Origin of the sequence: Olivibacter sp. 47, assembly GCF_030372825.1 — a bacterium.
GTDB classification, from domain to species: domain Bacteria; phylum Bacteroidota; class Bacteroidia; order Sphingobacteriales; family Sphingobacteriaceae; genus Olivibacter; species Olivibacter oleidegradans.
The window spans coordinates 3922230-4037572 of record NZ_JAUCNR010000001.1; the positions used below are offsets into that span (position 1 = coordinate 3922230).

Annotated in this window: 73 protein-coding genes, 1 tRNA gene and 4 pseudogenes (1 of these 78 only partly in view); 64 read left to right on the top strand and 14 right to left on the bottom strand. The window is 42.9% G+C overall.

The genetic code is table 11. The features are described 5' to 3' along the window. Positions 1-176: 176 nt before the first annotated feature. The 53 genes and pseudogenes from QT327_RS17285 to QT327_RS17545 all read left to right on the top strand — a co-directional run bounded on the left by QT327_RS17285 (position 177) and on the right by QT327_RS17545 (position 89705). Positions 177-1745 (top strand): sodium:solute symporter family protein, encoded by a 1569-nt coding sequence (locus QT327_RS17285; RefSeq protein WP_246860253.1) that lies wholly within the window; start codon positions 177-179, stop codon positions 1743-1745. A 374-nt stretch (positions 1746-2119) separates the two neighbouring features. Next, entirely contained in the window at positions 2120-3061 is a 942-nt protein-coding gene (locus QT327_RS17290; RefSeq protein ID WP_289553561.1) for a dihydrodipicolinate synthase family protein, read from the top strand. Between the two features lie 31 nt (positions 3062-3092). Continuing rightward, positions 3093-4655, top strand: a complete 1563-nt coding sequence (locus tag QT327_RS17295; RefSeq protein ID WP_289553563.1) for an MGH1-like glycoside hydrolase domain-containing protein — start codon at positions 3093-3095, stop codon at positions 4653-4655. 3 nt (positions 4656-4658) lie between these two features. After that, positions 4659-6212 (top strand): glycoside hydrolase family 28 protein, encoded by a 1554-nt coding sequence (locus tag QT327_RS17300; protein ID WP_289553564.1) that lies wholly within the window; start codon positions 4659-4661, stop codon positions 6210-6212. After that, entirely contained in the window at positions 6209-9040 is a 2832-nt protein-coding gene (locus QT327_RS17305; RefSeq protein ID WP_289553565.1) for a glycoside hydrolase family 95 protein, read from the top strand. The genes QT327_RS17300 and QT327_RS17305 overlap by 4 nt, the downstream gene beginning before the upstream one ends. A 122-nt stretch (positions 9041-9162) precedes the next feature. Next, complete coding sequence (locus QT327_RS17310) at positions 9163-12699, top strand: malectin domain-containing carbohydrate-binding protein (protein WP_289553566.1); 3537 nt, start codon at positions 9163-9165, stop codon at positions 12697-12699. 282 nt (positions 12700-12981) lie between these two features. Beyond that, on the top strand, positions 12982-13653 hold the full coding sequence (locus tag QT327_RS17315) for a DUF3826 domain-containing protein (protein ID WP_013665581.1): 672 nt from the start codon (positions 12982-12984) through the stop codon (positions 13651-13653). Between the two features lie 50 nt (positions 13654-13703). Next, a complete protein-coding gene (locus tag QT327_RS17320; protein ID WP_289553568.1) occupies positions 13704-15131 on the top strand; it encodes a SusC/RagA family TonB-linked outer membrane protein in 1428 nt (475 codons plus the stop codon). A gap of 1 nt (position 15132) precedes the next feature. Further along, positions 15133-17121: a SusC/RagA family TonB-linked outer membrane protein gene (locus tag QT327_RS17325; protein ID WP_289553570.1), complete on the top strand. Its 1989-nt coding sequence runs from the start codon at positions 15133-15135 to the stop codon at positions 17119-17121. A 20-nt stretch (positions 17122-17141) separates the two neighbouring features. After that, the gene (locus QT327_RS17330) at positions 17142-19100 is read left to right on the top strand and encodes a RagB/SusD family nutrient uptake outer membrane protein (RefSeq protein ID WP_289553571.1); all 1959 of its coding nucleotides are present in this window, start codon (positions 17142-17144) and stop codon (positions 19098-19100) included. Between the two features lie 41 nt (positions 19101-19141). Further along, positions 19142-19537 (top strand): hypothetical protein, encoded by a 396-nt coding sequence (locus QT327_RS17335; RefSeq protein WP_289553572.1) that lies wholly within the window; start codon positions 19142-19144, stop codon positions 19535-19537. Positions 19538-20040: 503 nt separating this feature from the next. Then, entirely contained in the window at positions 20041-21597 is a 1557-nt protein-coding gene (locus tag QT327_RS17340; RefSeq protein ID WP_289553574.1) for a polysaccharide lyase, read from the top strand. A gap of 1276 nt (positions 21598-22873) precedes the next feature. Beyond that, positions 22874-24762: pseudogene (locus QT327_RS17345) on the top strand (DUF6298 domain-containing protein). A 13-nt stretch (positions 24763-24775) separates the two neighbouring features. Then, positions 24776-26179, top strand: coding sequence for a glycoside hydrolase family 140 protein (locus tag QT327_RS17350; protein ID WP_242627212.1), 1404 nt, complete (start codon positions 24776-24778; stop codon positions 26177-26179). Positions 26180-26241: 62 nt separating this feature from the next. Beyond that, the gene (locus QT327_RS17355) at positions 26242-27159 is read left to right on the top strand and encodes a glycoside hydrolase family 43 protein (protein WP_130856432.1); all 918 of its coding nucleotides are present in this window, start codon (positions 26242-26244) and stop codon (positions 27157-27159) included. A gap of 464 nt (positions 27160-27623) precedes the next feature. Then, positions 27624-29335: pseudogene (locus QT327_RS17360) on the top strand (exo-alpha-sialidase); the annotation flags it as partial. Then, positions 29336-29482 (top strand): hypothetical protein, encoded by a 147-nt coding sequence (locus QT327_RS17365; RefSeq protein WP_289553577.1) that lies wholly within the window; start codon positions 29336-29338, stop codon positions 29480-29482. It abuts the pseudogene before it with no gap. A gap of 152 nt (positions 29483-29634) precedes the next feature. Further along, entirely contained in the window at positions 29635-32271 is a 2637-nt protein-coding gene (locus QT327_RS17370) for a glycoside hydrolase family 2 TIM barrel-domain containing protein (protein WP_289553578.1), read from the top strand. A gap of 1 nt (position 32272) precedes the next feature. Beyond that, entirely contained in the window at positions 32273-35038 is a 2766-nt protein-coding gene (locus tag QT327_RS17375; RefSeq protein ID WP_130856434.1) for an alpha-L-rhamnosidase, read from the top strand. Between the two features lie 145 nt (positions 35039-35183). Continuing rightward, positions 35184-35870, top strand: a complete 687-nt coding sequence (locus QT327_RS17380; RefSeq protein WP_130856435.1) for a DUF3826 domain-containing protein — start codon at positions 35184-35186, stop codon at positions 35868-35870. A 1-nt stretch (position 35871) separates the two neighbouring features. After that, positions 35872-37008 carry a sialidase family protein gene (locus tag QT327_RS17385; RefSeq protein ID WP_242627214.1) on the top strand — a complete coding sequence of 379 codons (1137 nt, stop codon included), beginning with the start codon at positions 35872-35874 and terminating at the stop codon, positions 37006-37008. A gap of 62 nt (positions 37009-37070) precedes the next feature. Beyond that, entirely contained in the window at positions 37071-38408 is a 1338-nt protein-coding gene (locus QT327_RS17390; protein WP_289553580.1) for a DUF4974 domain-containing protein, read from the top strand. A 68-nt stretch (positions 38409-38476) separates the two neighbouring features. Further along, a complete protein-coding gene (locus QT327_RS17395; protein WP_289553581.1) occupies positions 38477-38656 on the top strand; it encodes a hypothetical protein in 180 nt (59 codons plus the stop codon). A 219-nt stretch (positions 38657-38875) separates the two neighbouring features. Then, entirely contained in the window at positions 38876-39769 is an 894-nt protein-coding gene (locus QT327_RS17400; RefSeq protein ID WP_289553582.1) for a sugar phosphate isomerase/epimerase family protein, read from the top strand. Further along, the gene (locus tag QT327_RS17405; RefSeq protein ID WP_130856438.1) at positions 39766-41346 is read left to right on the top strand and encodes a glycoside hydrolase family 28 protein; all 1581 of its coding nucleotides are present in this window, start codon (positions 39766-39768) and stop codon (positions 41344-41346) included. The genes QT327_RS17400 and QT327_RS17405 overlap by 4 nt, the downstream gene beginning before the upstream one ends. A gap of 496 nt (positions 41347-41842) precedes the next feature. Further along, positions 41843-44668, top strand: coding sequence for a family 78 glycoside hydrolase catalytic domain (locus QT327_RS17410; RefSeq protein ID WP_130856439.1), 2826 nt, complete (start codon positions 41843-41845; stop codon positions 44666-44668). Between the two features lie 185 nt (positions 44669-44853). Then, positions 44854-45861 carry an IS110 family RNA-guided transposase gene (locus QT327_RS17415; RefSeq protein WP_289553583.1) on the top strand — a complete coding sequence of 336 codons (1008 nt, stop codon included), beginning with the start codon at positions 44854-44856 and terminating at the stop codon, positions 45859-45861. Between the two features lie 223 nt (positions 45862-46084). Beyond that, positions 46085-47215 (top strand): glycoside hydrolase family protein, encoded by a 1131-nt coding sequence (locus tag QT327_RS17420; RefSeq protein ID WP_130856843.1) that lies wholly within the window; start codon positions 46085-46087, stop codon positions 47213-47215. A gap of 12 nt (positions 47216-47227) precedes the next feature. Beyond that, positions 47228-49657: a glycoside hydrolase family 2 TIM barrel-domain containing protein gene (locus QT327_RS17425; RefSeq protein WP_130856844.1), complete on the top strand. Its 2430-nt coding sequence runs from the start codon at positions 47228-47230 to the stop codon at positions 49655-49657. A 117-nt stretch (positions 49658-49774) separates the two neighbouring features. Beyond that, a complete protein-coding gene (locus QT327_RS17430; protein ID WP_130856845.1) occupies positions 49775-50803 on the top strand; it encodes a GntR family transcriptional regulator in 1029 nt (342 codons plus the stop codon). A gap of 293 nt (positions 50804-51096) precedes the next feature. After that, positions 51097-53001 (top strand): right-handed parallel beta-helix repeat-containing protein, encoded by a 1905-nt coding sequence (locus QT327_RS17435; RefSeq protein ID WP_242627257.1) that lies wholly within the window; start codon positions 51097-51099, stop codon positions 52999-53001. Between the two features lie 440 nt (positions 53002-53441). Beyond that, positions 53442-56606 (top strand): SusC/RagA family TonB-linked outer membrane protein, encoded by a 3165-nt coding sequence (locus QT327_RS17440; RefSeq protein WP_149105338.1) that lies wholly within the window; start codon positions 53442-53444, stop codon positions 56604-56606. Between the two features lie 30 nt (positions 56607-56636). Continuing rightward, on the top strand, positions 56637-58064 hold the full coding sequence (locus tag QT327_RS17445; protein WP_130856847.1) for a RagB/SusD family nutrient uptake outer membrane protein: 1428 nt from the start codon (positions 56637-56639) through the stop codon (positions 58062-58064). Positions 58065-58071: 7 nt separating this feature from the next. After that, on the top strand, positions 58072-60849 hold the full coding sequence (locus tag QT327_RS17450; protein ID WP_130856848.1) for an alpha-d-galacturonidase: 2778 nt from the start codon (positions 58072-58074) through the stop codon (positions 60847-60849). A 1-nt stretch (position 60850) separates the two neighbouring features. Beyond that, positions 60851-61531 carry an L-rhamnose mutarotase gene (locus tag QT327_RS17455; RefSeq protein ID WP_168204543.1) on the top strand — a complete coding sequence of 227 codons (681 nt, stop codon included), beginning with the start codon at positions 60851-60853 and terminating at the stop codon, positions 61529-61531. A gap of 234 nt (positions 61532-61765) precedes the next feature. Further along, the gene (locus tag QT327_RS17460) at positions 61766-62842 is read left to right on the top strand and encodes a Gfo/Idh/MocA family protein (protein ID WP_130856850.1); all 1077 of its coding nucleotides are present in this window, start codon (positions 61766-61768) and stop codon (positions 62840-62842) included. Positions 62843-62853: 11 nt separating this feature from the next. Continuing rightward, positions 62854-64431 carry an SLC5 family protein gene (locus QT327_RS17465; RefSeq protein WP_289553585.1) on the top strand — a complete coding sequence of 526 codons (1578 nt, stop codon included), beginning with the start codon at positions 62854-62856 and terminating at the stop codon, positions 64429-64431. A 33-nt stretch (positions 64432-64464) separates the two neighbouring features. Further along, a complete protein-coding gene (locus QT327_RS17470) occupies positions 64465-64749 on the top strand; it encodes a DUF433 domain-containing protein (RefSeq protein ID WP_242627259.1) in 285 nt (94 codons plus the stop codon). Beyond that, positions 64739-65089 carry a DUF5615 family PIN-like protein gene (locus tag QT327_RS17475; RefSeq protein ID WP_130856852.1) on the top strand — a complete coding sequence of 117 codons (351 nt, stop codon included), beginning with the start codon at positions 64739-64741 and terminating at the stop codon, positions 65087-65089. Before QT327_RS17470 ends, QT327_RS17475 begins: the two co-directional genes overlap by 11 nt. A gap of 848 nt (positions 65090-65937) precedes the next feature. After that, a complete protein-coding gene (locus QT327_RS17480) occupies positions 65938-68127 on the top strand; it encodes an alpha-L-rhamnosidase-related protein (RefSeq protein WP_130856853.1) in 2190 nt (729 codons plus the stop codon). Between the two features lie 340 nt (positions 68128-68467). After that, complete coding sequence (locus tag QT327_RS17485; RefSeq protein ID WP_289553588.1) at positions 68468-68791, top strand: hypothetical protein; 324 nt, start codon at positions 68468-68470, stop codon at positions 68789-68791. After that, positions 68788-71726 (top strand): annotated as a pseudogene (locus QT327_RS17490) (glycoside hydrolase family 2 TIM barrel-domain containing protein). The gene QT327_RS17485 and the pseudogene QT327_RS17490 overlap by 4 nt, the downstream one beginning before the upstream one ends. A 33-nt stretch (positions 71727-71759) precedes the next feature. Further along, entirely contained in the window at positions 71760-72911 is a 1152-nt protein-coding gene (locus QT327_RS17495) for an ABC transporter substrate-binding protein (RefSeq protein ID WP_130856855.1), read from the top strand. Then, a complete protein-coding gene (locus QT327_RS17500; protein WP_130856856.1) occupies positions 72908-74053 on the top strand; it encodes a CaiB/BaiF CoA transferase family protein in 1146 nt (381 codons plus the stop codon). The genes QT327_RS17495 and QT327_RS17500 overlap by 4 nt, the downstream gene beginning before the upstream one ends. Before the next feature lies 1 nt (position 74054). Next, positions 74055-75215: a CaiB/BaiF CoA transferase family protein gene (locus QT327_RS17505; RefSeq protein ID WP_013665616.1), complete on the top strand. Its 1161-nt coding sequence runs from the start codon at positions 74055-74057 to the stop codon at positions 75213-75215. A 16-nt stretch (positions 75216-75231) separates the two neighbouring features. Continuing rightward, the gene (locus QT327_RS17510; protein ID WP_242627261.1) at positions 75232-76440 is read left to right on the top strand and encodes an extracellular solute-binding protein; all 1209 of its coding nucleotides are present in this window, start codon (positions 75232-75234) and stop codon (positions 76438-76440) included. Beyond that, positions 76433-77515: a Gfo/Idh/MocA family protein gene (locus tag QT327_RS17515; protein ID WP_130856858.1), complete on the top strand. Its 1083-nt coding sequence runs from the start codon at positions 76433-76435 to the stop codon at positions 77513-77515. The genes QT327_RS17510 and QT327_RS17515 overlap by 8 nt, the downstream gene beginning before the upstream one ends. A gap of 15 nt (positions 77516-77530) precedes the next feature. Next, positions 77531-77974 carry a MaoC/PaaZ C-terminal domain-containing protein gene (locus QT327_RS17520; protein WP_013665619.1) on the top strand — a complete coding sequence of 148 codons (444 nt, stop codon included), beginning with the start codon at positions 77531-77533 and terminating at the stop codon, positions 77972-77974. 14 nt (positions 77975-77988) lie between these two features. Next, complete coding sequence (gene fucP, locus QT327_RS17525) at positions 77989-79275, top strand: L-fucose:H+ symporter permease (protein ID WP_130856859.1); 1287 nt, start codon at positions 77989-77991, stop codon at positions 79273-79275. An 81-nt stretch (positions 79276-79356) separates the two neighbouring features. Next, positions 79357-82815: a glycosyl hydrolase gene (locus QT327_RS17530; protein ID WP_130856860.1), complete on the top strand. Its 3459-nt coding sequence runs from the start codon at positions 79357-79359 to the stop codon at positions 82813-82815. A gap of 701 nt (positions 82816-83516) precedes the next feature. Beyond that, on the top strand, positions 83517-85559 hold the full coding sequence (locus QT327_RS17535; protein WP_242627265.1) for an aceric acid hydrolase: 2043 nt from the start codon (positions 83517-83519) through the stop codon (positions 85557-85559). A gap of 184 nt (positions 85560-85743) precedes the next feature. Further along, positions 85744-87159 carry a sialate O-acetylesterase gene (locus QT327_RS17540; RefSeq protein ID WP_289553589.1) on the top strand — a complete coding sequence of 472 codons (1416 nt, stop codon included), beginning with the start codon at positions 85744-85746 and terminating at the stop codon, positions 87157-87159. A 146-nt stretch (positions 87160-87305) separates the two neighbouring features. Beyond that, a complete protein-coding gene (locus QT327_RS17545; RefSeq protein ID WP_246860259.1) occupies positions 87306-89705 on the top strand; it encodes a DUF5703 domain-containing protein in 2400 nt (799 codons plus the stop codon). 31 nt (positions 89706-89736) lie between these two features. Here QT327_RS17545 and rplI read toward each other — a convergent pair whose 3' ends face one another. From rplI to rpsF, 3 genes are read right to left on the bottom strand one after another with little or no spacing between them, the layout of a single operon-like run. Next, positions 89737-90180: a 50S ribosomal protein L9 gene (gene rplI, locus QT327_RS17550; RefSeq protein WP_013665625.1), complete on the bottom strand. Its 444-nt coding sequence runs from the start codon at positions 90178-90180 to the stop codon at positions 89737-89739. Positions 90181-90198: 18 nt separating this feature from the next. After that, positions 90199-90462, bottom strand: coding sequence for a 30S ribosomal protein S18 (gene rpsR, locus QT327_RS17555; RefSeq protein ID WP_013665626.1), 264 nt, complete (start codon positions 90460-90462; stop codon positions 90199-90201). After that, on the bottom strand, positions 90462-90830 hold the full coding sequence (gene rpsF / locus QT327_RS17560) for a 30S ribosomal protein S6 (protein WP_013665627.1): 369 nt from the start codon (positions 90828-90830) through the stop codon (positions 90462-90464). The genes rpsR and rpsF overlap by 1 nt, the downstream gene beginning before the upstream one ends. Before the next feature lie 240 nt (positions 90831-91070). On the opposite strand from rpsF, the gene QT327_RS17565 reads away from it, so the two are divergent. Then, positions 91071-92858 (top strand): DNA polymerase III subunit gamma/tau, encoded by a 1788-nt coding sequence (locus QT327_RS17565; protein WP_041388169.1) that lies wholly within the window; start codon positions 91071-91073, stop codon positions 92856-92858. A gap of 88 nt (positions 92859-92946) precedes the next feature. On the opposite strand, the gene QT327_RS17570 is transcribed toward QT327_RS17565, so the two are convergent. Next, positions 92947-93360, bottom strand: coding sequence for a hypothetical protein (locus QT327_RS17570; protein WP_013665629.1), 414 nt, complete (start codon positions 93358-93360; stop codon positions 92947-92949). A 206-nt stretch (positions 93361-93566) separates the two neighbouring features. Here QT327_RS17570 and QT327_RS17575 point away from each other — a divergent pair, with 206 nt between their 5' ends. The 5 genes from QT327_RS17575 (at position 93567) to QT327_RS17595 (ending at position 102151) form a co-directional block, all read left to right on the top strand. Then, a complete protein-coding gene (locus QT327_RS17575) occupies positions 93567-95348 on the top strand; it encodes a 7TM diverse intracellular signaling domain-containing protein (protein ID WP_242627269.1) in 1782 nt (593 codons plus the stop codon). A 295-nt stretch (positions 95349-95643) separates the two neighbouring features. After that, a complete protein-coding gene (locus tag QT327_RS17580; RefSeq protein WP_130856862.1) occupies positions 95644-98592 on the top strand; it encodes a SusC/RagA family TonB-linked outer membrane protein in 2949 nt (982 codons plus the stop codon). An 11-nt stretch (positions 98593-98603) separates the two neighbouring features. Then, positions 98604-100082, top strand: a complete 1479-nt coding sequence (locus tag QT327_RS17585; protein ID WP_130856863.1) for a RagB/SusD family nutrient uptake outer membrane protein — start codon at positions 98604-98606, stop codon at positions 100080-100082. A 2-nt stretch (positions 100083-100084) separates the two neighbouring features. Next, positions 100085-101524 carry a glycoside hydrolase family 30 protein gene (locus QT327_RS17590; RefSeq protein WP_246860260.1) on the top strand — a complete coding sequence of 480 codons (1440 nt, stop codon included), beginning with the start codon at positions 100085-100087 and terminating at the stop codon, positions 101522-101524. 117 nt (positions 101525-101641) lie between these two features. Then, a complete protein-coding gene (locus tag QT327_RS17595; RefSeq protein WP_013665634.1) occupies positions 101642-102151 on the top strand; it encodes an OmpA family protein in 510 nt (169 codons plus the stop codon). Positions 102152-102226: 75 nt separating this feature from the next. Here QT327_RS17595 and QT327_RS17600 read toward each other — a convergent pair whose 3' ends face one another. Further along, a complete protein-coding gene (locus tag QT327_RS17600) occupies positions 102227-103021 on the bottom strand; it encodes a (Fe-S)-binding protein (RefSeq protein ID WP_013665635.1) in 795 nt (264 codons plus the stop codon). Positions 103022-103101: 80 nt separating this feature from the next. Further along, entirely contained in the window at positions 103102-104397 is a 1296-nt protein-coding gene (locus QT327_RS17605) for a 4Fe-4S dicluster domain-containing protein (protein WP_130856864.1), read from the bottom strand. Between the two features lie 239 nt (positions 104398-104636). Between QT327_RS17605 and QT327_RS17610 the strand changes: the two genes are divergently transcribed. After that, positions 104637-106799: a S9 family peptidase gene (locus tag QT327_RS17610; RefSeq protein ID WP_242627273.1), complete on the top strand. Its 2163-nt coding sequence runs from the start codon at positions 104637-104639 to the stop codon at positions 106797-106799. Positions 106800-107212: 413 nt separating this feature from the next. Here the strand turns inward: QT327_RS17610 and QT327_RS17615 are convergent. From QT327_RS17615 to QT327_RS17630, 4 genes are all read right to left on the bottom strand, one after another. After that, positions 107213-107285: transfer RNA gene (locus QT327_RS17615), tRNA-Phe, on the bottom strand. A 163-nt stretch (positions 107286-107448) separates the two neighbouring features. After that, a complete protein-coding gene (locus QT327_RS17620) occupies positions 107449-107841 on the bottom strand; it encodes an NUDIX hydrolase (protein ID WP_013665638.1) in 393 nt (130 codons plus the stop codon). 48 nt (positions 107842-107889) lie between these two features. Continuing rightward, positions 107890-108408 carry a signal peptidase II gene (lspA, locus tag QT327_RS17625; RefSeq protein ID WP_041388171.1) on the bottom strand — a complete coding sequence of 173 codons (519 nt, stop codon included), beginning with the start codon at positions 108406-108408 and terminating at the stop codon, positions 107890-107892. Positions 108409-108597: 189 nt separating this feature from the next. Beyond that, on the bottom strand, positions 108598-109338 hold the full coding sequence (locus tag QT327_RS17630) for an SDR family NAD(P)-dependent oxidoreductase (RefSeq protein ID WP_013665640.1): 741 nt from the start codon (positions 109336-109338) through the stop codon (positions 108598-108600). A gap of 87 nt (positions 109339-109425) precedes the next feature. Here QT327_RS17630 and QT327_RS17635 point away from each other — a divergent pair, with 87 nt between their 5' ends. Further along, the gene (locus QT327_RS17635; RefSeq protein WP_013665641.1) at positions 109426-109806 is read left to right on the top strand and encodes a winged helix-turn-helix transcriptional regulator; all 381 of its coding nucleotides are present in this window, start codon (positions 109426-109428) and stop codon (positions 109804-109806) included. 21 nt (positions 109807-109827) lie between these two features. Here the strand turns inward: QT327_RS17635 and QT327_RS28315 are convergent, their stop codons facing one another. Together QT327_RS28315 and QT327_RS28320 are read right to left on the bottom strand one after the other, a co-directional pair. Continuing rightward, positions 109828-110280, bottom strand: a complete 453-nt coding sequence (locus QT327_RS28315) for a universal stress protein (RefSeq protein ID WP_354004825.1) — start codon at positions 110278-110280, stop codon at positions 109828-109830. A gap of 186 nt (positions 110281-110466) precedes the next feature. Beyond that, positions 110467-111539, bottom strand: a pseudogene (locus tag QT327_RS28320) (Nramp family divalent metal transporter); the annotation flags it as partial. Between the two features lie 435 nt (positions 111540-111974). Between QT327_RS28320 and QT327_RS17645 the strand changes: the two are divergent. From QT327_RS17645 to QT327_RS17655, 3 genes are all read left to right on the top strand, one after another. Then, a complete protein-coding gene (locus QT327_RS17645; RefSeq protein WP_013665643.1) occupies positions 111975-112196 on the top strand; it encodes a hypothetical protein in 222 nt (73 codons plus the stop codon). Positions 112197-112244: 48 nt separating this feature from the next. Beyond that, positions 112245-112718, top strand: a complete 474-nt coding sequence (locus tag QT327_RS17650) for a copper resistance protein NlpE (RefSeq protein ID WP_130856867.1) — start codon at positions 112245-112247, stop codon at positions 112716-112718. 178 nt (positions 112719-112896) lie between these two features. Further along, positions 112897-114189, top strand: a complete 1293-nt coding sequence (locus QT327_RS17655; RefSeq protein WP_130856868.1) for a DUF3472 domain-containing protein — start codon at positions 112897-112899, stop codon at positions 114187-114189. 87 nt (positions 114190-114276) lie between these two features. On the opposite strand, the gene QT327_RS17660 is transcribed toward QT327_RS17655, so the two are convergent. Beyond that, on the bottom strand, positions 114277-114801 hold the full coding sequence (locus tag QT327_RS17660; RefSeq protein ID WP_289553593.1) for a RagB/SusD family nutrient uptake outer membrane protein: 525 nt from the start codon (positions 114799-114801) through the stop codon (positions 114277-114279). An 86-nt stretch (positions 114802-114887) separates the two neighbouring features. Continuing rightward, positions 114888-115343, bottom strand: the 3' portion of a protein-coding gene (locus QT327_RS17665) for a RagB/SusD family nutrient uptake outer membrane protein (protein ID WP_289553594.1). The gene runs 297 nt beyond the window's last position; only the last 456 of its 753 coding nucleotides appear in the window; its start codon lies beyond the right edge, outside the window; its stop codon occupies positions 114888-114890.

The window sequence follows — 115343 nt, forward strand, 5'->3', positions numbered from 1 at the left end:
CTTTATTGCAATTATCTAGAGTTTTCGGAAGAAAAAGCGTTACTTGATAATTTCATATAGAAAAAAGCTAAGAATGTTGAAGAACAAAACGTCAAAAAGCTTCACTTTTGTAACTTGTCCTTACCTTTATGACTTAGTCACTTCGGTGGTGACGAGATGGGTACTAACTAATTACAATGATGCAAAACCTTCCGATTATAGATTTGGTAATCATCGCCTTTTATTTGTTAGCTATGGTATTGGTTGGCGTTTGGTTTTCGAGAAAGAACAAAAATGCTGAACAGTTCACAAAAGCGGCCGGGCTAATTCCCGGTTGGGCGATCGGTTTATCTATATATGCAACTTTTTTAAGTAGTAATACCTTTTTGGGAGTGCCTGGAAAAGCCTTCGGTAGTAATTGGAACTCCTTTGTGTTTAGCCTGTCAATGCCATTGGCTGCTTGGATTGCTGTTAAGTACTTTGTTCCGTTCTATCGCAGCTCGGGAGAAGTATCCGCCTATACGCATTTGGAGCATCGTTTTGGGCCTTGGGCAAGAACTTATGCCGTGGTTTGTTTTCTGCTAACACAACTTGCTCGGATGGGCTCCGTATTTTTTGGCATTGCGCTCAGTTTGCAAGCACTTACGGGCTACTCAATGGAAGCCATTATGTTAGTTACGGGTATTTGTATTATCATCTATACGGTTATGGGTGGGATAGAAGCTGTTATATGGACAGAAGTGGTACAGGGCGTAATTAAAACACTTGGAGCCGTATTGATTATTTATTTGATTGTTTCCAATATGCCAGGGGGAATCCCCAAGATTGTGGAGATTGGCCAAACCAATAGCAAGTTTAGTTTAGGTAGCTTCGCTCCCGATTTTACAAATTCGACATTTTGGGTGGTACTGCTGTATGGTTTTTTTATAAACCTAAATAACTTTGGGATGGACCAAAATTATGTACAGCGTTATCATACGGCATCGTCGCCTCGTGAAGCCAGTAAATCCGTTTGGTTGTGTGTTTGGATCTATCTTCCGGCATCTCTGTTGTTTTTTATTATTGGAGCATGCTTGTTTGCTTATTATGAGATTAATCCAGCGCTAATTGAACCGATAAAATTGCAAGTTGCTGCAGAACGTTTGGGTGCAGCGGCGTCATCCCACGACCTGTCAGCATTGGCTGCCACTTTAACACCGGCAGATTATGGGGATAAAGTAATGCCCCATTTTATGGTAACTAAAATTCCGACGGGGCTGATAGGCCTCATAGTTTCGGCTATTTTATCAGCGGCCATGAGCACGATCAGTTCGGGAATGAATGCTTCGGCGACTGTTTTTTCGGTAGATATTTATCAACGGTATATAAGGAAAGATCAAGATGATAAACAAACCTTACGCTTATTGCACGTGGCTACGGTTGTTTTTGGTCTGCTAGGAATGGGGACTGGAATTATGATGATCGGTGTAAAAAGCATTTTAGACATCTGGTGGCAACTATCGGGAATATTTGCAGGAGGTATGTTGGGCCTCTTTTTATTGGGAATTCTAAATAAGCATGCCGGAAACAGTGACGCGATTTTGGCAACCATTGTAGGCATACTGGTAATTATCTGGACGAGTCTCTCGTATTTAATTCCGGCAGATTATCCTTATCTCAAAAGCACCTTGCACGCTAATATGATCATTGTTGTTGGCACATTGACGATCTATTTGGTAGGGACGTTCGCTGCTTATCTTCGTGGAAAGGAGGGAGTCGTTAATTAGCCAATTAGTTAATTAGCCAATGTGATAATGAGAGGCTAGTGCGACCGAAAGCTGATAGCTGATCTCAGAAGGCTTGATAATTAGCCAATGGTTAAAAAGTTGAGTAGGAAAGTAGTTAAGTAGTGATGAATTATAAATGATGAACGATGAATAGCTTATAGCCTACGGCTTAAGGCTTATTGCCTATAGGTTACAGCTTATTGCCTCATACGCTAATATCCTATAATTTACAGCAAACATATTATAAGAAACATCTTTAAAGCGGGAATAACTTTGCTATTGTTCTAACCATTTATTTGCATCTTGTTATGAATGCTGAAGAACTCATATTAAGGTCGCAAATCGGATAGCCAAAAAAGAACTAATCTATAGAAATGAAACAGAAAGAAAAGGGATTTATCCCCGTTATGCTTACGCCTTATCTCGAGAATGGGGAGATAGATTTTGAAGGGCTTCGCCAGCTAACGGAATTTTATATATCGGCTGGCGCGTCGGGTCTTTTCGCGAACTGCCAGTCGAGTGAAATGTTTGAACTTTCCGCAGAAGAAAGTTTACGGGTTATTCGGGCGGTGGTAGAACAGGTAGATGAACGCATTCCGGTCGTGGCAGCCAGTTCTGTTAAAGGGAATATTGCTGTCCAAGCAGATTTTGTTCGCCAGGTATATTCGTTAGGCGTAGATGCCGTCATTCTGATAACAGGTTTAATTGCTGCTGAAGACGAAAGCGACGCTGTGTTCGAGGAACGTATATTTGAACTGTTTGAATTAACCGAGAACATTCCATTAGGCTTTTACGAATGCCCTGAACCCTATAAACGTGTCCTTCATCCTGATCAATTGGGGTGCTTTGTTGCTTCCGGAAGGATTATCTATCACAAAGATACTTGTTTGGATATTAAACAAATTCAATCTAAACTGGCTCAGGTTAAAAATCATGACTTCGGCTTATATGACGCTTACATGGTACATGCTGTTGAATCGCTAAAAGCAGGTGCTGCCGGTTTATCCTGTATACAGGGTAATTATTTCCCCGAGTTGATTGTTTGGCTATGTCAGCATTGCAATGATCCTGGTTTTTCAGAACAAATGGCGTTGGTGCAGCAGTTTCTAACCGACAATATGGATGTTATGCATCATGTATATCCTATTGTTGCAAAATATTTTTTACAAAAAAGGGGATTAAATATATCCTTGTATAGTCGGAGAAAAGCTGGAAACTTCGATGCGCAAGTTAAATTGGCAATCGATAAACTATACAAAGATTATACGATATTAGCTAAGCAACTCGATATTCCTACCGATATTGCTTTGAGCTGAACATAGCGTGATCAAAACGAAAATAATGCGAATGATGATACTGAAACGAAGAGATAGATATACACTGTTATTGCTTTTATTCTGCGTCGGTTTGGGCTTTTCGTCTTTTGGACAAGCCAAACCTTTCGTGTTGACAACGGAAGCTTTAAAACGAGACGTGGCATATTTTAATAGCATTGATAGTGAAGTAGTTGTCAACTTCGTGTCCAATAGCCAATCGTTTGAATGGTTGGCGAAAAATATTCCCCTATTTGAATGTCCTGACTCAGCCATTCAACAAATATATAATTATCGGTGGTGGAGTTTTAGAAAGCACTTAAAGGAAACACCCCATGGCTTCATTTTTACGGAATTTATTGAACCGGTTAAACACGAGGGAAAATATGGTGCGATCAGTTGTGCATTGGGGCATCATATCTATGAGGGAAGGTGGCTTAGAAATCAAGAATATATCAGACAATATATCGATTTCTGGTTGATCAAAGAACCAACATTTAAACCTTCAAAATTTCATTCCTTTAGTAGCTGGTTGAGTGATGCTGTGTATAATTTATACCTGGTGCAACAAAATAAAGAGCAATTGGTGAAATGGCTACCGTTATTGGATAAAGACTATGAACGTTGGGAAAGTGAGCGTCAATTGCCCAGCGGACTATTCTGGCAGTATGATGTAAAAGACGGGATGGAAGAATCCGTAAGTGGGGGAAGAAGAGTACAAAATAGGCGACCAAGCATCAATAGCTATATGTTTGGCAATGCGCAAGCCTTATCGAAAATGGGTAAACTGTTCCAAATAGATAGTTTAGTTGATAAATATAATCGCAAAGCAAGTATACTTGAAAAGTTGGTGGTTGACAGCCTTTGGGGCTCCGAAGGTGATTTTTTTCGTACACGTCATCCGGATGGTCAACTTGCCGCACGCGAGGCCATTGGATTTATTCCCTGGTACTTTAACCTGCCCCCCGATCAAGTCGAGTTTGCGAAAGCTTGGCTACAACTTACCGATACTGCAGGTTTCCAGGCGCCTTGGGGTTTAACCACCGCCGAGCGAAGAGAGCCTACTTTCCGTACACGTGGTACCGGACATAGTTGCGAGTGGGACGGCGCCATCTGGCCTTTTGCCACTACCCAGACGCTGAAAGGACTGGCAAATTTGCTCACGAATTATAGAAATCGCGATGGCATAGATCGTAAGCTATTCTATGAAAAGCTGCATCAATATGCGCGCTCGCATCAAAAAAATGGGAAACCATATATTGGCGAGTATCAGGATGAGAAAACCGGATACTGGTTAAAAGGAGATAATCCGCGGAGCACTTTTTATAACCACTCCGGATTTTGTGATTTAGTGATTAATGATCTTATAGGCTTAAAGCCGGGAAGTACGAATCACCTAAGCATTAAACCACTTGTACCGGATACATGGGATTGGTTCTGTTTGGATAACCTCGTCTATCATGGTCGAACATTAACCGTTTTATGGGATAAAACCGGCAAAAAATATGGCAAAGGCAAAGGACTTATCTTGTTCGTAGATGGCAAACGTGTTGCCTCCGGCAAAAGCCTGGGCCAACTGACCGCTAAAATCAATTAAAAAATGCGCAGCTTATATCTTTTACTTTTTTGTACATTATTTTCTTTCGTTGCACAAGCACAATTGGCGTTGAATGTGTTGGATTTCGGCGCGAAAAACGATAGCTCGGCATTAGCCACTACGGCGATTAAAGAAGCGATTGCAAAAGCCTCACAAGCCGGTGGTGGCACCATTTATTTTCCTCCGGGAACCTATCTTACCGGTCCTATCCACTTAAAAAGTAATATTACCCTTTTCATTGAAGCAGGTGCAGAACTTTGCTTCAGTGATAATTTCGACCATTACCTACCCATGGTGCCAAGCCGGTGGGAGGGAACCATGGTTGCCAATTTTTCCCCTTTCATTTACGCGTATGAAGCAGAGAATATCCGCATTACCGGAAGAGGAACGCTTAATGGGAATGGAAAGAAATGGTGGGCTTACTCTGAAGTTCATGTAAAGAACTCGCCCGAATCAAAATGGCAGAAAGAATTTCATAAGTTGAATAAGAATGTACTGCATCCGGATTTACCAGGGTGGGTGGAACGTGGTTTTTTGAGGCCTCCCTTTATCCAACCCATGTATTGTAAAAACGTGCGCATAGATGGTATTACCATCAAAAACTCGCCATTTTGGACGGTCAATCCCGAGTTTTGTGATAACGTAACGATCGATGGAGTTACCATTAATAATCCCCCATCGCCTAACACCGACGGTATTAACCCGGAGTCGTGCAGCAATGTCCATATATCCAACTGCCACATTAGCGTTGGCGATGATTGCATTACGATTAAGTCAGGAAAAGACCGTTCAGGAAGGAAAGAAGCTCGTCCCGCTGAAAATTATACCATCACCAACTGTACCATGCTATCAGGTCACGGAGGTGTTGTCATAGGCAGCGAGATGTCGGGTGACGTAAAAAAGATCGTCATTTCGAATTGTATTTTCGATGGTACGGATCGTGGTATCCGCATAAAAACAGCGCGCGGAAGAGGAGGTGTTGTTGAGGATATCCAAGTAAGTAATATCGTCATGAAAAACATCAAACAGCAAGCCATTGTGCTGGATATGCAGTATGCCAAAACGGATAGGGAGCCGGTCTCCGAACGAACCCCTAGGTTTAGCAATATCCACTTGAGTAACATTACTGCGCAAGGTGAGCAGGCGGGCTATTTAAATGGACTGGAAGAGATGCCTATTGAAAATGTATCGTTCAGCAATATGGTGATGGAAACAAAAACAGGTTTCGATATCCGGGCGTCGAAAGGCATTGTGTTCTCCAATGTATCCGTTAATCCTTCCACCGGACCGGCAATTGCTGCTACCAATGTTAGCGGTTTACAGATCAATGGGTTGCGGACCGCTGCCGGTTTTAGCGGTAGCGCAACATTGAAATTCAATAATGTAAAACGTGCTTTTATTGCCAATTGTTTGATCATGGAACCCATTAAGACATTTCTCGAAGCGAGCGGTAATGAGACGGAGGCTTTACTCTTGAAGGCGAATGACCTACGTCTTGTTCAAAACCCTTTATATATAAGCGATGCTCCTGAAAACGCCGTCACCCTAGAAAAATGAGCTGGATAAAACTATATCGATTCTTTTGCGTCTTTTGCTTTATTGTGTTCATAAGGGGAAATCTGTATGGACAGGATTTAACACTATGGTATCAGCATCCCGCTAATACCTGGACGGAAGCACTTCCCATTGGCAACGGAAAATTGGGTGCCATGGTATTTGGGGGGGTACAAGCGGATCGTATTCAATTTAATGAATCCTCGTTATGGACGGGTGGTCCCAGAAACTATAATCAACCCGGCGCAAAGAATTATCTCGGTGAGATTAGAAAGCTATTATCTGAAGGAAAGCAGCAAGCTGCGGAAGAGCTGGCTGGGCGTCATTTCATGGGAACTAAGTCTATTTCCGATCCACCCGAACCTTGGCTGACGGCCGTAAGAGCAATTGAGCAACAGCCTAAAAATCCTTCACAAGAACATTTTGAAGATAAGACATGGAGAGAAATGCGTGTCCCGTCGCGAGACGGCTGGGAAAAGGAAGGTTTTCAGGGACTTGATGGCGCCGTTTGGCTCCGGACTACTTTTAACGTTCCGAAAGAATGGATCGGGCGGGAATTAGTTGTCGACTTGGGGAAAATACGGGATCAGGATTTTACCTATATTAACGGTAAATTGATCGGCACTACTCATGATGCAAATCAAGGAAGGCTATATACCATTCCCAAAGATTTAGTAAAAGCACAAAATCAAATTGCCATCCAGGTGATCAATTACGATGACAAAGGTGGTTTGGTAGGCTATAAAGATCCCAGTCGGAAATTAAGCGTATTTCTAAAGGAAAATACGGCAGATGAATCAGTTTATTTAACGGATACGTGGAAATACTGGATACAAAACGATGAAGCACCTCGGGTAGGAAAATACCAGGAGTCATATCAGCCATTCGGTGATTTGCTGCTGGATTTTGGGTCTCAGGCACCGTTTAGCAATTACAAACGCACACTTGACGTAGAACAAGCGATTTGCAAAACAAGTTACGTACAGAATGGTGTGTCTTTCGAACGAACCTATTTCTCCAGTGCACCCGATGCGTGTTTAGCAATTCACTTAACAGCTGATCGACCTCGGCAAATTAGTTTTGATGCATCCTTAGCGTCTCCCCATAAGACTTATAACGTGGAAAAAGTTGACGATTCCACCATTCGGATTTCGGTTCAGGTTAAACAAGGAGTTCTAAGAGGCGTAGGATTCTTGCATGTAAGGCATGAAGGAGGAGAACTCCATGTCGGAGACGGAAAAATTAAAATATTGGGTGCTAATCAAGCAACCTTATTCCTAACGGCGGCCACAAATTATAAAAGCTATAACGACGTGTCGGGTGATGCTGAGGAGATTGCCAAATCGCAACTAAACAAGGTTAAAAATAAGTCGTACGATGTGATACGACTGGCACATATACAAGACTATCAACAATATTTTACCAAATTTTCATTAAAGTTTGAAGCGGACGAAGCTTCAAACTCGCTCCCTACTGATCAACGGATTGCACAGTTTGTAAAATCGCGTGACCCGAATTTATTGGCCTTATTTGTCCAATATGGAAGGTACTTGTTGATATCCAGTTCGAGATCCGGTGGATTGGCGCCTAATTTGCAAGGCATATGGAACGATTTACTGACACCACCTTGGGGAAGTAAATACACCACCAATATCAATGCGGAAATGAATTATTGGTTAGCGGAGAATACCAATCTTTCTGAGCTGCAAGAGCCCCTTTTTCAAATGATTAAGGAGCTTAGCGTTGTAGGGCAGAAGACGGCAAAAACGTATTATGATGCACCAGGTTGGGTGCTACATCATAATACAGACCTATGGCGCGGAACCGCTCCAATTAATAATCCTAATCACGGAATATGGGTAACTGGCGGAGCATGGCTCTGTCAACATTTATGGGAGCATTTTCTTTATACGCAAGATGAAAGTTTTCTACGTGAGCAAGCTTATCCCATTATGAAAGCTTCGGCTTTGTTTTTTGATCATTTTTTGGTTAGCGATCCAAAAACCGGGTGGCTGATTAGTACGCCATCAAATTCTCCGGAACAAGGAGGCTTGGTGGCGGGGCCAACCATGGATCATCAGCTAATCAGGCAATTGTTTAGAAATGTCGCTTCCGCTGCTGTGATTCTTGATATAGATAAGGAATTTGTACAAAGGTTATCGGAGAAAAGCCAAAAGATCGCCCCCAATCAAATAGGAAAATATGGACAGTTGCAAGAGTGGCTGGAGGACCTAGATGATCCTGATAATAAGCATCGGCATGTTTCGCATCTTTGGGCGGTGTATCCAGGGAGCGAAATTAACTGGCAAGACAGCCCTAAATTAATGAATGCCGCTAAAAAATCATTGATTTTTAGAGGTGATGGCGGGACAGGGTGGAGTTTGGCATGGAAGATTAACCTTTGGGCCCGTTTTAAAGATGCGGAGCACGCTTATAAAATGGTCAGCCGATTGCTGAGTCCGGAGGAAGCAGGAGGGGGTGTTTATCCTAATCTTTTCGACGCACATCCTCCCTTTCAAATCGATGGCAATTTTGGAGGTGCAGCCGGTGTGGCGGAAATGCTTTTGCAGAGCCACCTCGGTAGCATTGATATTCTTCCGGCATTACCAAAAGCGCTGTACGCAGGTGCTGTTAAAGGAATTCGTGCAAGGGGCGGTTTCGAATTGAGCTATCAATGGCAAAATGGACTATTGACCCATTTGGAAGTGTTCTCGCACGCAGGCGGGAAGTGCTCCCTTCGATATCGAGACAAAGAAATCCAATTTCAAACTGAAAAAGGACAAACATATTATTTGGATAGCAGTCTAAAACTCAATAGAAACTCCAAATGAAGATTTAATTGTTGGTGCAATGTTGGTGAAGACCGTCACAGGCTTAGCGATCTAAGCCTGCCGACGTGTCTCTTCGCAAAGAACCAATGTAGAGTTCGCCAAATCATGAAACGATTTTAACAATGCAAAAGATTAGACTGGGACTTTTCTGGATAGGTATATGCTTTAACTTATATGCGCTTGCGCAAGAGCCGCGTAAGCAGTATGACTTAACGGATAATTGGGTGAGTACCATGCATGAAACCGATTCGTTGGCCTTTAGCGGCTTTGAAAAAGACGGATATAACTCGGTAGATTGGCTTTCTGTGCAGGTGCCACATAATTGGGATACTTATGCCGGCTATCGCCGACTACTTCATGGCAATACACATGGTTATGCTTGGTATAGAAAAAAGTTTCGAGTTGAAAACGAAGGTAAGGATAAGCGTTATTTTCTTTATTTTGAGGGCGTGGGAGCTTACGCAACGGTATGGTTAAATGGTAAGAAAATAGGATATCACGCAGGTGGCCGCACTACCTTTACATTAGACATCACAGACGCAGTGCGATTTGACAAAGATAATATTCTTGCTGTAAGAGCAGACCATCCGGCTGCTATACGGGATTTGCCATGGGTATGTGGTGGCTGCTCGGAAGAACGTGGCTTCTCCGAGGGCTCGCAACCCTTGGGAATCTTTAGACCGGTGCATTTATATGTGACAGATCCCGTTCGCATTGAACCTTTTGGTGTGCATATATGGAATGATACCACCGTTACTTCCAAATACGCGAAGCTGTTTTTAAACACGAGCTTTAAAAATTATGGTGGGGAAGCAAAAAACGCAGTGATTATGCAACAGATAAAAGATCAGGGAGGAAATGTAATTGCAGAAGAGCGTCAACAAAGAACAATTGCCGGTGAGAGCACCGAAGAAATCCGGCAACAACTTGAGCTGAAGAACTTCGTCCGTCTATGGTCGCCCCAAGATCCTTATCTCTATACGATTACCTCACAAATAAGTATCGATGGTAAAGTTGTGGATCAGGTAGAAACATCTTATGGCATTCGCTGGATAAGCTGGCCAATAGATCGAAAAGGAAGTGATAAACGTTTTTTTATTAATGGTAAGCCTTTTTTTATTAATGGAATCGCTGAGTATGAACACATGTTGGGGGGAAGTCATGCTTTCAGCAATGAACAAATAGATGCCCGTGTTAATCAAATCCTAGCGGGGGGCTTCAATGCTTTTCGGGACGCGCACCAACCACATAATCTGCGTTATCAGGAACACTGGGATCGTTTGGGGATACTGAGTTGGACCCAAATGGCGGCACATATTTGGTTTAACAACGATTCATTTAAGGCGAATTTTAAAAAGTTACTCACCGACTGGGTTATCGAGCGGAGAAATAGTCCGTCTGTAATTTTATGGGGCCTGGAAAACGAAAGTACATTACCGGAAGCCTTTGCTCGGGAATGTACCGAACTGATCCGGAATTTAGACCCTACTACCTCTTCACAAAGAAAGGTAACTACCTGTAACGGTGGAAGTGGAACGGATTGGGATGTGCCCCAAAATTGGACCGGAACTTATGGTGGTGATCCCGAGGTGTACGACCAAGATTTAAAAAGGCAAATTTTAGTAGGGGAATATGGTGCCTGGCGTACCATCGACTTTCATGCCGAAAAACCGTTTACGAAAACGAGCGCCAATACAGAAGACCGAATGCGTGAGTTAATGGAAACCAAAGTAAGACTTGCCGATAAGGTGAAGGACAGTGTTGCGGGTCATTTCTTTTGGCTATTCAATTCCCACGATAATCCCGGTAGAGTGCAGGGAGGCGAAGGAATCCGAGAGCTAGATCGTATTGGCCCCGTAAACTACAAAGGGCTCTTCACGCCCTGGGATGAACCTACAGATGCTTATTATATGTATCGGGCAAACTTTGTAGATCCGCGAAAGTCGCCGATGGTCTATATTGTTTCGCATACCTGGCCCAATCGTTGGGAAAGTCCCGGAGAAAAAAATGACATCACTGTTTATTCGAATTGTGACGAAGTTGAACTTTTTAATGATGTGAACGGATCGTCACTAGGAAGAAAGAAAAGGGAGGGAATGGGCAAGCCATTTGTGTGGAATAAGGTGCCGATTATGTTTAATGTATTGCATGCAAAGGCTTATGTAAAAGATAAAGTAGTTGCGGAAGATCTCATTGTTTTACAGGGCTTACCGCAAGCGCCCGCCTTTAATCGCTTGTATACAGATGATGAAAAAGTAAAAGACACGAACGGGTACAAATATATTTACCGAGTAAACTGCGGGGGACCAAGGTATGTAGACCAACAAGGACATGTTTGGGAAGCTGACCGCCCATTAACGGCTGATGACGGTTGGGGATCTTCTTCCTGGACCAACGGTTTTGATAATTTGCCTGCAACTTTTGCAAGTCAGCGGCGTACTTTTGACCCCATAAAGGGGACCGGCAATTGGTCGCTTCTGCAAACCTTTCGATACGGGAAAGACAAATTGGGTTTTCAATTTCCCGTGCCGGACGGGGATTACCTAGTGGAACTGTATTTTATCGAACCTTGGTTTGGCACCGGAGGAGGGATGGATTGCAAAGGATGGCGTTTATTCGATATCGCCATCAATGGTGCTATTGTGGATAGCCATGTTGATATATGGAACGAAGTAGGGCATGACCAGGTATTGAAGAGAACGTATGCTGCAAAAGCAAAGAACGGACGCATTGTCATTAACTTTCCAAGGGTAGCAGCTGGTCAGGCGTTGGTTTCAGCTATCGCCATCGCTGCGAAGGAAAAAATAAAAGCAGCTGCACCTTCACCACTTCTTATTCAGCAAGCAAGATTTGATCCTGATTCCGTAGATTTGTCGCCATCAACTTGGCTTGACATCGGAGACGAAGTCTTTTCCGGAAAAACCGACTATTTTACGGTAATTCCGCCAGCGCTATTTGGCGCTACCTGGCTGCGCTTTCCTGCCAATCTGACGGGCCAACAAAAGTCGCTTTCCTTTAATGTATCGAAGGATGCTGACGTATATGTTCTGCTGCCAAAAGATAACCGTAACGTTTACAATAGCTTAGCGGATTATGAAGATACACAAATGAAAATAGCAAGCGGAGGACCTACCCCGTCAATCTGGAAAATCTACCGAAAACGTTTTAAGGAGAATAGCTTTGTGCATCTTTCGTTTGGAAAAAATAATCTGCCATTAGCGCCCGTAATGGTTGTACCGGTAAGTAAGCTCCAATCAGCACATGATCTGAAAACGTCAATAACCTATAAGCCTAGCACCGCAACGCGTTCCCGTGGAACAACAGCTATCCGTTATTTGGAAAAGGAGGCGATCAAACTCCCTGCGAACGGACCCGCTCAGATTGATTGGACGATCAAGACGGGCGTAGCCGATACCTATAGTATCACCTTGAGGTATGCCAACAACCTAAAGCAGCCCATAAAGGGGAAATTGACGCTACGAACGTTAGATGGGAGCCTATTGCACGAAGAAAATACGCTTTTTACCCCTTCACGTGCTGGGAAGTGGAGTTATTCATACAGCAATACCGCTACCATGATCAATGCAGGGCAGTATGTTGTAACGCTGACACTGCCTCAATCGAACGGTTTAGTTATTTCAAATCTTGACATTCAATAACGAGTACATTTTGATGCTTTTATTAAGTCCTTTTTTCCGCAATCGATTCCGGTGATTTTGGATCTCAAGCTATGCTAACATCCTATAATAAGTAGATAATAATCGCTAAAAAATTACACAGGTAAGCGTTGATATTTGCATTACTAACCATAAGGAAATAGTACAAATTATAGATCTGTTCCACAAAATTAACAGTAAAAGGGAGAGTGAATAATTTTTTCCTTGTATAAAAAATGTCATAATAACACTACTGTTTTTTGGACTTTAACCAAATATATTACCATGAATGATTCTAAAAAATGTCTCAGAATATGCTCGGTTATCATGCTGTTCTTGGTGATCCTATTGCCAAAGCTGTATGCTTTTGAACAAGACGACTATACCCAAGTTATTACCAAAAGAGCACAGAAGATTGTTGACAAACTGAATTTAAATGACGCGAAACGTTTGGCGGTTCGGACGATTATTGTACGGCAATATCGCGATTTAAATACGATTCATACTGAATTGGAACAGAAAGAGCAATCCTATAAGGCAAGTTTAGCGAAAGAAGATGCTAAACTGCAATCAGAGAAAGCTTACGAGATTGCCCAAGCAAAACTAGCCAAACTTCACGGAAAGTACCTGAAGCGTTTGGGGAAGGAGCTCAATGAAGAACAGATTGAGCAGGTAAAAAATGAGATGACCTATAATGTGTTACCGATTACCTATAAAGGCTATCTTGATATGCTTCCCAGTTTAACGGAAACGCAAAAAGCACAGATTCTCAGCTATCTTACCGAAGCAAGGGAAAAGGCAATGGATGCAGGTTCATCAGAAGCCAAGCATGCTTGGTTTGGTAAATACAAGGGGAAAATCAATAACTATTTATCAAAGGAAGGCGTGGAGACCAAGATTGCCAGACAAGTATGGGAGAAAAAACTAAAAGAAAAACAACAGAGCCAACGAAATTAGGTTTAAACTGATTTCGCCTTAAACTAACCGAAAATACATAACCAAACCTTATGAACGTACTATTAAAAAAAACAGTTATTGCCGCGAGCAAATTTGTTTTGTGGGCGCTGGTAGGTTGTAGCATCTTAACTATATCAAAATCGTGGGGTGCATCAACAGCAAAGACGTCTAAGGTCGCAAATAGCGCGACGGCAGCACGGATCAACATTCAGGGAACCGTAAAAAATGAAAAGGGAGAGCCTCTTCCCGGTGTAAGCATCAAGTTAAAGGGGAGCAAAACTACTAGCACGACTGACCAGAACGGTGTTTTTCGAATGAACTTACCCACAGGGAATGAAGTTTTGATTTTCAGTTATGTGGGATACAAATCGAAGGAAGTGGCGTTGGGTGGCCAGCGCTCAATCGAAGTCATTCTACAGGAAGATAATAGCGCATTAGATGAAGTAGTTGTAGTAGGGTACGGTTCGCAGCGAGCTAAAGATGTGACCGGGGCGATCGTTTCAGTGGACGTTAAGAAACTTGCTGATATACCCGTTGCCTCAGTTTCTGAATCACTAAGAGGGCAGGTTCCTGGATTGAATGTTACGGGAGGTAGTACCCGACCGGGAGCCATGGCTACCTTAAGTGTCCGGCAACAATTTAATTGGGGCAAAGATGGCGGAAATGACTATCCATTGATCATCATTGACGATGTGATTCAGGTGGATCCGCAAAATGGCAAGCCTTCTATGGAAAGGTTCAATATGCTCGATGTTTCAGAAATTGAAAGTATAACGGTATTAAAAGACGCCAGCGCTGCCATCTATGGCTCCCGTGCATCCCAAGGGGCCATTGTTGTAAAGACAAAAAGAGGCCAAGTGGGCGCGCCGCGGATTTCCTATAGCGCTAAGTTTCAAACAAACGATGCCGTAAGCCATGAGAAAGTAATGAACGCTCGGCAATATGGGGAATTTGCCAATAAGTTTGGCAGGGCGCTCGGTTGGAACGACAATTACTTTTACTCGGATGCAGAGCTTTCGCAAATGGAATCACTGAATTACGATTGGTTGGCGAACGATTGGCGAGCTGCCCACACCATGCAGCACTCATTGGACGTTAGCGGAGGCTCTGAAAAAGCAACCTATTATACAGGCGCTTCTTACTATACACAGGGTGCCAATCTGGGATCGCAGGATTTCAAGCGGTGGACTTTCAGGGCGGGTACCGAAGTGAAGGTAGCAAGTGACCTGCGATTGAGCGCTACGATAGCTGCGGCTAATACCAATTTGGAGCGCTCCTTTACAAAGATCAATTTTAGCGACGGATATGCTGTCGGTGGTGAACAGAATGATTATAGCGTATTACTGCATATGCCAAAATACATCCCATGGATGTACAATATAAACGGAGTCGACCAGTATGTCTCTCCTGCATTAGGGCCCAATAAATTGGGAAATGTATCAGGTAACAGTTCCCTGAGCAATTTGGAACTATTATGATATGTTGAATAATGGTTCCAAGACCACCAATAAGGATTTTAATTATAATGCCAATTTCTCTTTGCAATACGATGTGCCTTTCCTAAAAGGACTCTCGTTCAAATTTAATTATGGAATTATTCAAGCGTCAGGCAATACAGAGCAGGTTCAGATGCCGCTATTGTTAGCACGGGCTCGTAACATTAATACGGCAGATAACCATTTATATTCCAACACCACACAATGGGATGATCCGGTACTTAATCGGGCCAATTCCCGCGTTACTTATGACAACACAACTTCCAAGAACGAACAGCTGAACTTCTTTGCCAACTATAACCAAAAATTTGGCGACCATGATATTGGTGCCATGTTCAGCGTTGAAAAAACAACCGCCGGATGGGAAGACCGGTACCAGATTTACGATAACCCAACGAGAGGAGTATATAACGGGACTTCTATATCTGCCGGAACCTTAAACACGTCTAACAGCATCACCTATCGTACAGAAAGTGGAACACTTTCTTATTTGGGACGTGTTAATTATAGCTATAAGAGCCGATATCTTTTACAATTTGTATTTCGTACCGATGCTTCTACAAAGTTTGCACCCGAGAATTACTGGGGCTTCTTCCCTGGCGTTTCTGCAGGTTGGGTCGTATCGGATGAGAATTGGTTCACAGAACATGTTGCCTGGATGAATTATTTGAAGGTGCGCGCTTCTGTCGGGATTACCGGAAATAACAATGTAAATCCATGGAAATGGACTCGCTTATATACTGCAGCGACCGATAAAGGAATGGCCTTTGGAAGTAACGGTGGGATGTATACGATCGGTATAACACCGGATGCTGACCCTAATCGGGACCTTCGTTGGGACCGCACCGTGCAGCGCAATCTTGGTTTAGACATGTCTTTCCTGAAGTCACAACTTAGCATGTCTCTTGATGGTTATTACAATACGACTACCGACATGTTAACGGATATGTCCGGAGCCATCGGAGTACCTATCTCTGTGGGAGGGGCCTTTGCTGAACAGAACTACGCAGGTGTAAAGGCTTGGGGAACCGAAGTATCGGTTACCTGGAAGAGCCATGTCAATGAGGTGAACTACTCCGTAGGTATGAACTTCGGTTTAGGTAATTACAAGACCACGCGATACTTCGATCAACCATTTGATTATCCCTCTGAAATGACTACGCGGCGCGCCGTGGGTAATACCGGATATGGCAATCCTGTTTGGGGATATAAAACATGGAAGCACACATCCGGAGGCGACGGTATGTTACGTACCGATGCAGACATTGATGCCTATTGGAACTATTTGACGGAAAATGCGAATAATTCGGGTATTGAAGGGGCTGAACCTAATTTTATGGGTATTACCGATAAATCGCAGATGAGAAAGGGAATGCTGGTGTATGAGGATGTTCGAGGTGCATTGGATGAAAGTACACAGACCTACGGCGGTCCAAATGGCGTCATAGAAAAAGATTCCGGACAAGATTGGGAAATTCTGAAAAAGTCAAACATGACTTATGGCATCACCACCAATTTGACTGCGGGATGGAAAGGTATTTCGTTTCAAGCCCAAATTTCAACCTCCTGGGGAGGAGCCAACTACTTGGATTATGTCAAGCAGGGTACCAGCAGCACAAACGCGTTGTGGTCGCAGTCCATTTATCTGACCGATATGTACGATCCGGAAACGAATCCGAATGGTAAATATCCCAATATTGCCTATTACGATGATTTCGGTGGAACAAATTCCGACTTCTTCTTGCTTCCTACATTTAGAATGTTTGTCCGTAATTTGAGCATCGGCTATACCCTGCCAAAGAAGTGGCTGACAAAGGCAAAGGTAGATAATGTACGGATTTTTCTTTCGGGAAACAATCTTTGGGATTTATATAACCCCTACCCGAACAAATACCGTAATATGTATGATTCACCGGGCTTGGGTTATCCAACATTACGAACTTGGTCTTTGGGTATAAATTTAGGCTTATAACACACCATTATTTGATCATCATGAACAAGAAGATATTGATTTTTGCAATGACCGTACTTACAATAGTCGGATGCAAGAAAGATTTTTTGGAGGAAATGAAAAGTTACGATAAATACGACGACAGTATTTTTGAGAACGAACTCCAAACAGGTTGGTATATCGACCGGATGTATAACTATTATTTTGTGAGTTACCGAAACCCGCTACAGCAGGTAGTTGGATTGTATAAAGACGATCGGTCAAGAATGACAGAAGAAATAGGAGGCACGGTGGGCGACTATATCAATCCGACTAAGACTTTACAATTAGCCTCACAAGCCGACGGCTATTATGGTAACTCGGTAACGGCCAGTGTACAGAATAATCCCTACACTCGCATACGATTTGCAAACTTCCTGATCGGCAGAATCGACCAGTCGGGGCAAGGACTGTCAGACTCCTTTAAAAGATCCGCCAAAGGACAGATGTATTTCTTAAGGGCCCTACAGTACTTCGATCTTGTTAGGGTTTATGGAGGTGTACCTTTGGTAACTACTGTCCAAGAAAATAGTGCTACTGATGAAACCATTCGAGAGCCAAGAGCTACCTCGTCGGCATGTTTTGAGCAAATCGTGAAGGACTTGGATTCGGCGGCCGCACTGTTGCCGATGCGATGGGACGGCGAAGCAAACAACTATGGGCGACTTACCGCAGCAGGTGCACTGGCTATGAAAAGTCGTGTTCTATTGACGGCTGCCAGCCCATTGTTTAATAAAGATTGGGATAACCCAGCTAATGAACGTTGGCAAAAGGCCTTGGATGCCAGCTTAGATGCGGAAACAAAATTGACGGGTGCTGGGTATGGACTGTTTGGTTCAAATGCAAAGGACTGGGCAGAAATGACCTTTAGAAATGATAATTCGTTTAATCCGGAAGCTTTGATGGTCTTTTTATTATCAACTACCTCCACCGGTTCTGCGGGCTATAACAATGGATGGGAAAATCAAGTTCGTCCAGCTTCTTATCGAGGAGGTGGAGGTCTGGCTGCGCCCAAAGAGATGCTCGATCTTTTTCCAATGGCCGATGGTTCGCGTCCTAATGCCGACAATTATGTAGACACCTTCTTCTTTGTAAACAGAGACCCTCGGTTCTATCGAACATTCGCTTTCTCCGGATCAAAATGGGGAATTAAGGGTAACGAAAATAAATCGACCTGGTTCTATAGATGGAAAGACAATGAAACATCTACCAAGGTGACCTATTATGCGAATGACCAAACCAATAGCCCTGCACTAGTTCGCAAAATGTCCGATCCTGCGGCAGATAGCACCGGCTTTGCTTTTTCCGGTACGGATATCTTTGAGTATCGTTATGCGGAGCTGTTGCTTAATATAGCAGAATGTTATGCTGCTCGAGGAGAGATTGGAAACGCGGTGAACTACCTGACCAAAATTCGTCAACGGGTTGGTATTCCCTCGGCGAATAATTACGGAATAGGCATGCCGACCTCTAAATACGCTGCTTTGGAGGCATGTTTATACGAACGAAGGGTAGAACTGGCTTATGAAGGAAAGCGCTTTTGGGATATACAACGTTGGATGCTTTATGATAATATCCAGGAAAGTGGCAATTCGGTACAGAAGCTAGGCTTGAGCCCGATAAATGGTACGAAACGTACAGGCTATTACTGGCAATCAAAAACCTTTGGTAGGGATCCGCTGACCAATGCCGATAGAAACATCCTGATTGATCCTGATGCTGCGAACTTTAATGAAGAAATCGCCAAGCTAAAGGCAATTTATCAAAACTACTTTGTGATGACACCATTAGACCAAGAATGGGATCGCGTAAACAATGCACCGGTTACCATCCTATTCCGTCCCAACTATTACCTATCCGGGCTTTCGGCAACGGTGTTGAGTAACAACTCTTGGCTGGCGCAGACAAAAGGCTGGTTGGATTATTCCGGGGCTAGTGGTACTTATGACTATCAGCAATAAGCTGTAATTGAATGTTATGTTTAACCTTTTATTAAATAAATATGAAAAAGCAACAAATGGTGAGAGGGTTGGTAATATTTAGCTTTATTTTACTCGCTAGTTTTAAGAGTAGTTATGCGCAGAATGTAGAGATTCCTATTATTTTGCCCTACACAGGTAATTTCAACAATTGGATTATTACATTCACAAGTGGCAGTGACACTTATACTTTCGAAACAAATGATGACACCTTTGATTCGGGTATTTTAGGTACCCTACCTAAGGGTACTTATACGATTAATTTTAACAGTCCCTACTTTAGTTCTGAGAACTTTGATATTTTGGTTTACGATGGGTCAGATCTCACCGGACATGGTATAACCTCGTTTACAGATCTTACCTTATACAATGTTGTTATTGGTGATGAACCGCTTATTCAAATAGATGCCGGTTATTAAAATGCATCAAAACGACTGATAATAAGTTTCTTCTTTTTTGTAATACATTAGTTTAATTTTTGGTGATACGCGGCACAATCTTAATGATTGTGTCGCTTTTTTGTTTTTAGATGATAGACGGCGAAATGAGCATAGGATATTGACTAGATCTATTAGCAGAAAAGTAGTGTTATCTGCCGATTTTTAAAGCCTTGATTGCAATAACAACTAAATAATTGAAAAATGTCCTTCTCTATGTAATAAATTCGTGAAAGATAATATTGTATAATATCGCGTCAATATACTATAGAATATTTCGTGTCATCTTGACGATATTTGATACTGTATATTTAACCAAGGTTCCTTACTTTCGGGTAGGGTAAACAAAAGCTAACCTTTAAGTAAATGCTATAAACTAATGAAGAAGTTTTTTTTTAGTGCTACCCTTTTTTATTGGGATCGTTGCAACAACATATGCCCAATACCCAAAAATACCACAAGATGTCAAGCGGAAGAGTGACTCGATGATGAAGGCCACAGCATGGCAATCTGAAATTGCTTGGCAAAAAGCCCTGCCTATTATTGAAGAAGAAGCAAAAAACGGGAAACCCTATGTGCCTTGGGCATCGAAGGCCATTGATTTGCCACAGGCCGATATTCCGGCATTTCCCGGTGCTGAGGGGGGCGGAGCCTATTCTTTTGGCGGTCGCGGTGGAAAAGTAATTGTAGTTACGAGCTTAGCAGACAGTGGCCCCGGTACATTGCGGGAGGCTTGCGAGCAGGGTGGGGCGCGTATCGTCGTATTTAATGTTGCAGGAATTATTCGTTTAAAAACACCTTTGATTATTCGCGCTCCGTATATCACCATCGCAGGTCAATCTGCGCCAGGAGACGGGGTTTGTGTCGCCGGGGAGTCTGTTTGGATTAATACGCATGATGTAATTATCCGTTTTATGCGTTTCCGCAGAGGCGAAACATGGGTTGGACGAAGAGACGATGCCATTGGCGGCAATCCGATTGGCAATATTATGGTTGACCATGTTTCAGCAAGTTGGGGATTGGATGAAAACATGTCGATGTATCGCCACATGTATAATGATAGTACCGGGAAAGCGATGGAGGAAAAGCTTGGAACCGTAAATATTACCATTCAAAACTCAATTTTCTCAGAAGCTTTAGACACCTGGAACCATGCTTTTGGTAGTACCCTAGGTGGCGAAAATTGTACGTTTATGCGGAATTTATGGGCAGATAATGCAGGTCGGAACCCTTCTGTCGGTTGGAACGGTGTTTTTAATTTTGCTAATAATGTAGTATTCAACTGGGTGCATCGTTCAACGGATGGGGGCGATTATAAGGCCATGTATAATATTATCAATAATTATTACAAGCCCGGTCCACTCACACCGAAGGACTCACCAGTGGGCTATCGCATCATTAAACCGGAATCGGGTAGAAGCAAATTGCCTTACGTGGTATTCGGTAGATTGCATGTCGCCGGAAATATTGTTGAAGGGAATGAACGGGTTACCAAAGATAATTGGGATGGCGGCGTACAAATTGAAGGAAAAGATGGAAATGAAATGAGTTTGGAAACTGCCAAGACCTATTTTGCCAAAATGAAGTACGACAAACCGCTTCCTATGGCTAAAATCAGCATTCTGCCTACTAAGGAAGCTTATAATTATGTGCTTGACAATGTCGGTGCGACACTTCCAAAAAGAGATCCGGTGGATACACGCGTTATAGAGCAGGTTAGAACAGGAAAGATAAATTATTTAAAAGATGTAAAATTGCCTGAAACGCAATTTGAACATCGTCGATTGCCAATTGACTCCTATAAACAAGGTATTATTACCGATATTAGTCAGGTAGGCGGCTATCCTGAGTACAAAGGGACGCCTTATAAGGATAGTGATAAGGATGGGATGCCGGACGAGTGGGAAAAAAAGAATGGTTTAAATCCCAATGATCCAAGTGACGCATCGAAATATGCGGATAACAGTTATACGAATATTGAGAATTATTTGAATAGCCTGGTAGATGTAAAGACGGTGAAGCCGGTTTTAGCAAAGAATTAAGATTATCGCTGGTTGCGATTGGTTTAATATGGTTTATTGTGGTTTTAGTAGTTGGTTAGTGTGGTCCCTTACCTTTGCGCTCTGCTTAGGTAAGGGTAACACGCTTTATGCCCAAGACGTACTCGATTCGCCGTTGAAATGGGAAAGCAATCAATTAGTATATACGGCAGATAGTTTGGGCAATCGTATTCCTGATTTTTCCTACAGTGGATATAAAGGAGGGGAGGAAGCGATCCCTTTGGTAGAAGCAAAGGCCTTGGTTAAACATCAAACGTCCGATGCAACGGCTACTATCCAGTCGGCTATAAACTACGTTGCTCAATTGCCGCTTGATCAAAATGGATTTCGAGGTGCTATATTGCTTGAAAAAGGTACTTATCAAATTGATGGCAGTTTGGTGATTCCCGCTTCGGGCATCGTCTTACGTGGCAGTGGCGCAACGGAGAATGGAACCGTATTGATTGGCACCGGTATAAGTCGGGAAACCTTGATCCGAATTGTCGGAGTAATGGATAGTACGCAAAGCCATACACAGAAAATTAAAACGAAATATGTACCCGTGAATGCCATGGCATTCGAGGTGACAAATAGTAAGTCTCTTAAACCGGGCGATGGAATCACCATTCATAGGCGCTCGTCAGCGGCTTGGATTAAAACCCTAGGGACTGATCATTTTGGAGGTGGTATTACATCCCTGGGATGGAAACCCGGGCAGCGGGATATCTATTGGGACCGGAAGATTACAAAAGTTGAAGGAAACAAAATTTACATTGATGCGCCTATTACGACGGCGCTGGATCATCGCTATGATACAGCAGCAGTTAGTGTCTATCAATGGAAGGGACGAATTGGGCAAATCGGTATTGAAAATATAAGTTTGGAGTCGAGCTTTGAAGCTTCCAATCCTAAAGATGAAGATCACCGATGGACGGCCATAACAATGGAAAACGTAGAGGATGCTTGGGTTCGGCAAGTCAATTTTAAACATTTTGCAGGCTCAGCAGTTTATGTAGCAGAAACAGGTAAACGGATAACCGTAGAGGATTGTAAATCGACAGACCCTATATCAGAGATCGGCGGGCAGCGTAGAAATACTTTTTTTACCAATGGGCAACAAACCCTATTTCAACGCCTCTATGCAGAATATGGTTATCACGATTATGCAGTAGGCTTCATGGCGGCAGGGCCTAATGCCTTTGTGCAATGCCAAGCAGTACAACCTTTCAGTTTTAGCGGAGCGGTTGATAGTTGGTCATCTGGGAACTTGTTCGATTGTATGAATATTGACGGTCAAGCCCTGCGTTTTTCCAATTTGGAACAGGACGGGAATGGGGCCGGCTGGGCGGCCGCGAATAGCGTGTTTTGGCAATGTTCGGCTGCTCGCGTAGAATGTTATCAACCTCCGACGGCTCAAAATTGGGCTTTTGGAACTTGGGCACAATTTGTCGGGAATGCTTATTGGGAACAATCTAATGAGCATATTAAACCCTACAGTTTGTATTATGCGCAGTTAAGTCAACGGTTGGATGATCGTGCTGTCGGACGAGCAATTTTAATGCCCGAAGAAACGGAGGCATCCAGCAGTCCCTCGGTAGAAGTTGCCGAGGAGTTAACCCAATTAGCTGGCAAGCCCAAATTGACATTGAGTCAATTTATTGATCAAGCTAGTGAACGCACCCCTATATCTTTAAAGTCCAAAGAAGCCAAGCTGATTATTGTGGTTTCACCGAAAGCCGAAAATTCAATTACTTCATCGCCGTCGACTATACATATAGAAAATGGTTGGCTTGTAGGTAAAAAAGGTGTACTAACCGGAAAGCGGCAGGATGTGCAATGGTGGAACGGCAGTGCACGGCGCTACGCGCTGGAAAAAGCCCGCCCACATATCACCCGTTTTGTTCCCGGACAGGTAGGAAATGGCCTGACGGATAATTTAAAGGGCGTTGTCGACACCTTGAAGAATCAGCAGGTTGTTGCGTTTGAACATAATTATGGGCTTTGGTACGATCGGAGAAGAGATGATCATGAACGTATACGTCGTATGGACGGCGATGTATGGCCTCCGTTTTACGAATTACCCTTGCCAGAAGCGGTGAAGGACTCGCTTGGGATGGTTTAAGTAAGTATGATTTAACTAAATATAATAAGTGGTACTGGTCGAGATTAAAAACTTTCGCCAACCTCGCAGAAGCACAGGACATCTTGCTCGTTCATCAAAACTATTTCCAGCATAATATTATTGAAGCGGGCGCCCATTATGCTGATTTTCCATGGCGTACAGCAAATAATATTAACCAAACAGGTTTTCCTGAACCTCCACCCTATGCCGGCGACAAGCGGATTTTTATGGATGCCCAATTTTATGATGTTAGTAATCAACATCGGGCGGCTATCCACCGTGCCTATATCAGGCAGTGTCTAAATAATTTCAAGGAAAATAAAGGCGTACTGCAGTTAACGGGCGCAGAGTATACCGGACCGTTGCATTTCGTTCAATTTTGGCTGGATGTCATTGAGGAGTGGGAAATAGAAAACAAGCAGCAGGCGCTAATCGGGCTGAGCACTACGAAAGATGTACAGGATGCGATATTGGCCGATGCAAAGCGTAATAAAATCGTCAAGGTGATTGACATCCGATATTGGTACAAACAGGCCGATGGTAGCACTTATGAGCCCAAAGGGGGGCAGCATTTGGCACCACGACAGCAGGCGAGGTTGTTCAAACCGAAGAAAACATCCTTCGAGCAAGTTTATCAGGCTGTTTCCACTTATCGGGAACAGTACCCTGATAAGGCAGTGATCTATTCGGCAAACGGCGCAGAAAGTAATGGCTGGGCGGTATTCATGGGAGGAGGTTCATTGGCAAGCATTCCAAACTCACTACCCAGCGGCTTTTTATCCGCTGCTTCACAGATGAAGCCACAAGCAAGTGAAAAAGCAGGGATGTATATGCTGCAAGGAGAATTTGGAGAGCGAATTATTTACGCTGACGGCTTAAACGAACTGGAAGTCGATCTGTCCAACAGTAAGGGGCGATACATCGTGCTTTACCTCGATCCGGTAACTGGAAAGGTTAAGGGAAAGCAACACTTACAAAGTGGTAAAAAACAACGAATTCAACTAAGAAATACTAACCAAAGCATTGTGTGGATACACCGTGCTTAACAACCGACATATTATGATAAAATTTAGCAACTATGCTTTCATATTGGCCTTTTTCTGCTTTATGAGTTGCACTAACAAACAGAAGAAAGAAGATTCTCTTCCACGTTTGAAAGTGTCTGAAAATGGGCGTTACATTGTGACGGAGGATGGTAAGCCCTTCTTTTGGCTAGGAGATACCGGCTGGTTATTATTTAGTAAGCTTACCAAAGAGGAAATCGACCGATACTTAGAAGATCGGCAAGAGAAGGGCTTTAATGTGATTCAAGTGATGCTATTGCATACATTGAAAGCTAAAAATACGTATGGCGATTCCGCCCTCATAATGGGGAATGTAGCAAATCCAGCGATTGGAGATACAACCGGGCAAGATAGCACCCAGCTAGCCTATTGGCAATTAGTGGATTACACGGTTAAAAAAGCGGCCGAAAAAAGCATATACCTGGCTTTAGTGCCGGTTTGGGGCACCAATGTAAAAGAGGGCGGGGTAAGTAGCGAGCAGGCTAAAACCTATGCTACTTTCTTGGCCGAGCGCTATGCATCGGCACCTAATATCATTTGGTTAAACGGGGGCGATTTGAAAGGAAGTGATTCAATTGACGTTTGGAAAACGATTGGAAATACCTTAAATCAACTCGATTCTAATCACCTTATTACCTTTCATCCTCGAGGGCGCACTACTTCATCTGAATGGTTTCATCAAGAATCATGGCTTGACTTCAATATGTTCCAGTCGGGCCATCGGCGCTACGACCAAGACACCTCTGCAAATGAAACCAATCATTATGGTGAGGATAACTGGCGTTTCGTAAAAGGTGATTATCAACTAACACCTACAAAACCAACAATAGATGGCGAACCATCTTATGAAGGGATTCCGCAGGGTCTGCACGATCCGAAAGAACCGAGATGGACAGATAAAGATATACGTCGTTATGCTTACTGGTCGGTATTCTCCGGTGCTTTCGGCTTTACCTATGGTAATAACTCGGTGATGCAGTTTCTAAACGAAAGCGATAACGATTCAACTGCAGCTTACGGTGCCACAGAATTATGGAGAGATGCTATAAAGAATCCAGGAGCCGGACAAATGCGTTATTTAAAGGAACTGATGTTATCAAAATCCTTTTTAGATCGCGTGCCCGACCAATCATTATTGGCAGAAAATGGAGAACGCTACGATTACAAAGTCGCAACCCGAGGTAAAGATTATGCGTTGATCTATACCTATAATGGAGGAACTATTAAGGTTAATCCTGTAAAATTATCAACGGGCAAATTGAAAGCATCTTGGTTCGATCCGCGTACAGGTGTCTATACCGCAATTGGCGAGGTACAAAATACAGATGGACAAAGCTTTGAAGCACCAGGCGGAAAGAAGGAGGGGAATGATTGGGTATTGGTTTTAGAGGCGATTTAGCTTTGCCAGTTGTAAGTTATAAGTTGTAGGTTTTGAGTAGCCGAAGGTTAAAAGTTTAAAGCATGAGACTGTTTAAATACGTAATACTGACTATATTGATAGGACTGTTTTCCGCTTGCTCCAAAGATATATATATGTTTAGTTCTTTTCATGAGCCGGCGGATGCGGGATTACGGTTGTTGTATAGTGAAGATGCTTACCACTGGAAAGATTTGAACCATGTATTTCTTAAACCTACGGTGGGTACCCAAAAGGTAATGCGTGATCCCTCCATAGTTCGAGGCCCGGATGGCCTGTTTCATTTGGTCTGGACCTGTAGCTGGAAAGGCGACAAAGGTTTCGGTTATGCAGCATCGAAAGATTTGATCCATTGGTCGGAACAACGCTTTATACCGGTTATGGAACATGAGCCGGAAACGGTAAATGTATGGGCACCTGAATTGTTTTATGATGATGAGGAAAAGCGGTACATCATTATATGGGCTTCCACTATTCCTTATCGTTTCGAGAAGGGCGTGGAAGAAGAGAAAAACAATCACCGAATGTACTATACCACTACAAAGGATTTTAAAAACTTTACGAAGGCACAACTCTTTCTTGACCCTGGGTTTAGTGTCATTGATGCCGTGATTGTCAAAAGAAAACCGAAAGATTATGTGCTGGTGCTTAAAGATAATACAAGGCCAAATCGTAATTTAAAGGTGGCTTTCGCTGAAAAAGCTTTAGGACCTTATCACGATGTTTCCCAACCCTTTTCAGGTGAAAAAACAGAAGGACCGAGTGTGGTTAAAGCAGGAGAAGATTATCTGATTTATTTCGATTCATATGGTGATAAAAAATATAAAGCCGTAAGTACAAAGGATTTTAAGCAATTTAAAGCGATCGACGACGAGGTCAGTATTCCTGAAGGGCATAAACATGGTACCATTTTCAAAGCAAGCAAAGGCGTTTTGAAGGGATTGAAAAAGGAAGTGGAATAAGAAGGGATGATATGACTGCTTTCGTTGTACCTCCCCGCAGTGACGATACTATGTACGTCCTTGCAAACCGAAGCGATTGGTTATGACGTGGGAGTGAAGCAATCTTAACTATATCGTTTTCAGGTGTAACGATTGCCATAAAAGAAAATTACTATCGGAAAGTTTACCTAAGAAGGTTTTGCTAGGCAGTCACTGGTCGTCAGCGATAAATCCGGCCTAGAAATATCCGGATAGAAGAGGCTAAGGAATGGCAGAAGTTTTCATAGGAGATTTCAAGCCGGGAGTTTATTCACAAGTGTTTGTTTCAAAAGGTGTTCATGAGCTCCCTTTGGTCGGTTTTGGTACCTTTTTGCGGAAACCTCGAGCCTGTAGGCGAGAAGCTTGAATGCCTTAAAAACTGACAAATGATGAAAAAAAGGTACACGTCATTGGTAATAATGATTGCTTATAAAAGAATCTATAAAATGATATTCAAACTAAAAACAACAATATTAGTATTTAGCCTCTCCTATCTACTTCAAGTAGGAAAGGCAGCCGCTCAGGACACAGTAAAATACATCGGCACCACCTTATCCAATGTAGATTACCATCACGGTCAGTTAAGTCCGGCCGTTGGCGTACACAATATTCAGGTATTTAGAGCTAATAGAGAGCACCCTGAATTGGCAGGAGGACATAACTGGACCTACAATCATCAACCCATGCTTGCTTATTGGAACAATCAATTCTTTTTGGAGTTTTTGAGCGATCCCATTGGTGAGCATATTCCACCAAGTGAAAGTTTATTACAGACATCGAAGGATGGTTATCAATGGTCAGATCCCGTGGTAGTCTTCCCGCCTTATAAAATACCCGATGGTTGGAAGAAGAAAGGAAATGATAAGGTTGCCAAAGACCTCTACGCCATCATGCATCAGCGCATGGGTTTTTATGTGTCAAAGAGCGATCGCTTATTCGTGTTAGGCTATTACGGCGTGGCCATGGATGCAAAGGATGATCCGAATGACGGAAATGGCATCGGGCGGGTGATTCGTGAGATATACCGAGACGGTCGTTTCGGTCCAATTCATTTTATCCGTAATAATGCTTCCTGGGATAAAAAGTTATCAGCCTTTCCGTTTTTTACCGAAAGTAAGGACAAAGGATTTGTGAAAGCCTGTGAAGAGCTGTTGGCACAGCCCCTGATGATGCAGCAATGGGTAGAGGAAGCAGATCGGGACGACCCCTTAATTCCATTGAAACGCGCTATTAAAGCATTCAATTACTACCACCTTCCGAATGGGCAGGTGGTGGGCTTATGGAAGCATGCATTGACTTCGATTAGCACCGATGGAGGTAAAACCTGGGCGTATGATCCGCTGCGCGCACCGGGATTTGTGAACAGCAATGCCAAAATATGGGGCCAGCGCACAGAAGATGGGCGCTATGCTACGGTGTACAACCCTTCTGAATTTAGGTGGCCACTCGCGGTTTCCACTAGTGATGATGGTCTTCACTATAAGGACTTATTATTAGTAAATGGTGAGATTTCATCTATGCGCTATGGCGGAAACTATAAATCTTATGGTCCGCAGTATGTGCGTGGAATTGTGGAAGGTAATGGTAATCCCCCGGGGCAGGCCATGTGGGTGTCTTACAGTATGAATAAGGAAGATATGTGGGTAGCCCGTGTCCCTGTTCCGATTACTTCCGAAGTCACGCAACCGATCAAAGAAGTCTTTAGTCGGATGACGGATGGTAAAGAATTAAACGATTGGAACCTTTACAGTCCGCTTTGGGCACCTGTTCAGATCGAGAAGACCACTAATGGAAACAAGGTTTTGGCTTTACGGGATAAAGACCCCTACGATTATGCAAAGGCAGAACGAGTAGTACCTGAAAGCAAAAAGTTGTCGGTAAAATTTACCTTGGTTCCACAGCAGGTTGACCATGGACTCCTCCATATAGAATGCTTGGATGCAAAAGGACAGGCCGCTGTACGTTTGATATTGGACAAGGATAGCCTCTTAAAAATCAAAGCAGGTTATCGAGATTCCAAGTTAAGTACTTATCAGGCAGGTGACGCTTTACAAATTGAATTAAAACTCGATGTAAGCAGTCGCTCGTATACGGTTGCTGTCAATGGTGAGCAGAAAGGAACAAAAATATTTTCGCGCCGGTAGCTAGTATTAGTCGTGTGGCCTTTCGAACAGGCGAAGTGAGGCGTTTTCCCGATGCAGATACACCAACAGACCAAGACTTTGACCTGAAAAATCCGGGAGATCCGGTGAAAGAGGCGGTTTATTATATTCAAGACTTCAGTGCTGAACCCTTAAGTAAATGAGATGAAGAGGCCTATTGTATACATTTGCTTTCTATTTGGCTTACTTTGCCTTTTTTTTACTTCCCAGGCCCAAGAAGCAAAACGCCTTTACCTATCGGGCACAGGGAAAGACAATCGAGTAAATTGGGAATTCTATTGCACAGGCGGAGCTCATGCAGGGGAAATGGACTTCTATTCCCGTTCCGTCCAATTGGGAGTTGGAAGGTTTTGGGAACTATAATTATGGCTTTGATAAAACCGAGCAGGTTGGGAAAGAGGAAGGTTTATATAAATATCGCTTTCCGGTTCCTAAAAAATGGAAGACGCAACATATTAACATCGTGTTTGAAGGCGTGATGACGGATGCCGAAGTGAAGGTTAACGGCCAGCTGGCCGGTCCCATTCACCAAGGCGCTTACTACGCTTTTAAGTACGATATTTCGAAACTTTTGCATTACGGAAAAGAGAATGTGCTCGAGGTGAAAGTATCTAAACACTCCGCCAATGAGTCGGTAAACGCAGCAGAGCGGAAAGGCGACTTCTGGATTTTTGGTGGTATCTTCCGCCCCGTATGGCTAGAAGTGTTGCCCCAACCGCATATAGCACGCGTTTCGATCAATGCCTTAGCAAATGGTGCCTTCGAATCCCTTGTAAAAGTTAATGGACAAGCTGACCGGATACAAGCACAAATTTATACACTGGAAGGTAAGGCCGTTGGCAATGTCATGCAGCAATCACTGGCTGGTGATCAGGCGCAGATCAGTCTGAAAGGCCATATCGAAAAGCCTTTGTTATGGTCGGCCGAATTCCCTCATCGTTATGAAGTCGTGTTCGACTTATATGATAAAAACAAATTGATCCATCGGGTTAAGCAGCGATTTGGCTTTAGAACGGTGGAAGTAAAGCAGCGAGATGGTATCTACGTCAACGGGGTAAAGATGAAATTTAAAGGAGTTAACAGACACTCCTTTTGGCCCAGCTCAGGAAGGACAACCAGTAAAGCCTTAAGTATCGAAGACGTTGAGCTGATGAAAGCTATGAATATGAATGCCGTCAGGATGTCACATTATCCGCCAGATGATCATTTCCTGGAAGTCTGTGATTCGCTCGGACTTTATGTAATGGATGAATTGGCGGGATGGCACGGGCATTATGACACCTCAACAGGTACCAAGTTGCTAAAGGAGATGATGATTCATGATGAAAATCATCCATCCATCGTGCTATGGGCCAATGGAAACGAGGGCGGCCATAACTTTGATTTAGATAGCATTTTTCTACAAGAGGACAGGCAGCAACGCCCTGTTGTACACCCTTGGCAATTATTCGGCGGGATCGAGACGCAACACTACCGAGAATATAATTATGGCATTGGGAATTACGATCATGGGAAGGATATTGTGATGCCTACCGAGTTTCTCCATGGCATGTACGATGGCGGTCACGGTGCCGGATTAGAAGACTATTGGAAACATATGTGGTCAGAACCGCTTTCAGCGGGCGGGTTTTTATGGGACTTCGCCGATCAAGGCGTGGTACGAAAGGATAAAAAGGATTCCATCGATACCGATGGCAATCGTGGTGCCGACGGTATCGTGGGACCCTATCGGGAAAAGGAGGGGAGCTTCTACGCCATTAAAGAAATATGGAGTCCTGTATTTATCGAGCGCAGGGAAATTACACCCGCCTTCGATGGTGTCTTGTCCATTGAAAATCGCTATGCCTTTACCAATCTCAACCAATGTTCCTTTACATGGAAGTTGAAGACTTGGTCGGGCGATGGGGTGGCTACTGATTCTGTTAGTGGAACCATAACATCGCCGGATATTAAACCATTTGAAAAAGGAACCTTACATATAACACTTCCCCAAAACTGGCGAAATTATCAGGTCTTGTATCTTACAGTCCGCGATCCTTATAAAAAAGAACTGTTTACCTGGTCGTTTCCCGTGCAAATTCCAAAGGAAGTGGCCAGCCAATTAATTAAAGAAGAGGGAACGAATAAAATAACCCATGAAGAGCGGGATAGCTTACTTCTCGTGCATATAGGAGCGCTGCGCTTGACCTTGAATAAGCAAAATGGCCAATTGTTACAGGTGACAAATGGAAAAGGAACGATCCCTTTCCATGACGGTCCCGTTCTGCAGCAAGGCATAAATAACTTTGGCAATTTTCAATTACATCAGGACGGAGCCAAACTCGTTTTTGCTTCTACGTTCGACAAAAAAACAAATTACAATACATTGGAGTGGACTTTCTTCCCTTCGGGATTGGTGAAACTTTTTGTACGTTATTTTCCGGGGGATTATTTCACCGATTATGTTGGCCTGAATTTTTCACTTCCCGAGAAGGAGATGTTGCGTGTTACTTATATGGGTAGAGGACCCTATCGCGTGTGGAAAAATAGGATGAAGGGGCAAAGTTTGGGCGTATGGGACAAAGCATATAATACGAGTGAAACGGGCGAGGCACCGTGGTTGTATCCTGAATTTAAAGGTTATCACGCGAATCTATACTGGGCGCGTATCAAGACTAAAAACCATTCCTTTAAAGTAATAACTCCCGATGAAGATATCTTTCTGCGACTGTACACACCTGCGTTTAAGGAAGACCCGTGGAAAAATTATGATCTCGTCTTCCCTTCGGGTGATATCTCCTTTATGCAAGGAATTTCAGGAATTGGGACGAAAACCCAAAAACGGGAAAATACAGGCCCCATGGGTATGAAAAACATATTTTACGACTATGAAAAGGATCCTACACGTGCAAAAGAGTTGACCTTGTATTTTGATTTTAACGAGCAAGAATAACATGCAAAGTAAGCGTTTATTGGTTTTTCTTTTCTGTACTTTATGGTTTTTTCCGGCAGTTTTTGCCGAGATGACCGATGTGCGGTTAAGCGATCTACGCTGTGAATCGCTAACTAATCCATTGGGGATTGATCAAGAGGTTCCGCGACTGAGTTGGCAGCTAATCGGCAGTAAACGGGGTCTGATGCAAACAGCTTATCAGATACAGGTGGCGTCTTCTTTGGATTTATTGAAACAAGGATACGCCGATCGATGGGATTCAGGTAAGGTATTAAGTGATAGTAGTATACAAGTACCCTATAACGGAGAAAAACTGAATAGTCGCGATCAATGTTATTGGCGGGTGAAAATTTGGACAGATGATGGAGAGACTCGGTGGAGTGAACCTGCTTATTGGACTGTCGGTCTTTTGCGATACAATGATTGGAAAGGTAGATGGATTGGTCTCGATCGATCCTTTGATTGGGACCGTGAAGATCAATTCTCCAGGTTATCGGCGCGCTATTTCCGCAAGGAATTTCAAACGGATAAAAAGGTCAAACGGGCAATGGTTTATATCATAGGATTAGGCCTGTATGAACTTTATATAAATGGTGAAAAGATAGGAAAACAAGTACTAGCCCCAGCTCCTACTGACTATACGAAGGAAGTAAAATACAATACTTTTGATGTAACTCAATACCTTAATCAGCGCGGTAAGCATGCGCTTGGCGTTATATTAGGCAATGGTCGTTTTTACACCATGCGGCAAGCCTATAAACCATATAAAATAAAAACGTTCGGCTATCCAAAGATGCGTTTGAATCTTGATATATGGTATGAGGACGGCACGAAGGAAACAATCAGCACGGACGACACCTGGAAAGTGACTGCGGACGGCCCCATACGAACCAACAATGAATACGATGGTGAAGAATATGATGCACGGAAAGAGTTGCCTGGTTGGCATCAGGTAGGGTATGACGATCAAACTTGGCTCAAAGCGTCTTTTGTACAGGAACCAGGCGGTATGCCTCGTGCACAACTCAATGAACCTATGCAAGTAATGGATACCTTGCGACCGAAAACGATTCGTCTACTTAATAAAAATACTTATATCGTCGATATGGGGCAGAACATGACCGGTTGGCTGAAAATCCGGGTAAAGGGCGCTTCCGGAACGGCTGTAAAAATGCGTTTCGCCGAATCCCTTCAAGCAGATGGGAGCTTGTTTGTTGCTAATTTAAGAGACGCGAAAGTAACGGATGTATACACCTTACGTGGCGAAGGAACGGAATATTGGGAACCACGCTTTGTTTATCATGGCTTTCGATACGTAGAAATAAGCGGCTATCCGGGGGAACCTACCTTAGACGATTTGCAAGGCTTAGTTGTTTATGATGCCTTGGCAACTACCGGCAGCTTTACAAGCGACCGGCCAATCTTGAATGCGATTTACCAAAATGCATGGTGGGGGATTGCGGGAAATTACAAAGGCATGCCGGTTGACTGTCCTCAACGGAATGAACGACAGCCCTGGCTTGGTGATCGTACAACAGGTTGTTATGGAGAGAGTTTTTTGTTTGATAACGCGAAGTTATATGCCAAATGGCTGGACGATATTCAGGGTGCTCAACTGCCGGACGGAAGCATCCCGGATGTAGCACCTGCTTTTTGGCGCTATTACAGTGATAATGTAACTTGGCCGGGAACCTATTTGACCGTTGCCAATATGCTGTACCAACAATATGGGGATGTATATGCTATCAGGAAGCATTATCCATCCATGAAACGATGGATACAGTATATGTGGGAAAATTATGAAGAAAATGGATTGATCACAAAGGATAAGTATGGTGATTGGTGCGTGCCACCGGAATCTAAAGAACTGATCCATTCCAAAGATCCATTACGTCAAACGGAGGGCATGTTATTGGCCTCGGCAAGCTATTATCAGCTGTTGCGACTGATGCAAGGCTTTGCGGATATTGTAAACAATGAGGTCGATAAGCAATTCTTTGAGGCCAAAGCAGCGGATATAAAGGAAGCTTTTAACCAAAAGTATTTGAACAAGAGTTTAGGACAGTATAGTAATAATACGGTGACGGCAAATTTACTTCCTCTTTATTTCGATATGGTTCCAAATGAATACCGAAAGCAGGTTTTTGAAAATATCGTTACCAAAATTACGAAGGAGAACAAGGGACATATCAGCACGGGTGTCATTGGTACGCAGTACTTAATGAGAGGACTTAGCAATCAGGGGCGTGCTGACCTAGCCTTTCAGTTGGCAACAAACACCAGCTACCCCAGCTGGGGATATATGGTGGAAAAAGGTGCAACGACGATTTGGGAACTATGGAATGGTGATACCGCAAATCCTTCCATGAATTCCCAAAACCACGTGATGCTATTGGGTGATTTACTGATCTGGTATTATGAACATTTAATTGGCATAAAAGCAAATAAACCAGGTTTCAAGCAAATTGTTATGAAGCCCGATTTCAGTCTCCCGCTCATGCAGGTAGAAGGAGCCCATCGTTCAGCATATGGACAGATCCGGAGCAGCTGGAAAAAAGGAAAAGATAAACTGCAATGGACTATTGAAGTACCGGGCAATACAACCGCGCTGGTTTATTTTCCAACATCAGATCAAGAAAAAATCCGTGAACATGGAGAAGGAATAGAAGGTCTGGAAGGCCTTCGATTTGTGAAAAAAGAAAATGGCCATAGTGTATTTGAGGTGGGAGCCGGAACGTATCAGTTCAGTGTTGACTTAGTTGAGTGATGAGTGATGAGTGATGAGTGCTGAATGATGAGTGATGAATGATGAGTTGCGAGTTACCCGTTGTGAGTTGTGAGAAAGGTTTGTGTGACTGAAAGCTGATTGCTGATAACCGAAATCCGATAGCTAATAAAAATAAATTGTAGAGATGAACCAATTAAAAAACATCAAGATCTTAAGTTTCCTGTTTGCTTTGTTGCTATTCGCCTTTGCGAGTTATGGCCAAGATGATGCTGCGCGTTTAGCAAAGTCGGATGCCGAGCAGCTTAAGAAAGCGCAGGAATGGGTTGGAAGTTTGGCACTGGACAACAAAACGAAAGAAGAACGTTTAGTACAAGTGGTAGTCAGGCACCTAAAGGCCGTACGGGATTGGCACAATGGTCACCCGTTTACGGAGGTACCGGCGGGTATCAATCCCGCGACGGGAAATAAGTTAAGTGAACTCGATCGGCAAATCATTGCGGATAGTGCCATGCCGACAGAAGTTCATCAACAGTTAATGGACGGTTTGCGAAAAGATTTGACTGAAGAGCAGGTAGCGACTATTCTGGATAAATACACGATCGGCAAAGTTGCTTTTACAACGAAAGGTTATGAAGCGATTGTTCCCGATTTAACAGCGAAAGAACGGGAGGTGATCAAGCAAAACCTCGAGCAAGCACGGGAGCAGGCGGTGGATTACAAAAGTATGAAGCAGATATCTGCTGTTTTCGAGATTTACAAAACCAAAATTGAACAGTATTTCAATGCAAATGGCCGGAACTGGCGTCAACTATTTAAAGCCTATGTCGACGCGGCAAAGGCGAAAAAAGCAAAGGAGAAAAATAATGGTTAAAATGATGAAGATTAGTTTATTAACCTTGCTTATGCTCGGTGTATTTATAGGCGCGCATGCCCAAGAAAAGCAGCCGTGGAAACAAGGCATCCTGAAAGAAGAGTTTTTGTATGAGAAAGCGGCTTTTCCATCGTGCCATTCAGCAACTATGGCAGAAACGCCTAGCGGTTTGGTAGCAGCTTTTTTTGGTGGGACCAAGGAGCGTCATCCCGATGTGGAGATTTATGTTTGCCGCTTTGAAAACGGCACTTGGACGGCTCCGGTTTCGGCTGCAGACGGCGTACAGGCAGAAGGTAAGCGCCTACCTACCTGGAACCCCGTGCTCTATCAAATTCCGGGCGGCGATTTACTTTTGTTTTATAAAATCGGTCCTAAACCCTCAGCGTGGTGGGGGATGCTAAAGCGCTCGAAAGATGGTGGAAAAACCTGGTCGGCTGCCGAAAAGCTACCAAATGGCCATATCGGTCCGGTGAAAAATAAACCCGTCTTACTCGATAACGGACAACTTTTTTGCCCCAGCAGCACCGAAGGTAACGGCTGGAAAATCCATTTCGAAGTAACGCCGGATTTTGTGAAGACTTGGCGTAAAATTGGCCCTTTGGCCGCGAAGGATAGTATTGACGCGATCCAACCAAGCATCCTCGTACATGGTAATCGCACTTTACAGTTGCTTGCGCGTAGTCGCAATAGGGCTTTAGTGCAATCATGGTCGACCGACAACGGCGAAACCTGGTCGCCACTCGAAAAAACAAGCTTGCCGAATAATAACTCAGGAACCGATGCGGTAACGATGGCCGATGGTCGCCATGTATTGGTTTATAACCATGTACTTCCTCCGGGAAATCTGGCAAAAGGCCCCAGGACACCTTTAAACGTATCGGTATCAAAAGACGGAAAGAGCTGGTCGGCCGCCCTGATACTAGAAGATTCTCCCATTAGCCAGTATTCCTATCCTGCCGTGATCCAAACGAAAGATGGTTTGCTGCACTTTATTTATACTTGGAGGCGACAAAAAATAAAACATGTTGTCGTTGATCCAAACGAACTCAAGCTGTTGCCTATTCAAAATGGAGAATGGCCGAAAGTAAAGGGGTATACAGCTCCTAAACTAGAAGAATACAAGAAAGAGGAAGATTAACAATGACAGGTCGAATTTCGTTTATACTACTCATATCGCTGATAATAAGTCAGCTATGTTTTATGCGATCAACTCGCGCGCAGGACAGCGATCGTCAATACCGGATGCCACTTAAAGACGTACTGCAACAAATTGAGGCTCGCTTCGGTGTCAAGATCAAATACAACGAAAATCAGGTAAAAGATCGAAACTTAACCTATGCCTTATGGCGGTTTAGACCAACGGTAGATGAGACCCTATCTCAGGTCTTAGCGCCTCTGGACCTAAAAGTGAATAAGGAAAAAGAAGGTGTTTATAAGTTAAAAGAGTACGAATACTACCGTTGGCCTGTGCAAGAAGGTTGGGAGAAACTGGATACGCTGGCCGCTCGATATCGCAACAAAGCAAGTTGGGAATTAAGGAAAGACAGCCTTAGAAAAGAATTATGGAGCGCATTAAAATTAAGTCCATTACCCGCTAAGCCTGTCTCGAAACCGATAGTTACACCTGTACGGAAAATGGATGGTTATACGGTTCAGAATATTGCCCTTGAAATATTACCAGGAGTCTATGTGAACGGATCCTTATATCGGCCAATGAAAGCAAAGGGAAAAATACCCGTCGTTTTAAGTCCGGACGGACACTGGCAAGGCCATCGATTCCGTAAAGATGCACAAATCCGTTTTGCCATGACAGCTAGAATGGGAGCGATGGCCTTCAGTTACGATTTGTTCGGCTGGGGCGAATCCGGTTTACAATTTAAATACGAGGATCATCGAAAGAGCTTGTCGCAAACCGTACAGACACTGGGAGCCGTACGTATTCTCGATTATTTGTTAAGCTTGCCCGATGCAGATACTTCGCGGGTAGCTATCTGCGGAGGCTCCGGCGGTGGCAGTCAAACCGTGTTGATGGCAGCCCTTGATCCCCGTATTAAATTAAGCATTCCTGTCGTTTCACTGTCCTCCTACTTCTATGGAGGATGTCCTTGTGAAAGCGGCATGCCAATCCATTTGTGTGGTGGCGGAACGAATAATGTGGAGCTTGCAGCTATGGCCGCACCTAATCCACAGCTTGTTATATCCGATGGTGGGGATTGGACGGCCCATATGCCTGAGCATGATTTGCCTTATTTGCAAAAACTATACAGTTATTACGGGAAGCGAGAACTGATGGAGAATATCCATCTACCGCAAGATGGACATGATTTCGGTTTTTCCAAGCGGAAACCGGTATATGATTTTATGATCAAACATTTCGGTTTGAACGAAAAAGCCGTGAAAGATAAACAGGGAAATTACGACGAAAGTAAATGTACGATCGAAGATGAAAAGGCACTTTATGTGTTTGGGAAGAATGGGGAAAAACTTCCTGGAAATGCCTTGAAAGGTTATGAAAATTTAGAGAAGTTGTTTCAATGAAATTAATTTGTGTTACTTTCTTCCGCAGACCACGAAGTAGCTTGAATGCCATTGAAAACAAACAAGTGATGAAAAAAGTAACCAAAGACTCATCGCTTGGAACTTTGCTACAATGGTGGTGCATCAACCTGCAAACCGCAAATTTCCTAGGCGATATTTTAGTAGAACGGAGGGATTTTGCAAACAGCCAAATGGCGTCGAGGTGTGGGGAGTATGGCATTGGAGGATACGGAAGCATCGAGCAGTAAAGCATATGTACCATCGTTCATGTTGCAATATCCAAGCGGATTGAGGAAGTAAAGCGGCTGCAATACGCGCTAATGATGCTTTGCAATCAGGTGCAACGTAGCCTACACAAGCCTTGATTTATTCACTTGTATCTATTTTAAAGGAGTTCATGAGCTCATCGCTACGCTCTTCGGTTTGCTCAACTCGTATGTTTGAAAAGTTGATTAATTAAGAAAGTTATGTATACAATAAACCGAAGAAAATTTTTACACCAAGCCTCTGCGGTGGTCTTGGGAACAGCTTTATTACCTAATACAATCTATGCATCCTCTAAAAGCCCTTATAAAATAGGCGTAATAGATTTGATGATGCTGAAAAGGCAAAAAATCAGCGCACTTGATTTAACGCATGAATTGGGGGCAGATGGCGTGGAGGTTGATATGGGTGGCTTAGGTAATCGGGATACGTTTGATAATAAGCTAGCCGATCCGGCAACGCGGAAGGCTTACTTGGATAAACTAAAAGCGCTGAACATTGAAATATGTTCCTTGGCTATGACTGGTTTTTATGCACAATCCCTTGCTAAACGTCCTACTTATCAACAAATGGTACAAGACTGCATCGATACCATGAAAGCGATGCGTGTGAAGATCGCTTTCCTTCCTTTGGGTATACAATGTGACTTGATCCAATATCCCGAACTGCGACCGGTCTTGGTGGAGCGTTTGAAAGTTATCGGAAAAATGGCGGCTAAAGCAAAGGTAACGATTGGCATCGAGACGGCGCTGGATGCTGCGGGAGAAAAGAAGTTTTTGGATGATATCGGTTCGACCCATATCCGAAGCTATTTCAATTTTTCGAACGCCTTAAAAAATGGACGTGATCTGCATCAAGAATTACGAGTCTTGGGAAAAGATTATATCTGTCAAATACATTGCACGGATGAAGATGGTGTATGGCTCGAAAACAATAAACGCTTGAATATGATAGAAGTGAAAAAAACATTAGAGGAGATGGGCTGGAAGGGATGGCTAGTAATAGAGCGATCCAGAGATGCCAATAACCCGCGTGATGTAAGAGGTAATTTCGGCGCGAATACACGTTATATGAAGAAGATTTTTCAAGCATCATGAGCGCGGTTCAGTCTTTTGTTAGCTGTCTATTGCTCTTGGCCTGCTTGCTTCAGGCATGTAACAACCGAAAAGAAAAAAAAGAACAACAGCTGCATACCATTCCGACCGCTCAGGAGGTGGGAGCGGCTTGTATGCCGGATACAATTGCACCGATAAAAGCACCGTTTCCCATGAAAAATCTGAAGCGGCCTGTTTTTTCAGATCAAACCAAAAACATAGCGGACTTAGGAGCTAAAGCAGGTGCCCAAGTAACGGCTATTATTCAACAGGGTATCGATGAATTATCTGCTACGGGAGGGGGAACACTACGCATACCGAAAGGCATGTGGAAAACGGGACGAATTGCTTTGAAGAGCCATGTCAATTTGCACCTTGAGGAGGGTGCTGAGCTATATTTTAGTGGAGAGATTAAAGACTATTTACCCGTTGTCTTCACGCGTAATGAAGGTGTGGAAGTGATGTCTTTAGGCGCCTGTATTTACGCAAATAATCAAGAGAACATTGCTATTACGGGTAAGGGACGGCTCATAGGGCCTGCAGAAGGATCCGTTCGGAAACAAATTATGACCCACGATGTAATTGAAAATGTTGTTCCACATGATAAACCGGTAGCCGAACGTATATACGACGGGAAGGACGGAAGTTTTATTTTTCCTCCCATGTTTATCGCTCCTATTAACTGCAGGGATGTACTTATTGAAGGAGTCCGACTTGAGCGCACTGCCTTTTGGAATATTGTACCGCAATATTGCGATCGGGTCATTATAAGAGGGGTAACCATTCACTCGATTGGCATCCCAAGAGGTGATGGTATCGATGTTGAATCGTCGAAGAATGTACTAATCGAATACTGCACGTTGCAGACCGGTGACGACTGCTTGGCGATGAAAGCAGGGAGAGGCTGGGACGGATTGCGCGTTAATCGGCCTACCGAAAATGTGGTGGTACGCTATTGTCTGGCAGAAAAGGGGCATGGCGGCATTACCATTGGAAGTGAAACCGCCGGTATGATCCGTAAATTATATGTACACGATTGTGTTTTTAACAACGAAGGAAATGGAATACGCTTTAAAACAAGAAGACCGAGAGGAGGTGGTGGAGAGCAGTTGTTCTATGATCGCATTCGCTTACGTGTTGGAGAAACAGCGCTACGGTGGGATATGTTAGGAAGTGCCGTCCATGTAGGAGCGGCTGCAGATCGTTCTCAGAAAGTTGAGCTTAATGAACTAACGCCCCATTTTCGGGATATTCAGATCAGTAATCTAATCGTTGAAGACGCTTCACACTTTGTTCGAATAGATGGTATCCCGGAAGCTCCGTTGGAAAAAGTAGAAATTCGTCAGGTGAGAGCCAAGACCGAAAAGCTTTTTGATATAAAGGATGCCAGGCACATAGCTATTGAAAACGCAAAGTTGGTTAGTCAAGACTCAATGGTCCATCTGGTAAATACACAAGATATTACCTTTAGCAAGGTTGACTTCGATATTCCTGCCAAGAAAGTTTATCAGCATATTGCAGCAGATGGTGGTGATTCGGTTATTTTGAAAGATATAAGCTATCTGAATAATGATAGCTAGGATAATTATCTAGTACAAAAGAAGTATCAGTGTATAACCCAGCTAGTATTAAACTAGTGTGAAATTAGTACTAGATCAGTGTCAAATCAGTACCAAGCAAGTGTCAAACCAGTACGAAGCCAGTACCATTTAGTGTGATTTCAGTAGCTTTGTTGTAGCTATTAGCGTCTAAAACCTCGTCTATCAGTTGAGAATAATGATTAATCGCAACCAATAAAAAAGATCATTTAAAGATAATATCCTACAATACAAGGAAAAATTCTTATAAACGGATATATTCCAGTCCATTTATCTTTGCATGTGGCGGTCTATCATGTCGCCTGGCCTTGTTGCACGCATTCAGAAAATGCTCATTTACCATTAGTAAACTGCGCTTTTCTTCATTACGCGCGCCTTGCCAGACAGCATGCTAGTCTAGCCACTGAATTCATAGACAAATACTAACCATAAACCTGCGCCTTGTATACATGTGCGAACGAGGTTTATAAACTGAAAAATGGGTAGGATTATCATTATATTATGTGTGTTGTTTCATAGTTGGGGAAATAACTTTGCCGCTGATTTGAAGACGGCAGGCCTACGCGTGGAGTCTAAAAGCAATCCGAGGGGCATCGTAAGTTTGCAACCTTTATTGAGTTGGAAACTTGAAAGCCAGTTACGAAATACAAAACAAGTAGCTTATCAGGTACTGGTGTCGGATCAGCAAGGCAGCTGGGCGGATGATAAGCACATTGTTTGGAATTCAGGAAAAGTGGAGAGGGGTACAAGTATTCAGGTTCCATACCAAGGGAAGCCGTTGTCGGCCACTCAATGCTATTATTGGAAAGTTAAAGTGTGGGATAATCACGGCAATGAGTCAACATGGTCGGAGCCTGCTTATTGGCAAATGGGACTTTTCACCAAAGAAGACTGGAAGGGTGGCCAATGGATTGCTTATGAGGAGTTGCCGGAAGAACGACGGGATCCCCTGCCAAAGGCCGATAAAAAAGATACGTATCAGGATAATAATGTGCTTCCCTTATTCAGGAAGTCATTTCAGGTTCAAAAGACAATCGAAAAAGCAACCTTATTTATTAGCGGTCTGGGACATTTTGAAGTGCATATAAATGGTGATAAAGTAGGCGACCATTTTTTAGATGCCGGGTGGGTTAAATATGATAAAGAAGCCCTGTATGAAACATTTGATGTCACCGAAACTTTAAAGAAAGGTGAAAATGCGATCGGTGTTCTTTTGGGAAATGGCTTTTATTACATTCCTCCCGTAAAAGGTAGATACCGAAAACAAAAGGTAGCCTTTGGCTATCCAAAGATGATTTGCCGTTTGCAATTGCGTTATACAGACGGGAGCCAAGAGGATATTGTCAGTAACCGTACTTGGAAGACCGATAAGGGTCCCATTACCTTTTCCAGTATCTATGGTGGCGAAGACTACGATGCACGTTTAGAGCAGAAAGGCTGGGATGATAGAGGCTTTGACGATACCGCATGGAAGCAAGCCATCGTAGTGGAAGGTCCTCCTCAAATCAACCCCCAAATGACAGAGCCCTTAAAGGTAATGGAACGATTCGATCCGAAGACCATTACAAAAACAAGTGGCGGAAACTGGGTCTATGATTTAGGTCAGAATGCTTCCGGTATTGTGCAGATTAAATTGAAAGGAAATCGTGGGGATACCGTTCGCATGTATCCAGGCGAACTATTGAAAGAAGGAGCCGTTACCCAAAAAGCAAGCGGTGGTCCCTATTACTTTACCTATATCTTAAAAGGTGAAAATGAAGAACGTTGGCAAGCCCGTTTTTCGTATTACGGCTTTCGCTACGTAGAAGTGCGCGGTGCAACGCCAAAAGATCAGTCCGAAGGTGAAGAACTGCCGCAAATTACAGGCTTACAGGGGTTACACGTTCGCAGTGCCGCTCAGCAAGTTGGTTCTTTTCAGTCGTCCAACAATTTATTCAATCGGACACATCAGCTGATTGATTGGGCAATCAAAAGTAATATGATGAGTGTCTTTACCGATTGTCCGCATCGCGAAAAACTCGGCTGGCTGGAACAAACCCATCTCATGGGTGCTTCCGTACACTACAACTACGACATAGAAAGACTGCTTCAAAAGATTATAGAAGATATGCGGAAGTCGCAGTTGCCGAATGGTCTGATACCTGAAATTGCCCCGGAATATGTCGAATTCAACTGGGGCGGCGACATGTTCCGCGATTCACCGGAATGGGGAAGTGCAAGCATCATTCTTCCCTGGTACTTATACAAGTGGTATGGGAACAAAAAAGTGTTGAAGACGGCCTATCCAATGATGAAGCGTTATATAGGCTACTTGCAAACGAAAGCAACTAACCATATCCTTAAACAAGGCTTGGGCGATTGGTATGACCTTGGACCAAAACCACCCGGCGTTTCTCAACTGACGCCCATGGGCGTTACAGGAACCGCTATTTATTATTACGATTTAAGGTTATTGGCGAAAATTGCCGAGCAGCTCGGAGAAACGAAGGCTCAAGAGGCATATACATCTCTGGCGGAAGAGGTTAAAAAAGCGTTTAATGATACCTTTTTCCATGTCAATACCAAACAATATGCTAGCGGGAGTCAGACCGCAAATGCGATGGCACTTTATATGGAGCTGGTCGACACTTCCGATAGAAAAGCTGTTTTGGATAATTTGATTCAAGACATCCGGAATCGGAATAACGCATTAACAGCTGGAGATATTGGTTATCGCTATGTACTCCGGGTTTTGGAGCAAGCGGGTAGATCGGACGTTATTTATGATATGAACAGCCGTACCGATGTGCCAGGCTATGGCTATCAACTGGCTAAAGGTGCAACCGCATTAACCGAGTCATGGCAAGCGTTACCCACCGTTTCCAATAATCATTTCATGCTAGGTCATTTAATGGAATGGCTTTACAGTGGCTTAGCGGGGATTAGACAACAAGAGGGAAGCATCGCTTTCAATCAAATCGAAATCCGACCGGAGGTAGTAGGGGATGTCCGCAGTGCAGAAGGAGCCTACGACTCTCCCTACGGTCTGATTCGTTCAGCATGGAAAAAGGAGAAAGGTCAGTTTGAATTGGCAGTAAAGATTCCGCCGAATACGCGAGCCGCGATTTACTTACCCGTTCAGGACGGAGCATCTATTTATGAGAGTGGAAAAATGATGAATGACACGGACTGGAAAATAATCGGCAAAGAGCAAGGGCGCATGATCGTTCAGATTGGATCGGGGGATTATCGGTTTAAAGTGGTAATGAATGATGAACGATCGTTAGTTTGTACTCTAAAGAATAAAGAGAAGAAATGGGAATAAAACGTGCGATATATCTTTGGATAAAAAAGCTCCATCTGCTGCCCTAACTTTAGATGAATGACAGGCAGAACCTAACACTCATATTAAGGACAGCAGATATATTGAGTTAAAGCCAGAGAGTATTTAGGGCAGAACCCATTATCACGATGTTAGCCACTCAATACGGAGCATAAAACAAAAAGTTTATGCAAGTATATGGAATAGATTTATCAAAGGAAAAGTTTGATGTAAACTTTCTTGATGTAAACGGAAAAGAAAAGCACAGAACAGTGAAAAATGAGTTTTCAGCGATATGTGGATTTCTCAGGGAGGTACCGATGGGATCAATCCTGTGTGCAGAGCATACGGGGACATATGGGGATGTATTGGTGTTCCTGTGCAACCAGTACGGGGTTGGCATAGCCCTTGTTCCGGGCTATACGGTCAGGCACAGCCTGGGTCTTGTAAAGGGGAAATCAGATCCGGTCGATGCATTCCGTTTACGGGAATATGGGGAACGGTTTAACGATAAGCTGTCGTTCCGGGAATACCAGGGAGAGCATATGTCGGAACTGCGGCAGCTTTATTCACTTCGCTCGCAGCTGGTCAAAGCCCGCAAGGAGCTCCGGACAGGGGCCCATGCAAGGGATCAGCTGCCGGTGCAGAGTGTAGCGGCCAACCTAATCCTAAAAGCCTCATTGGACGCACTTGATGATCAGGTGGAACAGGTTGAAAAGGAAATACGGGAGATAATTATGAATGATGGTGATTTTAAGGAGAATTACTCGCTATCAGTATCTGTACTGGGAGTTGGTCCTGTCATCGCAAGGGAGATGATCATCAAAACGGGAAACTTCAAGGTGATCGATACGGCCAGAAAGGCGGCCTCCTACGCAGGGGTATGTCCGTTCCCCAATAGCTCGGGCAATATGGTGGGAAAGTCCAGGACAAGTCCTTTTGCTGACAGAGCACTCAAAACGCTGCTGTATATGGGTGCAAAAGCGGCGGTTAAACACAATAAGGAATACCAGCTGTATTACCGGAAAAAGCAGCAGGAAGGAAAGCCCCATTTTCTAATCATGAACAATGTTATGAACAAATTATTAAGAACGGTCTACAGTGTGGTAAAGAACAGAACGCCATATTCAAGAGATTATATATGTCTGGATCCGAGAGAAAAAAATGTAAACAGCTCCGAAAAAAATGTGGCCTGAAAACTTGCAATTTAATAGAGTATATGAGTGATGAGTTGCGAGTTGCCCGTTGTGAGTTGTGAGTTGTGAGAAAGGTTCGTTCGACTGAAAGCTGAAAAGGAATGATGAATGATGGGTGATGAGTGATGAACGGTGGGAGAATAGGCTTTTTTACTTCCTGCCTACCGCAGGCAGGTTTACTTTTGAATTTTTACTTTATCATACCTAAGTCTTAATACAAAAAATGGAAAAACACCTATATATTATTTTACTTTTTATTCTTCTCGGCAAGGGAGTTCCTCTTTATGCGCAAGCGGTAGCAGTGACACCCGAAGAGATGGAAAGCATCTACCGCGAGGTTAAAACACCGTATAAATATGGCTTGGTGATGGTGCCACCGAGTAATGATAAAAAAATGGATTGTCCAACGGTTTTCAGAAAGGGCGATAAATGGTATATGACCTATTTAATCTTCGATGGGCGTGGATACGAGACTTGGCTGGCCAGCAGTAATGATCTATTGAAATGGACAACCTTAGGCAAGTTGATGTCATTTTCCGATCGTGAGACTTGGGATGCGCATCAAAAGGCCGGATATAATGCCTTACAGGATATAACTTGGGGAGGTACTTATGAGCTAAAAAAATACAAAGGAAAATATTGGATGTCCTATTTTGGAGGCGATGGTAGAGGGTATGAAGCCGGTAATCTCTCCATTGGCATGGCTTATACAAAAGGGAAACCTTGGATAGCCCATGAGTGGACACGTATGGAAAAACCTTTATTCACCGCAAAAGACGCGGATGTGCGATGGTGGGAAAACCGCAAGTTGTTTAAAAGCACGGTGATCGAGGATAAAAAGCGATTAAGCGGTCATCGCTTTGTGATGTATTATAACGCCAATGGTGATTCAGCTCAAAATAATCTGAAAACACGGTGGTTTGAGCGGATCGGTATGGCCGTTTCAGACGATATGGTCCATTGGAAGCGCTATCTTCAGGAACCGATTGTCCATCATCCGGTAGGTATCACCGGTGATGCCGTCATTCAACAGATGGACGATACCTACGTTATGTTTTATTTCGGTGCTTTTTGGCAAGATCGTAAGGGCGCCTTTAATCGTTTTGCAGCTTCCAAAGATCTGGTCCACTGGACGGACTGGGAAGGTGAAAACTTGATCGAGCCCTCTGAACCCTTTGATGCTTTATATGCGCATAAATCTTTTGTGCTGAAGCACGAGGGCGTAGTCTATCATTTTTATTGCGCAGTGAATAAAGATGAGCAGCGGGGTATTGCAGTTGCTACGTCTAAAGACTTGGGAAAAAGTGGGCTGCAGTTTGTTGCTCCACCCGTAGGCCCAAAAAAACAACCATAAAATCTATCAGAAATGTTTAAAACGATTACGTCATTCTTCTTCCTCTATTTATTTGCCTTGACGCTGTATGGGCAGGAATGGGGTAAAACGCTCTTTAATGAACAATGGAAGTTTCATTTGGGCGATCGACCGGAAGCAAAATCAGTGGATTTTAACGATGCAGCATGGCGAGTACTGGATTTGCCACACGACTGGAGCATTGAAGGCACATTTTCGAAAGAACACCCGTCAACTAATCAAGGCGGCGCGCTTCCTGGAGGCATTGCATGGTACCGAAAGACCTTTCAATTAGCCGATACGATAGAGGGAAAGCAAGTATATATCGACTTTGACGGCATTTATCGAAATAGTGAGGTTTGGATTAACGGACATTATCTTGGAAAACGGCCTAGCGGATATACCTCCTTCCGCTATGATCTGACCCCTTATGTAAAAGGCGGCAAGCAAACAAATGTAATTGCGATTCGGGTTGACAATAGCCAGCAACCTAATTCCCGTTGGTACTCGGGTTCCGGCATTTATCGGAATGTCTGGTTGGTAACCAAAAATAAGATTGCTGTGGATCATTGGGGTGCTTTTGTAAGGAGCCCATCGGTTCAAAAGGAGCGGGCTATTATCGAACAGCAGACTACTTTTAAAAACCTAGAAGGTAAAGCTGTATCGGCAGATATAGTGATTACGATATTTAATAAAGAGAGTAAGGCAGTTGTTAAAAAAAGCTTTCCTCAGCAACTGCCTTTGGGTACAAGTAAGGCAAACTTTGAAGTTGAAGTACCGCAGCCAATCCTTTGGAGTCCTGAAAACCCGTATTGTTATCAAGTAGAAACACAAGTTTACGTTGGAAAACAACTAGTAGATCAATATAGGGTACCGATGGGCATTCGCTACTTTTCTTTTGATGCTAAAGAAGGTTTTTCGCTCAATGGAGAGAGAAAAAGGATACTGGGTGTTTGCATGCATCATGATCTTGGTGCCTTGGGAGCGGCCATCAATAAGAAAGCTATGGAAAGACAACTTGTGCTGCTCAAAGAAATGGGTGCTAATGCCATTCGGATATCTCATAATCCACCAGCACAGGAGTTCCTGGATTTATGCGATAGTTTAGGCTTTTTGGTAATGGATGAAGCCTTTGATATGTGGCGGAAGAAAAAGAATAAGTTTGATTACTCCCTCGACTTTGATGAATGGCATCGACAAGATCTGATTGACCTGATCAAGCGCGACCGTAACCATCCGTCGGTTATCTTGTGGAGTATTGGGAACGAAATACGAGAGCAGTTCGACAGCACCGGTAGGGCGCTTACCCAAGAGCTGGTAGCTATTGTCCGTCGAGAGGACAATACCCGCCCGGTTACCGCTGCATTAACTGAAACTCATTTGGAAAAGAATTTCATTGCGCAGGCTAACGCATTGGATATTTTGGGATTCAATTATAAGTATGAACAATACGATAGCCTGCCGATCAATTTTCCGGGACAAAAGTTCATCGCTTCGGAAACGACCTCTGCGTTAGCAGCTCGAGGTCATTATGATTTAGGACATGATACCTTGCGGTTTTGGCCGCCGAGTGCGAAGGAAAAATTTGTCAAGAACGGTAATCCGGATTTTACCGTATCAGCCTATGATCAGGTTGCAGCGTATTGGGGCACCAGCCATGAACAAGCATGGAAAGCCGTTAAGCAACGTGATTTTATGACCGGACTCTTTGTTTGGACTGGCTTTGATTATTTAGGTGAGCCGGTGCCTTATGATTTCCCAGCGCGAAGCTCCTATTACGGTATTATTGATTTGGCGGGTTTTCCAAAGGACGTGTACTATATGTACCAAAGCGAATGGACTGATAAGCCTGTATTGCATTTATTGCCACATTGGAACTGGCAAGCGGGGCAAACCATTGATGTATGGGCCTATTTTAACCAAGCTGATGAAGTGGAGCTTTTTCTGAACGGCCAATCCTTAGGAACTCGGCGAAAGCAAGGGGATGATATCCATGTTTCGTGGACGGTTCCTTTTCAAGCCGGAACGTTAAAAGCCGTTTCCAGCATAAATGGAAAGGAGGTTTTAGTAAAAGAAATTAAAACCGCTTCCACACCAGCCAGCATTCGGCTCACGGTAGATAAAAATAAATTGCGTGCAGGGATAAATGATCTAGCGTTTGTTACGGTGGACATCATGGACGACAAGGGAAATCCAGTACCTATAGCAGATAATGAAATTGTGTTTGATATACAAGGGCCAGGATTTATAGCAGGAGTTGATAATGGTTTTCAGGCGGATTTATCCTCGCTGAAAGGAAACCGAAAGAGAGCATATAATGGCAAATGCCTAGCTATTATCCAAGCTAAAGCGAATACAGGAGAAATCATTTTAAAAGCAAGCGCAAAAGGGTTAAAAGGAGCGGCGTTGAAACTTAACGTGGTGAGAATGATGAGTGATGAATGATGAATGATGAGTTATGAGGGATGAGTGTTTTTAAGTAGCAGTAGCACGAGCAGTGATGCCGAACGTTGACAGCTCTTAGCTGATAACTAATAACTAACAGCTAATAACTATAATAATATGAACAACAGCATTTTTTTTGATCATATCCGTGTTGACAACTATTCTTCAACGCCAAAATACCTGCAACTCGCCTATGCGATATTAAGTGCCGTTAAAGAAGGAAAGTTTCAAAAGGACAATATATTACCTTCTTTGAATGAGCTTACCAATCATTTAGAGATTTCGAGGGAAACGGCCGATAGAGGATATAAATACTTACGGTATTTAGGTATCCTAAAGGCCGTGCCGGGAAAGGGGCATTTTATATCAACCACGGAGATCAGTAGTCCTGGTCGTATTTGCTTGTTGGTTAACAAAATCAGCGAAGGGAAAAGTATTTTTTATCATGAACTGATAGCATCATTAGGTAACTATATTCCAATTGACTTTTATGTATATAACAACGATTTTTTCTTGTTTAAGCGTTTATTAAATCAGCGACGTGACTATAGCCACTATGTGATACTGCCTCATTTTTTTGATAACCAAGATGAAGCGGAGGCTTTGATCGACTCACTTCCAAAAGACAAATTAATCCTACTGGATAAGCGTCTGAAACGACTTAAAGGGAATCATAGTACGATTTATGAAGACTTTGAAGGGGATATTTACCAGGCTTTGGAAAAAGCCTTACCTGCGCTCGAAAAATACCATACTTTAAAACTCATCCTTCATCGAAAGAGTTACCTCCCTAATGAAATTAAGCGCGGCTTTAATAAGTTTTGTCAGCAATATGCTTTTGAACGTGCTATTTTGGATAAGGTGGATCATGTTGAATTAAATAGCGGCGAGGTATATATCTGTGTAAACGATGATGATATGGTGAATCTGTTGGATAAAGTTTCGACATCAGCTTTCGTGTTGGGTAAGGATTTGGGAATTATTTCTTACAATGAAGCACCATTAAAAAAATACATTGCCGGTGGTATTACGACCATCAGTACCGATTACAAACAGATGGCCTCCTTAACCGCTCAGTCGATTAAAGAGAATACGCCACAGCACATTGCTTTAAACTTTTGTTTACAGCTTAGGGGTTCTTTATAGGTGAATGAAACGGATGCCAACGTGTTTACGTAAAATAAATCCTTAGGTAGGAACTGTTCGAGTCGATAAAAGTCCGGCCTTGAAATATCCGGGTAGTAGAGGCTAAGTAGAAGTAGAATCTTTCAAAGGAGATTTCCAGCCGGGAGTTTTTGGTTACTTTTTGCGGAAACCTCGAGCCTGTAGGCGAGAAGCTTGAATGCCTTAAAAACTGACAAATGATGAAAAAAAGTAACTCGGAATTAAAAGAAAAGCTTTCGGTTTACATTGAAAGTCGTTAAATAGATGATAACAAGATGTTGAAAATCAAATACTTCATTCCAATTTACTTATTATTTACGCTGCTTTTTCAGGGAGTAAGCGGGGCAGAGATTTGGGTGTCTCCCAAGGGAAAGGACACCTACAGAGGCAGTATTGACTCACCCTTGGCTTCTATAAGTGCCGCATTAAGGAAGGCAAGGGAATGGAGGCGCTTACAGGCCAAGGAGGTATCCGGAGGGATTGACATTATTTTACAGGATGGAACCTATACATTACATGAAGCTATTTTTATCCGCCCGGAAGATGCAGGAACGGCGGATAGTCCAACACATATTAAAGCCTCCGCTAATGCACATCCGATTATCAGCGGAGGCATCAGCTTGCCGCATGGCTGGAAAAAAGTAAATAGAAGAATTGAAGGGCTACCCGCAGCAGCCCAGGGAAAAGTTTGGGAAATCGAAGCACCACTAATGGGTGATCAGGTACTTGACTTTAGGCAACTTTGGGTTAATAACCGGAAAGCGAAGCGTGCAAAGAGCACGGATGGTGATCGCATGGAAAGGATATTATCTTGGGATCATCAAGCCCAAACCTGCTGGATTCCCAAGCCTAAATCGACACGGTTCAGCTGGCAGCCGGGAATGGAGTTTTTCATTCATCAATGGTGGGCCATTGCTGTATTACGCGTAAAAGAAGCACTTGTACAGGGGGATAGTGTGCGACTATCGTTTTTGCAACCGGAGAGTAAGATACAATCCGAGCACCCTTGGCCCGCACCATGGATATCGAAGGAGACCGGAAACTCTGCCTTTTACCTAAGCAATTCTATCCAATTTTTGGATGAGCCGGGAGAATGGTATCTTGATAAACTCCGTCGAAAGCTTTACTATTGGCCTCAAAAAGATGAACATTTAGCTACCGCGAATGTTATTGTTCCGTATTTAGAAACCCTGCTCCGTATAGAGGGCACCCTAGATGTTCCTGTAAAGCATATCCATTTTTCCGGCATCAGTTGGCAACATAGTACATGGCTTCGGCCCTCACAGCAAGGACATGTCGCTTTGCAAGCCGGTATGTACTTATTGGACGCTTATAAACTAAAGATTCCCGGAACGCCCGACAAAAAGGGGCTCGAAAATCAAGCTTGGATTGGTCGGCCACCGGCTGCGGTAAGTGTATCGCATGCGCAGCACACATCCTTTAAAGGGTGCCGATTTGAACATTTAGCCTCTACGGGTTTGGATTATCATAAAGCCGTTCAGTTCAATACGATCCAAGGAAATGTGTTTCATGATATAGGCGGATCCGGTATATTGCTAGGTGTGTTTTCGGATGAGGCGTTTGAAACACACCTGCCTTATAACCCAACGGACAGGCGGGTTGTGGCCTCCCATAATAGCGTAGAGAATAACCTCATTAAAAATGTCACAACGGAAGATTGGGGATGTGTGGCTATAGGAGCAGGCTATGTCAACAATACCGATATCCGGCATAACGAAATCAGTGAGATCGCCTATACAGGTATTAGTTTAGGTTGGGGCTGGACGCCAACGGTGAATGTAATGGCTAATAATCGTGTTATTGCCAATAAAATTCACCATTACGCCAAGTACATGAATGATGTAGCCGGTATTTATACACTCTCTGCGCAACCAGGCTCTGTTATCGAAAATAACTATATCGATAGCATCTATGCTGCTCCTTATGCCCATTTGCCGGAACATTGGTTTTACCTTTATACAGACGAAGGATCGGCCTATTTTACTGTTAAAAACAATTGGTGTCCGAAAGAGAAATTTTTGCAGAACGCGAATGGCCCCAACAATGTTTGGGAAAATAACGGCCCTATGGTATCAGAAGAGATAAAAAGAAAAGCAGGATTGGAGGACGCGTATGGTTGGTTAAGGAATGATGCCTGCCTGCCGGTAGGCAGGAATTAGGAGTTATGAGCGATGAATTTTGGAAATAGACCTTATCCTCTAAAGCTTATAGCTTATCGCTTAAGGCCTACAGCTTGATTGGAAGCTAATTCCTGAAAGTTGGCAGTGAACGGCGAAATTTAGTTGTTGGTTGCTAGTTGTGAGCGGTGAAGGCGAACCAAAAATTGATACATTTGGTTAAAAGCACAGACTGTATGTCTTCGAAAATGTCGCCTCCAAAATTTTACATCTTGCAGGTGAACGCACTACCGTTCTTGTAAAAGTTTGAAGCGACGAGCTTTTGTTTCTTTTTTGTCGGGAAAAAAGTAAGAAGAGCTTTGATAATATCCTACACAAGCAAGCAAATATCTTACAAAACTTCAGTAGGTTTAAAACGTAAGTTTGACGCTTAAACCAATTTAAGCGTTGAATTTTTTTATTGTGAATATAAGCCTAATTCAATGAAGTTAATCATGTTAATGACAAGCCTTTGGCTGTTGTCGGGGATAGCCTACAGCCAAGAACGTTCCTTGCAAGGAATGGTAACGAATGCCAAAACGAAGGAACCGCTTCCCGGAGTGGGGATTAAGACGAAAGATGGCACCAAAAGCAGTGTGACGGATGCTGAGGGTCATTTTCGTATCGTGGTTTCCCAAAATACGAAAAGCCTTGTTATTTCATCCATCGGTTATGAGACGAAAGAAGTACCTGTTCTGCAACAAGGTTTGCTTCGAATTGAGCTTGTGGAGCAAGAGCAAAGCCTTGATGAAGTCGTTGTAGTAGGCTACGGTACGCAAACCAAACGTGCGGTAACAGGGGCGGTAGCATCGATTAGTCACGAAAAATTCCAAGACCGTTCTTTCAGTAATGTAGCACAGTCGCTGGCAGGGCAGTTAGCGGGTGTAAATATTTCCCAATCTCAAGGAGCGCCGGGGCAGTCGCCGAACATTCGAATCCGGGGAACGAGTTCTATTACTGCCGGTACCAATCCGCTCTACGTCGTAGACGGCATGCCTATAGAGAACTTTAATTTAAATAATATCAACCCACAAGACATCGAATCTGTGGAAGTACTAAAAGACGCCTCGTCAGCAGCTATTTATGGTTCAAGAGGAGCCAATGGCGTCGTATTGGTAACGACCAAATTGGGTAAAGCGGGTACAACTCATGTCGGTTTCAACTACGAGTATGGTATCCAAAAAGTGAGTCGACGGATTGATTTGATGGATGCACAACAGTACATCCAATATTATATCGATGCACACAACAACGGGTGGATCAACTCGGGAGAAGGTAGAAGTGCTAGCGATCCAAATAGTGTTCGAACCAAGCCTTTTCAAATCCCGGAAGACTTTACCGATCCAGTGAAACGAGCTGCTTTGGGTACAGGCACCGATTGGCAGGACGTTATGTTTCGTACAGCCCCTTCGCACCAGGCGCAGTTATCCGTTTCAGGAGGTACGGAAAAAACACAATTTCTGTTTTCCGGCAATTACCTCGATCAAGAAGCGGTATTAGATCAGAATTATCTAAAGCGTTTAACCCTGCGCTCCAATATTCGGCAACAAGTATCGGATCGATTTGCTATTGGATTGAACTTAGGTGTGACGGGCGTTTACGATCGTACCGAAGGAACGGAAGGAAAGAGCGATGTCATCAGTCTAGGTTTGCAAAGTGCACCTATATTTCCGGTGTATAACGAAAACGGTAACCTCGGATTTAAGGACCCGAATTCCAGCTGGTACCGTTTTGCGCAATATACGGATTTGCAGCTATGGCATCCCTACTCGCTCACGAGAGAACTTTACAAGCAAAATAAATCGTTCAATACGCTTGGTAATGCCTTTGCTGAATACACAATTCTTGATGGACTCAAATTCAAAACTAGCATCAATGCAAATTTGCTGAATACACGTTACGAAATGTTCTGGAATAAAGATCAGAAGTATGGGTATTCGTCGGCCCTTCCTGCACAGGGAAACGCTAACTCCCGATTTATGCTTAACTGGCTGTCGGAAAATACCTTAAATTATGATAAGCAGTTCAATGATCACGGTTTGGCTGTCTTATTAGGGTACACGGTGCAAAAGCAGCGAGATGAATACCAAGCGCTTTCTGCCGGCAACTTTCCCAACAATCTGGTACCGACATTAAATGCCGGAACCGTGAATGGAGGAACTTCACTTGCCTACGAATGGGCTATGATATCGTATCTCGGTCGCGTGAATTACAATTTCAAAAATCGCTATTTTTTATCAGCAGTATTGCGTCGGGATGGGAGTTCGCGTTTTGGAGCAAATAACCGCTTTGGCTATTTCCCTTCTATCTCGGGAGGTTGGGTGATATCGGATGAACAATTTTTCGAATCAGTAAAAGCAATTAATAACCTGAAATTACGTGCAAGTTATGGGGCAACGGGTAACAATCAGATTCCAAACTACGGTCCGATTGGCCTATTGGGAGCGTCCAATTATGTTTATGGAAGTGAGCTGGCAACAGGTTTAATGTTGACCAATATTCCTAATCCGGATTTGCGGTGGGAAAGAACCAATATGCTAAACCTGGGTGTAGATGTCGCCTTCCTTCAAGACCGCTTCCGGTTGAGTGCCGAATTCTACCATTCTGTTACGAATGATCTTTTACTCAATGTACCCGTACCGGATATCACCGGTTTTGCGACACAGTTAACCAATGCGGGTAAATTAAGGAACCGGGGATTTGAGCTGAATATTAATAGTCGGAATATAGACCGTGATTTTAAGTGGAGTACCGATTTTAATTTGTCGTTGAACAGAAATAAGGTTCTGCAATTGGGTCCCGGTAATGCGCCTCTACTTTATACCGATTACGTTGTTCAGGTAAAAACGGAAGTCGGCCAGCCTATATCAAACTTCTTTGGCTATATATATGATGGTGTTTACAAAAATCAGGCAGAAATAGAAGCGAGTCCAGCCAGAGGTGACGGCTTTACAAAACCCGGAGATCCAAAAATTAGGGATGTAGATGGCGATGGCCGTATTACAGAAGCCGATCGAACCATTATAGGCAATAACCAACCCGATTTTATTGTAGGTTTGAACAATAGCTTTTCGTTTAAAGGGATTGAGCTATCCTTTCTTTTCCAAGGTTCATTTGGCGGTGAGATTACCAATCAGCTGGTTCGATTTAATGGTATATGGAATGCCGGACGCAATGCCTTTGCTAAGGTAGCCAATTATTGGAAATCGGAAAGCGATCCGGGAGATGGCTGGCATTTTAAGCCAACGGTTGATCCCAAAGGTTATCAAGAACGCTTCTCCAGCTATTGGGTAGAAGATGCCACCTTTGTTCGACTGAAGAACATCCGAATTTCCTATGCCTTGCCACAACGTTGGGTGTCAAAAACACCGGCAAAAGGAATACGCATTTTTGCCAATGCAGAAAACGTTTATCTGTGGAGTAAATACACCAATTATGATCCGGAGAATACCACTTACCAATCGACATCCTATAGCAATATATTTTCGAATGCGGTGCCGTCTGCAACATCAACTGTAAGTGTTCCATCCGGTGCATTTTTAGGAGTGGATTATGGCTCTTATCCGTTGCCGCGCGTTATTACGTTTGGCGCGAAAATCGATTTTTAGAAACAAGATTTAAGGATAAAAATGATTATTATGACACGCTTATTTAAAGTATATATATCACTGTCCATCATCTTCGTCCTGAATGGATGTGGAAAATCTTTTCTGGATCTGGCACCTATTTCCAATGCCAACCAGTCGAACTTCTATCAAACCATTGAGGATTTTGAATTAGCGGTTAACGCCGCATACGCCACGTTATATACCTTTTACGGTCCGACAAGCGCCGTGTCCTACTTTGCTGAACAACTATCGGACAATGCTACCCTGTATAATGTGGCAGGTATTCAGTCAGATCGTTGGGCTTTTAAAGACTATAATCTGAAGCCATCTAATACAGAAGTTTATCGCTTTTGGCAAGAGTGTTACAAAGCTTTGTATAATGTCAATATTGTATTGGATAAAATTGGATCCGCAGAACTCAACGAAACCTATAAAACAGAAGTAATCGCACAGATGCGTTTTCTCCGCGGCCTATATTATTTCAATATGGTGCAAATGTGGGGAGATATTCCGTTGGTGAGCCGGCCGATTTCCGTTGAAGAAAGCTATGCCACCCTGCGCTCACCGGAGTCGGAGGTATATGCCTTTGTGGTAGAAGATTTAACATATGCTGCGGCTAATTTACCCGAACCCGCTGCCATCACCTTAGCAGGCAAAGCTTCGAAATATGCTGCGTTGACCTTACTGGGGAAGGTTTATTTAGCTTTAAACCAAAAGGACAAAGCGGCGGAGAGTCTCTTGCAGGTTTATGGGAAGTTTAGCTTAATGCCACGGTATGAAGCTTTGTGGGGTGCAAATGTTAAAAATACAGCCGAATCCATTTTTGAAATCCAGTATCAGGGCGGAAGTCCCAATTTGCCTTTTAGTAGATACTGGCGGGAGTACGCGCCGACAGAGAATTTTGTGCTTACCTTGTATGGTGGCGGAATGAATCAGGTAACGGACGACTTGTATGGTGAGTTTGAGGAAGGCGATCCGCGAAGAGAACAAACCGTATCCCTGGGATATACCAATAAAGAAGGAACTTTTATTCCCATTAAATTTCAGAATAAATGGGTTGATAAAGAGGCCCCGGCTCCTGCGGGCGAAGAGTTGAGCAATAATAACTTCATGGTGCTGCGATATGCAGATGTTTTATTGATGTTAGCCGAGGCTACAGACGACCCTCGTTATTTAAATGAAGTACGCGCACGTGTCAATTTGCCGCTTTACGGTAGCGACGCTTATCCAAGTAGCCAATATAATAGCCTGGCCCTGGCCATTGAGCATGAACGAAGGGTGGAGCTAGCCTTGGAGTTTCACCGATTCTTTGATCTGAAGCGGACGGACCGGGCGGTAGCGGTTGTAAGTAAGACGAAGCCGATCAAGAACGAAAACCAAACGGTATTACCTATTCCGCAAATAGTTATTCAGCAAAATCCGGCGATTACACAAAACCCGGCTTATCAAGGATTATAAAAAAATTATGAGAAATATTGGATTTGCGTTATTGTTTTACTTTTCCTTTTTTTCGCTTTCATCAGCAGCTACGTCTGAACAAAAAAAGGAACTTGTTTTAGTAGTGCCAAAGAAAATGTCACCGCGCTTCACGTACGGCACAGATAGTTTGACGAAAACTTTGCGCTCTGCGGGTTATAAAGTGAACGTAGATTCCAGTGGTCTTAGGAAAAAGTATCAACAACGATCTCTGTTGATTGGTAAGTTTACTGATTTTCCCGATCGTTGGGACGTGCTTTCGAATAGTGAAGTGGAGGAAAGTTTCCGAATCAAACTGAATACGGGTGGCGGCTACGTCCGGGCAGTTGACGATAGCGGGATTTTATATGGCACGTTGAAATTAGCCGAGACTATCTTGGAAAATGGTGGCGTGCTACCCACGGACTTAGTATGTGAAGACCATCCCGAAATGGTATTGAGAGGGACGGCCATCGGTATTCAAAAAACAAGCTATCTACCAGGAAGAACGGTATATGAATACCCCTATACCCAAGCGGAGTTCCCATGGTTGTATGATAAAAAGCAGTGGATACGGTATCTGGATATGCTTTTGGAAAATCGGTATAATTCGCTTTATCTGTGGAACGGCCATCCTTTTGCATCTTTAGTGCGCTTACCCGAATATCCTTACGCAGTAGAAGTGGATGAAGAGACATTCAAGAAAAACGAAGCCATCTTTAAGTTCATTACGGAGGAGGCAGATAAAAGAGGGATTTGGATTATTCAAATGTTCTACAATATTATTATATCCAAACCATTTGCTGAAAAACACCAACTCAAAACCCAGGATCGAAATCGCCCCATCATACCGATGATTGCGGATTATACCCGGAAGTCGATTGCCGCTTTTGTGGAGAAGTATCCAAATGTGGGTTTACTGGTTACCCTTGGAGAAGCGATGGAAGGTGTAGGGCAAGATGACGTGGATTGGTTTACCAAAACCATTATTCCGGGTGTACAGGACGGCTTAAAGCGCTTGGGATTACGTCAAGAACCGCCGATTGTTTTGCGGGCACACGACACGGATGCGCCTCGCGTAATGAAGGCGGCTCTTCCCCTTTATAAGAACCTCTACACGATGGCTAAGTATAACGGTGAGGCTTTAACAACGTATACGCCGAGAGGGAAATGGGCCGATTTGCATCGTACATTGAGCAAGGCAGCACCCGTGCATATACAAAATGTACATATCCTGGCAAATTTAGAGCCCTTCCGTTATGGTTCACCGGATTTTATTCAGAAAAGCGTGCAAGCCATGCATCAGGTGTATCAAGCGAACGGATTGCATTTATATCCACAAGCGTCTTACTGGGATTGGCCTTATGCCGCCGATAAGATCGACAATATGGGGAATAAGCGACTATTACAGGTTGATCGGGATTGGCTCTGGTATAAAGCGTGGGCACGCTACGCTTGGAAAGCCAATCGGGATAAAGTTGAGGAGAATGATTATTGGTCGGGTTTGTTTGCGCGGCAATTTGGTGTCAATAAAGAAGCAGGGCTTGCAATAGTAAAAAGTTACGAAGAAATGGGAGAAATTGCCCCTAAGCTTTTGCGTCGTTATGGCATTACTGATGGTAACCGCCAAACATTAAGTCTTGGCATGTTTATGACGCAGCTGATCAACCCTTACCGCTACGGACTTTTTACTTTACTCTATGAGTCGGAAGCACCCGAGGGAGAGATGATCATCGATTATGCCAAGAAAGAATGGAACGGAGAACCGCATATAGGCGAAACCCCAATACAAGTGGCGGATGAGGTAAAAGAACATGGTCGAAAAGCGGTTGAGTGGATCGAAGAAGTAGGGCATAGTGTGCAACACCATAAAGAGGAGTTTGAACGGATTCGCAATGATATGTATTGCTATCAAGCCTTGGCCAACTTTTATGCCGAAAAGGCAAGGGCTGCAATTGCGGTATTGCGCTACAAATATTCAAATGATATAATTGATTTACAGCAAGCCTTACCCTATCTGGAACGGAGCGTGGAACATTATCGACAGTTGACGGAACTAACCCGTCACACTTATTGGTATGCAAACAGTATGCAGACTACGCAACGTAAAATTCCCATTCGCGGCGTAGACGGAAAATATAAAACTTGGGAAGAGTTATTGCCGCTTTATGAAAAAGAGTTGGTCCACTTCAGGCAACAGATCGATTCATTGAAAGGGGCACCTAGAAGAGCGGATGTTGCAGTCAATCAGCTTCAATCAGTAGAAGTGAAATTGGAAGATAAAGAGCTGGAATATTATTCGTTGACCAAGGGCGCGAGTCCATACGCTGACACGCCTGCTAGCCTGTCGGATTTAGCACCCGATTTAATTGGTTTGAAAGGCGTTCGTCTCCGTCAACGGAAATTAATCGACACGCTGACAAGCATTCGTTTTAGTACAACAAAGCCTGTTAAATTATTGGTGGGATATTTTAGACAGAAAGACCTTGCCTTCGGAGCGGAGCACAGTGAAAATTCATATGCACCGGCGCCTGATTTGGAACACGATGCATCTGCCAACGACTATGGTCAGTCGGAAGTCTTTATTGCCAATGCGATAGCCTTAGGCGATCAACCCGCTGTAGACATTCACACCTATTCCTTTGCTGCGGGCAAGCACAGCTTAACCCTGCCAAAGGGACAACTCTTGTTGTTGGGATTTATAGATGGAACTACAGAACTAAAAAATTATGACGCTAATATTGGTGTGCCACCTGATGAACGGAACATCGATTGGTTATTTGAGTAATATGAAAAAACTTACTTGTTGTTTCCTTTGGTTGTTGTTCGCCTGTTCTTCTTTTGCACAGCAGCATGGACAGCCTTATCAATTTGTACAGCTTGTATTGAACGATAGTGACACCTTATCTGCTGAGTTGATGGCTGATTTGCTGAATCAGTCTGGAAGTAAGGATGGTTTATACCATTGGAGAAATCGCCTTTTATTTTATGGAAAGGAGGAGGAGGCTATGGCCTTTTATGAGCAAAGTAAAATACGGTTTCCAAAAGCAGAAGTGATGTTAGTCCGCGAACCTTTTTATGTGTTTGATAGGACGCGATGTACAGACGGTAAGGAAAATAGTCGAAAGCGAGATCATCTAATTCTATCGGCCAATCTAGTGGCTGATAGTGCCAAGCAACAATCGTATCTTGATTATCACCGTCGGCAATTTGATGAATGGCCGGAAGTATCCGAGGGTTTTTGCAGAGCAGAATTTCAACAAGTGCAGCTATTTAAAACAGGTCGGCAGCTACTATTGGTTATCGATATTCCGGAAGGAGCAAATTTTGAAGAACTCAATAAAAGAACGGTGGAAAACAATCCACGAGTCGATGAATGGAATCGTTTGATGTCCACTTATCAGGAAGGTTTATCCGGTACGAAAGCAAATGAGGTGTGGGTGCGGTTTGAAGTGATGAATGATGAATGATGAATGATGAGTGAATGTTGAATGATCAATGAGCTGAGAGTTGTGCGTTTTGAGAAAAGCTATAAGCGATAAGCTTTAGGCTCTAAGGTTTAAGGAATACGAAGCAGCATCCAATATCGATTTGCCGCTTTCTACCAACGAATAGTTAATAACTAACAACCAACAACCAATAACTAATAACTAATAACTAATAACGAACAACGAACAACCAATAACAAACAACCAATAACGAATATGTTAAAACTAGGAATTTTAGGTTTAGGTGAAGGCCGTAGTACGATTTCTGCGGCCTTGAACAGTTCAAAAATTGAACTGGTAAAAATGTGTGATCTGAATGAGGCGCTGTGTAAACAAAGAGCTGAAGAGTTTAACTTTTACGCGTATACTACGCAATACAGCGACTTACTAGAAGACAAATCAATAGACGCTATCGCTGTTTATACACCTGATAAGTTTCATGCGGAACACGTAAAACTTGCGCTCATGCATGGAAAACATGTGGTTTGCACGAAACCCTTTATTGATAATTTGGCTGATGCAAAGCCCTTATTGGAGTTAGCGCAGTCGAGTGGAAAAAAAGTTTTTATCGGACAAAGTTCGCGTTTTTTTGAGCCCATGAAAAGGCAGCGTGCCGATTTTGAAAAAGGTGTAATCGGAGAATTGATTACGATAGAGGCTTATTATCATGCCGATCATCGTTGGTTTTTAGCGAAACCGTGGTCTTTAGAATCTAACTTCAAATGGTTGTATGGCGGCTTAAGCCATCCGGTAGATTTTATACGTTGGTATCTGCCCGATATTGAAGAGGTAATGGGGTACGGCATGTTAAGCAGTAACGGGAAAGCGGGAGGATTAAAAAACGAAGACACGATGCACTTCATTTTCAAAGCAAAAGATGGCCGTATAGCGAGGGTCAGCGGGGCCTACACGGGGCCAATTCAACCCGTAACGCGGGATAGCGAAATGAGCTGTATTCTGAGGGGAACAACAGGCTGCAGTCAGAGTGATTATATGGATTTGCGTTATGCCGTCACCACCGCTGAGGGAGAGGAAAAGATAATCACTTGGGAACATAAGCTAAAACATTACTTTCGATTTGAAGGAAAAAGCCATCACGCCGGTGAATACCAAAACTACCTCGAATACTTCGCCGATAATATAGCGGCCGGGACCACTGCTTATCCTGATATTACTGAAGGTATAGGTACCGTTATCTTATTACAAGCGATGGACCGTTCATTACGCCTTGGAACCCCTGTAAAGCTACAGGAACTATATGATGAATTCGGTTTAGAGAACCCAATTAGATAAAGGATTGAAGGATGGAAAGTATTGCATCAAAGTTGACCTGGGTTGATTATTCAATTATTGTCGGATATATTGCGTTATTGCTTATCATTGGACTTCGATCTAGTTTACTAGGTAAAGCAAAGCAGCAGGAATCGTTGTTTCTTGCTAACAAATCATTGGGTTGGGCAAGTATCGGCTTTAATATGTGGGCAACCAATGTTGGGCCTTCCATGCTTTTGGCCTTTGCTAGTATTGGATATACGACCGGTATCGTGGCGGTAAATTTCGATTGGTATGCTTTCGTGTTTTTATTGTTGTTAGCCCTTGTTTTTGCGCCTCGTTACCTAGCAGCCGATGTGATGACTTTACCCGAGTTTATGGGGAAACGCTACGGCGATACAACGCGCAGTATATTGGCATGGTATTCATTGGTGAAAATGCTGATCTCCTGGTTATCCCTCGGGCTTTTTGCCGGAGGTTTTCTGATTCGACAGGTACTGGGTGTTCCGATGTGGATTTCGGTGGTGGTGCTTGTCTTTTTTGCAGCCTTCTTTACCTACATTGGCGGATTGAAAACCATTGCCCGCATCAATATCTTTCAAATGCTGTTATTGATTGCGGTTTCCTGCCTGCTAACGGTATTAGGATTGCATCAAGTGGGCGGCTTTTCGGCTCTCTATAAAGGCGTACCGAGCGGGTTCTGGAACCTCATAAGACCGGCATCTGATCCAGATTACCCTTGGCATGCCATTCTCCTAGGCTATCCAGTTGCTGCGATTGCTTTCTTTTGCACGGATCAAGCGATGGTACAATCCGTCTTAGGAGCGAAGAACTTGGAACAAGGACAGCTAGGCGTCAATTTCATCGCTTGGTTAAAGATACTGTCGCTCCCTCTTTTTATTCTTACCGGCGTACTATGCGCCGTGTTATACCCAAATCTAGCCGATCCAACACAGGCCTACATGACGATGGTGACCAACCTATTTCCAACGGGGCTCAATGGATTGGTAATTGTGGTATTGATAGCGGTTTTAGTGGGTACGATCGGTTCTTCCTTAAACTCATTGAGTACGGTTTTCACGATGGACATCTATGTCAAACGCCTGAATCCTACAGCTAGTAAAGCGCAGATTGTTCGGATCGGACGATTAACTATCCTTGTTGGCTGTCTGATTGCTATTATGATGGCCTTGGCAATTGATCAGATCAAAGGACTCAATCTCTTCGACGTCTTCCAATCGGTACTCGGATTTATTGCACCGCCCTTATCGGTCGTCTTCCTTTTGACGGTATTTTGGAAACGGACAAGTCGTCTGGCCATTAATGTTGTACTTTCTTTGGGATCTGCTTTCAGTTTGGGAGTAGGTGCCGCTTATCTATGGGTATTTACACCAGATAAATATACTTTTTGGCCGCATTATCTGCTGTTATCGTTTTATATTTTTGTTATCTTGATGGGAGCAGCGATCCTACTTTCATTTGTTGGGAGAAAGGAAGACTTAGCGGTGATACCTTATCTGGCCGTAAAAACAACGAAAACCGTGAAATGGGCGTGGGGAAGTTTAATAGTGGTCATGATGTTGCTTTATGCCATTTTCAGTGGGCATTAGCAACGTTGAATATCCGACTAAAATTTGCTAACTTTGAATAACATTTATTTGGTTGCATTAAATGAAAGTATAACTATGGAAGCGAAGCAACAGGAACTATTAAATCGTATTACGCTGATACCAGGATTGATGGGGGGAAAACCCACCATAAGGGGGTTGAGATTTCCTGTAAGCGATATTTTGGAGTTGCTTGCGAGCGGACTTTCGGAAGAGGAGCTGTTGGAGCAACATCCTATACTGGAAAAGTTGGATATACAGGCTGCGCTATTATACGCCTCATTAAAAGTTAAGAATACAGCTGTGATTTATGCCGCTTGATTGGGAAATCTGGTTAGACACCAATATTTCTCCCGTCATCGCTAAATGGATGATGGCACACTTAAATGTAATTGTAAAATCGTCTTATAGCCTAGACCTACATTTCTTAGATGATTTAACAATATATAATCGGGCAAAGTCTGCGGGCAAAGTTGTGCTCGTTTCGAAAGATGCAGACTTTCCTGAATTAATCAGCAAGCTCGGTTCCCCACCAAAATTGATCAATTTAAAGATAGGGAATTGCAGCAACCAAATACTTTGGGAAAAAATAAAACCGAGAATGAAGGAAGTGCTGACTATCTTAGCAGAAAGCGATATTGATATGGTGGAACTGCAGTGATGTAAATGAATACGCTTCGCTAAAATCAGAGCTAATAGGCTTAATTGCGGAGCTACAGAAGAACCTGACACAAGGGACAAACCTCGGTAATAATTGTTTTAAAGTCCTACTTGCTGTTAAGAGTAAAGGCAAAAGTGAAAATCAGAGCAAACGCACTTAAAAGGAACGTTTCTTTTAATCAACTTTTCTTGATAAAAGTTGAGCAAACCGAAGAACGTAGTGATGAGTTCATGAACTCATCTGAAAACAAACACATGTGAATAAATCAAGGCTGGTGTAGGCTACCTTGCAACTGATTGCAAAGCATCATTGGCGCGTATTGGAGCCGTTTCACTTCTTCAATCCGCTTGGGTACTGCAATATGAACAAACGTACAAATGCTTTGCTGCTCGTTGCTTCGGTATCCTCCAAGGCCATTCTTCCCACGCACAGGGCTATCCTAAGGCTGAAGATAATAATACGTTCGGTTAAAAGTAAAAACGCTCCGTTCTGCTAAAATATCGCCTAGGAAATTTGCGGTTTGCACGTTGATGCACTACCACTTGTAGCAAATTTCCAAGCGATGAGTTTATTCACTACTTAGTTATTTTCAAGGTGTTCATGGGCTCCCTACGGTCGGCTCTTTGACTACTTTCTTTGCGGAAACCTCGAGCCTCCTGGCGAGAAGCTTGAATGCCAATAAAAATAAACTCGTTATGAAAAATAAAGTAGTTGGCGGTGTCGCTGCCAATAAGCGACAACGTAAACGTTCCATTTTTCTAGCTAATATACTACAAAAGCTGGTTAACATCTTACAGTCGTAGAAGCTCGGAGAGTTTTATCTTTGAAGCTACTAACGCTTATAAATCATGTCCGTATATCGTCCAAAAAACAGGATCCAATTACTTGGCTGGCTTGTTCTAATACTTTCTTTGATTCATGCCACTTCATTTGCACAGAACAAAGCTACGTGGATTTGGTATCCGGGTGATTTTGAAATTTGGTTAAGTAATCAAATGCAGAATCGTCGAACAGAGCGCGCTACTTTCTTTCCTCCTTTTTGGCGAATGGACAATCCCTATGTGCTGGTGGATTTCCATAAGGTTTTCGATCTAAAAGAACCGGAAGATGTAAACATATATACAGAGGGGCAGTATAATGTAAAACTCGATGGAAAAATGCTGGAGGGCTATCCCAAAACCATTCATGTACCTGCCGGGAAACACAAGATCAATCTAAAAGTATATGCGCAGGATCGGGTGCCGGCCATCTATGTTCAGGGGAAGACCATCGTGTCGGATAGTACTTGGTTGGTTACTAACGAAGATAAGGAATGGATTGACGAAACAGGAAAGGCGTCCGATCAATCCGGTACTACCTGGCTGCAAGCAGGTTCATGGAATTTCGAGAGTCCCGTGCAGCGTCCTTCACAGTTCCGTTTAACTACTACGCCTAGACAGGCAGTGTCACGGGCAGTCAAAGGAAAAGGCTTTCTCGTAGATTTCGGAAAGGAAACCTTTGGGTTTATAAAACTTCACGGACTGGAAGGTGAGGGCATTGTATCGCTTTACTATGGAGAATCGGAAGAGGAAGCCTTGTCGACCGAAAGCTGCGAGACCTTGGATCGCGTGCAAGTGAACAGCAAACAGTCCATTGACTCCACCTTAAACTTATCTAAAGCTTTCCGCTATGTGTATGTAGAGCCTTCGGCGCAAACAAAAATTGATTCCATTTCCATGCTCTATGAATATCTGCCACTGGAAACAAAAGGAAGTTTTCGTTCATCCGACGAAGAGTTGAATCGCATCTGGGATGTGGGGAAATATACGATGGAGTTAACCACCCGCGAATTTTTTATTGACGGCATCAAACGCGATCGCTGGATCTGGTCGGGTGACGCCTACCAGAGTTACCTCATGAATTATTACCTTTTCTTTGATAGTCCTTCCGTTAAGCGCACTACCTTGGCCCTTCGGGGTAAAGAACCGGTTAGTAGTCATATTAATACGATTATGGATTATACGTTTTACTGGTTCTTGGGTATTTATGATTACTACTTGTACACAGGCGATAAAACTTTTATTCAATTGGTTTATCCCAGAATGCAAAGTCTGATGGATTTTTGTTTAAGCAGGCGAAATAAGGAAGGTTTTATGGAAGGAATGGCTGGCGACTGGGTGTTTATCGATTGGGCGAAAAACCTCAGCAAAAAAGGGGCGCTTAGCTTTGAACAATTATTATTTTGTCGTAGTCTGGAAACAATGGCCTTATGTGCCGACTTGCTCGGTAATGAGGACGCTTCGAAATATCGAGACGAAGCAAAACGACTGAAAAGCAAAATATTCTCACAATACTGGGATGCCGATAAGAACGCCTTTGTACATAGCAGCATAGATGGTAAGGCGAGCGATCATGTGACGCGTTATACCAATATGTTTGCTATATTTTTCGACTACCTGACCGAAGAGCAAAAGGAAGGTGTAAAAACAAATGTTTTACTAAACCAATCCGTACCAAAGATTACCACCCCTTATATGCGTTTTTATGAATTGGAAGCGCTCTGCGCTATGGGCGAACAATCATACGTTCTACAGGAAATGAAAAACTATTGGGGAGGGATGCTGCGCTTAGGTGCTACGTCCTTTTGGGAAGAATATAATCCCGATAAGAAAGGAGCGGAACATTACGCCATGTACGGTCGCCCTTTCGGAAAAAGTCTTTGTCATGCTTGGGGAGCAAGCCCCATTTATCTGCTCGGAAAGTATTACTTAGGTGTCAAACCCACAGCACCTGGTTATGCAAGCTTTTTGATTGAGCCAAATTTAGGAGGACTGGATTGGATGGAAGGAAAAGTACCCACACCATCCGGGCATATTGAACTTTATTGCAGTAAAAAAGAGATAAAGGTAAAGGCTGACGCAGGAAATGGCATACTAAGGGTAAGAAGTAAGGTGATGCCTTACGGAAAAGGAATAAAAGCCGTTGAGAAAAGTAAAGGCCTTTATGAAATAGAAATTTTAAGTAACACGGATTACATTATTAATTATCAGGAGCAATAGAGACCGCTGCAGACAATAAGTCGATAAATATGTAGATTATAGCGTTGTTAAGTTAAAGTACGAACCGTTGGTTTTCGAAAATGTCGCCTCCAAAATTTATAGCTAGCACTGGGAAGCACTACCGTTCCTATAAATTTTGAAGCGACGAGCTTTTGTTTCTTTTTTGTCGGGAAAAAAGAAAATATCAGATGATAATATCCTATAACAGCTAGCCAATTTCTTACAGAAAAGATAAGCTCCCTACTTTTATTTTTGATACTCACTAGCCAGCAAATTAGAACGAACCGTGATTATAAGCAATTGTCGTTTAAAAAGTAATTTAGTAATCTTGATCTGTGGGATGCTTTCGACAAGCCTAAATGCCCAAACGGTGGATGGTTTACCGGCCACTATACCACCTGTTCCTTCCGTATATCAGGCAGAACCGTGGGAAGATCCATTAATAACGAGTGTAAACAGAGAGCCGGCTCGTGCAACGGCCTATTCTTATAGTACAGAACAAGACGCCTTATCCGACAATCGGGAAAGCTCGGGTAGAATGTTATCATTGAATGGCAAATGGGAGTTCGCTTTTGTGACTAAACCTGCTGACGCACCGAAGGATTTTTATAAAGCTAAAGTGAGTGGATGGAATAAAATCGATGTGCCCTCAATTGGGAGATGAAGGGCTATGATATCCCGATCTATAAAAGTGCCGTCTATCCCTTTCGGCCGGTTGATCCGCCGAGGGTTCCGAAGGACTACAATGCTGTTGGCTCTTATCAACGAACTTTTACGATACCCGAAGACTGGAACAATTTAAATGTTACGCTTCATTTTGGCGGTGTGAGTTCGGCTTTTAAAGTTTGGTTGAATGGAAAATTTTTGGGATATGGGGAGGACAGCTGCCTACCATCCGAGTTTAATATAACGCCCTACCTCCAGACTGGTGAGAATGTGCTATCGGTACAGGTCATCCGTTGGAGTGACGGCTCCTATTTAGAGGATCAGGATCACTGGCGTATGAGCGGTATCCAACGGGAAGTGATGCTTTTAGCTGAGCCGAAAGTGCGCATCGCCGATTTCCATTGGCAGGCTAAACTGGATAAGGATTATCAAGATGCGGTACTGAGTATACGACCACGCATAGAGAACCTGACAGGCGATTCCATCAACGGATATAGTGTACGTGCACAACTATATAATGCTGAAGGGGAACCGGTTTTTGAAAAGGCTTTACAGCGCTCCGCCAATGATATTATAAATGAAATCTACCCGCGACTCGATAATGTGAAATTCGGCTTATTGGAAACGAAGGTGCTTAACCCTAAAAAATGGTCGGACGAGGAACCATATTTATATCGCCTTTTATTGACATTGGTAGATAATACGGGAAAAATATTGGAGGTAAAAACCTGTCGTGTCGGTTTTCGTAGTATAGAATTTGATAAGAATAGCGGAAAGTTACTGATAAACGGGAAAGTGACCTATCTGTACGGCGTTAACCGCCATGACGCACATCCTGAAAAAGGAAAGGCCTTGTCGAGGGAAGATATCAGGAAAGACCTTCAATTGATTAAACAATTTAATTTTAATGCCATTCGAACCAGCCATTATCCCAATGATCCCTATTTATACGATCTATGTGATGAGTATGGCATTTTTGTAATGGATGAAGCTAATTACGAAACGCACGGTCTTGGGGGGAAACTAAGCAACGATCCACAGTGGACACATGCCTTCATGGAACGAACGAGTCGCATGGTCATGCGCGATAAAAATCATCCATCCATTATTATCTGGAGTTTAGGGAATGAGGCAGGCCGAGGGCCGAATAATGCGGCTATGGCCGCGTGGATCCATGATTTTGATATTACACGACCAGTGCACTACGAGCCGGCTATGGGAAGCCCAAGAGAAGAGGGTTATATTGATCCCTCCGACCCGAGGTACCTAAAACCCAATGACCACGCACATCGACTTGGTAATCCAAGGGATCAATATTATGTAGATATCATCAGCAGGTTCTATCCCGGGATTTTTACACCGGAACTGTTGTTGAATCAGCAGAATGGAGATAAAAGGCCCATCTTGTTTGTGGAATATGCGCATTCAATGGGAAATTCGACAGGGAATATGAAAGAGTTTTGGGATATTTTCAGAAGTCATCCGCGATTGATTGGCGGATTTATCTGGGAGTTTAAAGATCATGGGTTAATAAAAAGAGATGGGCAGGGAAAGTCCTATTTTGCCTATGGGGGTGATTTTGGTGAGAAAAGGCACGATGGTAATTTTTGCATCGATGGCATCGTTGCCTCCGATGGCCGACCGAAGGCGGCTATGTATGAATGTAAGCATGTGTATCAACCGATCGAGACGAAGTTGATCGATACGAATGCAGTGCGATTGCAAATTTTCAATCGTCATGCTGTTCGCAATTTGGATAGTTATGACCTAATTATTTCCTTACTTGGTGATGGAGAGGTACTCCTGACAAAAAACCTAGGAAAATACCCCTTGAAGGCAGGATCAGACACCACTGTATTGCTTCGTAAATATCTACCAAAGCTAAAAGACAACAAAGAATATTTACTCAATATCAGTTACCGGTTAACAGAAGAAAAGTCGTGGGCAGCCAAAGGTTATGAAATAGCTACGGATCAGCTGGCTCTGACAAGTATAAGAAGCGGGCAAACAAGCCCTCGTAAATTTGGAGAAGTAAGGTGTCGATCGGATAAGGAGCAGGTTATTCTGCAAAGTAATAACGGCATGGAAGTAATTATCAGTAAAAAGACCGGCGCACTCATTTCTTATAAAAGCGATGGCATGGAGCAAATCGCTCAGCCGTTTTTACCTCATTTCACCCGTCCCCAAACCGATAATGATCGAAAAGGCTGGAAGCCATCTAAGCTATTAAAGGTTTGGTATGAGACAAAACCAAGCTTAGCGCAACTATTCGTAGATAGTACGCAAAAAGGACAGCTTGCGGTTACCAGTATTTATCACCTGATCAAAGACTGTGCTTCGGTACAAGTTAGTTATGTCTTTAATGGAGATGGGGTTTTAAAGGTAAACTATCAGTTACACGCTTCGAACAAGCTACCTAATCTGCCTAAGGTAGGAATACAAGGGGGGATAAAACGTAGTTTCGATCAGTTGGCCTGGTATGGTAAGGGCCCTTCCGAAAACTATATAGATCGGAGATCGGGCTTTGCCGCCGGTATTTATCAGGCGCCGCTTGAAACATTCATCGAGCCTTATGTGTACCCGCAGGAAAATGCCAACCGTACCGATGTTCGTTGGATGCATTTGTCAAATGCTCAAAATGATGGATTGCTGGTTGTTGCCGATAGCCTGTTGAGCATGAGCGCCTGGCCTTACACGGAAGAAGAGATCGTGACAGCCAAGCATCATATCTGTTAAAAGATGCTGGCTATATTACCCTGAACATCGATCTCATACAAATGGGCGTTGGTGGTAACGATTCATGGTCGGCAGTCTCGCAACCTTTACCACAATATCAAGTGCCTGCTAAAGATTATCACTATAGTTTTTACTTATTGCCTTTCAAGGGAGATGTAAGTAAGCAGTCAGAAAGAATCAAAGCAATTAAATTCTAAGGAATAAGACGAAGGTGCTTAAACAAAATAGGAATGAAACGAATTGAACTGAAAGGAATTACTTGGAATCACAGCAGAGGGATTACACCTATGCATGCCACGGCGCAACGATTTAGCGAAATGCACGCCGGGATTGAGATAAAATGGGAAAAGCGCTCATTACAGGCCTTTGCCGATTTTTCAGTTCAGGAGTTGGCAGAGCGCTATGACTTATTGGTCATCGATCATCCATGGGCAGGTTTTGCGGCGCGTACTAAAAGCATTTTACCTTTAGACGACTATTTGTCATCCCATTTTTTAAAAGATCTCGAAGAAAATAGTGTAGGCCATTCTCATAAAAGTTATCAGTTTGATGGTCATCAATGGGCGCTGGCCATTGATGCAGCAACACCAGTTGCATCGAGTAGGCCTGACCTACTAAGAAAACATGGGTTAACACTTCCTGCGACCTACGAAGAGCTACTGGAAATTGCTGATCGTGGATTCGTCGGTTTCGCACTCATACCGATCGATACACTGATGAGCTTCTATATGTTTTGCTGCTCATTGGGTGAGGACCCCTGTCAGACAGACGAACACGTCGTCAGTGAGGTTATTGGCGTTCGAGCTTTACAGCTTTTTAAGCGACTTGCCGACAAAGTGCATAAGCGCTTTCACCATTTAAACCCGATTCAGGTATATGAGTATATGGCCAATACCGATGACATTGCCTATTGCCCTTTTGCGTATGGGTATTCGAATTATGCGCGTCATGGCTACGCCCCTCGCGTACTGGACTTTCATGATCTGGTAAGTCTCGATGGAAAGGAAAACATGCGGAGCACCTTAGGAGGCACAGGTTTAGCGGTTTCGGCTAAATGTCAATACTTGCAGGAAGCGATGGATTATGTACGCTATGTGGCTTCTCCGGCTTGTCAACTTGGGCTGTATTTCGATAATGGCGGTCAACCCGGGCATCTGAAAGCTTGGCAGTCGGTACACACCAATAAAATGAGCGGAAATTACTTTTATAATACGCTGCCGGCATTGCAGCGTGCTTTTCTTCGTCCACGTTACCACGGCCATATGTTTTTTCAGGATCATGCAGGAGATGTGGTGCGCAATTTTATTATCGATGGCGGAAACGAACAAGCCGTATTGCAAAAATTAAATGAACTCTATCAAGAGTCTAAAGCATTAGTATGAAGCCATTAGAAGGAATATTGGTGTTAGAGTTTGCCCAATTTATGGCCGGTCCAACGGCGGGTCTCAAACTAGCAGATTTGGGTGCCCGTGTTATTAAAATAGAGCGGCCGGGTAAGGGTGAGGGTGGAAGACAAATTGCTATTAAAAATTTGTTTGTTGACGGTGATAGCTTGGTTTTTCACACCATAAATCGAAATAAAGAATCCTATGCTGCCGACTTGAAAGACCCGAAAGACCTCAAAAAGGTTAAACAGCTTATTGCCAAAGCCGACGTAATGACGCACAATTTCCGACCAGGTGTCATGGAGAAAATAGGACTAACGTATGATGCGGCCTGTAAGATTAATCCACAAATTATATATGGTGTGGTAACAGGCTATGGAAAGAAAGGCCCTTGGGCCAATAAACCTGGTCAAGACTTACTAATACAAGCCATGTCGGGGCTTAGCTGGCTTTCGGGTACTAAAAGCGATGGACCCGTACCATTTGGATTAGCAGTGGCGGATATGGCCTGCGGTGCGCACCTGACCCAAGGTATTTTGGCCGCCTTATTAAAGCGTAATAAGACAAGAAAAAGCGCCTTGGTTGAAGTCAGCTTATTGGAATCTACTCTTGATCTACAGTTTGAGTTGCTTACCACCTTTTTAAATGATGGCGGAAAGTTGCCGAAACGTAGCGCTATGCGGGGAAGCGGACATGCTTATTTAAGTGCTCCCTACGGTGTTTATCAAACAAGTGATGGTTACCTGACCTTGGCAATGGGCGACTTAATGAAAATAGGAACCAGCATGGGTTGCGACTTAACAGCTTATCAAGACCGATCTTCTTGGTTCGAAAAAAGAGATGCTATTATTAGCAAGCTAGGAAAACATTTTCGCCATAATAGTACAGAATATTGGCGAGTTCGACTTGAAAAAGACGGCATTTGGTGTTCTTCGGTTCTCAATTATCGTCAAGCATTAGATCACGAAGCCTTCCGTGTTTTGGAGATGACACAAGAAGTGATATTGGCTGACGGAAAAAAGCTGACTACAACCCGAAATCCCATACGTATCAATGGAGAGAAGTTATATGCCACTAAGGCAGCGCCGAAAGTAGGTGAGGACACCGACGATATTGTCAATGAGTTCAATATAGTATAAGATGAAGCCACTGGAAGGATATTTAGTTGTTGATTTTAGCCAATTTTTGTCTGGCCCCTCGGCTAGCCTTCGCCTAGCGGATTTGGGTGCACGTGTTATTAAAGTGGAGAAACCGATAACAGGCGATATTTGCAGAAGCCTGTATACGACGGACCTGATTATGAATGGCGAGTCTTCCGTTTTTCATGCCATTAACCGTAACAAGGAAAGTCTATCAGCTGATTTGAAGAATCCGGATGACATTGTTCTAATAAAGAAGTTGTTAAAGCAGGCCGATGTGATGATCCATAACTTTCGTCCAGGTGTTATGGAACGACTAGGGCTTGATTTCAACGAGATTATAAAGGTCAATCCGCGTATTGTGTATGGGGAGATATCAGGATACGGAAATGAGGGCCCGTGGAAGGACCGACCGGGGCAGGATTTGCTATTGCAATCGCTTACCGGATTAACCTGGCTCAGTGGAAACGCGGGTGACGGCCCAGTGCCTATGGGCTTGTCTATAGTCGATATGTTGGCGGGAGCAAATCTTGTGCAGGGAATACTTGCCTGTTTAATTCAACAATCCCGCACGGAACAGGCGGCGCTGGTGCAGGTAAGCATGATGGAAACAGCCTATGATTTTCAATTTGAAGCCATTACGACTTTTTATAGAGACGGAGGTGCTTTGCCTCAACGAACAAAAGTGAATAATGCACATGCCTATCTGGGTGCTCCTTATGGAATTTATCAAAGCTCTGACGGCTATATCGCCTTAGCAATGGGTTCCATTCCGGTTTTGGGCAAATTGTTAAAATGCCCTGATCTCGAAAACTACCCATTGGTGTCTGATGCGTTTGATAAGCGCGATGAGATAAAACAGATTATCGCTGTGCATTTAAAAGGAGGAAGCACCCAACAATGGTTAGACCTTTTGGAACCAGCGGACATATGGTGTGCAGAGGTATTAACTTGGGATCGGCTGGTGACTCATGAAGGCTTCCAAACGTTGGAGATGATACAGGAGGTAAGAATGCAAGATGGTTATACCTACCGAACCACGCGATGCCCGATCCGAATTGATGGTGAATACCTGATTTCTCCGATTGGATCGCCGATGTTAGGACAGGATAATGAGTCGATTTGGAAGGAATTCGGAGGGGAGGTGACTCGTGAGTCATAAACCTCTACGTATAGCGGTGAGAAAGTTCGAACCCTTTGAACGGTCCATGAAGCAAGCTTGGGAAGCTTATGCGAAGGCGACCGGCTGCTCCTTGGAAGTGGAGTTGGTGGCTATGGACTTACATGAGCTTTATAACGAAACTATTCAGCAACAGGGTTTAAAAAAAGGTGTTTGGGATATCGCTCATATTAATACGGACTGGGTCTGTGAAGCTTATACAGATAATGCGCTTTGCGATCTGGCGCCTTGGCTTCAAGCGAACCCACCGGAAGATTATCCTAATGGATGGAGCACATCACTCCTCAGCATGCAGCGTTTCGATGAGCAAGTGGTCGGTTTACCTTTTCATGATGGGCCCGAATGCCTGATTTACAGAAAGGATCTATTCGAACAAGAAGAAAATAAATCAGCCTTTTACAAACAATATAAAAGAGAGCTGAAAGTCCCCCAAACGTGGGATGAATATGTGGAAGTGGCACAGTTCTTCCATCGGCCAATGGATAAATTGTACGGAAGTGTGATGGCGCTCTATCCTGATGGGCATAATGCTGTATTTGATTTTTGTCTGCAATTATGGAGTAGAGGGGGGAACTTAGTGGATGCGCTTGGAAAAATCCGATTAAATACAACAGAAGCGGAGAAAGCCTTGCAGTTTTATAAAGCCCTTGTATCGCAGTCGGACTGTATTCACCCCAACTCCTTTCAATATGAGTCGGTACAGGCAGGTGCTGCCTTTGCACGTGGGGAAGCGGCAATGATGGTGAATTGGTTTGGTTTTGCTTCGGTTTGCGAGGTAACAAAAGAAGGGGCATTAAGAGGGAAAATTGACATTGCATCGGTACCGGCAGGAAATAACGGCCAGGGAACGTCTCTGAATGTTTATTGGCTCTATACCATTGGCTCCGGTAGTAAGTATGCTTCTATCGCCTATGATTTTATACGTTTTGCCATTAGTAGGCAGATGGACAAACAGCTTACCTTAAACGGAGGGATTGGATGCCGTGTGTCTACCTGGAAGGATCCCTTTGTGAATCAAATGATCCCTTACTATTATAAACTTGAGCTCTTGCATGAGCAATCGCAGACCTTGCCTCGGAAAAAGAATTGGGCAGCTATAGCTAATAGGATCGATCAGTTAATACAAGAAGTTCTTAATGGAGATGAGGTGATTGCCTCTTTATTGGAACAGGCACAAGAGGATATCAATATATTGGATCATGAATAAAGAAATACACATACCTTATCAAGCTGTTTTGCCGAAGCGTCCGTTGCCTATTATTGTAATAGGGGCGGGTGGAATTGTAGGAGACGCGCATTTACCAGCCTATAAGAAAGCCGGATTTGACGTTATCGGTATTACGAATCGCACCAAAGAAAAAGCAACACGATTGGCCAGACAGTTCGCCATACCACATGTATATCACTCTGTGGAAGCAGCTGTAGCTCAGGCTACGCCCAATGCGGTTTATGATATTACCATTATGCCCGATCAGTTTGTAGAGACCTTGAAGAAGCTGCCGGACGAAAGTGCGGTGCTTATTCAAAAGCCTATGGGAGACTATTTTCAGCAAAGCAAAGAGATTTTAGCGGTCTGTAGGGATAAAGGACTAGCCGCAGCCATTAACTGTCAGTTGCGCGTAGCACCTTATATTAATGCTGCTCGCTATCTAATTGAAGAAGGGTTTATCGGTGAGCTATACGACATGGAAGTTAAGGTCACCGTACAAACACCTTGGGAGCTTTTTCCGTTAGTAAAGGTACATCCACGCTTGGAAATACAATATCACAGTATTCATTATATCGACCTAATTCGTTCCTTCCTTGGCGAACCGATAAGCGTATTCGCGAAGACCTTAAAGCACCCGGCGAAACAATTGTCTTCGTCCCGCTCTGCGATCATACTAGACTATGGGGACACCTTGCGGGCGATTATTAATACCAATCACGACCATGATTTTGGTCCGCAACACCAAGAAAGTTATATCAAATGGGAAGGAACAAAAGGGGCAATAAAAGTTAAGATGGGCTTGTTAATGAATTACCCACACGGTGTTCCTGACGCCTTTGAATATTGTATACACGTAAAAGGAGAGGAGCCGCAGTGGCAGTCTCTGGCAATCGAAGGGTCTTGGTTTCCTGATGCCTTTATTGGAAGTATGGCCGCCCTTATGCGCTATAAAAATGGTGAGAGCGATGGGTTGAGCGCTCATGTAGAAGATGTTATCAAAACGATGGCTGTTGTCGAAGCGGCTTATCAGAGTAGTGATCAAGGAGGAATACCGATACAAACCGAATTTTAACATAAACCGGTCATTATGTACTTTAAATCAATTTTTTTTGAAGACTATCAGTTGGAAGATAAACGTGTTACATTGGGAAGGACGCTGACGGAGACAGACTTCGTTGTTCATGCGGGGCATACCGGAGACTTTTTTCCGCATCATTTAGATGCAGAGTGGTGTAAAACGCAACCATTCGGTCAACGTATAGCACATGGAACGATGGTGTTTAGCATTGGTATTGGATTAACAGCCTCCGAGATAAATCCAGAAGCTTTCTCGAAAGGTTATGATCGTCTACGTTTTATCAAGCCTGTTTTTATTGGTGATACCATTCACGCGGAAGTGACGATAAGCAATAAAAGTGAGGCAAAAAATCCAGCCTATGGTACCGTAACGGAGCATGTAGAGATCATCAATCAACGTGGAGAGGTTGTGCTGGTTGCCGATCATATTCTATTGGCTAAAAAGAAACCTTAAAACCCCATTGACCAATGGAGATTTTAGTAAATGAGTCCTTAGCTCAATCAAAAACGGGACAATCAACGAAAAAATATTTACTGCCTTTTATATTGGTAACAGGCCTGTTTTTCCTTTGGGGAATGGCCCATAATCTGGATTCTATCCTGATTCCTCATTTGAAAAAAGCATGTAATTTGACCAATAGTCAATCGGCACTTGTCGACACATCCGTGTTTCTCGCGTATTTTATCATGGCCATTCCTTCCGGGTTTTTATTGAAGCGTTTCGGATATAAACACTGCATTATCATTGGTTTACTAGTTTTTGCCAGTGGGGCCTATCTATTCGTGCCGGCAGCAAACAATTTGAGCTATGAGATTTTTTTATTGGCACTTTTTATCATCGGTTGTGGTTTAGCTATCTTGGAAACCACGGCCAATCCTTATGCTGCCGTTTTGGGGAGTCCTGCTACAGCAGGACGTCGATTAAATTTAGCGGCCTCCTTTAACGGTTTGGCTGCTATGGTAGCGCCCATAGTAGGAGCCAACTTTATATTGTCTGGAAAAGAATATAGTAAAGACGCCTTGGCAGCTATGCAGGAGACCGAACGTTTGCATTATTTTATGGACGAAGCATCCTCGGTGAAACTACCCTATGTTATCTTAGGCACTGTACTTTTGCTAGTAGCAATTGCATTCCTTTTTGTCAAACTTCCGGAAGTTGGTCAACAACCGGAACATGTTGAAAAGAGCAACTTTTTTTCAGTGTGGAAATATCGGAATCTTAGTCTCGGTGTGGTAGCTCAATTCTTTTATGTAGGGGCGCAAGTTTGTATCACGAGCTTTTTTATTCGCATGGCTCAGCAGGGTGCGAATGTAGACGAAAAGACAGCTGGTTATTACTTAGGTATCTATGGGTTCTTATTTATGCTGGGTCGATTTGTAGGAACTTTTTTATTACGCTTTCTTTCGTCGCGCAAACTGCTGATTCTTTTCACTGCGTTTGCCCTTCTTCTCTGTTTGGTGGCTATTTTAGGTGAAGGGATGTCGGTAGTATATGCATTGGGATCAATCGGGTTTTTTATGTCCATCATGTTTCCCACCATTTTTGCGCTGGGCATTGAAGGTTTAGGAGACCAAACAAAGACTGCCTCGTCCTGGCTTATTATGTCCATTGTAGGAGGCGCTATTTTGCCGTACGGTATGGGTAGCTTAATAGATTATGCCGGTGATAGTATACAGATCGGTTATATCGTGCCTTTAGTCTGTTTTGTAGTGGTGCTGGCTTATGGATGGAGAGGACGATCTGTTCGTTATTAGTTGTTAGTTATTGGTTACTAGTTGTCGGTTATTCATTATTGGAGACGGATGGCAGCTAATTAGAAATAGGAATTATCAGAAATGAATATACAAGGTAAAGGAGCAAATATAAGGTATTTGCTTGTGTGTATGATGTTCATGCTCCCGTTTACATTGTTTGCGCAGCAAAAAAAACTTCCGATAAATGTGGTGCATACTACATCTGCCGATTCTTCGGAGGCGAAGCCTTGGGTCTTTTGGTATTGGATGCATTCTGCTTATTCCAAAGAAGGGATTACAGCTGATTTGGAAGCGATGAAAGAAATTGGGATTTCGGGCGCTTATTTAGCACCTATTAAGGGTAAAACGGATCCTCCTTTGTACGAACCGGTAATAGAAACGATGACACCCGCTTGGTGGGATTTAATACGCTTTACGTTGGAAGAAGCTGATCGTGTTGGAATAAAGCTTGCATTATTGCCGGGAGACGGTTTCGCGACCGCCGGTGGAAGTTGGATAAGTCCGGAGCTGTCGATGCAGAAAGTGGTATGGGCGGATACCGTTATTGCTGGCGGGAAAGATGTGCGACTGGCATTGCCCCAACCGGAAGCCTACCAAGGTTATTACCGTGATATAGCGACTTTTGCTCTGCCAGTAAAGGATTATCAACGTGAAGATAATCAGCCCACCGTAAGCACCAGTACGCGCACTGAAGCTCAATTTTTAACAATTAAGGGGAATAAGAAAAATTTTAGCAGTAAAGAACCCTGTTGGATTCAGTATACGTATAAGCAACCTTACACTTGTCGCGCTATCCAAATAGAAGTTGAAGGTTTTAACTATCAATCAGGCAGACTTATCATTCAAACAAGTAACGATGGTGTTCATTTTCAGGAAGTAAGCCGGCTCAAACCGCCGCGAGCGGGCTGGCTTGATTGGGATGTTGGACTGACGCATGCGATAGAACCGATTACGGCGCGATACTTTCGTTTTGTGTATGACCCTGAAGGCAGCGAACCGGGGGGAGAAGACCTGGACGCAGCAAAATGGAAGCCTAGCTTAAAGTTGTCGGGTATCCATTTATTGTCGACATCGCGTATCCATCAATACGAAGGTAAATCAGGCGTAGCTTGGCGAATCAGTGAGCCAAGCACTTCTTTGCAAATTGCAGACACCGATTGCATCAAGAAAGACCAGCTGATTAATATCTCTTCTTCTGTACAGGCGGACGGCACATTGACTTGGAAGGCACCTTCGGGAGTATGGAAGATTTTGCGTATGGGGCATACATCAACGGGGCATATGAACGAAACTGCCGGAAACGGTAAAGGCTTGGAATGCGATAAGATGAACCCGAAAGCCGTTGAAATACAGTTGCAAGGCTGGTTACAAAAGGCAATTGATGTGGCGGGTGATAGCTTAGCCCGTCAAGTCTTAAAAATTTTTCATGTTGATAGCTGGGAATGCGGTAGCCAAAACTGGTCGCCCGTTTTTCGTAATGAATTTAAAAGAAGAAGGGGGTATGATCCAGTCGATTATTTACCGGCGATGGCCGGATATCCGATAGCGAGTGCCGATTTTTCAGAACGGTATCTGTATGACATTCGCCAAACGATTGCCGAAGTAGTAAATACCAATTTCTTTGAACCCATAAAAGCCTTTACACATAAGCACGGAGCTGTTTTCAGCGCAGAAACGACAGCGCCAGTAATGTTAACCGATGGTATGGCTCATTTTAAGACGGTGGACATACCCATGGGAGAATTTTGGTTAAGGAGTCCGTCGCACGACAAGTTCAACGATGTGCTCGATGCAGTATCCGGCGCTCATATCTATGGTAAACCCCTTGTGCAGGCCGAGGCTTTTACCCAAATACGGATGGAGTGGGATGAGCATCCCGGAAATCTCAAAACATTGCAAGATCGAAATTACGCCCTTGGCGTAAATCGGTTGGTCTATCATATTTACGTACATAATCCATGGCTGAATAGAAAACCTGGAATGACTCTTAGTAGTATTGGTCTGTATTTTCAGCGTGATCAAACTTGGTGGAAGCAAGGAAAAGCATGGGTTGACTATGCTACGCGTGTACAACAGCTGCTGCAGGCAGGGACGCCGGTTACCGATTTGGCTGTTTTTACCGGTGAAGAGCTCCCAAGAAGAGCCATTCTTCCTGATCGCATGGTCTCAACCCTACCGGGTATCTTTGGTGAAAAGCGTGTATTGACGGAGCGAGCCCGGTTAGCTAATAAAGGCTTACCCATACAAAAAATCGCTGGGGTAAGTACAAGTGCGAATATGGTGCAACCTGAAGATTGGATAAATGCATTGCGTGGTTATGCTTATGATTCGCTTAATCCTGACATATTGTTGCAAGCAAAAGTGGAGGACGGACGCATCGTACTTCCTACCGGCGCAGCTTACGGAATATTAGTACTACCGGGTAGGCATGCTTTGCAGCCGAATGATCAAGCCATGAGCTTGGAAGTAGCGCGTAAACTGAAACAGCTTATCACTGAAGGTGCCAAAGTTGTACTAAGTAATAAACCACTGCGTACGCTGGGATTATCGGGTTTCCCGATGGCGGATACTGAATTGAATCGAATAACAGCACTTATCTGGGACGGCTCTTTCGAGCAAATGGAAGAAGGCGATAAATCTGTGCTCTTTAAAAAGCTCGGGAAGGGTATGATTATCAAGGCACCTTATTTGCTCTCTTCATTCAATCAATTCGGAGTGCAACCTGATGTTCATTTTAGTGAATTAGATGGCTCAGAAGCTACCGGCTTGGGCTTTAACCATCGGCGAACCGATGAAAAAGATATTTACTTTTTGACCAATCAACGAGAGCAAGATCGGAAACTGCTCGTGTCATTCCGGGTAGCGGGTAAAGTTCCGTACCTATATGATCCGGTAAGTAATATCGGGAAGCCCTTGGGCGAATGGCGTATCATAGGGGATCGCACGGAAATCCCGCTTCAATTTGCTCATAATGCTTCTTTATTTGTCCTTTTTAAGGAAGAAACCAACTTAAAAGAAGCTAAATCAGCAAGAAACTGGCCGCAGTTAAGCGAGACAAAGAAATTAATGGCCGCCTGGCATGTCGAATTCAATCCTGATTATGGCGGACCAAAAAAAGCAATTACATTAAAAGAGCTAAAAAGCTGGAGCGAGTTTGAAGATACATCGATACGGAATTATTCGGGTACGGCCCATTATCGGACGACTTTTCAATGGAAAGGAAACGCCCAGCACTCACCGGTTTGGTTACAGTTAGAAGAAGTGGCGAATATCGCTACCATTAAAGTAAACGGCGTAGATTGTGGGACACTTTGGACAGCGCCATACCGTGTTGATATTGGTAAAACGTTACGGAAAGGAGAGAACCAATTGGAGATAGCTGTAACGAATACCTGGGCGAATCGACTGATCGGTGATCAGGCATTGCCAATGGAGAAACGCATTACGCAAACAACGGCACCCTTCCGTTTAGAAGGGCAGCCTTTGTTGAAGGCTGGCCTTATTGGGACGGTGCGTTTGATGGAAGAAGAAGTTAATTAGCCAATTCATTAATTAGCTAATGTGATAATGGAAATAATGAACGATGAGTTATAAGTGAATGAGATAATGAATGAGAAGCAGTATCTTACAACGAGAGCCTAGCAGCCTACCGTAGGTAAGCTAAGGGATTTCGCTTTTAACATACAGATGAAGGTATTTATATTAAAAGACTGTTTTTTTTATTCAACTTTTCTTGATAAAAGTTGAGCAAACCGAAGAACGTAGTGATGAGTTCATGAACACCATTAAAAATAAACAAGAGTGAATAAATCAAGGCTTGTGTAGGCTACCTTGCACCTGATTGCAAAGCATCATTAGCGCGTATTGGAGCCGTTTCACTTCCTCAATCCGCTTGGATACCGTAATATGAGCAGACATGCAAATGCTTTGCTGCTCGTTGCGTCGGTATCCTCCAAGGCCGTTTATCCGATACTCGGGGGCCATATGGCTGTCCGCAAAAGCTTTCCGTTCAGCTGAAATATCGCCTAGGAAGTTTGCGGCTTGCAGGTTGAAGCACTACCATCGTAGCAAAGTTCCAAGCGATGAGTCTTTGGTTACTTTCTGCGGAAGAAAGTAACACAAATTAAAAAACCTGATTAGGAAAAACGTTCCTTTTTTTAAAAGCGAAACCGACCAACGGGAGTTCATCGAGGTAATCCCGGTAGATAAGATGAAGATCTGCCTTTGATCAATTATTATGTATGATGATATATAAAAATGCTATAAAAAGTCTTATTTGGTTAGGAGTATGTGCTACTCTTAATTTAAAAGCGCAGGAAGCCGCCTTGGTAAACACCTCTGCCAGCCCCTATGCGAAATTAAAACCTGTGGGAATGGACCAGGTACATTGGACGGAAGGTTTTTGGGCAAACCGATTCGAGGTGTGCAAAGAACGTATGGTTCCGCAACTATGGAGTGTTTATAACGATGAACATATCAGCCACGCCTATAAGAATTTTGAAATAGCTGCAGGTTTGGACACGGGGAGTCATAGTGGGCCATCTTTTCATGACGGTGATTATTATAAGATGTTGGAAGCCGTTGCGAGTCTATATGCTGTTACGAAAGATCCGGCACTGGACAAGAAAATGGACGAAGTTATCAAGACCATTGCTCTATCGCAACGGGAAGACGGTTACATTTATACATTGTCGATGATTCAGCAACGCAAAACTGGTGTAAAAAATCAATTTGAAGATCGCTTAAGTTTTGAAGCCTATAACATTGGGCATTTAATGACGGCCGCCTGCGTACATTATCGAGCTACCGGAAAACGTAATCTATTGGATGTTGCGATTAAGGCCACTGATTATCTCTATCGGTTTTACAAATCGGCTTCACCAACCTTAGCGCGAAATGCCATTTGTCCTTCTCATTATATGGGGGTAGTTGAGATGTATCGTACTTTAGGCGATAAACGATACCTGGAGCTGGCAAAACACCTAATTGATATAAAAGGCCAGATTGAGGACGGAACCGACGATAATCAGGATCGAATTCCCTTTCGGGAACAGCAAAAGGTAATGGGACACGCGGTGCGGGCAAATTACCTCTATGCCGGTGTTGCGGACGTCTATGCAGAGACAGGTGATACCAGTCTTTTTAATCAACTCCATAAAATGTGGACAGACGTCACCTCTCATAAAATGTATATAACCGGTGGTTGTGGTTCGCTATATGATGGAGTTTCGCCGGATGGCACTTCTTATGATCCCAAAGAGGTCCAGAAGATCCATCAAGCTTATGGACGAGACTACCAATTACCTAACTTCACCGCTCATAATGAAACCTGTGCCAATATCGGAAATATGCTATGGAATTGGCGGATGCTACTACTAACAGGTAACGCAAAGTTTGCTGACGTTTTAGAGTTGGCACTTTATAATAGCGTTCTATCGGGTATTAGCTTAGATGGAGAACGGTTTTTATATACAAATCCACTGGCTTACTCGGATAAATTACCCTTTAAACAGCGATGGTCGAAAGATAGAGTGCCATATATCGCATTGTCCAACTGTTGTCCGCCAAATGTAGTAAGGACCCTTGCAGAGGTACATAATTATTTTTATAGCGTTTCGGATGAGGGCATATGGATTAATCTATACGGTGGAAGTGAGTTAAAGACGTCATTGCCGAATGGGGGTACGGTTAAATTAAAACAGGAAACGGCTTATCCTTGGGATGGAGTGATCAAAGTTGTGGTAGAAGAAGCTGTTAAAGATGACTTTTCTTTGTTTTTGCGTATTCCCGGATGGGCGGACCAAGCCATGATTCAGGTAAACGGGCAGGACGTGAACAAAGTTTTGAAACCAGGCTCCTATACCATGATACGGAGAAAGTGGAAAAAAGGGGATGTTGTATTCTTGAAGATGCCCATGGAAGCTCATTTGATGCAAGCTAACCCATTGGTAGAGGAAAGCAGAAACCAAGTAGCCGTGAAACGTGGCCCTATTGTGTATTGTTTGGAATCTTCGGACTTGCCCCGAGGCAAGAGCATATTCGATGTAGCAATTCCTGCTGATATGACCTTTCAGACAGAAAACCAGTTGATTGACAACTGCCCTGTTACCTCTTTAACGGGGGAAGCAAAGGTAATCGACCAACAGCAGAATTGGGACGGTGTTCTTTACAGAAAAATAGACAAGGGCATTAAGAAAACGATACCGCTCCGATTCGTGCCTTATTTTACCTGGGGTAATAGAGGACATACAGACATGACGGTTTGGATGCCTGTTAGTTATTAGTTGTTGGTTATTAGTTATTAGTTGTTGGTTATTAGTTATTGGTTGTTAGTTATTAGGAGTGATAGTAAGACGAAATCAACATCGCACCCTATGGGTCGACTTGGCAGCTGATCGCTGATAACTGAACATAAATCTTATGTCCTTTATCTTAAGTCTTATGTCTTGATAAAAATAATTTAGTAAAATGAGAAGAGCACTTTTTATACTTTCTTTCCTCTTCATTTATGGCAGTGCTTTTGCCGAAATTAGGTTGGGAGCCATTTTTACGGATGGCATGGTACTTCAACGGCAGTCGGCCGTACCTATTTGGGGATGGGCGTCTCCTGGTACAAACGTAACGATCGAGAGTTCATGGAACCATCAAAAATATAATGTAAAGGCCAACGAGAAAGGTAAATGGCTTGTTAAGGTGCAAACACCGGACGCTGGAGGGCCCTATTCACTGGCTTTAAATGACGGTACGCCGTATACAATAAAAGACATACTAATTGGTGAAGTATGGCTATGTTCCGGTCAGTCAAATATGGAAATGCCATTAAAAGGCTTTAGAGGACAACCCATTATCGGGTCAAATGACGCAATTCTTCATTCGGCAAATAACCACCTTCGTTTATATACCGTGCCTCGATCCTCTCAGTTACAGCCTCAGGACGATAGCAAACCGTCGGTTTGGAAGGAGGCGAATCCTGAAAATGTAGCTAACTTCAGTGCTACCGCCTATTACTTCGGGCGCTTACTGCAAGAGATTCTGCAAGTGCCTGTTGGACTGATTCACAGCAGCTACGGCGGATCAACCATTGAAGCTTGGATGGATCGTGAACTGTTGCAGGATTTTAAGGAGGTTTCCTTACCAAAAGACAGTATTCCGGTAAAGAATCGGACCCCAACAACCCTTTTTAACGGGATGATTCACCCAATTGTTGGTTATACAATTAAGGGATGTATTTGGTATCAAGGTGAATCAAATTATGAAAACCCTGATCTATATGAACAGCTTTTTCCGGCCATGGTGAAGAGGTGGAGAGCTTTGTGGAATCAAGGGAATTTCCCTTTTTATTATGCGCAAATCGCACCGTATAATTATGCACAGCTGCCACCTTATCATACAGGTGGTAAATATAATTCGGCCTTTTTGCGGGATGCGCAAAGAAAATCACTGGAGAAAATACCTAATAGCGAAATGATTTCTTTAATGGATGTAGGCGAAGAAAATTGTATCCACCCTGCTAACAAAAAAGTAGGCGGAGAACGCTTTGCTTTAATTGCCTTGTCAAATGTATACGGCAAAAAAGGTTTTGCCTGGGCTTCCCCTAGCTATGAATCAATGGAGGTGCAAGGAGGACAGGCGATTGTACATTTTAAGCATGCTACCCTTGGTCTAAGCGCTTTTGGCGGTGAATTACATAATTTTGAAATAGCAGGCGAAGACAAAGTTTTTTACCCGGCGCAGGGATTGATTAAAGGCAATACCGTTATCCTAAGCTCGCCTTCCGTAGTGAAGCCGCTGGCAGTCCGTTACGCCTTTAAAGATTTTGCAAGAGGCGAACTATTTAGTACTGCCGGCTTGCCCGTTGCGTCCTTTAGAACGGATAATTGGTAAAATGGTTAAGTTGTTAAGTAGGGAAGTGGTTGAGAAGGTTATACGGAGATATTAGTCAATGTGATGATGTGATAATGGAAAGCCCTATAGCGATAGGAGCGAGCTGAAGGTGTATAGCCGATAGCTAAAAAAAAATTGAAAAAATAATGCAAAGATATTTTATCCTATTCTTTTTTTTTCTTTGGAAGTTTTCCGTTGGTCAAGAGGTAGATCTAAGTTCATATAATATTATATGGAACAGCCAAAGTAACAATTCGAGCGAATCCATGCCTTGTGGGGGAGGGGATGTGGGACTGAATGTATGGACAGAGAAGGGCGACGTGCTATTTTATATTGCGCGCAGCGGAACCTTTGACGAAAACAATACGTTATTGAAATTAGGGCGCGTTAGATTGCGCTTATCTCCTAATCCATTTTATGGTGGCACCTTTAAACAGGAATTGAAGCTTCGGGAGGGGACCGTATATATTGAAGCGAAGAACGAAGAGATTTCAGCAAAGATCAACTTGTGGGTGGACGTGTTTGCACCTATCGTTCATGTAGACATTGCGGCTGATAAACCTCTGCAAGTAACAGCTACTTACGAAAATTGGCGGTACCAAGATCGGGTCACAAAAGGTAAGGAAAACAATGCAAATTCCTATAAATGGGCGCCGCCTGGTGATGTTATTGCAAAAAAAGATATCGTAGGTTACGAAGGTAGTAGCGGAGTTTTATTTTATCATCGAAATAAGGAAAATACCGTTTTTGATGTAACTGTGAAACAACAAGGTCTGGATAGTGTTAAAAAGAAGTTATTCGATCCCTTGTCTGACCTGACCTTTGGTGGATTCCTGATCGGTGAAGGTATGCAACAAGCTGGTGAAACTTCAGGCAAATACCAAGATACAGATTATAAGGGGTGGCGTCTAACGACCGAAAAACCAACAAAAAAACAATCAATCAAAATTTACCTTCATACAAAACAAGAAAAATCGGTAGATACTTGGAAGAAGGAATTGTTGCTCTTAGCTAAAACGAAGAAGGATAAGGGGGCTACTGTTCATAACAAGGAATGGTGGGCGAATTTCTGGGATCGAAGTTATATCTGCATCAAGCCCGGGAGTAAAGACACCAGCGATATTGATTGGCAAATGGCCCGGAATTATCAGCTATTTAGGTATATGCTGGCTTGTAACGCTTACGGAGCATATCCGACAAAATTTAATGGCGGACTTTTTACCTATGATCCGTCGAGGATAGATACGGCAATGACCTATACCCCTGATTTCAGGAATTGGGGTGGAGGCACTCATACGGCTCAAAATCAACGTTTGGTATACTGGCCCATGCTAAAGAGCGGAGATGTCGATTTGATGAAGCCCGCATTTGACTTTTACCGTAGGATATTAAGCAATGCTGAGTTGAGAACGCAAACCTATTGGGGCCACAAGGGCGCCAGCTTTACCGAGCAAATCGAAAACTTTGGCCTGCCGAATCCGGCCGAATATGGGTGGAAGCGGCCAGTGGATTTTGATCGGGGAATGGAGTATAATGCTTGGTTGGAATATCAATGGGATACCGTATTGGAGTTCTGCATGATGATATTGGAAAGCCATCGTTATACCGGCGCTAATATTCGTCCATATATGCCTTTAATAGAAAGCTGTTTACAGTTTTTTGATGAACATTATCAATACCTAGCGAAGAAGAGAGGACGGAAGGCTCTGGATGGAGATGGACAGCTTGTGCTTTATCCCGGATCGGCTGCTGAAACCTATAAAATGGCTTACAATGCAAATTCCACCATAGCAGCTTTGAAAACCGTTACGGAGGGACTGTTGACGCTTCCTGATACATTATTGCCTTCTTCAAGAAAGGCCGAATGGAAAAAGATGCTATCCCGTATTCCTCCCTTAAGCTATAGAACGATAGATAATCGTATCTTACTGGCGCCGGCAAAACTGTGGGAACGGGTAAATAATGTCGAATCACCTCAATTATACCCTGTTTTTCCCTGGGGACTCTATGGGGTTGGGAAGCCGGGCTTAGATACGGCCCGTAATACCTATCAATTCGATCGGGATGCGTTGAAATTTAGAAGTCATATTGGCTGGAAGCAGGATAACATATTCGCTGCCCGTTTAGGGTTAACAGATGAAGCTTTACGGTTAAATCGATTAAAATTAAGCAATGCACCTCGTCGATTTCCTGCGTTCTGGGGGCCGGGTTTTGATTGGGTGCCGGACCATAATTGGGGCGGCTCGGGTATGATCGGTTTGCAGGAAATGTTGTTGCAAACCGTAGGAGATAAAATCTATGTGCTTCCGTCGTGGCCGTTGGACTGCGATGTAGCTTTCAAACTGCATGCTCCTAAGCAGACGACCGTTGAGGTGGAGGTGAAGAATGGGAAAGTTAAAAAGCTAATCGTTAAGCCGGCAAGCCGAAGAAATGATGTTATTTTACCCGAATCTACTAATATCTTGGAATCCTCAAACAATATCAATGAAGTTACGGTGTTTTTTCTGCTCCAGGAAAGTATATTCACAAAAAAAGCCCTACTGTAAGGTAGGGCTCTTCTTTGTTCTTAGGAGGACGTTATTCTGCTACAACCACAAAAGGAACTTGTACTTTAACTTCCTTGTGTAAGTTTAAATTAGCAGTATATTCGCCAAGCTCTTTTGGCTCTACATCAAAAGTGATACGACGGCGATCAACTTCAAAACCTTCTTTTTTCAAAGCATCAGCGATTTGAATCGTGTTAACCGAACCGAAGATCTTGCCGGTTTCTCCAGCTTTAGCGCCTATTGTTAATTTAACAGACTCTAATTTAGCTGCAAGATCGGTAGCATCCTTCTTGATTTTTTCTTGTTTAAATTGCGCTTGTTTAATGTTTTCTGCAAGCACTTTCTTGGCTGAAGGAGTAGCTAAAATCGCTAAACCTTGAGGAATTAAGTAGTTACGACCATAACCATTTTTTACGGTTACGATATCATCCTTCTCGCCAAGCTTCTTAATATCTTGTTTTAAAATAATTTCCATGTCGTTCTTACCTCCAGATTATTTTAATGAATCAGTTACATAAGGTAATAAACCAATATGGCGTGCACGTTTCACAGCCTGTGCCACTTTACGTTGGAATTTTAAAGAAGTTCCTGTTAGGCGGCGAGGTAAAATCTTACCTTGATCATTTACAAACTTCAATAAAAAGTTTGCGTCTTTATAATCGATATATTTAATACCGTTCTTTTTGAAACGGCAATACTTCTTACGGTTATCCTCTACTTTAGGGGCAGTAACGTATTGAATTTGCTCTTTTGCCATTATTTTGCTACCTCCTCAGTTTTCGTTTCAGGTTTCTTGTTAAAAGCACCGCTGCGCTTTTTCTCGTTATAAGCAATTGCATGCTTATCTAACGAAATGGTAAGGAACCGCATAACACGTTCATCACGTTTGTACTCAAGTTCCAGTTTGCTGATTAATTCACCTGGAGCCTTGAATTCTGTTAGGTGATAGAACCCTGTTGTTTTTTTCTCAATAGGGTACGCTAATTTTTTCAAACCCCAATTATCCTCGTGGATAATTTCGGCTCCGTTTTCAGTAAGAATGTTTTTGAATTTGGCAATTACCTCTTTCGCAACCTCTTCTGATAACAACGGGGTAAGAATTACTACGGTTTCGTATTGTTGCATTTTGTTAAAAAGTTTGTTATTATAATGTCCGCACAAAGCGGAGCGCAAAGATAGGTATATGTTTTTAGAATTGCAAGCTTTGTTTCGCTTGTTGTTAAGTAGTTAAGTGGGGAAATAGTTAAGTAGGAGAGTATTTGATGATCCAACAGAAACATAACAACTCAACGGCTCGACTACTTTTACTTCTCAACTAACAAAAGCCGATTGGCTAATTCCGGCAAAATCCGTACCTTCGTGCCGATGGATAATTTTATTGTTTCTGCGCGTAAATATCGGCCTTCAACCTTTGAAACGGTAGTGGGACAGCAGCACATTACCGGAACGCTTAAGAATGCCATTAAGAACAGTCAGTTAGCACAGGCCTTTCTCTTTTGCGGTCCACGTGGGGTGGGGAAAACGACTTGTGCACGCATTTTAGCAAAAACAATTAATTGTCAACATTTAAGTTCGGAAATAGAAGCTTGTGGTACCTGCGACTCCTGTAAGTCATTTCAAAACGGCAATTCCTTTAGTATTCACGAACTGGATGCAGCTTCTAATAACTCTGTTGATGATATAAGAAGTCTGATTGAACAGGTTAGAATTCCCCCGCAGACCGGTAAGTATAAAATTTATATTATCGATGAGGTGCACATGCTTTCAACGCAGGCCTTCAACGCTTTCTTGAAAACATTGGAGGAACCTCCCGCTTATGCTATTTTCATTCTGGCGACTACTGAGAAGCATAAAATATTGCCTACGATTTTATCTCGTTGCCAGATTTTCGACTTTAACCGGATTAAAGTTGAACATATTGCCGGTCACCTGGCAAACATAGCGAATAAAGAAGGCGTTGCTTATGACCAGGACGGATTGCATCTCATTGCACAAAAAGCAGATGGGGGACTTCGGGATGCCTTATCCATGTTTGATCAGATTGTTAGCTTTTCCAATAAGAACGTTAGCTATCAAGCAGTTATTGATAACCTGAATATCTTAGATTATGACTATTATTTTAAGCTAACCGATGCGATCTTTTCCGAAAATTCGGTGAATGCACTATTGGTTTTTGATGAGGTACTGTCCAATGGTTTTGATGGCAGCCATTTTATTTCGGGTTTAGCGTCTCACTTTAGAAACCTTTTAGTAGGAAAGGACGCCAGTACACTTAAATTATTGGAAGTAAGTGAAAATATTCGTCAACGCTATTTAGAGCAGGCACAACAAGCGGAGGTGGGCCTGTTGCTTTCGGCTTTAAATATCGCCAATCAATGCGAAATAAATTATCGAACGAGCAAAAACCAGCGACTGCAAGTAGAACTCGCTCTGTTAAAAATGTGCCACATCCGATCGGCCATTCAGTTTAATAAGCAAGCAATCGAAATGAATAACCGGCCTGAGTCGGTAAAAAAAAAACCTGATACTTTAGCAGTTAACGTGGTTTCAGCCCCTCCTCCTGTGACGGCGACGCCAAAGGAGCCGATGAAACCCACGTCTCCGGCAGCTATCCATCAAGACTCTTCGCCGAAATTGCAGGAGTCCACAGCCTCGGGAAAACTGAAGATTCCTAGTTTTAAGGATATCAAATTATCGTCCTCGATTCCCAGCTTAAGTGACGTTTTTAAAGATAAAAAGGAAACGGATCCTAACGCTGATCCCGAATATATAACGGGATCGGACCAACAGCACTTTACCTATGACGATTTTTTAAAGGTTTGGCATGCTTTTGCAGATAAAGCGAAGGCCGAAAGCAAGATTACGCTTTTTACCTTAATGACCGCTAATCCTCCTAAACTCAGGGATGATTTCAAGGTAGAGGTAATCGTAGAAAATGCCATTCAGGAAAATTTATTGTCCATATCTAAAATTGATATGCTAAATGAATTACGGGTCAGATTGAAAAATTTTTCTATAGACCTGATTCCCGTACAAGCCGAATCGAATGTCGTACGTAAACCTTATACCAATCAAGAGAAGTATCAGGCAATGGTCGCTAAAAATCCTTTAGTGGATAAATTAAGACAAGAATTCAACCTGGGGTTTGAATAAGTTATTAGCCGTGAGGCCTGAGCTATTGGCTGTTGCATTTATTTATATTAATTGCTACACCTAAAGGCTAAAGCCCCTATAAGCAGTCCTAATCTCGTTTTGGATAACCCTCTTCATCTAAATCATCTCTTTCATCTTCAGGTGTTTCTGCTAATTTTTCATCCTCTTTACTTAAGCGTGTGATCCGTCCATTGTCGATATGCATACCTAACTCTTCGACATCAGTTTCTAACGATTTGTCGGGGTCGTATTCATCGCCTACATACTGATTAGCTTCATCCCAATCCGAATTGTCATCTTCCCCCTGCGGCGCAGTAGTATCATAAGGATCTTCATGTTGATACTCTCTTTCTTCGTTCGGATAGTCCTTCGTGTCGGGATCAATATCGTACTCAAAGCTATCTTCCCGCTCATTATAACGTAAATTTTCTATATTACCACGATCGGCCTGATCATTTGGAATCTCTTCGTTCTTTTGAATATTCGGTTTATCCTTATTCATAATGCTTTTTCTTAAGTTCGTATTCTTCCTATGGAACAGTTGATTTTAAAATAGGTTTGTTAAAATGTGTTTAATCCGAAGCTGTATCTTTGTTTATGCTTAATCGATGTGTAATCACATTTTTTTTCTTTATCGGTTTATCCGGAATATTGTTTTCGGTTCAGGCACAGCAGCCGGTTTTACTAACAGATAGCCTACATCAACATATGTTCACTTTTGGAGAACTCAAATCCATGGTAGATACGACAGATAGGTTAACATTCGAGCAGATTCAGCAAGCTCGCGGCGCGTCGTTATTTAAGACCAATAAAAGCAGCACTCCTCAGAATACAGAAACCAACAAATACTATTGGTATAAATTACGCATTGATCACCGGGATACGCGGGAAAAGTTGTTTGTTCTAGAATTCTTTGACCAAACTATTGATGAGATTGAAGCTTATATTCCCACCCGGCAAGGTAGATATGCACAGGTCGTATTGGGTGATCAGTTAACGTTTTCTGCCCGTCCTTTTAGGCACAAAAACTTTGTGATTCCTTTGTATAACGAATTACAGGGAACGCATGACTACTACTTCCGTATTAAATCATCTCAGGTAGCAGATGTTATCATCGTCCTTCGTTCCATTGATTATTTTATAGGATATGCCTTGGGAGAGTATTTTAGTTTCGGTATTTTCTACGGCATGATCTTTATATTCTGTTTTTATAATATGGTTATGTTCTTCGCCGTAAGACAGAGAGCCTATCTTTACTACGTTTGTTACCTGTTATGTGTTGCCCTATTTGAAATGTGTACAGACGGTATCGCCTATCATTATCTATGGCCCCGTCTGTCAAACTGGAATCAATTTGCTTTTGGGATTGTTCTATGTTTGATGAGCATATTCGCCTTATTATTTACACAGCGTTTATTGCTGCTGCACCGAAAGGCCCCTCGCTTGCATTTTTTTATTTCTGTTGTTATTGCTGCCAGATTATTGTTCTTTGCTTATTGCTTGCTTTTTGATAAAAGTCTTTTCAATTATAAATTTCTGGAAGCTGTGCCACTTCTTGTCGCGTTTGGTTCAGGAATTTATATATGGACGACAGGCTATCGCCCTGCTCGATATTTTGTTATTGGCTATGGCTTCCTATTCTTCGGCTATCTCGTAAAGTTTCTCATTATGTTAGGGTTCACTTGGCTGAATTTTGGGATCATTTCCTATTATATATTAAGCTTCTGTTTTATTATGGAAATGACCTTTTTGTCATTAGCCGTGGGTGACCGCGTGCGTGTGCTTAAATACAGTCGCGATCGCGCGCAACAGCGCATCATCAAACAAATGAAAATTAATCAGGAGCTTAAAGATAATATTAACCGAGAGCTGGAAGCAAAAGTGACGGAGCGCACCAAAGAACTTATGGAAAAGTCCTCGATTATAGAGCAGCAAAACGAAGCGCTTTTTTCAGCCAATCATACCCTTCAGGAGCAGCGTGATGAAATAGCACGGATCAATGCGCTGCTTAATAAAGATAATGAAGAACTGAAAGAAAATGTAGAACAGGTTACTCGTGCGCGTGTGCTATCAACAGGTGTTCGGTTTGAGGAATTCAGTAAACTCTATCCCGATCAGGAGAGCTGCCTGAAATTTTTAGCAGAGCTTAAATGGAGGGAAGGTTATGAATGTAAGAAATGTGCAACCACCACTTATTATCCTGGGCATTTACCTTATAGCAGGCGTTGTTCGAACTGTGGCTACGAAGAGTCGGCGACGGCCCATACGCTCCTGCAAAATATACGTATACCTATTAACAAATCTTTCTACCTTATCTATTTAATCTACTCTACCAAAGGAAAAATATCCTCACACAAGTTATCAGATATCTTATCGATTAGGCAGAGCACCTGCTGGGCATACAGTAAAAAAATTAAGCAGCAAATAGAAGAGAAAAAACTAACTTTTCGGAAATTGGGCGATAAAGGATGGAGTGAATTGCTTTTTTAGCCTTAGTAAAAGTAGATTATGGGTGCTAATAAATTAAAAAATCGACGGTGTTAAAGCGTATCATAGTGTATTTAGTACACATGCTTCTATTTTAAAGGAAGGTGCTGAAACACAAGCATTGCGACCCGCTTTATATTCCGGTATTTAAGCGTATCAATTAATTTGTAATTATCTATATATCAGTCATTTACATATAAAAATATTTGTTTTTTTCCTGTTTTACCATCTATATTTGTCCCGGAATAAATAGCCGGCTAACAAGTAAACAATTTTAATTACACCAATTTATTAAACTATGTCGAGGAAGCTTTTACTAATGATTTTCCTATTTTTCATCTGCATCTCAAGTTACGGGCAAGGGACCACTGTGAGAGGCGTGGTGAAGGATATATCCGGAGATGCCCTGCCCGGTGTATCTGTTAAGGTGAAAGGAGGGACAGGGGGTACCACTACCGATGGAAATGGGCAATTTACGCTAAAGACACCAGACAATGCGGTATTGATTTTCTCTTATATCGGTTATCAGGTAAAGGAAGAAGCCGTACAGGGAAGCAGTACACTTGAAATTACACTATTGCCCTCCAATCAAGAGCTAGATGAAGTAGTAGTTGTAGGTTATGGCACGCAACGTAAAGGAGATATCACGGGGGCTGTAGGTGTCGTCTCACAAGAAGCTTTTGAGTCTAGACCTAACACCCAATTTGGAAGTATCTTGCAAGGTAAAACGGCAGGGGTGCAAGTATCCTCCCCCGGCGGTAAACCTAATGCGGGGTTGAACATTCGTATCCGTGGAACGAGTTCCATTACCTCGAGCAGCGACCCACTGTATGTAGTAGATGGCGTACCGATAGCCGATACACGTTCGATTAATCCCGCTGATATCGAAAGTATGTCTATTTTGAAGGATGCCGCATCGGCTGCTATTTACGGTGCGCAGGGAGCAAACGGCGTTGTACTTATCACCACAAAGAAAGGCAAGGAGGGGAAGACTCGTGTTGACCTAAATGCCTATGCCGGGTTTTCTTCCGTATGGCGTAAACTCGATGTGCTAAATGCGAGTCAATATCGGGAGTTGATGACAGCGTTAGGAAGAAACACGGATTGGGATCGATACACAGCCAACACGAACTGGCAAGATGAAGTTTTTCAACAAGGGGCATCCCAGAATTACCAATTAGCATTTTCGGGGAAAAGCAATAAAACAACTTATTACTTATCCGGCGGTTGGACCAAGCAAAAGGGAGCTGTGAGAAGCGCCGAAATGGATCGTTATAACTTTAAGGTAAATTTGCAACAAGAAGTAAATAGTTGGCTGACGTTAGGTACCAACTTAGGTTATACGCGTTACCATGATGTAGATGTGGCCGACAATCAAGCAGTTAATCAAGGAGGGGTCATTATGGGGATTTTATCTACACCTCCCAATATTGGAATTTACAATCCTAACGGTACCTTCACCAGTAACCCCTTTCAGGATTGGGAAAACCCCCTTGCATTTACAGATGGATCTGAACGGGGTTATAGAAATCAACGGGTCATAGGAAATGCCTATGCAGAAATCACTTTTCTTCCCGGATTAAAGTTCCGCAGTAATTTTGGTATTGATGCAGGAAGTGGTGTATATGAATATTTCCTGGATCCGATCCGTACAAGCTATGGTCGTGCGCAGGAAGGTATTGGACGTTACAATACCGATCAACGTAATTACTGGATTGCTGACAACACCTTAACTTATAACAAACAGCTTGAAAAACACAATTTCGGTGCTTTACTGGGGATGGTGGCACAAAAAACCCAGTGGGAAAACAGTGAAACCGAACGTACCGGTTTTTCCGGTACATCGATTACGACACCCAATGCAGGCTCCGTGATACGGATAGCAAATGTGTCGAAAAGGGAAAAAGCAAATGTTTCCGTTATCGGGAGAGTTAACTACGATTTTGATGGTAAGTATCTGTTTACCGCAAACTTTCGTGCAGACAATAGCTCCAATTTCGGTTCGGAAAACAAATGGGGTTACTTTCCATCGTTTTCTGCCGGATGGCGTTTGTCAAAGGAAAATTTCTTAAATGAAGTTTCCTGGTTGGATGATTTAAAGTTGCGCGCAGGTTGGGGAATTGTTGGAAATGATAATGTAGGTGAATATGCTTATTGGGGGCGCGTAGCTAGTGATGCTAATTATCCCTTTGGAGGTGTTATATCCCCGGGAACCCGGCCATCTACTTTACAAAATGATAATTTGAAATGGGAGGAGACGAAGCAAACAAATATTGGCCTTGACATCAGTGTATTTAATGCTCGGTTAAATTTCAGTGCCGATGCCTATTTAAAGAAGACGAGCGACTTATTACTGAACGTTCCTGTACCTCGAGCAACGGGTTTTGATTATGTCTTACAAAATGCGGGAGCATTGGAAAATAAGGGTTTAGAATTTCAGGTAAATTCCCGAAACTTAGCGGGGGCGCTCAAATGGGAAACCGATTTAAATATTTCATTGAACCGTAACAAAGTAAGCGATTTGGCAGGTACCACTATTTTCGGTGCCAATATATCCGGAAGGGGAGATTTGAGTTATACTACCGTAGGCAACCCCATCGGCATGTTTTATGGTTATGTGTTCACAGGAGTAGATCCGCAGACGGGAGATGCTCTATATTTAAGAAACGACGGAACAAGCTCCAACAATCCATCCCCGGATGATCGCCGAATTATTGGAAATCCTAACCCAGATTTCATTTATGGACTAACCAACACCTTTGGATACAAGAACTTTGGATTCAGTATTTTTCTACAGGGAAGCCAAGGCAACGATATTTACAATGGTACGCGGGTAGAAACGGAAGGAATGATTGATGCTAAGAACCAAACGACGGCGGTGCTCGATCGTTGGACCAGTCCGGGGCAGCTTACCAATGTTCCGCGAGCTGTACCGGATAATACCAATAATTCACGGAACTCCACTCGTTTTGTTGAAAATGGTTCGTATCTGCGCGTAAAATCAGTAACCTTAAGCTACAATTTGCCGGAAACATTATTGAGTAGGTTGAAACTAAGCAACGTAAAAGTATATGTAACGGGCGAAAACCTATTTACCGTTACAAATTATAAGGGCTTTGATCCGGAAGTTAATGCTTTCACTAATACCAATGATGCTACGCAGAACAAAAACACTTTTGTGGGAATCGACTACGGAACGTACCCGCAAACGCGTAACTTAATCTTTGGCTTGAATGTTTCATTTTAAAGAAGATAGATATGACACGACATATAATAAGAGGTATGGTCGTTTGCCTTGTTGCGACAACCATTATTTCCTGTAATAAATTTACCGATTTAACGCCGATTTCTGAGGCCACTAATGAAAATGCTTATACCACAGCAAAGGAAGCAGAAGCAGCATTGACAGGAGCTTATGACGCGCTGCAGCAGGAATACTATGTTTGGGACAACATTATATTCAGCGATGTAATATCCGACAATTACTACGCAGGGGGAGATAACCCTGAGATTTTTGCTGTTGATAAATTACAAATTGTTCCTACAAATGGTCGCTTATTCACCAATTGGGGGCAGCTGTACGGAGGGATCGCCCGGGCAAATACCGTATTGGAAAAGGTGCCGGGTATTTCCGATCCGCAGTTGGACGAAAGCGGAAGACGGGATCAGATCCTGGGAGAGGCTTATTTTCTTAGAGCCTTTCATTATTTTAATTTAGTGAAACTTTTCGGTGGCGTGCCCTTGATCTTGGTGCCTGTGGAGGCGAGCAAAACAGAAGAATATATCATTTCCAAATCAACTGAAAGCCAGGTGTATGATCAAATTATTGCTGACCTGGAACAAGCAGTGGCTTTGCTGCCGGATACTTTTTCCGATGAAAGCAGTATCAATAAGGCTCGGGCAACAAAAGGTGCCGCAAATGCTTTATTGGCGAAAGTGCACGCCCAGAGACCAGATCGCGACTATAACCGCGTGTTAAGCTATTGCGATGCCGTAATAAACAGTCCGGCCAATTATCAATTGTTGGCCAATTTTTCGGAATTATTTGATGGGGCGCATTACAATAATGCCGAGTCGATTTTGGAAGTGCAATATGTTGGCGCTCCCGAGGGTAATTTTGGTCCGCAGATGTTATTGCCACCGTCATTGAGTGGGGATACCTGGCGAAAATTTGTAACTCCGTCCCATGATTTGGTAAATGCTTTCGATAGCGAGGCAGATGTGGTACGGAAAAATAGCAGCATTTTATTTGAAAAAGTAAATTGGTTGGATGAGTTCTGGGGAAATCGGGCCGATAGTGAAGTTCCTTTTGCCTATAAGTGGAAAAATGCGAGCGGTTGGGCCAGTTCCAATAGGCAGTATTTACTTCGTTTAGGGGATATTATTTTGCTGAAAGCAGAAGCTCTAAATGAATTGGGTAGAACGGCGGAAGCAAGGGAAATTTTAAATCAAATCCGACAGAGAGCAAAGATCAGTCCCTCCGAAGCCAACAGTCAATCAGCTCTACGAGCGGCCATCTTGAAAGAAAGAAGGCTGGAACTTTGTCAAGAAGCACAACGATGGGATGATTTAAAGCGCGCCGGTTTGGCGGTGGATGTAATGAATGAGCTGAATGAAATCGACTTACGCACCAATCAGCCAGTGGATTATAATATGACGACGGAGAAATTGCTGTTGCCAATGCCGCAACAGGAATTAGACCGAAATGGGCAATTGACGCAAAATCCGGGATACTAATTATGGTAGATATGCAGTTTGGGAAACTATATATGGCAATATTGGCCTTGATTATCTTTCTGTCTTGTAAACAAGGTCTTTCAAAGAAAGAGCGTAGCGAAGCACAAGCAAGCGATACCGGCAGCGAGATTACTTCTTATTTAACCAGAGGAGACCGTTCGGCTTTATTGCAAAAATCTTCGCTGTCTTTTGGCGGAAGTAAAGCCTCGAAAAATATCGTGGTAAACACGTTGGAAACTTATCAGGAGATTGATGGATTTGGATATACATTGACGGGGGGAAGTGCCGATCTTATCGCTTCTTTGTCGAACACCAAGCAGGATAGCTTGCTGGAAGAGCTTTTTGCTGATAAGGAGCAATCAATCCGAGTGAACTATCTCCGTATAAGCATTGGAGCATCTGATTTAAGTGCCACTACATTTACTTACGATGAAATGCCACCGGGTAAAACCGATCCGGACTTGAACTATTTTTCGATCGCCAAGGAAAAGGAGACGTTGATTCCGGTCCTGAAGAAGATACTGGCCATCAATCCTGATCTTAAAATACTGGGCTCCCCTTGGACGGCTCCTACATGGATGAAAACAAATGGAGCTTTTAAAGGTGGAAGCCTGAAAAAGGAGTACTACGCAAGTTATGCGCAGTATTTTGTTAAGTATATAAAGGAGATGGAAAAGGAAGGTATTACAATTGATGCGATTACCATTCAGAACGAACCCTTGCACCCGGGGAACACACCGAGTATGTACATGGAAGCAAAGGATCAAGCCGATTTTATTAAAACGGCTTTAGGTCCTGCTTTTGAATCTGCGGGCATAAAAACCAAAATAATCGTATATGATCATAATGCAGATCGGCCCGACTACCCGCTGGAAATTTATGCAGATAAAGATGCAGCAAAATATGTAGATGGAGCTGCCTTCCATTTGTACGGTGGCAAAATTGAAGCATTGTCGAAAGTGCATGAGGCTTTTCCTGATAAAAGTCTCTACTTTACCGAACAATGGGTGGGCGGTCCCGGCAATTTTCCGGAAGATTTGAAGTGGCATGTGTCTACGCTTGTTATAGGTGCTACGCGTAATTGGAGCAGGAATGTACTTGAATGGAATCTGGCAGCTGATGCCTCTTATAACCCGCATACACCCGACGGTGGTTGTACCAGCTGCCTAGGGGCTTTAACCATAGATGACGACCGCGTAAGTCGTAATGTGGCTTATTACATTATAGGTCATGTCTCCAAGTTCGTTCCAACGGGATCCAAGCGTATAGCCTCTACATGGATGGATAGTTTACCCAATGTGGCCTTCTTAACTCCTGAGGGAAAAAGGGTGTTGATTGTTGTCAATGTGGAAAGCGAGGAACAAAGCTTCACATTTGAAGAATCGGAACGAAATGTACCGGTTGTCCTGCCAGGTGGATCGGTTGCCACCTTCGTTTGGTAAAAAGGATTTCGGTTTACGTTTTATCGAAAAGTTTGCTTTTCATGCTACTTTTGAGTTATTTTACCGTTTGTTAGATGATGCTTTGCCTCATCCTGTTAAAAAATCAAATAACTATAGATGAAACTTAACAAAATTGCTTTTATTGTTGCATTAGGAGCAGCTACGTTTTTCGTAAGTTGTAAAAGTAAAAAGCTGATTGTGAACGATGGTGCCGAAGTTGTCAATACAGGTGGTACGCCAGATCATATTGAAGGCGGTACCGTTTCCAGAACAGACGAAGGGGTGGTCCTTACTTTTGAATCCGATGTACTGTTTGCCACGAACTCTTCTTATCTGTCGGAAAAGGCGAAAGTAACAATGAAGAACATGGTGGCCTACATTAATAAGAATTACCCGAATGCACAAATTCAGATCAATGGCCATACCGACTCGACAGGTGAAGCGGATTATAACCAATGGTTATCCGAGAAACGTGCAGCATCGGTTAAGAACTATGCGGTATCCATAGGGCTTAATGGAAGCAACATCAAAACAAAAGGATATGGTAAAAGTAAACCGGTAGCAACGAACAGTACTGCAGATGGTAGGCAAAAAAATAGAAGGGTAGAGGTGATTATATTGAAATAGCTTTTAGCCTTTAGCGATTAGGGGTTAGTCTTTTGAAATGAAGTGCTAAAACTAATCGCTAACAGCTAAGGACTTCTAAAGTTCATTCGCTCTGGCTGTTATCTCTGCGATATCCAATACCTGCACTTCCTGCTCCTTATTGTAGTTTTTAACACCATCTTTGAGCATTGTCATACAGAAGGGGCATGCTGCTGCTATGATATGTGGATCGGTTTGCAGCGCTTCATCAATCCGTTCGATATTAATATCCTTTCTTCCTTTTTCGGGCTCTTTAAACATTTGGGCACCGCCGGCACCACAGCATAGTCCATTGCTTTTACATCGTTTCATCTCTACAAGCTGTGCATCAAGTACTTCGAGTGCTTTTCGAGGAGCCTCATATACGTTGTTTCCGCGACCTAAATAGCAAGGGTCATGAAAAGTTATTCTTTTACCCTTGAATGGTTTTCCCTCCGTTTGCTTGAGTTTTCCCTCATCAATTAATTGTTGGATCAATTGGCTGTGATGAACCACTTCATATTGTCCGCCTAATGCAGGGTATTCATTTTTCAGCGTATTGAAGCAGTGCGGGCAAGCGGTTACGATCTTCTTTATCTCATACGTGTTTAATGTTTGGATATTCATTTGAGCCTGCATTTGAAATAGGAATTCATTGCCAGCCCGTTTAGCCGGGTCTCCGGTACAACCTTCTTCGGTTCCTAGTATGGCAAATTTAAGGCCCACATGATTCAAGATCTTACAAATGTCACGAGTGATGTGTTGAGCACGCTCGTCAAAGCTACCTGCACAACCTACCCAAAATAGTATTTCCGGATTTTCCCCCTTGGCTGCCATTTCGGCCATAGTAGGGATATGTAGCGTGTTATCCATTATTTTTATTTAAGTATCATGACTAAGTGTAAAGGATGTGCGTCCTCTTGATATATATTTATGCCTTGTATTTTCGATAACTAAAGGCCTTCTCTCCAGTTTACGCGATCAGCTTGTGCATATTTCCATGGAGCTCCGTTATTTTCAACATTAGCAAACATTGTATTCAAGCTGGATGGTGCCAGTGATTCTTCCATGACAATATATCGTCTCATATCCATAATAATTTCCAAGGGATTAATATTAACAGGGCAAGCTTCTGTGCAGGCGTTGCAGCTTGTGCAAGCCCAAAGTTCTTCCCGCGAAATATAATTATCTAATAGCGATTTCCCATCCTCTGTAAATGAGCCGTTTTTATCTATTTGTTTTCCGACTTCTACCATACGGTCCCGAGTATCCATCATGATTTTCCGCGGTGAAAGTAATTTTCCGGTGATGTTCGCCGGGCATACTGAGGTACAACGACCGCATTCGGTACAAGTATACGCATCCAGTAAATTTTTCCAGGTGAGATCCGTAATGTCTTTTACACCAAAGCGTGCAGGTTGATCACTTACCGGCGGCGCATAGGAAGGATCGAGCATCGCTTTAACTTCGTGCGTCACAGCGTCCATATTTGTAAATTGACCCTTCGGTTTTAGGTTGGAAAAGTAAGTATTCGGGAAGGCCAATACAATATGTAAATGCTTTGAATAGGGAAGATAATTCAAGAAAACCAATACACCCACGATGTGAAACCACCAGCAACTGCGCTCAATGACCCGAAGCGAATCCGGATTTTCAGGCAATAAAGGAAGCAGCAGAGAACTCATCGGGAAAGAGCCGGTGATCGATGTGCTATGAATTTGCAATTGCAATTTATAATCAGCGGCATTCATAGACAAGAATGCCGTCATTAAAGCTATCTCTGCAAGCAAAATAAGATTGGCATCGGTTCTTGGCCAACGGGTCATCTCCACTCCGAAGAAACGTTTTACATGTATAATGTTTCTTCGGATTAAGAAGATCACGCAGCCGAGTAGTACAGAGAGAGCCAACCACTCGAAGCATGCTATCAGTAAATTGTACAGAGCGCCCAAACCGGAAAAAGCACGATGGGTGCCCGCTAAGCCGTCAATAACGATCTCCAACATTTCTATATTGATGATGATAAAACCTAAGTAAACAAAAAGATGCAATACGAAGGGAATGGGGCGCTTGGCCATTTTGCTTTGGCCGAAGGCAACACGAAGCATGGTTCGCCATCGCACACCAGGCTGATCACTCCTATCTGTCGGTTTTCCTAACTTGATATTCCGGATAATCTTGCGCGCGTTATAAGTTACTAAAGCAATTGCCGTCAATAAAATGATCGCAAAGATAATTTGGCCTATCATAACAATATGGTTTTTTACGAAGTTACATAAAACTATTTATTATGCTTGCATAATAAATAAAATTTAGAAAAGATTTAAATTGCCAGATATGATGCTAAAGGTGTTGCTTAGTACGCGATAAAAGAGGTCATGATTTTTTAAAACCACTCATGCAATACGGTACGATTTTGTAAAAAAACCAGGTACATGTCATGTTTTTTGCCTTTTTTATTTATTTTCCTCAAGTAATTCATTCGATTATGGTTAAAAGACTACTCCTGCTTAAATTATCTGTTTTTATCAGCTGTGCGGTAACGGCGCAGCAGTCTACCGAATCTATTCAGGTTACAGATATGCTTAACATACAACGTATCAATCAGCTTGAAATTTCGCCAGATAAAAAACTGATCCTGTTTAATGTTCAAAAAATAAAGGGGCGAGAAAGTGACGTAGATAATTATGAATATGATAACCAGCTTTGGATGGCGAACAGGGAAGAACAATATAAGCTAAGGCAACTTACCTATAGTGAGCAGAATCCAAGTCAGCCTTCTTTCAGCCCGAAGGGAAGCGATATTCTTTTTGTTAGGACGATAAAAGGTAAACCGCAGCTGTTTTTAATGTCGTTATCCGGAGGAGAGCCGATGCAGCTTACCGATTTTAAATATGGTGCAAGCTCACCAAAATGGAGCCCTGACGGAAAGAAAATAGTATTTAGTGCCACCTTGAAATTGGAAGAGCTCCTGCAGGATTCGCTATTAAATCCGAAGCAACAATTGCCTTTATGGTTGAGTGAAAAACCCGGTTATCGAGATAATCATTATCTCGGAAAGTCGGATGCAAAAGCTAATCCAAATGGAAATCTTGCAGAAGTCAGGGCCTATCTGGCTCAGAATGAAAGGGAATATAAGGCAAAAGTAATCAATAAGCTACAGTTTCAGGGAGAAGCTGCTACCTCGAGTGAAATGCGCTTTACCCATTTATTCGTCATTGCGGTTTCAGATGGTGCACCGCAGACCGCGCCAAGGGCAATCACGACGGGTTTTAACAGTTATAGTGATCCTTATTTTTGCAACAACGACCAAATCGTCGTTAATGGGAGGCTTTCGGATACAATATTTCCGGATCGTGCATTAGAAAGCGCTGTCTATAAAATAAGCTTGAGTAGTCCTCTTCCTCAAAAAATATTGGGAAAAAAAGAGCTGTCTTATAGAATCAACACGGTATCTCCATTCGGGAGCTATCTGATATATAGCGAATCCATGGTCGCTACACCGAATGTACCAAGTGTGCATGTGATGGATTTAACGGAATCTAAACACTTGTATCCAATTGACTTGGATCGAAATATGGGAAACTTCAAATGGGCTGAAAAAGAAGATCAGGTTTATTTTACCGCTCAAAGCAACGGAGGGATTCCACTTTATCGATTTTCATTAAGGGGAGCCAAGCTGGAGAAATTATCGAGTGAACATGTAGGAATTGAAGACTACGTGATTGGAAAAAAAGTATTAGTTTATACCAAGACGAGTGTAAACAACCCGTGCGAACTGGAAATAGCCGATATGGATATGAAGCAAACCCAGAGAATCAGTTCTTTCAATGCAAGCTGGTTGAAGAACAGGAAACTCAGTTTGCCGGAAAAGCATGTTTTCAAGAACGAGGAGGGAATGGAAGTGGAGTATTGGGTAATGAAGCCCATTGGTTTTCAAGAGGGGAAGAAATATCCTTTATTGCTGGAGATTCATGGTGGACCGAGTGCCATGTGGGGACCGGGCGAGAATAGTATGTGGCATGAATATCAGTTTTTCTGTGCAAAAGGTTATGGTATTGTCTATTGTAATCCGCGAGGATCGGGAGGGTATGGTGAAAGGTTCCTTCGGGCAAATATGGATAATTGGGGAAAGGGACCTGCCAAAGATGTTTTGGAGGCTTTGGATCGAACAGTAGCGGAAGGTTGGGCTGATACGAGTAGACTGTTGCTGACAGGCGGTTCTTATGCCGGTTATCTGGTAAGTTGGATTATTGGGCACGACCAACGTTTTAAGGCAGCGTGTAGTCAACGAGGTGTGTATGATCTAAAGACCTTTTTTGGAGAAGGAAACGCGTGGCGGCTGGTGCCGAACTATTTCGGTGGTTATCCTTGGGAAGAGAAAACCAGACAAACGATCGAACGGGAATCGCCTATTAATTATGTGTCAAATATAAAAACTCCGTATATCATCTTTCACGGTGAGAATGATCTACGTACGGGTGTTATACAGAGCGAAATGCTATATAAAAGCTTAAAGATATTAGGAAGGCCGGTTGAATATGTGAGGCATCCCGGTGCTACCCACGAAATTACACGTAGTGGAGATAATAGGCAACGTATAGACCAGATGTTGCGTACTTACGAGTTTTTTGAGCGTTTTATTAACTGATTTTGTCCTTAGCTTTACCGCCCTCAGACGACATAGTAAAAAAGAGGGCGGTAAAGCTAAGGATTTTATATAACCAGGATGGTTTGTAAAAATAATTTTTGAAAGAATAGGCCGTACAATTGTTCTAAATTTATTATATTAAATTCAGCTTTGGAAAAAATAACGCCACCTTGGCAAAGGTAGAGAGATGAATGGTGACAAACAATCCCTGTTTTTCGGTATTTTTATTCTCTTTCATTAAAACCGATTTCCCATTTCCAAAGTTCAGAAGCCGGGACGCAAAATGCAAAAATATTCGACCAAATAACTATCTAATACGACAAAATGAGGTTGTATTGATATGCGTATTGGTTTGGTTCGTCACTTCGAGAATTGTGTAACAAAAAAGCCTCAGTGTTATCTGAGGCTTTCTGTGGTACCAACTGGATTCGAACCAGTGACACAAGGATTTTCAGTCCTTTGCTCTACCAACTGAGCTATGGTACCGTCAAACGTTGGTTTTTTTATTTCCGTTCGTTTGTTTTGGGACTGCAAATGTAGTGTCTTTTTTGAATTCACCAAAGTTTTCTTAAAAAAAAGATGCGTTTTTTTTAAGAATATGGTGCATAGGCCTGATTCACAGCTACAAAATTTTAAATGTAATTTAGGCTTACTTGAGTAGCCCCTTTTCTTTTAGATCTTCAAATATAATCTTATCAACCTCGGAAACTCTTGGCTTGTCATTGTACGATAGCCAAACGACTTCTTCAATTTCAGCCGACGCTTGCAAAATACCGTGAAAGGATGCTGTGTAGCAGCGCATGTTAACCATAATTCCTACTGGATGATCATGAGCTTGGGCGGAGAATTCTCCATAAAATCTGATCGATTCAGGAATTATAGTCACTGTCAACTCTTCTGCGATCTCTCTAATTAGAGCTTCTATATCTGATTCGCCTGCCTCACGCTTACCGCCGGGAAGATAATAGGTGTCTTTCCCTCTGCTGCGTGTCGATAGGATTCGGCCGTCTTTAATTTCAATGAGTGCAAGTTTGTCGATCATTCCCTTTATTATGATTGATAGCCTAAGGCATGTTTGCTCATGGCGATATTAAGTGTTATGTTTAGTGTTTTGTTCAATTTCGGAAAGCGTTAATTCATTCTTTCTTTGAGCCCAAAAGCCAATGATTATCAAAATCATTCCTGTCATAATCGATACATCCGCCATATTAAAAATACCTGTTTTAATGAAAAGGTAATCAATGTGCATAAAATCCGTGACCGATCCATAGAGAATTCTGTCGTAAAGATTGCCTATTCCGCCACCAAGCGCAAAGGCAATACCTACCGATAGCCAGGCTGAGTTTTTGTCTTGCTGTATTAAGTAATAAAGGCCGAATAGTAAAATTAGGGCAGGAAGTATGGATAGAAATATGATTTTTACGATTCCGGGCAGGTTGTTGCCCAAGCTTAAAAAAGCACCGCTATTTTCTACTTTAGTTAAGACAAAATACCTGTCGACAATCTTAATCTCTTCATAGTAATCAATTTTTTCACGAACGATGCGTTTTGATACTTGATCGCAGCCCACATTTATTAGTACCAATAGTAGGAGTAATATAGTTCTCATCTTCTCAATAACCTGTTGACCCTTTTTTTTTTCGAAGTTCGGGCAATACCGATTTGCAAGATAATACTAAAACTTCCATTTAGCAAGACCATTCGTAGAAGAGAAGTATATTAGTTTAGGCGATGGTTGCGCTTTTATTGATACCATCTGGCAGCCTTTGCCTGCCAGATGGTTAGTAAATGACTTTGGCTAGGCGTTTAAACCGCCATCAATGGTAAGTGAAGTGCCGGTGATATACTTGCTTTCTTCACTTGCCAAGAACGCCACTAAATTGGCAATATCACTCCCGGTACCATAATCTGATAAAGCCATTCTGCTTCGTAAAAAATCTGCCAACTCGGTGTTTGCAGGATTCATATCTGTATCAATTGGACCTGGTTGCACAACATTAACGGTGATGTTTTTTGGTCCTAGGTCCCGAGCCAGCCCTCTAGTAAAACCGGTTAATGCAGATTTACTCATTGTATAAAGTGTTGTTTGTGCACTCAGTGCATTCTCCGCCATATTGCTTCCAATATTAATAATCCGACCACCGTTGGGCATACTTTTTACTGTTTCCAATGCTGCTATAAACAAGGCCCGAACGTTAATATTCATAATTTGTTCATAATCTTCCAATGTATGCTCTTCAAAGGGCCTACCAATATAAATACCGGCATTGTTAACAAGAATATCAATAGGACCAAAGGCAGATACAACCTGTTGAATAGCGCTTTGTATTGCCTGCGGATCCGCGCTATCTGCTTGTATGGCATTCACTTGTTTGCCCGCTTTTTGAAGCCTATCACGGAGCTGTTCAGCTTTTTCCGGCGATTTTGCATAGGTAAATGAAACATGCGCTCCTTCTGTAGCGAGTTTTTCTACAATGGCGGCACCAATTCCTCTGCTGCCACCTGTAACCAAGACTATCTTGTTTTTCAATCTTTCCATTGGTAATTTTTTTTACCAAAAGTAGGTTCTTAACTTTATATTTGTAAGTACAGATTAAATTGTTAGGTACTAACAAAAACGTAAGAAATGAGAAAAGAAACATCTACCAATGCTTTGAATGAGAAGCAAATTAATGATACTTGCGGTATGGCATATTCATTATCTATTATTGGAGGCAGGTGGAAACCGGCCATACTTTGTCGACTTGCTTATGGGAAAATGCGTTATAGTGATCTGAAGAACTCAATTGACGGCATTTCTGAGCGAATGTTGGTGGCTCAACTCCGAGAGTTGGAAAAGGATTATATTGTAAAACGTAATGTCTATGCTGTGGTGCCACCTCGCGTTGAGTACGAATTGACAGACCTTGGCCTAACGATGCGGCCTATGTTGCAGGCAATGTCCGACTGGGGGAATATGCATCGTAAAACAACGGTCAGAAAAAAGGATGACACTGCTGTTGCTTAGTGTTTTAGAAGAGCGGGCAGATTATTGGGCAATAAAGACTGGAATATCGACGCGGTGTCTGAGCCTATTAACGGTTTCCCCATAAATAAAGTCCTTAAGACCGCGATGCCCATGGCTACCTACGATCAGGAGGTCTGCTTGGTAATAGTTGCATACCTTGGCAATGAATTTCACCCGGTTTTTATGGCCCACCTCAAAGCTTGTTTCAAAGCCTTGGTCTTTAAAAAGCTGAATATAACGGGACATTCTTGCTTCGTCGTGACGTTTCTCGTAATCATCTGTGTCTTCTTCCATCATTCGGGAAGATGCGCTTTCCGCCACATGGATTAGAATAAACTGCGTGCCGGGTTTGGCAAGCTTAAGTGCATATGAAACCACTAAGGGATCAGATGAAGAATAGTCTAGTGCTAGCGCGATACGGTTGAAAGCGGGTGTTTCCAATACAGAATCTTGAAAAGGCGGATGGACTTCCATATTCACTTTTTTCTTAAGTTTAATTATAGGGTAAAGGACCGTTAGTAGCAACAGTACAAATAATCCCACGCCACCTATAATCAGTAGTGCCGTCAGCCAAGGGTTGTTAAATACTTTAATCCAGTTTGTGATTTCTTCGTATACCAACTGAAAGTTTAGGAAGGATATAATGACTGCGATTGTCCATGCAATTATTTTAAGACCCGTTGAAATAGCAAAGACCCCCATCCGTTTCCGATCGCTGACAAAATGGATAAGCGGAATAACTGCAAAAGCTAACTGCATGCTTAATAAAACCTGACTAAAAACAAGCATTGGTCCCACTTCGTCATCACCGGCAATATAAATTACTAGAATAGCAGGAACAATGGCCAATAAGCGTGTCAACATGCGTCGTAAAGCTGGGCTAATACGCAAGCGTAGATAGCCCTCCATCACAATTTGCCCAGCCAATGTTCCGGTAACAGTTGAGCTTTGACCGGCCAGAATCAGTGCGACGGCAAATAGTCTGGGGGCCCATTCACTGCCCAATGTTGGTGCTAATAATTTATGCGCGTCCTGTAATTCGGCAACGTTATTCATGCCGTTTTTGTGAAACACGGAAGCAGCCAGAATCAAGATCGCGGCATTGACGAAAAACGCAAGATTGAGGGCAATTGCCGTGTCCCAAAAATTATACTTCAGTGCTTTTCTAATAGAAGATTCATCTCGATTGATTTTGCGGGTTTGCACAAGAGCAGAATGCAGATAAAGATTATGAGGCATTACCGTTGCACCGATAATCCCGATACTAATATAGAGCGCGGCTGTGTTCGGGATGGATGGTATAAAACCGCTGGCGATAGAGGCCATATCCGGTTGCGCCAAAATCATTTCAACGAGAAAACACATGCCAATCATGAAAATCAAACCAATAATGAACATTTCCATCTTTCGCATTCCTAAGCGTTGAAGATAAAGTAGCAGAAAAGTGTCCAGGAAACTAATAGCAACACCCCATAAGAGATCCAATCCAAACAAAAGATTCAGTCCGATTGCCATACCTAACACTTCTGCTAAATCACAGGCAGCAATAGCTATCTCGGCAAGAATGTACAAAATGAAATTCATTTTTTCGGATAGGTCTCCCGATTACACTGGGCTAAATCCTTGCCCCAAACTATGCCGAGTCGTGCCGTTAAGCTTTGTAACACCAGTGCCATCATGTTACTCATTAATAAGACCCAAATTAGTGTATAGCCAAACTGGCTACCTCCTGCTAGATCTGTCGCCCAGTTTCCCGGGTCCATATAGCCTACGCTTATTAGATAAGCAGGGCCAAAGAAACTCAAGATCTTTTTAAATCGCGACCCTTTTATATCGGTCTCAACGCTTTGATGTACTTCCTCTAACGATTTGTGTTGGTTGTTCAATGTTTTCGTCTAATAAAAATGTAATTCCTATCCTCAAACAGACAATATATTCAGAATGTTTTTAGTGTTGCTTAACTAAAAAGTTTTGCTTGGCTAACTTATGAATTTTATAGTAGAAAATCAATAGCCGTTCGCAAGTTCGTATACTGCTGCCTGATCGGTCTGTTTTCTTGAATTGTAGAATGGCCGTATCTCTTCATACGTCTTTGTTTGATAAAAATTTAAATTTTTCAATCAATTTGCAATGGTCACTGTTTTAATAAAGAAAGAAAGGAGTTTGTTATGACGATTACTGTTCGAGAGCCTGGTACCAAGGCATTTATAAATATTAATGCGTATCCTGAAGAATACCAAGACTCAACGGCGTGGCGGATACAATACCCAGGAATTAAACCCTTCCTAATGATCAAGCGAGACGGTGAATGGATAATGGTCGATCACGAAGCAATTAATATTGAAGTAGCCGAAGCTGTAATTGAGGCAATGAAACAAGTTGACAATTAATGTTTCGATTTGGTATCGCTTTTGCTAAATAGCAGTAAAAATAAAGCTATGATTAAAAGAATTTTGACTTACGTACTTGTCAGCGGCATATTTTGGAGCTGCAATAACGGAACAAAAGGCACCGGGGATATAAATACTACCGACACTACGACTGAGGAGTATGTACCAATCGATGCCACATCTGATACGGCGGATATGCATAACGCACAAAACTCATTGGATGTTATTGGAATTTATAAGGGTGTGCTACCCTGCGCCGATTGTGAAGGGATAAATACCGAGTTGGAATTGAAAGCAGACAGCACTTACACATTAAAAAATAGCTACTTGGGTAAAGGAGACAGTCAGTCCTTCGAAGAAGATGGCCGCTATGTTTGGATTGATGGGAGCACGATTGAGTTAAAAGGAGGCAGGGATGCACCTGGTAAGTACTTTGTAGGTGAAAACACCCTTACACAGCTCGATATGAACGGTGATAAAATAACCGGGGCGCTGGCTGACAAATACATTTTACGAAAATAAAGACCGTATACGGAAATTGAAGAACGTGTCGCAATGACACGTTTTTCAATCTTGTTCACTACCGTTCTTAGCAGACAGTCCTTTTTTTCGTTTATTTTTTTACGCAATCGGTTGATCCCCCTTTTCATTTTCTATCTTCTTTTATTTCGCGTAGTTTGCCATCAAAATCAATTATGATATGCAAGTAAAACGCGTCGTGCTTCTCTTTAGCAGTTTGTTAATTATCATTTATCAAAGTCTCGGACAAACCAAGCCCATTCCGGAAAACATTGTGAAAATACCGATTGGCGGAAATTCTTGGCAAACGGGTACGACTTCCGGAAAGGATAATCTAATTTCGAAAGCGGGTATCAAACAATGGGACGACCCGAAGAAAGGCTTCAAGACATTCGTACGGCTAGAAAAAGTAGGTACCTTAACAATTTGGTTAGATGCGAAAATTAATGAACCCAGTGCCTTGCAGGTTACGGTTGCAGGAGAGACGAAAACCGTAAATCTGAAGGCCCAGCATAAAAAAATGGTTTACCTGGGCGACTGGGTCATCCGTGATACAGGATATACAGTCATTAACATACATGGTCGACCAGTTAATTTGAGTAATATAGAATATTTAGGAATCCATGGCACTGCGGTTAATGATCGTGTTCATTTTGTCAAAAATGATGAAGGAAATTTTTTCTATTGGGGCAGACGTGGGCCCTCTACGCATCTGAATTATCAATTGCCTGAAAAGGATATCATGTATTATTATAATGAAGTAACAGTACCGGAAGGTAATGACCTTATTGGGTCTTATTTTATGGCCAATGGCTTTAGCGGTGGTTATTTTGGTATGCAGGTTAACTCAAAAAGTGAAAGACGTATTCTATTTTCCGTATGGAGCCCTTTCCAAACAGACGATCCGAAAACCATTCCACCGGATCATCAAATAAAACTATTAAAAAAAGGTGAAAGAGTACATACGGGTGAATTCGGTAATGAAGGAGCCGGTGGACAAAGTTATTATAAATTTAACTGGATAGCTGGTAACACTTATAGGTTTTTGTTAAAAGGCGAACCAGTAGCTAATAATTATACAAATTATACGGCGTGGTTCTACGCACCTGAAGTTGCTGAATGGAAATTAATTGCTAGTTTTAGTAGACCTCAAACATCAAGCTGGCTTAAAGGCTTTCATTCTTTCTTAGAGAATTTTTCACCTGAGGAGGGAATTTTCGAAAGAAAGGTTTATTTCGGAAACCAGTGGGTCATTGATAAAGAAGGGCGTTGGTATGAGGTGAAAAGAGCTAAATTTTCTGCTGATAATACAGCCCGCGTCGGATATCGGATGGATTACAGTGGTGGAAGTGAGCACGATAAATTTTTTCTGGATAATTTTGGTTTTTTTAGTCATTATACCCCCATTGGAGCACAATTTAGCAGATCGACGAACGGCGGCAAACCAACGATCGATTTCAATAAATTGCCATAAAAGGGAGAGGAAAGACTGATTATTATTAATATTTTAGGGAGCGCATAGATCTACAAAGATCTATGCGCTCTGATTGTTAACGATCTGTTAGTAACCTGGGTTTTGCGTTAGTTCGCCGTTTAGTACAATCTGACTGCTTGGTATAGGATAAAGATAGTAGTTGGGATCTTTTATAACAAGCATTCGATCCAATGCCAGGCCCGTTCTACAGAAATCGAACCAAGCTTCACCTTCAAACATGAGCTCGCGCTCTTTTTCTTCTTGCACCGCTGTGATGAAATTCTCTATACTGCCAAAAGAATTTATTGGGGGAGGGGTTAGGCCGGCCCGTTTTTGTACCTCTTGATAAGAATGATAGGCAGCATCGCTGACTGTGCCATCCACTCTCGCTTGTGCTTCAGCATGTATCAGAAAAATTTCAGCAATTCGAATAACCGGCAGATTTTGTGTCGCGGGACTTGCCTTGGGGAATTTGCCAATATAATAACGATCGCGCGATCCGAATTTGACCGTGAAGTCCCTTCTTTTATCTCCCTCGGCATATTTCTCATATACAGTAGTTCCCCTTGCATAAAAGAGCATACTTGGATTATCGTTGCTAACCGAGGCCAAGGGATTGGTTGCTTGATCATCAAATTGTAATTCGAAAATGGATTCTTGCGTATTCTCCGTTGTCCATATGGACGCGAAATCAGGTATCAGCGTGAAACGTTGACTATTAATAACTCCTTGCGCGAGCTCGCAGCTTGGGAGTAATCACCTGTAATCTGACCGTTGTATAATTGCACTTTAGCGAGCAAAGCCTTCGCTGCAAGGCTCGTTGCTCGGCCTTTGGATGTGGCATCATCGCCATAACTGTCCGGAAGTGTGGCTGCGTCCTGTAGATCGGTAATAATTTGTTGATAAACTTGATCAATGGGTGTGCGTGGAATCGCTATGTTTTCCTCTTCTGTTGTGGCAGTTGTCTTTAAAGGTACAGCGCCGAATGCCCTTACTAGGAAAAAGTAATTGAGCGCCCGAACAAATTTAGCCTCTCCGACAAATTGCTGTCTCTTTTCAGTTGAGATGCTGCTCTCGGGCATTTCAGGAACCCTGGCTATAATATTGTTGGCTGCATTGATAGTGGTATAGGTTGCTTGCCACATATTATTGGT

Coding starts and splice junctions, on each gene's coding strand:
- QT327_RS17285 (WP_246860253.1), top strand. CDS start 177: ATGATGCAAAACCTTCCGATTATAGATTTGGTAATCATCGCCTTTTAT.
- QT327_RS17290 (WP_289553561.1), top strand. CDS start 2,120: ATGAAACAGAAAGAAAAGGGATTTATCCCCGTTATGCTTACGCCTTAT.
- QT327_RS17295 (WP_289553563.1), top strand. CDS start 3,093: ATGATGATACTGAAACGAAGAGATAGATATACACTGTTATTGCTTTTA.
- QT327_RS17300 (WP_289553564.1), top strand. CDS start 4,659: ATGCGCAGCTTATATCTTTTACTTTTTTGTACATTATTTTCTTTCGTT.
- QT327_RS17305 (WP_289553565.1), top strand. CDS start 6,209: ATGAGCTGGATAAAACTATATCGATTCTTTTGCGTCTTTTGCTTTATT.
- QT327_RS17310 (WP_289553566.1), top strand. CDS start 9,163: ATGCAAAAGATTAGACTGGGACTTTTCTGGATAGGTATATGCTTTAAC.
- QT327_RS17315 (WP_013665581.1), top strand. CDS start 12,982: ATGAATGATTCTAAAAAATGTCTCAGAATATGCTCGGTTATCATGCTG.
- QT327_RS17320 (WP_289553568.1), top strand. CDS start 13,704: ATGAACGTACTATTAAAAAAAACAGTTATTGCCGCGAGCAAATTTGTT.
- QT327_RS17325 (WP_289553570.1), top strand. CDS start 15,133: ATGTTGAATAATGGTTCCAAGACCACCAATAAGGATTTTAATTATAAT.
- QT327_RS17330 (WP_289553571.1), top strand. CDS start 17,142: ATGAACAAGAAGATATTGATTTTTGCAATGACCGTACTTACAATAGTC.
- QT327_RS17335 (WP_289553572.1), top strand. CDS start 19,142: ATGAAAAAGCAACAAATGGTGAGAGGGTTGGTAATATTTAGCTTTATT.
- QT327_RS17340 (WP_289553574.1), top strand. CDS start 20,041: ATGATGAAGGCCACAGCATGGCAATCTGAAATTGCTTGGCAAAAAGCC.
- QT327_RS17350 (WP_242627212.1), top strand. CDS start 24,776: ATGATAAAATTTAGCAACTATGCTTTCATATTGGCCTTTTTCTGCTTT.
- QT327_RS17355 (WP_130856432.1), top strand. CDS start 26,242: ATGAGACTGTTTAAATACGTAATACTGACTATATTGATAGGACTGTTT.
- QT327_RS17370 (WP_289553578.1), top strand. CDS start 29,635: ATGCAGGGGAAATGGACTTCTATTCCCGTTCCGTCCAATTGGGAGTTG.
- QT327_RS17375 (WP_130856434.1), top strand. CDS start 32,273: ATGCAAAGTAAGCGTTTATTGGTTTTTCTTTTCTGTACTTTATGGTTT.
- QT327_RS17380 (WP_130856435.1), top strand. CDS start 35,184: ATGAACCAATTAAAAAACATCAAGATCTTAAGTTTCCTGTTTGCTTTG.
- QT327_RS17385 (WP_242627214.1), top strand. CDS start 35,872: ATGATGAAGATTAGTTTATTAACCTTGCTTATGCTCGGTGTATTTATA.
- QT327_RS17390 (WP_289553580.1), top strand. CDS start 37,071: ATGCGATCAACTCGCGCGCAGGACAGCGATCGTCAATACCGGATGCCA.
- QT327_RS17395 (WP_289553581.1), top strand. CDS start 38,477: ATGAAAAAAGTAACCAAAGACTCATCGCTTGGAACTTTGCTACAATGG.
- QT327_RS17400 (WP_289553582.1), top strand. CDS start 38,876: ATGTATACAATAAACCGAAGAAAATTTTTACACCAAGCCTCTGCGGTG.
- QT327_RS17405 (WP_130856438.1), top strand. CDS start 39,766: ATGAGCGCGGTTCAGTCTTTTGTTAGCTGTCTATTGCTCTTGGCCTGC.
- QT327_RS17410 (WP_130856439.1), top strand. CDS start 41,843: ATGGGTAGGATTATCATTATATTATGTGTGTTGTTTCATAGTTGGGGA.
- QT327_RS17415 (WP_289553583.1), top strand. CDS start 44,854: ATGCAAGTATATGGAATAGATTTATCAAAGGAAAAGTTTGATGTAAAC.
- QT327_RS17420 (WP_130856843.1), top strand. CDS start 46,085: ATGGAAAAACACCTATATATTATTTTACTTTTTATTCTTCTCGGCAAG.
- QT327_RS17425 (WP_130856844.1), top strand. CDS start 47,228: ATGTTTAAAACGATTACGTCATTCTTCTTCCTCTATTTATTTGCCTTG.
- QT327_RS17430 (WP_130856845.1), top strand. CDS start 49,775: ATGAACAACAGCATTTTTTTTGATCATATCCGTGTTGACAACTATTCT.
- QT327_RS17435 (WP_242627257.1), top strand. CDS start 51,097: ATGTTGAAAATCAAATACTTCATTCCAATTTACTTATTATTTACGCTG.
- QT327_RS17440 (WP_149105338.1), top strand. CDS start 53,442: ATGAAGTTAATCATGTTAATGACAAGCCTTTGGCTGTTGTCGGGGATA.
- QT327_RS17445 (WP_130856847.1), top strand. CDS start 56,637: ATGACACGCTTATTTAAAGTATATATATCACTGTCCATCATCTTCGTC.
- QT327_RS17450 (WP_130856848.1), top strand. CDS start 58,072: ATGAGAAATATTGGATTTGCGTTATTGTTTTACTTTTCCTTTTTTTCG.
- QT327_RS17455 (WP_168204543.1), top strand. CDS start 60,851: ATGAAAAAACTTACTTGTTGTTTCCTTTGGTTGTTGTTCGCCTGTTCT.
- QT327_RS17460 (WP_130856850.1), top strand. CDS start 61,766: ATGTTAAAACTAGGAATTTTAGGTTTAGGTGAAGGCCGTAGTACGATT.
- QT327_RS17465 (WP_289553585.1), top strand. CDS start 62,854: ATGGAAAGTATTGCATCAAAGTTGACCTGGGTTGATTATTCAATTATT.
- QT327_RS17475 (WP_130856852.1), top strand. CDS start 64,739: ATGCCGCTTGATTGGGAAATCTGGTTAGACACCAATATTTCTCCCGTC.
- QT327_RS17480 (WP_130856853.1), top strand. CDS start 65,938: ATGTCCGTATATCGTCCAAAAAACAGGATCCAATTACTTGGCTGGCTT.
- QT327_RS17485 (WP_289553588.1), top strand. CDS start 68,468: ATGCTTTCGACAAGCCTAAATGCCCAAACGGTGGATGGTTTACCGGCC.
- QT327_RS17495 (WP_130856855.1), top strand. CDS start 71,760: ATGAAACGAATTGAACTGAAAGGAATTACTTGGAATCACAGCAGAGGG.
- QT327_RS17500 (WP_130856856.1), top strand. CDS start 72,908: ATGAAGCCATTAGAAGGAATATTGGTGTTAGAGTTTGCCCAATTTATG.
- QT327_RS17505 (WP_013665616.1), top strand. CDS start 74,055: ATGAAGCCACTGGAAGGATATTTAGTTGTTGATTTTAGCCAATTTTTG.
- QT327_RS17515 (WP_130856858.1), top strand. CDS start 76,433: ATGAATAAAGAAATACACATACCTTATCAAGCTGTTTTGCCGAAGCGT.
- QT327_RS17520 (WP_013665619.1), top strand. CDS start 77,531: ATGTACTTTAAATCAATTTTTTTTGAAGACTATCAGTTGGAAGATAAA.
- fucP (WP_130856859.1), top strand. CDS start 77,989: ATGGAGATTTTAGTAAATGAGTCCTTAGCTCAATCAAAAACGGGACAA.
- QT327_RS17530 (WP_130856860.1), top strand. CDS start 79,357: ATGAATATACAAGGTAAAGGAGCAAATATAAGGTATTTGCTTGTGTGT.
- QT327_RS17535 (WP_242627265.1), top strand. CDS start 83,517: ATGATGATATATAAAAATGCTATAAAAAGTCTTATTTGGTTAGGAGTA.
- QT327_RS17540 (WP_289553589.1), top strand. CDS start 85,744: ATGAGAAGAGCACTTTTTATACTTTCTTTCCTCTTCATTTATGGCAGT.
- QT327_RS17545 (WP_246860259.1), top strand. CDS start 87,306: ATGCAAAGATATTTTATCCTATTCTTTTTTTTTCTTTGGAAGTTTTCC.
- rplI (WP_013665625.1), bottom strand. CDS start 90,180: ATGGAAATTATTTTAAAACAAGATATTAAGAAGCTTGGCGAGAAGGAT.
- rpsR (WP_013665626.1), bottom strand. CDS start 90,462: ATGGCAAAAGAGCAAATTCAATACGTTACTGCCCCTAAAGTAGAGGAT.
- rpsF (WP_013665627.1), bottom strand. CDS start 90,830: ATGCAACAATACGAAACCGTAGTAATTCTTACCCCGTTGTTATCAGAA.
- QT327_RS17565 (WP_041388169.1), top strand. CDS start 91,071: ATGGATAATTTTATTGTTTCTGCGCGTAAATATCGGCCTTCAACCTTT.
- QT327_RS17570 (WP_013665629.1), bottom strand. CDS start 93,360: ATGAATAAGGATAAACCGAATATTCAAAAGAACGAAGAGATTCCAAAT.
- QT327_RS17575 (WP_242627269.1), top strand. CDS start 93,567: ATGTTCACTTTTGGAGAACTCAAATCCATGGTAGATACGACAGATAGG.
- QT327_RS17580 (WP_130856862.1), top strand. CDS start 95,644: ATGTCGAGGAAGCTTTTACTAATGATTTTCCTATTTTTCATCTGCATC.
- QT327_RS17585 (WP_130856863.1), top strand. CDS start 98,604: ATGACACGACATATAATAAGAGGTATGGTCGTTTGCCTTGTTGCGACA.
- QT327_RS17590 (WP_246860260.1), top strand. CDS start 100,085: ATGGTAGATATGCAGTTTGGGAAACTATATATGGCAATATTGGCCTTG.
- QT327_RS17595 (WP_013665634.1), top strand. CDS start 101,642: ATGAAACTTAACAAAATTGCTTTTATTGTTGCATTAGGAGCAGCTACG.
- QT327_RS17600 (WP_013665635.1), bottom strand. CDS start 103,021: ATGGATAACACGCTACATATCCCTACTATGGCCGAAATGGCAGCCAAG.
- QT327_RS17605 (WP_130856864.1), bottom strand. CDS start 104,397: ATGATAGGCCAAATTATCTTTGCGATCATTTTATTGACGGCAATTGCT.
- QT327_RS17610 (WP_242627273.1), top strand. CDS start 104,637: ATGGTTAAAAGACTACTCCTGCTTAAATTATCTGTTTTTATCAGCTGT.
- QT327_RS17620 (WP_013665638.1), bottom strand. CDS start 107,841: ATGATCGACAAACTTGCACTCATTGAAATTAAAGACGGCCGAATCCTA.
- lspA (WP_041388171.1), bottom strand. CDS start 108,408: ATGAGAACTATATTACTCCTACTATTGGTACTAATAAATGTGGGCTGC.
- QT327_RS17630 (WP_013665640.1), bottom strand. CDS start 109,338: ATGGAAAGATTGAAAAACAAGATAGTCTTGGTTACAGGTGGCAGCAGA.
- QT327_RS17635 (WP_013665641.1), top strand. CDS start 109,426: ATGAGAAAAGAAACATCTACCAATGCTTTGAATGAGAAGCAAATTAAT.
- QT327_RS28315 (WP_354004825.1), bottom strand. CDS start 110,280: ATGGAAGTCCATCCGCCTTTTCAAGATTCTGTATTGGAAACACCCGCT.
- QT327_RS17645 (WP_013665643.1), top strand. CDS start 111,975: ATGACGATTACTGTTCGAGAGCCTGGTACCAAGGCATTTATAAATATT.
- QT327_RS17650 (WP_130856867.1), top strand. CDS start 112,245: ATGATTAAAAGAATTTTGACTTACGTACTTGTCAGCGGCATATTTTGG.
- QT327_RS17655 (WP_130856868.1), top strand. CDS start 112,897: ATGCAAGTAAAACGCGTCGTGCTTCTCTTTAGCAGTTTGTTAATTATC.